This window comes from Agrobacterium sp. 22-226-1, from assembly GCF_053522345.1.
In genome coordinates this window covers 335,439-438,106 of sequence record NZ_JBNWCP010000004.1, presented here as the reverse complement: position 1 = coordinate 438,106, position 102,668 = coordinate 335,439, and the positions used below count along the sequence as shown (strand labels likewise).

Below are 102,668 nucleotides of genomic sequence, written 5' to 3'. Positions count from 1 at the left end.
TGCCCCCGTCGCTCACCGCGTTGGGGGGAAGGTTCACATGGCTCAATTCTCAATGGAAATTATGCGCCTAACCGGCTCAGTTCTGCGTGGAAACCAACATTCAAAGACACGTCGAGGCCCGCCTTCGCTCTGCGACGACCACGTCGAGGTGGCTGGACTCCATGCCACTGCATGTCGCCATCCGATTGTGCGAGACAGTCGGCGCCTCTGAAAGAAACGGCCTCCGGTTCCGCAGCGACAAGCTCGATTCCGCGGAATGGTCGGCCTGCGCCGGCACCGGGCACGACCTTCTCTGCGGCGGCGAGGCGGATTTCCGTAGTTGGCTGGAAAAACTCCTGTCAAATTTCGCGCTTGGACGAAGCGACATGGGCGGCCGCGTGTTGTTCGGCCGTCTCTACGAGCGGCTTGCGCACGAGACCGACGATCCAGCGTTCGACCCAATCCGGGACATCATGCGAGACGTCGCCCTGTGCAGCCTCCCGCTTGGCCCCGGCGACGACTTCTTCGGACCCCTCACAGACAGACGATTGCACTCGGTACAGTCCGCGTCACGGCAATTTGGGATCCATCCCAAACGGCTTCGCAAGCTGCTCGTGAACTCGGGGACGATCCCGGCGGACGACGTGGCGAAGACGTTCGAACGGATCCTGCTGCCTGCGCCCGACATGGAGAAGTTCGTGGCAGAAGCACAAGCGGGCCTAAACGTTCCCGAGGCGAAGATCAGGCTCGGTGTCAGCAGGGTCCAGTTCGACATCCTCATCGAACATCGCCTGATCGTTCCCGTGGCCGGAGATCGGTCCGCCAGCGAGTGCATCAGTGTGGACCGTAGCTTCGCTCCGGACGATCTCGATGACCTTCTTGGAAGGCTTCGGGCAAGCGTGACTATGCAGCCGAGGTCTGAGATGGTCGAAATCGCGGCGGCATGCCGGCGAACGAACTGCCAGTTCATGGAGATCATGGAGATGCTCCTGAACCGCTCGCTCAAGAACGTCGCCATTGAACCTGGTCACCAGGGCATTGCAGGGTTCAGACTTGACGTCGACGAAGTCCGGCAGATGACGGCGGGCGAAGATCATGGTTGCCACGCGGTATCGGAGCTGCAAAGTCTGATCCCAGCGTCTTTCCGGATCGTGTCCGGGCTGCTCTCGGGAGGATGGATCGCGACCGTCGAGCGCAGACACCCGACGAAGCGGTATATTCAAAAAGTCGTGGAGCCGGAAACACTTGCCAAGTTCAAGGAAGAGTTCGTCTCGTTAGGCAATCTGGCCAGCAGCAGGAGGACACGAACCTGGAGCCTGAAGAGGCAACTCGAGCAACGGTCCATCGAACCGAAATTCATCGTTGCCGAGATGCCTTTCTACAGCCGCGCAGATCTGACTGATCTGTAATATTTTTCATCTTTGATGTATTCCAAGCCGGGCGTTCCGCCCGGCTTTTTTGTTTGATCGGTTATTTGGCCAAATCTAGCTTTCAACATGGCCAGTCCTGCTTGGGTCCACGGGTTCGTGCCACCATAAATCAATAACTTGCGCGCAAGTTGGCCAATACTTAGGTGGTTTTCTCACCCGGAGGAAACTCCGGGCTTTTACTTTTTTGTCCATCGCGCCGCGAATCGGACATGCTTTGAGAACACTGCGAGCAGGGATTTTAGATAGAAAAGAAGCGATAAAGCCTGTGCGCAATCTGTGGATAGGGAATATTTCCACAGCAAAATCATTTTTTGTATTGCAAGGCGTTTTCCACAATATATAGTGGATGAGAAATAAGAAATGCACGCATATAGATATTCGCCTTAAGTTTTGCCCCGATTCGGATTTTTGGTCAACACAATCTTAACGGCTGTGGAAAAGCACCGAGCTAGACAAAACAAGAAGAACATACAAGCATAATAAAAAAGGCAGCGTGACTGGTAATCACACTGCCTTTGGAACAGCCCGGGAGGTCCTGCCGCCCGCGTGTCCATGTGCTTCTCTAAAGCATGGCTATGCTGTTCCTCCGATCAATGGATGTCAAGCGCGCAGTCGCGCCCGGACGTCGATGAAGCAGGAGAAAGGAGAATAGCGATGCCTATAGGACGCACAGCTCGCACTGGCGAGACATGCCCTGAAAGTGGTGTGTGGAAGGTTGTTGGTACACCTACCACCACAGCACCGATTGCAAAAGGTAACCGTATGCCACCGTATGGTGGAAACGCCGTAACCTGGCAGCTTATACAACTTGCCTGATCCTGAGGGGCCGAGCAATCGGCCCCTCTTTTCGTCATTGTAAGGAGGCTGAATTGGCATCGATACCCACTTTCGGATTTTCTGCTTTTCTGCGTATAATTTGCTTAAACGAAAAGCCAAAAAGACGCGCAATCTTGGATAGGCACCGTCCATCTAAAGATGGCGGATACGACTATCATCGCAACTTGCGAAACAAAATCCAAAAACTCGCCGTTGGAAGTCATGATTTGAAAGAAATCTTGACAGAGATCGCAAAGATTACAAAGCCCTCTGAGAGGCGTTCAACTAAGCGGGGCGTGGTCGCTTTTCTCAGGTGGATTAAAGCTAACGGTGGATCGATTACTTTCTGCGATCCCATATTTATTGATAGCCCTTCCGGTTTATTTAAGATCCGCTTCGATGCCAACTGCGTTGTCGAAATCAATGGACGCCGGACAGCTATCCACGTCTGGAACACGCAGAAGCCAAAACTTAGCAGAAAGGAAGTGTTGGCAGCTCTCACGTTGGTCCGCAAAAATGTAGTTACTGAAGACGATTCAGTAGACGACTTTGCAGTTCTTTCGCTGCAAGACAACAATATCTACAAATGGTCGGATGCACCGAAAAGTCAGGATTCGCTAGCAGATTACATTCTGCGTCAATTGGACCAGCTATGTTCTCTCGCCCGCTCAGAATTCGAGCTTCCGCAAATTGAAAAGCGGCCAGGTGGCACAGGGCTAACACTCTGACCTTCGACTTATACTCAGCGTCCAGAAGCTCAGGTGCAAGCTTCTGGACGTAACCCGCCTTACCCCATAAAATCCACCAGCAACTTCACATTCAGCCCCGCAATCACCACCGCGATCAGCCAGGCAAAGGCCGAGAGCCAGAGCGGAGAGCGCAGCTCGCCCATCTTGGCCTTATCGGCGGTGAACATGACGAGCGGGAAGACGGCGAAGGAGAGTTGCAGGCTGAGCACCACCTGCGTCAGGATCAGTAGTTCCGCCGTGCCGCTGTCGCCATAGAAGATGGTGACGCCGGCGGCTGGGACGATGGCGATGGCGCGGGTGATGAGGCGGCGCAGCCAGGGGGCGAGCCGCATCTTGAGGAAACCCTCCATCACGATCTGGCCGGCAAGCGTTGCCGTGACGGTGGAATTGATGCCGCAGCAGAGGAGCGCCACGCCGAACAGCGTCGGCGCAATGGCAAGGCCGAGCAGCGGTGCCAGCAGATTATGGGCTTCGCCAAGTTCGGCAACGGTCGTCTGCCCCGCCTTGTTGAAGGTCGCCGCCGCCAGAATGAGGATCGAGGCGTTGATGAGGAGCGCGAACATCAGCGCGATGGTGGAATCGAGCGTCGCGAATTTCAGCGCCTCGCGTTTTTCGGCAATTGTTTCGCCGATTTCGCGGGTCTGCACGATGCCCGAATGCAGATAGAGATTATGCGGCATGACGGTGGCGCCGAGAATGCCGAGCGCCAGATAGAGCATGTCCGGATTGGTGACGATCTCGGTCGTCGGCGCGAAGCCGAGGATCACCTGCCCCCAGTCAGGGTCGGCGAGCGCCACCTGAATGGCGAAACACACGGCGATGACGCCAAGCAGGGTGATGACCAGCGCCTCCACCCAGCGGAAGCCGAGCTTCTGCAGATAAAGGATCAGGAATACATCGAGCGCGGTGATGAGAACGCCGAGTTCCAGCGGAATGCCGAAAATGAGGTTGAGGCCGATGGCCGTGCCGATCACCTCGGCGATATCGGTGGCGATGATGGCGATTTCGGCCAGCAGCCACAGCACCATCGCCACGGGTTTCGGATAGGCATCGCGACAGGCCTGGGCGAGATCGCGGCCGGAGGCGATCGCAAGACGGGCGCAGAGCGATTGCAGCACGATCGCCATGATGTTCGAGACCAGCGCGACGGTGAGCAGCGTGTAGCCGAATCTGGAGCCGCCGGCGAGCGACGTCGCCCAGTTTCCGGGATCCATGTAACCGACCGCAACGAGATAGCCGGGACCGAAAAAGGCCATCGCCCGGCGAAACGTGCCGGCATTCGGTTTGACCCGGATCGAGCTGTGAACGTCGGACAACGAGAGATCGTCGCCGTTCCGTCGCCATCCAAAGACGGGCTTGTCCATTTTCTGCGCTTTCAAATGGGAGATTGAATTGGTGCAATTGCAAATCATTCGCACAAGAGGCAACGGCTGACAAGGGGAGTTTTGCGGCCGGATATCGGCGCACGATGCCGCAGGCGCGTGCCCGGTTCGGGCGCGAACCGGCACACCATAATGCTCTTATGGCTGGCCCTCCTCTCCCTCCCGCCGCGCGCCGGCTGGATTCCGTCTAAGGCAAGGATGATGGAGGTCGGGGGAAAAAGGGCGGCGGCGAATGCGGAGACGCTGTCATCTCGAGGGCCTCACGGCCTTGTCATCGCCCTGCCCCGTCGATTTCGGAACGGCCGCACACCCGCCTGCGTTGATATTTCAGGAAGCAACCTATTGCGGGAAAGTTCATGCGACAGGGCCACAAATTCAGCCTGGTGAACCATCCGAGCCGATGGCCGAAATATATCATGGCGCACAGAAAGCCGCGCGACTGGCTGATGACGATCAGCGGCATCGTGCTGCTGTTCATCGTCGCCGCCGCGGTCGCCATGGGTTATCTCGTCACCAGCCATCCCGGCAAGCCGGAGCCCAACCCCGGCATCGTGGAGGAACAGGCAGCCGAGAACGGCGGATAGATTGCGGCGCCAACGCGCCGCTTATCAGCTCAGGCCCGCAAGGTGCCCGCTGAACTGCGCCTCGTGCAACCGGCTGTAATGGCCCTTGGCGGCCAGCAACTCGGCATGGGCGCCGGTTTCGGCAATGCCGGTCTGGTCCACCACCACAATGCGCGAGGCGTCGCGGATCGTCGCCAGCCGGTGAGCGATGACGAGTGTGGTACGGCCTTTGGCAAGCTCCGTCAGCGATTGCTGGATGGCGCGTTCGGTTTCCGTGTCGAGCGCCGAGGTCGCCTCATCGAGAATGAGGATCGGCGGGTTCTTGAGGAACATGCGTGCAATGGCGAGACGCTGCTTCTGGCCGCCGGAAAGCTTGACGCCGCGCTCGCCAATGACGGTGTCGAGCCCGAGCGGCATGGCTTCGATGACGCCATCGAGACGGGCGCGCCGCGCCGCATCCATGATGTCCGCATCCGAAGCGCCAAGCCGGCCATATTCGATATTCTCGCGGATCGTGCCACCGAACAGGAAGACATCCTGCTGCACGATGCCGATCTGATTGCGCAGCGAAGCAAGCTTCATTTTACGGATATCGATGCCGTCAATGGTGATCGCGCCGCTGGTGACATCGTAAAAACGCGGCAAAAGCGAGCAGAGCGTCGTTTTGCCCGCCCCCGAAGGGCCGACAAAGGCCACCGTCTCGCCAGCGCTGATCTTCAGGTCGATATTGGTAAGAACCGTCTTGCCCTCGGCATAACCGAAACCGACATGGCGATATTCAATATTGCCGCGCAGCAGCGGCGCTTCCACCGCATCCGGCGCATCGACGATATCGGGCGCGGTGTCCAGCAGTTCGGTGAAGCGGCGGAAACCGGCAATGCCCTTCGGATAGGTCTCGATGACCGAATTGATCTTTTCCACCGGACGGAAAAACACGCCCACCAGCAGCAGGAAGCCGACGAAACCGCCTTCGGTCAGGCTGCCCGTCAGCACGAACCAGGCGCCGCAGATCATCACGATCATCTGCGTCAGGCGCATGCTCATATAGCTGAGCGAGGTGCTGGCCGCCATGATCTTGTAGGCATCGAGCTTGGTGCGGCGGTATTTCTGGTTGTCCTTCTCGAACAGCGCCCGCTCGTGATCCTCGTTGGCGAAGGCCTGCACGACCCGCATGCCGCCAACATTTTCCTCGATACGGGCGTTGAAATCCCCTACCCGGCCGTAAAGCGCGCGAAAATTCTGAGTCATGCGGCCGCCGTAACGGCTGGTCACCCAGGCGGTAACGGGCACGACGGCGGCGGTGATGAGCGCGAGCGGCACATTGACCGACAGCATCAAGAGGAACGCGCCGATGAAGGTCATGATGGCGATGAACAAATCCTCCGGGCCGTGGTGGGCCACCTCGCCGATCTCTTCCAGATCCTTGGTCAGCCGCCCGACCAGATGGCCGGTCTTCTGATTGTCGAAATATCGGAAGGAGAGCTTCTGCAGGTGATCGAAGGCCAGACGGCGCATATCGGTCTCGATATTGATGCCGAGCATGTGTCCCCAATAGGTGACTGTCGCCATCAGCCCGGTATTCAGCACATAGATGACCAGCAGACCCACCGAGGCGGCAAGGATGATGGCCCACTCACCACCCGGCAACAACACATCGACAAAGGCCTTCACCGCCATCGGAAAACCGAGTTCGAGCACGCCCGACAACACCGCGCAGGAAAAATCGAGAATGAACAGACCGCGATAGGGGCGATAATAGGCGAAGAAACGGCGGAGCATGGCATGACCTGGGGATCGGGCGCGGCAACCTGACGCCGCAAGAAAAACGGAGTTCAATTGTCATATTTCAATGCGTGCGCCAAGACCGATGTTCTATTTTTACCAAAATCGTTCAATAGGTTCCGCAATAAACACACAACGGTAATGTGATCCGGTTATATTGCACTTATATGTATCGGTGTGACAGAGTGAATGCACCCTTCGGGGAGAATGCGAGAAAGAGCCTGCCGTGAGTAATATTGACAGCCGTAAGCAGAGTGGCGAACCGAGATGGCTTGGTCCCGCCAGCCCGACGCGGATCGCCCTGATCCCGCCCATCTCGGCTGCGCGCTGGCTTCTCGTTCTCGTCGCCCTTGCCGGCATTTATTTCTTCCACGGCTTTCTCGTCCCCGTTCTCGCCGCTCTCGTTATCGGTTTCGCCAGCTGGCCGGTTTATACGCGGCTTCTGCGGCAGGTGGGCGGCAACACCACGCTCGGCGCCACCATCGCCATCATCCTCATCCTCGCCTTCCTCGTCGTGCCGATCTTCATCGCCGCTTCCTATACGGCAAGCGAAATTCGCGAATGGTTCGGCTGGGCGGTGCATGTCAACAAAACGGGCGCGCCCGTGCCGGACTGGATCGCCGCCCTTCCCGCCGTCGGCCCCTGGCTCGGCGAACAATGGGTGAAATATATCGGCACGCCGGGCGCCATCGGCGAACTCATCCAGCTCGTCAGCGGCGCCAATATCGGCAATATCTACCGGGCGATCCTCGCCGCCGGCAACGGCGCGTTCCACCTGGTGCTGACCCTGCTGTTCATGCTGATCGCGCTGTTCTTCGTCTACCGCAACGGCGCGGGCTTCACCCGGCAGGTCGATCTGGTCGGCGAACGCATCCTGCCAACGCGGTGGGAACGCATTTCCCGCGTCGTGCCCGCCACCATCAGCTCCACGGTCACAGGCATGACGCTGATCGCCATCGGCGAAGGCATTATCCTCGGCATTGCCTACTGGATCGCCGGCGTGCCCTCGCCCGTCACGCTCGGCGTGCTCACCGGCGTCATGGCGCTCATTCCAGGCGGTGCGCCGCTCTCCTTTACGCTGGTGTCGATCTATCTGGTCGCCAGCGGCTCGCCCGCCCACGGGCTGGCGCTGTTCGTCTGGGGTTCGGTGGAACTCTTCATCGTCGACAAGACCATCCGTCCGAAACTCGTCGGCGGGCCGATCAAGCTACCCTTCCTGCCCACCTTTTTCGGCCTCGTCGGCGGCGTTAAGACCATGGGCTTTCTCGGCCTCTTCATCGGCCCGGTGCTGATGGCGCTCCTGGTCGCGATCTGGCGCGAATGGGTGCGTGAGGTGGAAATCTCCGCCGCCGCCAGCGCCGAGGCTCCGCCCCCGCCGCCCACGCAGGAAGACGCCATTGATGAGGTTGCCGCGCTCGAAGACAATAGCGAGGAAACGACGGCGTTTCGGAAAGCGTTTTGATCGTTGAAGCCTGCGGGCAGACGCCTCGACGCTGGCGCCTATAGATAGTCCTTAAACCGCGCATCCGTCATGCTCGGGCCTGTCCCGAGCATCTGCCACCGATTGATTCTACGTTACGTGATTGAATCCTCGGCACAGGGCCGAGGATGACGTGCAGGATACGGCAAACTCGCGCCGTAGGCCTAAAGCACCTTCTCCATGAACAGGCTGAGCGGATCCGGCCTGTAGGGCGCAAAGGCCTCGATCTCTACAAACCCCGCCTTGCGGTAAAGACCGATCGCCTCCGGCTGGCTGATGCCGGTTTCGAGACGGATGGCGGAAAGGCCAAGCTCGGCGCCGCGCGCGACAAGCGTATCCATGATCAGCTTGCCGATCCGCAATCCCCGCGCCTCAGGATCGACGAACATGCGCTTGACCTCCGCCGTGCCGTCTCCCGCCTCCACCAGCGCGCCGCAGCCGACGACGCGGCCGTCATGCCGGGCCACAAAAAACGAGACATTGTCCTGCTCGAGCGCGCCGATATCGACCAGATGATTGCTCTCGGCGGGGTAAAGCGAGGCCATATAGGCGTTGGAAAGGTCGATGAGGCGCAGAACCGCATCCTGCCGGGGTGTTTCAAGCTTGATTTCGGTGGCCAATGCGATGCCTGCCTTCTCTATAAAAATGCGTATTTCGTCGTAATGTCACTGCAATCGGGATAGATGAGTTTCTAGAGCATAATTCCCGACAGAGGCAACAGACACCATGAAAACAGCCCTCGTTCTCATGACCTTCCTTGGCTGCGACGACAGCGCCACCGATTGCCATTACCTCGCCACCTCCCAGCAGCGCTGGACGAGCATCGAACTGTGCGACGCCGTGTCGGAAAAGGAGCTGGAGCGTTACGCCAACGCGCCTTACCCGGTAGTGGTAGCCGTGTGCCAGACACCGGGCGAACAGGCCCCGCAGACGGCCGGCACGCAACCTCCCGCCTCGGCACCGGCCACTGCACCGCAGGCAACGGCAGCGGTGACGCCGAAGGAAGAGGAAAGCCTCACCAAACAGGCAATCAGCCGCGTCAGCCGTATCCTGCCTTCCACCGAAGGCATAAAGCATCTTTTGGGGACACCGGTGAGGATGGTTGAAAACAGCTATTCGTGGATCGCCAAACGGTTCGATAAGTGATTGCGGGGAACCGATCTTCCCTCATTCCTGTGCTTGTCACAGGAATCTAGCCAGCCCAAGTCTTTGGGCTGGAAAGACTTTACTCGCCGCGCAGACGCGCGTCGGCTGGATTCCTGTGACAAGCACAGGAATGAGGATGGCAGTGATCCTGCCCGAAACATCGCAGCGGCGTCTTGTAAAACCCCTTGGGACCTCACGCCGCCTCAACCGTCAGCGCTTCCGCATAATACCGCGCCTTCTGCCGCTCTTCGGCAATGGCGAGCTTGCGCACGGCATGCAGCAGTTCGAACAGCGTTTCGGAACCGTTGACGTCACGGAAATGCGCCAGCAGTTCCGCCGAGACGGAGGCCGCCACATCAGAGAGCTGCGAGCGGGCGGCACGGCGCCACATCAGCGTCGCCTCGATGAAGACGTCGACAACATCGCCGAAAAGACCGACCGACTGGAACAGCGCCTTCAAGGCATGCGGCCGGCCTGTCGCCAGAATGGCGCGCACCTTGCGGTCATCGAGACCGGAGAGATTGACCATGGCCGCCGTGAAGAATTCCAGCCGGCCCGAACAGACGGCATGGATGAGCAGCGCCGGCGTCAGTTCCAGCCGCTGGCGCAGATGCTCCACCAGCGCCGGCAGCTCCGGCGAGGAAACGCTGGCGGCGATAAGGATGGTGGCGGAATCTTCCGCCTCGCGGAAAAGACTGTCGGCGCGGTTGCGCGCGATCATCGCGTGAACCAGCGCGGAACCCGCGAGAGCTTCGCTGATGCGGCCCATCAACAGGTGACGCGCATCGGCGGGCAGCGCCTCGCGGCGAAGCAGGAGGTCGCGAATATCGGCGTCCGAACCGTGGCGCTCGGCGATGCGCCTGAGCGAAAACGGCGTGATGAAAGCATCGTCGTTTTCGAGCAGGATGATGGTTTCCGGCAGGTCGCCCACTTCGGCAAGCGCTGCGCAGACACCGCGCGGCAGGCCCGGCCTTGCGGCGATGAGCGCGCGCGTCAGGCTTTCGCCGCGCCCGGCGAGGTCGACCAGATCGGCTTCGCCGAGAACCGGTGAGCGGGCAATGACGGTGCAGGCAATTTCGGGCTGGTCTTCGGCGAGTGAAACGAGAATGGCGCGCGGAGCGTCATGGGCATCCGCCAGCGCTTCGGCAAGCGCCAGTCGCACACGCGGCGAAGGATCGTCGAGCAGATAGGTCATCGCCATATAGGCGGCATCGCGGTTCTCGCGCGCCATGTCGGACTGAAGATAGGCACGGCCGAGAGCATTGGCGGCTTTCGCCCGCTCGGTCGAGCCAGCCTTTTCAGACCAGCGAAGAAATGCCTGTACGATCACCTGAGCCTCGAAAACATTCGCAACAATGGATGGCGGCATCATCGCCGCCACCATGTATAAAACTCTAGGCGCAAATGGTTTACGTTTGGTTCACCATAAAAATTAACCGCCGCCGAAGAAGGACTATATTTACGGCGCAGTAGAGGGGCGCTGCAGCTGGAATACATCGCTGCCGCCATCGCAGTAATCCATATAGCCCATGCGCGCCACGGGTCGCGACAGCCCCATATCGATGCGCCCGTCGCGAATGATCGTTTCATCGATATGGATCGCCATGACCTGTCCGATCACCATCCACGAATCCGCCGGCTGGCCGTCGACGTCCTTAAGCTGCTGTATCTGGGTCACCCGGCACTCCAGAACCGCCAGCGCCTCACCCACGAAAGGCGCATCCACCACCCGCCCGTCGACGGCGGTGAGACCGGCAAGGGCGAACTCGTCGACATCATAGCCGACGGGTGCAGAAGACGCATTCATCCGGTCCACCAGATGGCGGCTGACGAGATTGGCGGTGAAGACGCCGGTTTCCTCGACATTGCGCAGGCTGTCCTTCCTGCCGCTGGAGGAGAACATCACAAGCTTTGGCCGGTCCGAAATCGCATTGAAGAAGGAATAGGGCGAGAGGTTGAGGGAACCGTCCCTGCCCTTCGAGCCGATCCAGCCGATCGGACGCGGCGCGACGATGGCCTTGAACGGATCATGCGGCAGGCCATGCTGGTTGGTGTCCGTGGTGTAGAACATCAAACGTCCCCGACCCAGGTGACGACATCGGCAAGCTCCGGCCGCGGCCGCTCCACCGGCGGGAATGTCGTCGAGCCGATATGAATGAACCCGGCCACCTTCTCTTCCGCGCCGACCTCGATTTCCGCGAGGAATGCGGAATCGAAAGCAAACCATTCGGTCAGCCAGTTCGCTGCAAAACCGCTGGCATTGGCGGCGAAGATGAGGTTGAGGCACACAGCACCGGCGGACATGACCTGTTCCCATTCCGGAATCTTGAAATGCGGCTTTGCAGTGCTGATGACGGCGATGACGACGGGCGCGCGGGTGAAGCGGGTGCGTTCCGCTTCCTGCTGCTGCAGGTCCAGTTCCGGGTTCTTTTCAAGCGCGATCCTCAGCGCCGTCTCACCGAGACGCACGCGCTCCTCGCCGCGATAGACGACGAAGCGCCAGGGGGCGAGCTTGCCATGGTCAGGCACGCGCACGGCAAGGCGCAGGATGTCCTCGATTTCCGCCTTCGAAGGCCCCGGCTCGGCAAGTTGCAGGGCCGGCGTGGAACGGCGAACCTTGAGATAATCGAGGAGCTTGATATCATTTGTCATGATCAAAAATCTTCCATTCTGCTGTCATCGCAAAAACATGGGCCTTGAAATAGCCACGGCATTGGTTTTGAAGTGATCCGGGAAAATCAAGAAGTCAATCGGTATCGAAAATGTCGGCAATCAAAATCGCGGCACGTCTGACCATTGCATGTGCCGTGCTTGGCCTTTTATCGCAAGCCGCTTTTTCGCAGGACGCCTTCAAAGACTTCAAGCAGCTCGGCGGCACGCCTAAAATGCCGAAGCTGAACGCTTTCACCGCCCCTTCCGCACCCAACGCCCCGGAAAGCACCGCCCGCGATATCAACATGGAAGCCAAGCTGACCAGCGAAGGCGAAGCGGTGAAGGAAGGCCTGTCCTGGCGCGTCTTCAGCCCCATTCCCGGCGCGGACGGCAAGTTGCCGATGCTGGCAAGTTCGGAAGGCGGCTCGGCGGAATTCCATCTGGTGCCGGGCGAATATTTCGTCAACGTCGCCTTCGGCCGTGCGGGCGTCACCAAGAAACTCAATGTCCCGACCTCCGGCAATGTGCAGAAACAGGTGCTGATTCTCGATGCCGGCGGCTTCGTGCTGAATGCGGTTGCGGGTTCCGACAAGCAGATTTCCGGCAACCAGCTCAAATTTTCCGTCTATTCGTCAGACGCCCGCCCCGATGGCGAGCGCGGCCTCGTTATGGCCGATATCAAACCCAACACCATCGTGCGGCTGAATGCCGGCACCTATCACGTGGTTTCCGAATATGGCAACGTCAACGCGGTGGTGCGCGCCGACATCCAGGTGGAAGCCGGCAAGCTGACGGAAGCGACGCTCCAGCATCAGGCCGCCCAGATCACCCTCAAGCTCGTTTCCGAAGAAGGCGGTGAGGCCATTGCCGATACGGCCTGGTCGGTGCTGAACGGCGGCGGCGACGTGGTGAATGAAAGCGTCAGCGCCTTTTCGACCATGGTGCTGGCGGAAGGCGAATATACCGCCATCGCCCGTAACAAGGACAAGGTCTACCAGCGCAACTTCAAAGTGACCTCCGGCCGGGATTCGGATGTGGAGGTGCTGATGAAGGATCAGGCCCCGGAAGATATGACCGGGGATTTCGAGTAGGCTCCACAACAGCCACGGCGCCTTTGGGGTCTTTTCTCTGCCTTATGCACGGCGTCATCCTTGGGCTTGTCCCAAGGATCTAATCACGTCCAATTCAATCGAGACGTTGCAGATGCTCGGGACAGGCCCGAGCATGACGGAAGAGAGCTTTCAAGACTTCGCCCAAAACAAAACGGCCCCCGAAGGGGCCGTAAGTATTATCACGCAACCTGCTTCTTCGCCGCGAGCTTGCGCTTCACATCCGGCGGCGTCGCCTCGTCCACGAGGCTCGTAATCGCATCTTCCAGCGACATCGGCGTCTGGTTCTGCGAACCGAGACGGCGGATGTTGACGGTGCGCTCTTCCGCCTCTTTCCGTCCGCAGACGATGATGACCGGAACCTTGGTCACCGAATGCTCGCGGATCTTGTAGTTGATCTTCTCGTTGCGGAAGTCGGTCTCGACCGCCATGCCCGCCTCGCGCAGCGCTTCGGCAACCTCACGGCCGTAATCATCCGCATCAGAGGTAATCGTCGCGACCACGACCTGAAGCGGCGCGAACCACAGCGGCATATGGCCGGCGAAGTTCTCGATGAGGATGCCGAGGAAACGCTCCATCGAGCCGCAGATGGCGCGATGGATCATGACAGGCTGGGTCTTCTCCGAGTTCTGGTCGATATAGAAGGCGCCGAAACGTTCCGGCAGGTTGAAGTCCACCTGCGTCGTGCCGCACTGCCATTCACGGCCGATGGCGTCCTTCAGCGTATATTCGAACTTCGGCCCGTAGAACGCGCCCTCGCCCGGCAGGATGCCGGTCTTGATGCGGCCTTCGGACTGTTCCTCGATGGTCTTCAGAACATCCATCATCACGCTTTCGGCGCGATCCCACAGATCGTCGGAGCCGACGCGCTTTTCCGGACGCGTGGAGAGCTTGACGACGACTTCGCTGAAACCGAAATCCTCATAGACGGACAGGATCAGGTCGTTGATGCGCAGGCATTCCGCCGCCATCTGCTCTTCCGTGCAGAAGACATGCGCGTCGTCCTGCGTGAAGCCGCGAACGCGCATCAGGCCATGCAGCGCGCCCGAAGCCTCGTAACGATGCACGGTGCCGAATTCCGCAAGACGGACGGGCATTTCGCGGTAAGACTTCAAGCCATGCTTGAAGATCTGCACGTGACCCGGGCAGTTCATCGGCTTCAGGGCAAACACGCGCTGATCGGCTTCCTCGTCATCGGGATGGGTGAAGGCATGGGCGGATTTCACCGCGAACATGTTTTCCTGATACCAGCCCCAGTGACCGGAGGTTTCCCACAGCGACTTGTCCAGCACCTGCGGTGCATTGACTTCCTGATAGGTATTGGCGAGCCGGCGGCGCATATAGGCCGTCAGCGTCTGGAACATCCGCCAGCCCTTGCCGTGCCAGAACACAACGCCCGGGCCTTCTTCCTGGAAATGGAACAGGTCCATTTCGCGGCCGAGACGGCGGTGGTCGCGCTTTTCGGCTTCGGCCAGCACGTGGAGATAATTGTCCAGCTCTTCCTGCGTCGCCCAGGCGGTGCCGTAGATGCGTGACAGCATCGCATTGTTGCTGTCACCGCGCCAATAGGCCCCGGCCACCTTCATCAGCTTGAAGGCCGTGCCGATCTGCCCCGTGGAAGCCATATGCGGCCCACGGCAGAGATCGAACCAGTCGCCCTGATAATAGATCTTCAGGTCCTGACCTTCCGGAATGGCGTCGACCAGCTCGACCTTGTAGTTCTCGCCCTTGGCGGCGAAAACTTCCTTGGCCTTCTCGCGCGACCAGATTTCGCGGGTAAACGGCTTGTTGCGCAGAATGATTTCCTTCATGCGCTTTTCGATCTTCGGCAGATCTTCCGGCGTGAAGGGTTCGTTCTTGGCGAAGTCGTAATAGAAGCCGTTTTCGATGACAGGGCCGATCGTCACCTGCGTGCCGGGCCAAAGCTCCTGCACGGCTTCAGCCATGACGTGGGCGGCATCGTGGCGGATGAGTTCCAGCGCACGCCCGTCTTCACGCGTGACGATCTCTATTTTGCCATCGGTGATGGTCTCGGACAAATCGCGCACGGTACCGTCAAGCGCAATGGCGACAGCCTTCTTGGCAAGCGATTTGGAAATGGATTCGGCGACCTCGCGGCCGGTCGTACCGGCGGGGTAGCTGCGCACGGATCCATCGGGAAATGTAAGGGAAACAGCTTCAGACATTGTCTAATCTCCTGTCCAGTCCCGCCAACGAATGCGGGTGGTGTTGGAATAATGATTTGCCCGCGACAAGCGGACAGGCAGGCTGATAAAGGCTTTTGCCATTGCAGTCAAAGGCGAAGGATCGCTCAGCGAAGCATTTGCGCGAGACCATTGACCGTATTGGCGTTGCGGGTCGTGCCGATACCGAGCCTTTTGGTGGTCAGCACGGACAGCAGCCTGCTCTCGCTCGGCTTGCCGCAAAAATCGATCCATAGATCGCCGCCGGCAAGCGCGATCTTTTCCCTCCCGCGGTATTTCTCCAGCAATTCGAGGACGCCGTTGTCCAGCGGCGCGCGCATCACGCGAACGCAGACATCCGGCGGATTGCCTTGGGCGAAGGGATTATCCGCCGCCAGTTTCAGCCAGTCGCCGCCCGAACGAACGAGAATATCGACATGTTTGCCGAAGCGGTCTTCGAAGGCGCGCTCCAGCCTGTCCTCAATCTCACGAACAGGTGCCGCCCCGGCGCGAAAAACCAGATTTCCAGTCGCGACCAGCGTTCTGCATTCGGCAAATCCCAGCTCTTCCGCCAAGGCCCTGAGATCGGCCATGACGAGCCGCTTGCCCGCGCCGAGCACGATGCTGTGCAGCAGGGCCACATAGTCATTCATCGATGCAGGCTCCAGTAACGCCACGGCATCCACCAGCGCCTGCGGCCATCGAGCACTTCCGGCACCGGGTCCAGCCCGCTGGTGCCGCCCGGCCCGCAGCGCGCGACGCGAAACAGCGTCATCCATCCGCCGGCCCACAGCCCGTGTCGGGCAATCGCCTCATAGCCATATTCGGAACAGGTGGGGATATGGCGGCAGGAATTTCCGATGAAGCCGGATAGCGTCAGCTGATAAAGCCGAATGAAACCGACGCCCAGAAGCCGCCCCGGCGTCTTGGCAAAGCTGCCCGTCCAGTTGCGGGATCGGCCCGCTTTTTCCGCCGTCTGCTGGTGCCGGCAGCCCGGTTCGCCGCACATCGCCTAACCCGCGGCGTTCAGAGCCGGCCGCCCTTCGATCTGGTCGAGCGCATCGACCACCGCTTCGAAAGTCAGCATGGTGGAAGCGTGACGGGCCTTGAAATCGCGGACGGGCTGAAGCACCCGCATATCCTCGAAACGGCCCGTCGGCCCCTCACCGTCCTGTTTCAGCATGGCGAGCATGTCTTCCCGCGCCTGCCGGATTTCGCCGCTGGAAGCCCCGATGATGTGGTGCGCCATGATGGAGGCGGAGGCCTGGCCGAGCGCGCAGGCGCGAACCTCATGCGAAAACGCCGTCACGATGCCGCCTTCGACCTTCAGATAGACCTTGAGCTTGGAGCCGCACAGCCGGGAGTGTTTCTCGGCGCTGGCGTCGGCATCCTCAAGAACGCCGATGAGCGGAATATTCCCGGCAAAGTCCAGAATGCGATTATTGTAGATATCGTCCATCGTCGGTGCCCGGCGCGCTCAAGATTGCCCAAAAACAGGACAGGTCAAATTTTTCAAACACAGCGTTTGTCGCAGTGAAGCTTTCCTGCCCTTCATTCTCATTATATGCTAACGAGCTTTCTGGACATCAAGCCGTGATGAAATTAACGGCTCCGATACCGAAATAACAGCATCGGTCTTGCCAAAATGCTGTAAAACAACCAGATAGCAGCAACTGCGAACAAGAGTTCGCGATGAAAAACGAATTCAGGTGCGGCCTTTACCCGCATCGGGAGAGACGGAATGGATGCGATCGTGAAGAATTTCCCCGGCGCTGGCGCAAAACCCGACGTGGCAGAAGCTCGCCCAAGCCAGGCCGAAGCGGAAGAAGCAGTGCGCGTTCTTTTGCGCTGGGCAGGAGAAAATCCCGCCCGCGAAGGACTTCTGGATACGCCGAAGCGCGTCGCCAAGGCCTATCGCGAGCTTTTTGCCGGTTATGAGCTGAATGTTCAGGACGTGCTCGGCACGACCTTCGAGGAAGTCGGCGGTTATGACGATGTTGTGCTGGTGCGCGACATCCCCTTCTTCTCCCATTGCGAACACCATATGGTGCCGATCGTCGGCAAGGCGCATGTCGCCTATCTTCCGGCGGGCCGCGTGCTCGGCCTGTCGAAGATCGCCCGCGTCGTCGAAATCTTCGGCCGCCGCCTGCAGACGCAGGAAAACATGACCGCGCAGATCGCGAGATCCATCGAGGAAACCCTGAAACCGCGCGGCGTGGCCGTCATGATCGACGCCGAACATATGTGCATGTCCATGCGCGGCGTAAACAAGCAGGGGTCGACGACGCTGACCACCAGCTTTACCGGTGTGTTCAAGAACGATCCGGCCGAACAGGTGCGCTTCATGACCATGGTGCGGAACCGCTAAGCGCCGGACCGAAGGCCGTAACGCGGTTTTCGGAAAATCCGATGCGCAAGAAAATCCAGAGTGGCGGAAGCAGATCCGTTTATCCGCCGCTCCAATCGTTCCGCCAGTTGATTTTCCGGGGTTACCATGTCCATTCCCTTTCCATCCGCCCCTGCGGACAAGGAAGTGCTCGAAAACGCAGGTCTTTTTTCACCGAAATTCGATGCTCACGGCCTCGTCACCGCCGTTGTCACCGATGCGCGTGACGGCGAGTTGCTGATGGTCGCCCATATGAATGCGGAAGCCCTGTCGCTGACGCTGGAGACCGGCATCGCCCACTATTACAGCCGTTCGCGCGACAATATCTGGAAGAAGGGCGAAACGTCAGGCAATCTGCAAACGGTGAAGGAATTCCGCACCGATTGCGATCAGGACGCCGTGTGGCTGAAGGTCTCCGTCGCCGGCCATGACGCGACCTGCCACACCGGTCGCCGCTCCTGTTTTTATCGCACGGTCGAACTCTCCGATGGCCAGGCGGTGACGAAGATCACCGATGATACCCGCCATTTCGATCCGGCGACCACCTATTCCGCAACTTGAACGGCCACCTTCCATCGGCCGCACCAATTTGCTACCAATATAGCGGGTTCCGGGGATAAGGCGGAGCACCGTAGAATTGGCAGGGAGTGCGGTCATGTTGGGATGGGGAAATCGTCACAATCAACTTGCGGCTGGAAATCCCGAAGCCACCGGCAATGAGCCGCCCGTCACCCAGATCGTCGACAAACACCGGATAGCGCTCGCCCTTGGCGGCGGTGCGGCCCGCGGCTGGGCCCATATCGGCGTTCTGCGGGCGCTGGATGAGGCCGGCGTGAAGATCGGCATGATCGCCGGCACCTCGATCGGCGCACTGGTGGGCGGTTGTTATCTCGCCGGCAAGCTCGATGAGCTGGAGGAATTCGCCCGTTCGCTGACGATGCGCCGCATTGCCGGTCTGCTCGATCTCACCATCGGCGGCGGCGGCCTTTTTGGCGGCATGCGGCTGACAAAGCGCATGCAGGAGCATCTCGAAGGTCTGCGCGTCGAAGATCTCGACCATCCCTTCATTGCCGTCGCCACGGAGCTGCGCACCGGCCACGAAGTGTGGATTCACCAGGGCGACCTCGTCACCGCGCTGCGTTCATCCTATGCCCTGCCCGGCATTTTCGAACCCGTGCAGTGCAACGGCCGCACCCTGATCGACGGCGCGCTCGTCAACCCCGTGCCGGTTTCCGTCTGCCGCGCCTATGAGCAGGCGTTGGTCGTCGCGGTCAATCTGAATTACGACCTCTTCGGCCGCTCCGCCGTGGTCAAGCACGCCGCCTCGCCATCGCATGGCGGCGCAGCACCGGCGGTGGAAAGCCCGCCGCGCCCCGGCCTGCCGGGCGTCATGGTGCAGGCGTTTAACATTATTCAGGACCGGATTTCGCGCTCGCGCCTGGCGGGGGATCCTCCCGACCTGATGATGCATCCCCGCATCAACGATATCGGCCTCTCGGAATTCCATCGCGCCAGCGAAGCCATCGACCGGGGATATGAGGAGACGCGGTCGCGTATTCCGGAGCTTGAACGCATGCAGCAGGCGTTCCGGCGCTAGGGCGAAATTTCCTCGCTCCTCGTTCCTGCGGCAAGCACAGGAACGAGAGAAGTGAGACGCTCAGCGAACGAACTCACCCGGCAATATAAGCCTTGATATGCTCCGCTTCGGCTTCGATCTCGCCAATCCGCGCCTTCACCACGTCACCGATGGAGATGATGCCGGCAAGGCGGCCGTTCTCTTCAACCGGCACATGCCTGAAGCGTCCGCCCGTCATGATTTCCATCAGCTCATCGGTGGTGGAATTGTGGTGACAGCGAATGACATTCTTGGTCATGGCCACCGACACGGATTGCTGGAGGGAAGCGGCACCCTGGCCCGCCACGGCCTTTACGAGATCGCGCTCCGTGAAGATGCCGAGAACGACGCCATCGGCGTCGGTCACGACGACAGAACCGATCTTATGCGCGTGCAGCGTTCCCGCCGCCTCGCCGATGCTGACCTCCGGACCGACAGTCACGACGTCCCGGCCCTTGCGGTCGAGAAGATCCTTTACGAATGTTGGCATGCCTTCCTCCTCTTTTCAGCGATACGCAGCGCCGCAGTCTCCCCCGGCGGTTGCAAATCATGGGATATGGTGCGCTGAGGTCCGCATGAATGCAATCCCGGATGGGACGCGCGAAAGCAAATTTGCGCCACAGCCGACAAGGAGCGTGATCGGCTCAGGCCAGTCGTCGATCGAAAAGCCCGAAGAACAGGAAGCCGAGCAGAAAGCCGAAGACATGGGCGTCCCAGGCGATTTCACCGCCGACATCGCCGAACAGCGGCACGCCGACCGCGATCAGCACATTGCCGAACAGCCACATCAGCGTGAAGATCAGCACGGTGCGGTTGGAAAGCGCCCCAAGAATGCTCTGCCGCGGCATCAGATGCCCGAAGGAGGCGCTATATCCGCCACGTGCCGGGAAAGCGAAGCGGCAGGCCGCCCCCATCAGCGCCGAAACGACACCCGACGCCCCGATCAGCACCGTCACATCGCCCCAGTTCAGCGCCGCATGACCGAAGGCGGAAACGGCGGCGGAAATGCACCATAACAGCACGAAGCGCACTGTTCCGATCCGGCGCAGAACCGGCGCGCCGAAGGCCATCAGCCACAATCCGTTAAAGAGAATGTGCTCGATGCCGCCATGCAGGAAAGAATAGGTCACCGGCGTCCAGAGCCATTCCAGCCCCTGCTGGGAAAACGGCACCGCATAACGCAGCGGAATGAAGCCGAAGGTGAAGATGAACCAGCCATTGCCTTCCTCTGACAGAAGATAGGCGGGAACCACATAAGCGACGATCAGCGCGGCCAGAATGCCGACCAGCAGCGATGGCAGGTTGAAGACGGGATTGTTCGTGTCGTCTTTCGGCTCCGGCGTTTCCGAAACCGGCGGCTGTTCGCCGTCCCCGTAGGACATGATCCCATCCCTGTCTTTGTCGAATTTTGCGTTCCCCGAGCAATATAGGAAGCCCGAACGAAAAAAAAGCCGTCCCGCCCTTGAAGCGCTCGACGCCCAAACCGCTATCGGCAAGGACGCCGGGCCGCGGGCGGTCCGGCTTGCGGGCCCGCCTTAAAATAACAGGCGACGCCATCGAATTGTGCTGACGGAGCTTTCCCCGACATGGCCGCTCCGATGCCACGACTATCGCCATTGGGCAATATCAACCCTTTGTTAACCTTAACAAATCCACTTGGCACGAAAATCGCTACACCTCCAGATACAGACGTTCGGATGGACATGATGTCCCAAAAACGAACATGGAGAGATGCTATGAAGAGCATGGCCGGACTGGACATATATGCCTATTGGGATGAACTGCGCGGCAAGCGATCTGCCCCGCGACGCGAGGACATCGATCCCGCAAAGCTGAAACATCACCTTGGCGATCTTTTTATCCTCACGGACAAGGGAGAGAACACCCCGTTCTTCCGCCTTGCCGGCACTCGTCTTTGCGATCTGTTCGGCCGGGAATTGCGGGATCGCCCGTTTTCGGAATTGTGGCAGCCGGCAAATGCCGTCTTCCCCTGCCGCGTCGCGCGCGGCATCCTGCACCACCAGTTGCCCGTGGTCTTCGATGTCGAGGCGGAGGACAGCTATGGCGCGGCACCGCTGGCATTCGAAATGCTGCTCCTGCCGCTGCGCACCGATCCCGACGCCGCCCCAAGGCTGCTCGGAGCGCTGCTTGCGGAGCGGCCGCGACACGAATTCGCCGCGCCCATCCAGTGCCTGTCCATGCAAAGCAGCCGCCTGCTGCGCCTGGACATTGCACCGGCAGGGTATCCGGTGAACAAGGGGGCCGAGGATACACCGCGCGCCGAAAGCTGCTGACGGACCTGTTCCAACGCTCTCCGCCCCTCCGGGAGAGGTCCGGCAGCACCGGAATCTCAAAAAAATATGTCAGAACTGTAACGATATTGCCGATCAGAAAAATTGTAGAGATTAAACAATACAGTCTGTTAACTCGCGCAAGGTAGAAACTTACCGTCATCATTCATTACAATTGCGCTGCCCATGTTTTCGTCCCGCTCGGTCAACACCGCCCAAATCCTGCGTCCGGTTGAAGAAGCTCATCTCGACGACGCCGTCCGTGTGTCTTTCACCGGCCGCCTGATGTTGCCCGATCATGAAGAATATGATTGCACCGCGACAGAGATGACCGCCGAAAGGGCGCAGTTCACCTGCTCGGGCATTGCCCGCCACGGTGACCGCGTCATCGCCTATCTTCAGCATATCGGCCGGATCGAAGGCACGGTGACATCGCTCACCGCATCGGGCTTCCTCATCGCCATCAACGCGCCGGAGCGCAAGCGGGAAAAACTCGCCGCGCAGCTCGCCTGGATCGCCAAGCGTCAATTGCTCGGCCTGCCGGAAGACCGCCGCCACGACCGCCTGACGCCGCGCAATGCGAGAGCCCAGCTCGTTCTGGAAGACGGTGTGCTCGTCGCCTGCCGGCTGATCGACCTTTCCCTGTCGGGTGCGGCAATCGAGATCGAAAACCGGCCGCCGCTCGGAAGCCGGGTCCAGCTCGGCAAGAACATGAGCGGCAAGATCGTGCGCCACTTCATGGAAGGCGTCGCCGTCGAATTCGACCGCGTCCAGTCGCCCGACGCACTGATCGAATTTCTCTAAATAGTTCCACCCGGACACGGCAGGTTTTACGCCCGTAAGAATGCGCGCAGCATTTTCGGCGCGTTTTGCGCTCGCCCCAATCGCATAATTGCGAAGATTCCCGGATGGCGCCTTGGCAGTCAATGCTCCGTCTTCGGCCATATCGGGTTCACCAGCCGCTCCTGGCGTCAGGTGCTTTATTCTCACTTCTCGCTATCGAACTTCCATTTCATGCCCTGACGCATGCGGCAGACCGACCTGGATCCGCCATAGTCGGTAAAAAAGGATGAGCGCGGCGGAACCTGTTGCGCCTTTGGCCAGATCATCAACAGCACGAAAATCGCTCTGCAAAACTTTTTTCCAGAAAAAATGCAGTTTTTTTGAAGTTTTTTTGTCGCTTTTTCCGGCCTGTACCAGCCTGAAACAGCCATCCCAAAACGGGAAATCCACCTCTTCGCCACGCGCCGCAAGCCGGCCGCGCGCGACCAAGGAAACCGCAGGACGCGGAAAACCGCTGTCAATACAGCGGTCTAGATGGCTACCAAAAGCCTAAAGCCAGGATGCGTAAAACTGTAATAAAATTTGCTTCAAACACGCATAAAAACTAGTTCGAATACAGTTCAAAACAACGGCTAATTTGCTGAAATTTAAGCTCAAATTGCGCTTCACAAATTTCCGCCGGGTCAAAATATACCTGCGAATGTCTCCTCACCACGGGGAGACAAGCAATGAACAAGAACAACCGTTTCGTTTTCACTCTGATCGCATTCATCGTCAGCGCCTTCGCGCATCAGGCAAGCGCCTCGCCGGCCGCCGTCATGCGCGTCATCGGCAAGGCCAACCCGCCGATCGGCCACTATGAATTCTGCCAGACCTATCAGAGCGAATGCCAGCCGACCTCGCTGGACAACGGCCCGATGAAGCTGACCGAAGAGCGCTGGAAGACGATGCTTGACGTCAACTACACCGTCAACACCACCATCACGCCGATGACCGACATGGAAATCTATGGCGTCGAAGAGCGCTGGGCCTATCCCACCACGGTCGGCGATTGCGAAGACTTCGTGCTCCTGAAGCGCAAGATGCTGATGAACAAGGGCTTCTCCGCTTCCAACCTGTTGATCACCGTGGTTCTGCAGCCGAATGGCGAAGGCCACGCCGTTCTGACCGTCCGCACCGATCGTGGCGATTTCGTTCTCGACAACATGCGCAACAAGGTCATGAACTGGTCGGAAACCGAATATACCTACCTGAAGCGCCAGGACACCGCCAATCCCGGCCGCTGGGTGAAAATTCAGGATGGTCGCGCCACCACTGCGGTCGGCGGCATCAACTGACCGAATAACCGACCCGTCCCCCCAAATGAAAAAGCCGGCATCCTTGCGGAGCCGGCTTTTTCATTTTCAAATCCGTTAAGCGTCAGAGCAGCCCAAGCTCCGCCAGTTCCCGCCTGAGATCGGAAGGCATATCCTCGCCGCCCGTGCCGCCGCCGAGATCGCGGGGCGCCTCGTCGTCCTTCAGGTAACGCCAGCCCTGAAACGGGCGTTTCGGCGCAGGTGAGGTTTCGATAACCTCCGGGCCGAGAATGAGATCGCAGCGGGAAATACCGTCTTCGCCCTTGAAGGAGCGTATATCGAGAAGTTTCTGCCGCGCCTGCACCTGTCCCTTGATGACCCAGTAGAGCGAACCGCCCTCGAGCAACTCCTCGACACGTTTCGGGATCATCCGGGTGGTGTGGACACTGTGCGGCTCAAGGCCTGCGGCAATTGCGCTCAGCGCACGATGCGCGACCCAGTCTCTCAAGTCCTGGATTGAATCCGCGCCGACGCAAAGTTTGATGAGATGTAGAGGCATGGTTCTATCAATGCCTTTTTGCAGCGGGCGTCAAGCATGGCAACCATGCCGGACGCCCTGCCCGCTCAGCACTCCACAACGTTCACGGCAAGGCCGCCGGTGGAAGTTTCCTTGTATTTCTCGCTCATATCGTTGCCGGTCTGGCGCATGGTCTCGATACAGGCATCGAGCGGTACGAAATGCTGGCCGTCGCCCTTCAGCGCCAGCGAGGCCGCCGTCACCGCTTTCACCGCGCCCATGGCATTACGTTCGATGCACGGCACCTGCACAAGCCCGGCAATCGGATCGCAGGTCATGCCGAGATGATGCTCGAGCGCGATCTCGGCGGCATTTTCCACCTGTTCCGGCGATCCGCCCATGACCGCGGCAAGGCCCGCCGCCGCCATGGCGGAAGCCGAGCCCACTTCGCCCTGACAGCCCACTTCCGCGCCTGAAATCGAAGCATTGTGCTTGATGATGCCGCCAATGGCGGCCGCCGTCAGCAAAAAGTCGCGCACGTCATCGACGCTCGCATCCTCATGGAAATGCCGGAAATATCTGACGGTGGCAGGAACGACGCCTGCGGCACCATTGGTCGGCGCGGTCACCACGCGGCCCCCGGCGGCATTTTCCTCGTTCACCGCCATGGCGTAAACGCTCAGCCAGTCATTGGCCATGACCGGGTTCAGCCGGTTGCTGCGCCATTCCGCATTCAGCTTCTCGTAAATGGAGCGGGCGCGGCGGCGCACCTTCAGGCCGCCAGGCATGATGCCGTCCACCTTCAGACCGCGCTCGATGCAGCCGTTCATGGCTTCCCAGATCTGGTCGAGACGCTCGTTCAGCTCCTCGCGGGAAACCACCGTCTCCTCGTTGGCGCGCTTCATCTGGGCGATGGTGCGGCCGGAACGGGCCGCCATATCCAGCATTTCCCGCGCGGTGGCGAAGGGATAGGGCACGCGCGGACCGTTATCGATGGTCTTGCCGCGCTGCTTGATCGCCTCCAGCTCCGTATCGGTCACGACGAAACCGCCGCCGACGGAATAATAGATGCGCTTGATGAGCAGCCTGCCCTGATTGTCGAAGGCGGAAAAGATCATGCCGTTGGCATGGCCGGGCAGCGGGTTCTTCTTGTCGAAGACCAGATCTTCGGCCGGGCGGAACACATAGGACGGATGGCCGGGCGGCGTCACGGTGCCGGCCTTTTCCACCGTCTCGATGATGGTGTCCATCGCATCGGGGTCTACAATATCCGGCCGTTCGCCGGTAAGGCCGAGAATGACGGCACGCCCGGTACCGTGGCCGATGCCGGTAAAGGCGAGCGAGCCATGCAGGCTGACCTTCAGCTGCGCAACGGCCGCGCCTGCCGGCCGCGGCCACTCATCGCTGAGGATCAGCGCCAGAAAGCGGTTGGCTGCCGTCATCGGCCCCATCGTATGGGAGCTCGAAGGACCGATACCGATCTTGAAGACGTCAAAGACCGAAAGAAACATGAAGTTCGCCTTGAATAAGAATGGATTCCACCACCATCATATCCAAAGCCGAAACGGATCGCCACAAAAGAGCGTCAGCGGTTTGCGCAGCTGCGACATAATTGCCTTCAAACGAAAACAGCACGGTTTCCAAAGGAAAACCGCGCCGTTTCAAAACCCGTCATTCAGGAGAGATGCTTATGGGCTGCCAAAAATGTACGTCAATGCGAGAAAAGCGGCAAAGCCTGCAAGTGCGCGCAAGGTGACGCCCCAGCAGGATTTCTGAGCGGTTTCTTCCATGATTACTCCAGCTATTCACTCTCCGGGGGATCTTCAAGACCCGGCCCGTTGAGGCAAGCATTTATTAAAATCCGGCGGCGAAGGCAAATGCAAAAAGCGGCTAAATGAAGGCGTTTTCGACAGGCTGCCATTCGCCCCGCGCATAGGTATGTGAAAAAACAAGGTGTTAGCGTGAGGCCCGCATAAGCGCCATTTTAGGCTTCGCCGCAATTTAGGCTAAAGTGTAACCGTTATTTAAAGCTTATGCACAAACGCCTGTTGAAAACCCCGACCGCCGGCACGTTACGGTCGAACTTCCTCCGCAGAAATACTGCGCCTTGAAAGGGCGTGACCTGTGCTTTATCGACGATGGCAACGGCAACGATGCGAGTCACCCATGCAGCAGGCATCCTCCTTCCCTGATCGCGAAACGGTCGCATCGAAACTCACTTCGCTTGCAAGCGAGGATAAAGCCTGGGTGCTGCTGTTGATGGAAAACGCCCTGCAGGACGAGAATCTGCTGGCTGGCCTCAATCTTTATCTCGACCAGCAGACCAATGCCCGCTTCCTCAACAGCCTGAAGCTGGAAACGACCGGCGAATGGCTTGGCGGCAATGCCCCTGCCCGGCTGCAGATCCGCATCACGGAAACCGCAAGGGCGAGCCAGCACCCCGCTTTTCTCGCCTTCCGCAAGGGGCTGACGGCATCGGCCGGTCTCGAAAAAGCCTATCCCAAGGCGCCGATCTGATCGTTCAGGCTAATCCGGCACCCTGTCGACAACGGTGATGATCGGCCCCATCGGAAACAGCGAGTCCCGCCTTTTCATTGCGGGAATATCGACGCTGGATATGGTGCCGTCGAGATAGAGCGCATTCGGCGCGTCCAGCACATCCCTGAACAGCGTGGCGAAATCGTAAAAGCGCACGGTATTTTCCGAAATGGCGAAATGCACCATGCCGTCGCGTGAAACGCCGACGCCGTTACGCCGCTTCAGGCTGTCGCTATCGGGCAGAAAGCGCGGATGCAGCTTGCCATCGATGACCAGCATCGGCCCGGATTGCGTGGCGAAGTCCGGTTGCACGCCGGCCGCCAGATAGGCCTGCGTTTCCAGCACGCCGGCCGCGGCCCCCTTCAGATAAAACAAGCCATTGGGCAGAAGATGAAAATTGCCCCAGCCGCCGCCAGTGCTGATCGGCGAGCGTTCGATGCCATTTTCGACAAAGAGCCCGACGGGGGAATAGTCCGAATGGTACATGCCGCCGTTCATGGCAAAGACGCTGAACATGTGCTGCCGCCACAGCGCCGACGAGAGAGCGGCGAAGGAGCCATATCCCTGGCCGGAGACATGATCGCGGTCGTAAATCCGGATGGTGCTTTTTGCCGGGTCGAAACTGCAGACCGTATAACGACCGCCGGCATGGTCCATGACCCTGCAGAAATCCGCCTGCCCGCCGGCCTGAGCCGAAAACGGCAACAGCAAAGGCAACAGCAGCTTCGCCATTCTTTTCATCGATCCGTTCATGCCCGCCCCGTGATTCTCGTCGGGGCACATTCGCAGGAAAATTCGGTCAAAGAAAAGGCGTCACCCGTGTTTCAGGATGACGCCGGACCTTTAAGGGGAGATGTCGTCAGCGACGGGCGGCGCGGTCCACATTGCGGCCGGCATCCTGCGTCGCGTCGACGGCGTTCGCCGTGTCCCGACCCATGCCGCGAATGGTGTTACCGCAGGAGCTCAGGGTGACAACGGTCAACAAAGCCACGAAAACGGTCGAAAGAATGCGTGTGATCATGTGAAACTACTCCCCTATGACTTGCCGTCCAGGCAAGTACCGATGTGATATGCGTCACAATAACGTGAGTCCCAAAAATCCGTTCCAGCAGCATTTCAAAAAATCCTGTCGATGAAAATTAACATGGTTTTGAAGTTCACGCGTGAAACTCGGCGTCTGGATCATGGCTTAGGAAAATCCCGTGGGTGATATGACAGACATCAACAATCGGCTTCTGGTGATGACGGCGGGCGGGGTGAACCCCAATGTCATGATCAATGCGCTGGCGGCCCGATTTCCCGACATCCATGTTTTCATGGAGCAACCGGAAAGCAAGTCGGTCATTCTCAGGCGACGCGCGCGACGGCTCGGCTGGATTGTCGCTGCGGGCCAGATGGCGACGATGATCGCCTCGCGGCTCGGCAAGCGCTTCACGGTTCGCAGAAGCGATGCGATCATCGCCGAACACGGCCTTTCTCCCGATCTCCACCACAGCCTCCCCGTCACCCAATTCGCCTCGCTCAACGATGAGGAATGCCGCAAGGCCGCCAATCTGCTGAAACCGGCGGCGATCTTCACCATTTCCTGCCGCCTGCTGACACCGACCACGCTTCAGGCCCTGCAATGCCCGGTCATCAATTTCCACGCCGGCATCAATCCTGCCTATCGCGGGCAGATGGGCGGATACTGGGCGCTGGTGGAAAAAGACCGCGGCAATTTCGGCGCAACCGTGCATCTGGTCGACAAGGGCGTGGATACCGGCGCCACGCTCTACGAGAAGCGGCTGAAACCATCGCCTTCCGACACGATTGCCACTTACCCCCTGCTTTTGACCGCCGCTTCGGTGGATATCGCCATCAGCGCCATCGAGGACGCCCTTTCCGGCAGCCTTGCGCCGCAACCGCCCTCACCCGGAAAATCGGTACTGCGCTTCCCGCCGACCATCTGGACATGGCTTTGGAACGGCTTGACCAAACGGATCTGGTGACGCCGCGCGTCAGGGTTTAGGGCCAAGCTTCGTCGCAGATGCAAGCCTGTCTTGCCGCAACAGGCACAGACTTCGCCGCAAAATAGGTGCATGATAATAAAAAGGATCATGCACAAATTGCCCGATATTTCCGCCGCTTCCATCATTCCCGCCTCCATCGAAGCCTCGCCCGCGCAGGTGCTTGGCTCCACCGACCTTGCCGGCCTCTTTCCGCAGGGCGTGCGCGTCTATCTCACTGACACTGGAGCCGCCTCGCAGGAAAGGCTCGTTGAAGCCGCAGGACATTTGCGCGATCTCGGTTACGAGCCGGTGCCGCATCTTGCAGCGCGGCGCATCCCCTCCCGCGCAGCGTTTGAGGAACAGGTAAAACGGCTTGCCGGAGAAGCGGGCGTAACCGATATTCTGGTTGTCGGCGGCGGCGTCGACCGCCCGGCCGGTCCCTTCGCATCCAGCATGGACATGCTGTCCACTGGTATTTTCGACCGTTGCGGCATAAGGCAGATCGCCATCGCCGGCCACCCGGAAGGCAGCCCGGATTTCAACGACGAAACGGCGATGGCCGCACTCAGGCTGAAACGCGATTTTGCCGAAAGAAGCGATGCCGCAATGCGCATCGTCACCCAGTTCGGTTTCGATCCCGCGCGTTTCATCGCCTGGGCGGAAGGGTTAGCGGCGTCAGGCATCGAGCTTCCGGTGCATATCGGCGTTTCCGGCCCGGCCAAGATCACGACGCTCTTGAAATATGCCGCGCTTTGCGGCGTCGGCAATTCCATCGCCTATCTCAAGAAGAACGCGCTTTCGCTGACGACGCTTGCCAAGGGCCATTCGCCGGAAAGCATCGTCGGGCCGATCGAGCGGCACTGGCAGGCCAATCCGCAAGGGCCGATACGGCAAATTCACGTCTTCCCCTTCGGCGGATTGCAGAATTCGGCCGACTGGCTGGTCAAACGCGGAAGCTGGCAAACCGGCGCGGTGGACCGTTCGGCATCGCCGGATTCGATGGCGGGCTAGAGCATTTCCAGGAAAAGTGGAACCCGGTTTTCCGTCCGGAAATGCGCCAAAACAAAGAGTCAGAGTGTTTTCGCGATTCGAAGAAAAGCGAAAAAACTCTGAAAACCGCCGTTCTGGCGGCGCGACGGGCCACGGCCGCCGCGCACTGCCAATATCTCACGCCGCCTTGGCGACTTCGACAAAAGCGTTTCGAATGCTTTCAGCCACGGCAAGAACAGGGCGGGACGCCTTGTCACCCATGATCAGGCGGATATCGAAACAGCCGAGTTCCGGCAGGCCTTCCTTATCGCCCAGAATGACCATGTCGTTCTGCACATAGGATCGCGGCAGCGGCGCGATGGCGAGATCGGCGGCAATCGCCGCGCGCTGCGCCATGGTATGGCCGCTGAGATAGGCCACGCGGAAATTGCGGCCGCGCTTTTCCAGCGAATGGATCGCTTCCGAGCGCCAGATGCAACCCTCTTCCCAGATGGAGATTGGCAGCGGATCGCGCAGATAGGCCGTGCCACACTTTGCACCCGCCCAGACCAGACGCTCGCGCATCAGCACCTCGCCCGTATCCCGAAGGGGATGGGAGGCACAGTTGACCAGGGCGAGATCAAGCCTCTGCTCATCCATGCGCTTATAGAGATTGGAGCTGGAATCGATGGTGACGTCGATCATGATGCCGGGGAAAGCCTCGGCAAAACGCTTGAGAATGCCCGGCAGCAGGCCACGCTCGCCAATATCCTCCGGCGCGCCGAGACGGACGACGCCGGAAAGCTCGGGCATGACGAAACGCGACACGGCCTCGTTGGACAGCGCAATCATGCGCCGCGCATAGGTCAAAAGCGTCTCCCCATGCGCCGTCAATGTCACCGAGCGGGCATCGCGCAGGAAAAGCGTCGTTTTCAACTGCTCTTCGAGCTTCTTGATCTGCATGGAAACGGCAGACGGTGTTCTGAACACCACTTCCGCGGCGGTGGAGAAATTTCCCGTTTCCGCGATGGCGACGAAGGTTCTCAATATGTCGTTATCCAGCAACGGCAGCGGTTGGCGGAAAGTCACGGTCATGGCACGCACCTTCAAATATTTTGATTTATAGATGGATATCATTTCGTTTGATTGAATGTCAACAAGCGCGCACCATCCGGGACATCGATTGACGGGGCGGATTTAGCCTCGTCGGCAAGCGCATACCGAAGTCGCAAACAGGATCGTGGTTCAGGAAAGGATCAAGACATGACCATGATACATTATCTCCCCGTGGCGAACCGTTCCTCGAACCGTCCGTCATCCACCGGCTGGCTTCATCGCCTGTCCGACCATGTTGCCGCCCGTTACGCCGCATGGCGTCGCGAAAAAATGCTTCGCGCACTGGAGGCATTGCCGCCTGAAACATTGAAGGATATCGGATGGCCGACGACGGACAACAGCCGCATAAACGTCATCCGCAGATGACATTCAACCGGTGGCTCGCAACGTTTCCAGACGTGCGAGCCATCCCTGCCCGTCCTCGAATGGAAGGACAAGGGCGCAAAATAGCCTGCCTGTTTTACATGCGACACACCGCCTTTTTTAAAGGCTTGTCGCAAAATTTGCATATTTCAAAAGCGATTTTTTGACAGCCCCGATTCCACGGCGTATTTTTCGTTAAAGATGTCGTAAACAGGACATCCAGAAGACCAATTCCAAGGGAGGAATTGCGTATTCGCAACGGAGCACGGGCAAATGAGCAGAAACTCCCAGAAGAAGCGCTCAATCGTCTTTTTTCTCATTCCGCAATTTACCATGCTGCCATTCGCCGCAGCGGTTGAAACGCTTCGCATCGCCAACCGAATGTTGGGCTATCAGGCCTATGAGTGGCGCCTCTCCTCGCTCGATGGCCAGAAGGTCATGTCGTCAAGCGGCATCTGTCTTGAGCCCGATACCTGTCTTGCCGACGAGCGGCGCTACGTCAGCGGCGAAAACCGCCCGGAAATGGCGATCATCTGTTCGGGCATCGATGTGGATCAACACATCAACAAATCCGTCAATGCCTGGCTGCGCGAAGCCTATAATCGCGGCATCGCCATCGGCAGCCTCTGTACCGCCGCCCATATTCTCGCACAGGCGGGCCTTTTGAACGGCAAGCGCTGCGCGATCCACTGGGAAAACCTGCCCGGTTTTTCCGAAGCATTCCCGCAGGTGGAAGTCTATGCCGACCTCTTCGAAGTCGACAGCAACATCTATACCTGCGCCGGCGGCACGGCCTCGCTCGACATGATGCTGAGCCTGATCGGCCAGGATTTCGGCGAAAACCTCGTCAACCGCGTCTGCGAACAGCAATTGACCGACCGGGTGCGCAGCCCCAATGACCGCCAGCGCCTGCCGCTGCGCGCCCGCCTCGGCGTGCAGAACAGCAAGGTTCTGTCGATCATCGAATTGATGGAAGGCAATCTTGCCGAACCTCTGTCGCTGCTCGATATCGCCGACGCCGCCGATCTGTCGCGCCGGCAGGTGGAGCGTCTCTTCCGCCAGGAAATGGGCCGCTCGCCCGCCCGCTATTATCTCGAAATCCGCCTCGACCGCGCCCGCCACCTGCTGGTGCAATCGGCCATGCCGGTGGTCGAAGTCGCCGTCGCCTGCGGTTTCGTCTCCGCCTCGCATTTTTCCAAGTGTTATCGCGAAATCTACAATCGCACGCCGCAGCAGGAGCGCGCCGAACGCAAACTCCTTATCAGCGCATCGCGAATGGCGATGGCGAGCCAGGCAGGCAAGGCTGCGCATTGAATGCGGGCTGAATGCCGCAAACGCGACGGACCTGCTTCAGGGATAAGCCTCTCCTTCGTCATGCCGGACGTGATCCGGCATCCAGTCAAGGCGCGTCTGCGCCGTGAGAAGAGTCTCCTGCGATCAAGGACTTGATCGCACTGGACCCCGGATCCAGTCCGGGGTGACGAAGTGCAGATGATGGAACTGTGGTAAGATCGCAGGTTCAGCGAGCGGCCAGCAAAGACCCGGTTCACAGTCCTGCCCCAACACAATGAGACCAATTCACCCAAACGGCCGAACCGCATGAGCAAGGTCCTCCGCCGTCATGCCGTCGCCTGCTCTATGGCCGGCCTCGCCATGCAGCCAGACCCCGGCCGCAGCCGCCTCGAAGGCGGGAGCTCCCTGCGCCAGCAGCGCACCGATGATACCGGCCAGCACATCGCCTGACCCAGCCGTCGCAAGGCTCGCGGGAGCATTGGTGTTGACCAGCGCCCGGCCATCCGGCGCGGCAATCACCGTATCCGCGCCCTTGTAGACCAGTACGGCGCCGCTACGGACTGAGGCGACCTGCGCCTTCTCGATCTTGCTCAGCATCTTGTCGGCGGCAAGATCGGGAAACAGTCGTGCAAACTCGCCCTCATGCGGCGTCAGCACGAATTTGCCCGTTCCCGACGTGACACGCGCAAACAGGGCCTCCTTATGATCCCTGAAAGCCGTGATCGCATCGGCATCCAGCACCACCGCCCTGTCTCCAAGCAGGGACACGAATTGCCGCGCCTTGTCGAGGTCGCCGAAACCGGGGCCGATAACAAAAGTGCCATGACGCCCATCGTCCAGCCACGACCGCAGATCGTCGGCATCGTCCATCGGCGCGTTCATCACGGCCGTCAACGTCGTGGACAGCACGTCGAGCGCCTGGCGCGGCGCGGCAACGGTGACGATCCCCGCCCCCGCCTTCAGAGCCGCAAGCGCCGTCATGCGGCATGCACCCGTCGCATGAGCCGGGCCGGAAAAAACGGTGAGATGCCCGCGGCGGAATTTATGCGTCTCGAGATCGTCCGCAGGCAAGGCAGAACGCCAGACAAGCGGATAGTTTTCCGCAATCGAGCCAGAATGGGCTTCAAGGATGCGGGACGGAATGCCGATATCAAATACCTCGAGCGTCCCGCAAAGCTCCCGTCCAGGCATGAGCAGATGGCCCGGCTTGCGCGCCATGAAGGTGATGGTCCGCTCGGCCCTGAACGAGGCGCCGAGAGGCACGCCCCGCCTGCCGCAGAGACCCGAGGGCAGATCGACGGCGAGAACCGGCACCTTCGCCTGCGTGACCGCCTCGATCACGCGGACAAGTTCCTCCGGAACATCGCGGGACAATCCAGCCCCGAATACCGCATCGATCACCACGTCACCCGAGAGCGGCCTATAATCGCCGAGCGGCAGCGGCGTTACGCCGCTTCGCTCGAATGCCGTCCGAGCATCACCCCTGAGCGCGCCGACATCGCCGAGATGATGAACCGCGACGACCGCTCCGCTCTGCAAGAGCGCCCGCGCCGTCACATAACCATCGCCGCCATTATTGCCGCCGCCGCAGAGCACGATGAAACGCTGCGCCTGCGGGTAGTGACGCAACGCCGAGGCGGCAGCCGCCTGCCCCGCCCGCTCCATAAGGTCATAAAGAGGAATACCGGATTGCCCGGCCGCCGCATCGATGCGGGCCATGACAACAGGGTCGATGAGAAAGAGATGCGAGAGGGATTTCATGTCCCGATCATCCCTTCAAAACGTCGGAAAGGCAATCGATACAAAAATGAGCAACTAGCCATGTCCAAATAATAGACAAATGCATAAAATATAAACAGACGACCGTTCCGGTTCTCGCGTTTTTCCAAATATTCAAAAAACCTAAAATAATACAATTTCACAGAAATGCAGATGGATTTTTCGGGTTTCGGCGAGAAATTGGCTGGAAAAGCGCAAAAAGCGAATGCATTTTGTGTCGGAAAGCCGGGGGATCGAAGTTTTTTCTTCAAGCCCGCTTCCGATCTGGCACAATACGTGCATTCTTGTGGCAGAGCGGGAGTTACCTGCTTTAACGGGAGAAGCGGAGAGATATTTTCTCATGAAAAAGATCGAAGCGATCATTAAGCCTTTCAAGCTCGATGAAGTGAAGGAAGCCCTTCAGGAAGTCGGACTTCAGGGAATCACGGTCACGGAAGCAAAAGGCTTTGGTCGTCAGAAGGGCCACACGGAACTCTACCGCGGAGCAGAGTACGTCGTGGACTTTTTGCCGAAAGTGAAAGTCGAAGTCGTATTGGCGGATGAGAATGCGGAAGCCGTCATCGAGGCGATCCGCAATGCGGCGCAGACAGGACGTATCGGCGACGGAAAGATTTTCGTTTCCAATGTCGAGGAAGTCATCCGCATCCGTACCGGTGAAACAGGCGTGGACGCCATATAATCAAAAACGTCCCGAGCCGGGGAGGCTTGGGTTTTCACCTCGTCATCATCACACTCAAGGAAAACGTTTAAATGACGACCGCAAACGATATCTTGAAGCAGATCAAGGATAACGACATCAAGTTCGTGGACCTGCGCTTTACCGACCCCAAGGGCAAGCTGCAGCACGTCACCATGGATGTTGTCTGTGTGGACGAAGACATGTTCGCCGATGGCGTCATGTTCGACGGCTCCTCGATCGCCGGCTGGAAGGCCATCAACGAGTCCGACATGGTGCTGATGCCCGATCCGGCCACCGCCCATATCGACCCGTTCTTCGCCCAGTCCACCCTGGTCGTCCTTTGCGACATCCTCGACCCGGTCTCTGGCGAAGCCTATAACCGCGACCCGCGTGGCACTGCCAAGAAGGCTGAAGCCTACCTCAAGGCGTCGGGTATCGGCGACACCGTTTTCGTTGGCCCGGAGCCCGAATTCTTCGTCTTCGACGACGTGAAGTACAAGGCCGATCCCTACAACACCGGCTTCAAGCTGGATTCGTCCGAATTGCCGTCCAACGACGACACGGATTACGAAACCGGCAACCTCGGCCACCGTCCGCGCGTCAAGGGCGGCTATTTCCCGGTTCCGCCGATCGACAGCCTGCAGGACATGCGCTCCGAAATGCTGACGGTTCTGGCCGAAATGGGCGTGGTCGTCGAAAAGCACCACCACGAAGTGGCTGCCGCACAGCACGAGCTGGGCGTGAAGTTCGACACGCTGGTTTCCAGCGCCGACAAGATGCAGATTTACAAGTACGTCGTGCACCAGGTGGCCAACGCCTACGGCAAGACGGCAACCTTCATGCCGAAGCCGATCTTCGGCGACAACGGCTCGGGCATGCACGTGCACCAGTCGATCTGGAAGGGCGGCAAGCCGACCTTCGCTGGCGACGAATATGCCGGCCTCTCCGAGAACTGCCTGTTCTACATCGGCGGCATCATCAAGCACGCCAAGGCCATCAACGCCTTCACCAACCCGACGACCAACTCCTACAAGCGTCTGGTCCCGGGCTATGAAGCGCCGGTTCTGCTCGCCTACTCCGCGCGCAACCGTTCCGCCTCGTGCCGTATTCCCTTCGGCTCCAACCCGAAGGCAAAGCGCGTCGAAGTCCGCTTCCCGGACCCGACCCAGAACCCCTATCTCGGTTTTGCGGCCATGCTGATGGCCGGCCTTGACGGCATCAAGAACAAGATCCACCCCGGCAAGCCGATGGACAAGGACCTTTACGATCTTCCTGCCAAGGAACTGAAGAAGATTCCGACCGTCTGCGGTTCGCTGCGCGAAGCGCTGGAAAGCCTCGACAAGGACCGCAAGTTCCTGACCGCTGGCGGCGTGTTCGATGATGACCAGATCGACTCGTTCATCGAGCTGAAGATGCAGGAAGTCATGCGTTTCGAAATGACCCCGCATCCGGTCGAATTCGACATGTACTACTCGGCCTGATCGGCCTTTGGAGCGCTCCCATCGGGGCGCTCCATCCATTCCGGCGGTTTTCCCTGGAAAGCCGCCGTTTTCTTTTGAAGCCTAGCCATATCGCGAACAATGTCGAACAAGCCAGCCTCTCAGCAAACGCGCCTCACGGACTGGCTCATCTTTCTGGCGGTGCCGTTCTTTTTTTCCAGCAATGTCATTTTCGGCCGTGGCGTCGTCGGCGAAGTCTCGCCTTTCGTCGCCGCCTTCATCCGCTGGATCGGCTCGACCCTCATCATCGCCCCCTTCATGATCGCCGACTGGCGCAATTGCCTGACTTTCGTGCGGCGCAAAACGCTGCTCTGGCTCGTCCTCGGCATTCTCGGCATGGGCATCTGCGGCGGCGTGGTCTATTGGGGGCTGACCATGACGACGGCCGCCAACGGCACGCTGATCTACACCACGTCCTCGCTGTTCATCATCCTGTTCCAGCGCGTCTTTCAGGGCCGCCCGATCCGGAAGCTGGAAGTGGCGGGCATGGTCATCGCCTTTGCCGGCGTGGCGGCCATCGTGCTCAAGGGCGATATGTCCGCCCTCTGGCACCTGAATTTCAACATTGGCGATTTCGCGATCCTGACGGCGGCCATCGCCTTTGCGATCTATTCGCTGCTGCTGCGCGATCCCGCCGCACGGCAGATGGCCTCTTTCAGCCTTTTCGGCCTGATCGCCTTTTCCGGCGCGCTCGTGCTTCTGCCGCCGGCGGCTCTGGAACTGGCGCAGGGCGGCATGTTGCCCGCCACGCCAATGGCCTGGGCCAAGATCGGCGGCATCATCCTGTTCGCCTCACTATTGGCCTTTTATTGCTTCACCCATACGGTGCGCGTCTTCGGTCCCGCCACGGCTGGCATCACGCTTTACATGATGCCGCCGGTCTCGATCCTCATGGCCACGCTGTTCCTTGGGGAGACTTTCGAGACCTATCACGCCATCGGCATCGTGCTGGTCACCGGTGGCGTCATCATCGCCACCGCGCCCATCGGCAGAAGGCGCTGAATGCGGACGGCAGACCGGCGCCAAAACCGCTAGGTCTTGATATTTCGCATTCCGATACCAACTAGTATTGGGAAAGGAAGTACATGCCATGAAACAAAGAAACGCAAAATTCACGCTTGGCGAAATCGTCCGCCACAAGGTGTTTCCGTTCCGCGGTGTGGTGATCGACGTGGACCCGGAATATGCCAATACCGAGGAATGGTGGAACGCCATCCCTGCGGAAATCAGGCCGGATCGCGACCAGCCCTTCTATCATCTTCTGGCCGAAAACGAGGAGACGGAATATGTCGCCTATGTTTCCGAACAGAACCTCGTCCACGACGAAAACGAGACGCCGCTCCGAAACCCCAATATCGGCCGCATCTTCGACAAGGCGCCGAACGGTGAATGGCGCCCGAAAATGTCGACGGCGCATTGACGCCCGCCAAATTTCTCCCCTCCCTCCCAGGGGCATAAAAAAACCGGTCTGTCGCCAGACCGGTTTTCCTGTTTTTGGAGCTTACGCTGCGATCAGGGCTTCGGCGCGCCCTTGGCAGCGTCCTGTGCGGCTTCCAGCTTCTTGCGGGCCTCTTCAGCCTTCTTCTGCATGCCTTCCTGCAGGCTGCGCTGGCTTTCGGCAAGCTGCGACTGGGTGATCGCCGGGCCGTCATAGGCGCCGGTGAAGCCGGAGAGCGCGATCTTGATGGGGTTCGGAGCGCGGCGGAAGTTGATGGAGGTGAAGACCACCTCGCTACCCTTCTTCAGGGAAGCGATCATCGCGTCCGTCAGCGGAACTTCGGCCGTGCACTTGTCGGGAAGGCAAACGGCGTAATCGAGCTTCTGGCCCTTGCCGCCGTCGATCTGCATCATCACGCCCGGAGGAACGAGACGCGCGGTCGGAACGGAGACCTGCAGCAGCTTGCGGTTGACCTTGCCTTCAACGGTGATGAGGCCGACGGCGGTGATCATCTGACCGTTCTGGGCAAGAACCACGTTCTGCACGACGCAGACATCGTTGTCTTCCTGCTTGGAGCAGGTCTTGAACCAGCCGAGCGGCGGAGCGCCAGCGCCCTGAGCGGCGGGAGCAGCATCCTGCGCCTGCGAGATGGCCGGAGCGGACATTGCGCCGAGAGAAAGGACCAGAGCGGACAGAGCCGTCCGGGTGAATGTGTTTGCCTTGTGCATCATAAGAGTTCCGTCTCCTGAATGTCTGCCAGAACAGAACCGCGAGGTCCTGTTCGCCGATGGCGGTATCCTTCTGCCCGTTCAACTGTCGTTTAAATGAGGCAAATGCGTGACCCGTCTCTTCCGGTCCCCCTGTTACATGCCGATCGCGGCGATATCCAGCACTTCTTTAACTTTTTCTTGAGCTGACCCAAGATTTCCCGCCGTTGCATGGGTCATGCAATGTCCGTGTGCTACATATCTGCCAGAATCATGACGATAAACCGGTCAGGTCCACATATCGGACTGACCGTTGAGACAGGATAGTGACATGCGCAACCTTGCGGCCCTCATCCCCGCATTGTTCCTTCTGGGATCATCCCTGCTTCCCGCCGGAACCGCCCTGGCACAGCCGCTTCACGGCATTTCCATGCACGGCACACCCGCCCTGCCGGCAGATTTCCGCCACCTCCCTTACGTCAATCCGGACGTAAAGAAAGGCGGCCGCATCTCCTATGGCGTCGTCGGCACCTTCGACAGCCTCAATCCCTTCGTTCTCAAGGGAATGCGCACCACCGCACGCGGCGTCTGGGACCCGGAATTCGGCAATCTTCTCTACGAACCGCTGATGCTGCGCTCCAGCGACGAGCCTTTCAGCCTTTACGGCCTGCTCGCCGAAACCGCGGAGTGGGATGAGGAGCGCAGCTTCGTCCAGTTCAACCTCAACCCGAAGGCAAAATGGTCCGATGGCGAGCCGGTGACCGCAGATGACGTGATCTTCACCTTCAACCTCCTGAAGGAAAAAGGCCGCCCACCCTTCAACACCCGTCTGGACGGCGTGGCGAAGCTGGAAAAAATCGGCGATCGCAGCGTGCGTTTCACCTTCAATGACAAGGCGAACCGCGAAACGCCGCTCATTCTCGCCTCCTCCACCCCGATCCTGCCGAAACATGCGATCGATCCGGAAAAATTCGAGCAGGCGGGCCTCGGTCCGGTCGTCGGTTCGGGTCCATACCGAATCAAAACCCTGCGGCCGGGCGAACGAATCATCTGGGAGCGGAACCCGGATTATTGGGGCAAGGATATTCCCGGCAAAGTCGGCTTCGACAATTACGACGAGATCAGCGTCACCTATTTCCTGCAGGTCACCACCATGTTCGAGGCCTTCAAGAAGGGCGATATCGACATTTATCCTGAAGGCGACGCCATCAACGGCACTTCCGATACCTCCCACTGGGGACAGGCTTACAATTTCCCGGCCGTCCATCGCGGCGATATCGTCAAGGACGTCTTCCAGCCGCGCCTGCCCACCGGCATGTTCGGCCTCGTTTTCAACACCCGCCGCGCCGTCTTCGCCGACGAAAAGGTGCGCGAGGGCCTGTCCTATGCGCTCGATTTCGAATGGATGAACAAGAACATCCTCGGCGGCTCCTTCAAGCGCACGCAGAGTTACTGGCAGAACTCCCCGCTCGGCGCCTATGGCAATGCCGCAGACGAGCGCGAGCTTGCCCTGCTTGGCGACGCGGCGAAAACCATGCCGCCGGAACTGCTGGCGGGAACCTATGCCATGCCGACCACCGATAGCACCGGCGCGGACCGCAAAGTTCTGAAAATGGCCGTCGACAAGCTGAAAGAGGCTGGCTACAGCATCAAGAACGGCAGGATGTCCGATGCCAATGGCCGTCAGCTTGCCTTCGAAATCATGACGCAGAACCCGGCGCAGGAGCGCATTGCGCTTGCCTATCAGCGTTCGCTCAACCTGATCGGCGTCGCCATGGGCATCCGCTCGGTCGATGACGGGCAATATCAGGCCCGCTCGAACAGCTTCGACTATGATATGATCATCCGCTCCCTGCCCTCCTCGCTCTCACCGGGCATGGAACAGCTCAACCGCTGGAGTTCGCTCTCGCGGGATGCGCAGGGCAGCTTCAACTATGCGGGTGCTGCAAATCCCGATATAGACCGCATGATCGAGGCCCTGCTGCAGGCAAGGTCGACGGAGGATTTTCAGGCGGCGGTGCGCGGTTACGACCGCCTTCTCGTTGCCGGCCACTATGTCATTCCGCTCTATTATATCGGCGCGCAATGGGTGGCCCGCTGGAAATATATCGACCGCCCGGATATGACGCCGATATCCGGCAATCAGAAACAGACCTGGTGGGATGCGCGGGCGCAATAAACCGCACCGCACCCATCCCCGGCAGAGAAAAGGGAAGATAAAACCATGGAACGCATCGTTATCGACGTCGTATCGGATATGGTCTGCCCGTGGTGTTATCTCGGCAAGGCAAGGCTCGATCTCGCCATTGCCGAGGTGCAGGACGAAATCAGCGTCGACGTGAACTGGCGTCCTTACCGCCTCAACCCGGATTATCCGCCTGAAGGCGTCGACCAGAAAGCCGCTCTCGAGGAAAAGCTCGGCAAGGAACGCCTCGAACAGGCGCATGCCACGCTGGTACAGCTCGGCAGGGAAGTCGGCATCAATTACGATTTCGATGCGATCAAGATCGGGCCGAACACGCTCGACGCCCATCGGCTGTCGCTCTGGGCGCATTCCGAAGGCCGCGACGTTCAGGAAAAGGTCGTCACCGCCCTGTTCAAGGCCAATTTCGAGGAAGGGCGCAACATCGGCGATCACGCGGTGCTGACCGATGTGGCCGAAAAATCCGGCATGGACGCCAAGGTCGTAGCCCGGCTTCTGGCCTCGGACGCCGACAAGGACACCGTCATCGCCGAAATTGATGCGGCGCAGCAAATGGGCGTCGCCGGCGTGCCCTTCTTCATCATCGACCAGAAATACGCCATAAGCGGTGCACAAACGCCGGATGTATTGATTGCTGCACTGCGGGATATTGCAAAAATCAAGGCGGACGAGCATAGATCGATGAACTGACGGTCAAACCACCGGCGGTTTTCATCAACTCGATTTTTCGCCGGTGTTTCCGTGTCCGACCAGACCCTGAAAGGCATTCTGCTCGCCTTTGCCGCCTTCGCTGCCTACGCCTGGAGCGATGCAAGCGTTAAACTCATAGAAGGCCAGATCTCGCCGATCGAATCGGCCTTCTTCGGCGCCCTTTTCGGCTTTGCCGCCCTGCCCTTCATCCGTAAGCGCAACGACCGCTGGGTGGATATCGTCAGAACGACGAACCGCCCTTTGTGGATCATCCGCTTTTTTGCAGCCGGGACCGGCGCAGTGGGCAGCGTGACCGCCTTCACCCATCTTTCCATGGCGGAAGCCTTCGCGCTGATCTTCCTGCTCCCTTCCTTCGTCACCATCATGTCGGTGGTGTTCCTGAAGGAACAGGTGGGCATCAAGCGCTGGTCGGCCGTCATCATCGGTTTCCTCGGCGTGCTGGTCATCCTGCGTCCGGGCTTCCGCGAACTCGGCGTCGGCCATCTCGGCGCCATCATCGGCGGCTTCAGCGGTGCACTCAGCATCGTCATCTTCCGCGCCATGGGCCCGTCGGAAAAGAATGTCTCGCTTTATGGTGCCGGTGTGCTCGGCTGTCTCACCATAAGCGGCATCGCCATGGTGCCGACTTTTGTCATGCCAGCCGGCGAGCAATGGCTGCTGCTGGCGGGATATGGCCTGCTCGGCGCGCTTGGCAACGTGCTGGTCATGTATGCCGCCCAATATGCGCCCGCCGCCATGATCGGACCGACGCAATATAGCCAGATGCTCTGGGCTATCCTGTTCGGTTACCTGATTTTCGGCGACCGTATCGACGGATGGATGCTGGTCGGCATCGCTCTCATCGTCGGCTCCGGCCTGTTGACGCTGATCCGCGAGAAACAGAGAAAGGTGCCGCTGCCCGCTTCGATCGCCGCCACTGACCAGAACGTGGCCGTTGGCATCACGCCGGAAAACCCCTCATAAGTGTGCCCCTCATAAGTTTGAAAGACGAGACCTGGCGGCTTGCACCATAAATATGGCGTGTTCCGCCACTGCGATGGCACGATGCGCGACTTATGTTGGCCCTATTCAAGAGCAAGAGGTGCCGACATGAACATACGAACCCAACCGACCGCCCTCGTTACCGGCGCGTCATCCGGCATGGGCAAAAGCATCGCCAAACGCCTGATCGCCGATGGCTATCTCGTCTATGTCGCCGCGCGCAGCATCGACAGGATGACGGACCTGGAAAAGCTTGGCGCGATTGCGCTGCGCATGGACATCTCAAGCGACGAGGACATCGTCGCCGCTGTTGCCGCGATTACCGCACGATCCGGTGGCGTCGATGTGCTGGTGAACAATGCCGGCTACGGGCTCTACGGCCCCGTCGAGGAGATTCCGCTCGACGAGGCGCGCTACCAGTTCGAGGTCAACGTCTTCGGCACTGCGCGTCTGACACAGCTCCTTATGCCGGCCATGCGCGCAAGGGGCAAAGGCACCATCGTCAACATCACCTCGATGGGCGGCAAAATCTACACCGTTCTGGGTGCCTGGTATCACGCGACCAAACACGCGCTGGAAGGCTGGTCGGACAGTCTGCGGCTGGAAGCCGAGCCATTCGGCATCCGCGTCGTGGTGGTCGAGCCGGGCCTGATCGAGACCGGTTTCGGCGCTGCCGCAGCGCAGGGTCTCCTCGAACGCTCGGCAACCGGCCCTTATGCGAAGATGGCGCAGAGCGTTGCGGCTTCCATGGACCGAAGCTACGGTAAGGGTATGGGCACCGATCCCGAGGTCATTGCCGACGTGGTGAGCAAGGCGGTCAGGTCCGCCCGCCCGAAGACACGTTATGCGGCCGGCAAATACGCCCGGCTGATGATCGGCGTGCGCAAATGGTTCGGCGACCGGGCCTTCGACAGGCTGATCAGAAGCCAGATGTAGAAAGAAGGCCGGAGGTCGGATCATGAGCAGGGATTTGAGCGACAGGTGCAGGCTGCCCCAGGCTTTCTGGCGGGCGGCGGAGCGTATGGGGCTGCCCGCTCCGGCCCTGCTGCGGCAGGCGAAGCTTCCCGCAACGCTGCACATCGCTCCGGATGCATGGTTGACCACGGCGCAATATTTCGACCTGTGGCGGGCGGTCGAGGCCCTGTCGCAGGATTCGGCCATCGGCCTCCGGATGACGGTCGAGACAGACACGGCGATGCATCCACCCGCCACCATGTCAGCCTTCTTCGCCCGCGACTATCGCGACGGGCTGCACCGGCTGGCCCGCTTCAAGCGACTGTGCACCCCGGAAGAGCTTTCGGTAACGGAAAGCGGCGGCGAGGCCCGGATCGCCGTAAGATGGTTGCACACTGACGAGGCCGAGCCGGACGCTGCGGCCGACGTCACTTTCGCCGCCCTTCTGGAACTGGGGCGGCGGGGCACCGGCAGACATGTCACCCCGGTTCGGGTGGAGATGATTCGCCATGGACCTGTTTCCGACGTCCATCGGAGTTATTTCGACGCACCCATCCGCACCGGCTGCCCGCAGAATGCCATGGTGCTGAAACGCGACGATCTCGATCTTCCATTCGCCGGGCATAATCCCGAACTGCTGGCTATACTGGAGCCCGCGCTTGCGACCTCCCTTGGCGAGATCGAGGCGCAATCCTCGCTGCCGGAGCAGGTCAAGATTCTGATCAAACGCCGCATCGCAAGCGGCAAGCCGGAGATTTCCGAGGTGGCGCGCGAACTCGGCATGAGCGAAAGAACCCTGCAGCGTCGTATCACCGAACAGGGATCGAACTATCGAGCGCTCATTGAGCAGGCGCGGCAGGAACTCGGCCGCGACCTGCTTTCAGACAAACGCAATGGAATTGAAGAGATTGCCTTCCTGCTGGGTTTCCAGGACACAGGCTCGTTCTATCGGGCGTTTCGAACCTGGGAAGGCGTGACACCAGCCCAGTGGCGAGGGATGCACTGACATTGAACAGAGCGCCGCGAGCGACCGGCCAAAGGCCGGAAGCTGCGTTTTGCTTTCCGCGTCGGTGTTGGCTTTGGGGAGGTTGTCCATTGACAGCGGACCGATGCGCATAGGGCTTTACCCCCCTCTGCCCTGCCGGGCATCTCCCCCTCAAGGGGGAGATCGATCTGCGGCAAGGTCTCGCCCACCTTGAAGCTTACGCGTGAAACGATGGTAGCGCCTCTTGCCGATCTCCCCCCTTGAGGGGGAGATGCCCGGCAGGGCAGAGGGGGGTAAAGCCCCACGCGCATCGGTCCGCTATGGATCGGCAACCTCTCGAAAGTGTCAGGAACGCGCCAGCTCCGCCAGCTGTGTCATGACCATCGCCGCACCCGCCAGCCGCTTTTCCGGCGTCGGCAGGTCGCGGGTCAGGAACAGGCTGTGATCGGGGCGGATCTTCGCCATCGTGCCCTGCTTGCCGATATAGGCGACAAGCGCTGCCGGGTTCGGGAATTCCTTGTTGCGGAACTGCACGACCACGCCCTTCGGCCCGGCATCCACCTTCTCGACATTGGCGGTGCGGCAGAGCGACTTGATGTAGACGATCTTGAGGAGATGCTGCACCTCTTTCGGCAACGGGCCGAAACGGTCGATCATTTCCGCACCGAAACCATCGATCTCGCTGATATCCGCAAGCTCGCCGAGACGGCGGTAAAGACCCATGCGCAGATGCAGATCCGGAACATAATCCTCCGGGATCATGACAGAGGTGCCGACCGAGATTTGCGGCGACCAGCCGCTATCCTGCACCTGCTCGTCACCCTTCACTTCGGCAACCGCCTCTTCCAGCATCTGCTGGTAAAGCTCGAAACCGACTTCCTTGATATGGCCGGACTGTTCCTCGCCGAGCAGATTGCCCGCACCGCGAATATCGAGGTCGTGGCTCGCCAGCTGGAAGCCGGCGCCCAGCGTATCGAGCGATTGCAGCACCTTCAGCCGCCGCTCCGCCATGGTCGTCAGCACCTTGTTGACCGGCAGGGTGAAGAGCGCAAAGGCGCGCACCTTGGAGCGTCCGACACGGCCGCGCAGCTGGTAAAGCTGGGCGAGGCCGAACATGTCGGCGCGGTGCACGATCAGCGTATTGGCGGTCGGCACATCGAGGCCGGATTCGACGATGGTGGTCGACAGCAGCACATCATATTTGCCGTCATAAAAGGCGTTCATGATGTCTTCCAGTTCGCCGGCCGGCATCTGCCCATGCGCCACCGCCACCTTCAGTTCCGGCACATCCGATTGCAGGAAAGCGTGAATATCGGCAAGATCGGCAAGGCGCGGGCAGACGTAAAAACTCTGGCCGCCGCGATAATGTTCGCGCATCAACGTTTCGCGGATCACCAGCGGATCGAAGGGCGAAATGAAGGTGCGCACCGCCATGCGGTCCACCGGCGGCGTGGTGATGAGCGACAATTCGCGAACACCGGTCATGGCAAGCTGCAAGGTGCGCGGAATAGGCGTCGCGGAGAGCGTCAGCACATGCACGTCACTCTTCAGCTCCTTCAGCCGCTCCTTGTGCTTCACGCCGAAATGCTGCTCTTCGTCGATGATGAGCAGGCCGAGATTGGCGAAGCTGATGCCCGCGCCGAGCAGCGCATGGGTGCCGACGACGATATCCGTCTTTCCGTCCGCCACTTCCTTTTTCGTCAGCGTCAGTTCCTTGGAGCCCACGAGGCGCGAAGCCTGCTGCACCCGGATCGGCAACCCACGGAAACGTTCCGAGAAGGTGCGGAAATGCTGGCGGGAAAGCAGCGTGGTCGGCACCACCACCGCCACCTGCACGCCATTCATGGCGGCGAGGAACGCGGCGCGAAGCGCCACTTCGGTCTTGCCGAAACCGACATCGCCGCAGATCAGGCGATCCATCGGCCGGCCGGCCCCCAGATCCTCGCGGATGGACTCAATCGCGTTCAACTGGTCTTCCGTCTCGTCATAGGGGAAACGGGCGGCGAATTCGTCGTAAAGCCCATCCGGCGCCGTCAGCACCGGCGCATGGCGCACCAGGCGCGCCGCCGCAATGCGGATAAGCTCGTCGGCCATATCCAGCAGGCGTTTCTTGAGCTTGGCCTTGCGCATCTGCCATGCGCCGCCGCCAAGCTTGTCCAGCTGCGCTTCCGCCGCATCCGAACCGTAACGCGACAGAAGATCGATGTTTTCAACCGGCAGGAACAGCTTGGCGTCATCGGCATAATGCAGTTCCAGACAGGCCCGCGGCGCACCCGCCGCCTCGATTGTCCGCAGGCCGACGAAGCGGCCGATGCCATGTTCGGCATGGACGACCAGTGAGCCCTCATCCAGCCCCGCCACTTCCGAGATGAAATCCGCGCCGCGCTTGCGGCGCTTGGAGCGGCGCACCATGCGGTCGCCGAGAATATCCTGCTCGCCGATAACGGCCAGCGTTCCGGTCTCGAACCCGGCCTCAAGGCTCAGAACCGCCGAGGCCGCCTCGCCCTTGCCAAGCTTCTCCACCTCTTTCAGCGAGGTAACCGGCTTGATCTTTTCAAGCCCGTGCTCGTTCAGCACCTGCAACAAGCGGTCGAGCGAACCTTCCGACCAGCCGGTGATCAGCACCTTCCAGCCCCTGGCGCGGCGTTCGGCAATGTGCTTTACCGCCAGATCGAAAACATTGACCCGCTCATCGCTCTCGCCCTCGGTTGGCGGGCGCGCCCAGCGCGGACCGACATGGGCATCGAGCGTCGCGACCGGGCGGCCTTCGCTGTCCTGCTCGTTGAAGGGCGTCAGACGTACCGCATTGACGGCAGCCAGTGCGGCATCGAAGCTCTTGCCGTCGAGATAAAGCTGGCCGGGCGAAACCGGCTTATAGGGCGCGCCCTGCGTTGAGCCCTTGGTTTCGCCGGAGCTGCGGCGCGCATCGTAATAATCGAGCACCAGCTTGGAGCGCTCTTTCGCCGCCTCCCGCGCCGTATGGTCGGTGACGATGCGGAAATCCTTCAGATAATCGAAGGCGGTCTCCAGCTGCTCGTAAAACAGCGGCAGCCAATGCTCCATGCCGGCATAACGGCGGCCTTCGGAGACGGCCTGATAAAGCGCGTCGTCGCGGGTCGCCGCACCGAACAGCGACAGGTAGTTCTTGCGGAACCGGCTGATCGTATCCGGCGTCAACGTCACTTCGCTCATCGGGTTCAGATCGAGCGAGCGCGCCTGACCGATGGTGCGCTGGCTGGCCGGATCGAAGGTGCGGATGCTTTCCAGCGTATCGCCGAAGAAATCGAGCCGCACCGGCTCTTCGGTGCCCGGCACGAAGACGTCGAGAATGCCGCCGCGCACGGCGAATTCGCCCACTTCGCGCACCGTCGCCACCCGGTCGAAACCGTTGCGCTCCAGCCGCGCGGCAATCTCCTCCATGCGGATCTGGTTGCCGGGTTTGGCAGAAAAGCCGAGACTCTCGATAATGTCGCGCGGCGCCATCTTCTGCAGCATGGCGTTGACGGTGACCAGCACGATGGCCGGATGCGGTTTCTTCGCGTGGGCGATGAGACCGGAGAGCGCCGCCAGCCGGCGCGCCGAGGTGTCAGCGCTCGGTGACACGCGGTCATAGGGAAGGCAGTCCCAGGCGGGCAGCGTCATCACCGGAATATCCGGCGCGACGAAACCGAGAATCTGTTCGAGATCGGCGACCCGCTGGCCATCCGACATCACATAGGCGACCGACGTGCCGGCCCGCGCCATATCGGCAAGCAAAAGGGCTTCCATGCCGGAAGGCACGTTTCCGATGGTCAGCGGCGTATCGGCCGACGACACCAGCTTTGCATCGAATCCGGCTATCATATTCTCACGCTTTCAGGGTGTCAGTGGTGACGAGATCGAAATCGGGACGGTAGGAGGCGATCTTCTCGAACAGCGGGGTCTGGAATTTTTCCGGTATGGCAAGGGCGCCGGTCACCATCTTGACGAGGTCGTTATCCTCTTCCGCCATGATGACTTCCAACTCGTCGAGCTGATCGTCGGAAAGCCCGGCAATATTGTCTTCCGCGAATTGCCCGAGCACCAGATCCATCTCGCGAATGCCCCGATGCCAGCAGCGGTAAAGAATCCGCCGGCGTCTCGGATCGAGGTCGGCACTCGTGCGCACCAGTCCAGTCATCGCATTTTCCTTCCCGTATCGGTTTGCAGCGCATGATTTCACCTGACACGCCATCCACCCCCCTCATTCCTGTGCTCGTCACAGGAATCCAGCCGACGCGCGTCGGCGCGGCGGAGAGACTCCTTTCAGCCCAAGGACTTGGGCTGGCTGGATCCCTGTGACAAGCACAGGGATGAGGGAGAGGTGAGCGTCACGGAAAACAGCAGGCTTCGAACTTGCAACCTGCTGCTCAATCTTTGTGCCGTCCATTACGACCTCCTATAGAACAGGAGGCGAACGCTTGGGAACCGGTTTTTATCGAAATAATGCCACGGCGGTGAAAATCTGCCGGTGATAACCCGCCTTTGTGGCCACCGAAGTCTTGCATAAGCCGCCCCCTTCCCCGATTTTGCTGACCCATGCGCCCGGCCATTCTCGATCCGCTGTTTGCCTCCGTCTCCACCCTTGCCGGTGTGGGGCCGAAACTTGCCGATCTTCTGGCTAAGCTCCTCAGTCGGGAAAGTGCCGACGACACCCGCGTCATCGATCTCCTCTTCCACGCGCCATCCAACGTCATCGACCGCCGCAACCGCCCCGGCATTGCGCTGGCAGCACCCGGCGCCATTGTCACCATTCAGGGACGTGTCGACCGCCACCAGCCGCCACCGCCGGGAAACCGTAATGCGCCCTATCGCGTCTTCCTGCATGACGAGACCGGCGAACTGGCGCTGACCTTCTTCCGCGCCAAGGGCGACTGGCTGTCCAAGGCCCTGCCCGTTGATGAAGAGGTTCTCGTCAGCGGCAAGGTGGACTGGTTCAACGGCCGCGCCTCCATGGTGCATCCGGATTTCATGGTGAAGCTTTCCGAGGCGGAAAACCTGCCTTTGGTGGAAGCCGTTTATCCCATGACCGCCGGGCTGTCTGCCAAGGTGCTGCGCAAGGCGATCGAAGGCGGGCTTTCAAAGCTGCCGGTCTTTCCCGAATGGATCGACGAGACACTGAAGACGAGGCAGGGTTTCGGCGATGTCGCCTCAAGCTTCCGCGAATTGCACGACCCACGCGACAGCGCCGATATCGAACCGCAGGCCCCGGCGCGCAGGCGGCTTGCCTATGACGAATTCCTCGCCGGGCAGCTGTCACTGGCGCTGGTGCGCCAGCGGCTGCGCAAGGTGGCGGGCCAGCCGATCCGCGCCAAGGGTGATGTCACCGCAAAAATCCTGTCGCAACTGCCATTCTCGCTGACGGCGAGCCAGAGCGCTGCGGTGAAAGATATCCTGACCGACATGGCCGGCGAAGACCGCATGTTACGCCTGCTGCAGGGCGATGTCGGTGCGGGCAAGACTCTGGTGGCGCTGATGGCCATGGCAACAGCGGTGGAGGCCGGCGGACAGGCGGTGCTGATGGCACCGACCGAAATCCTTGCCCGGCAGCATTACGCCACCATCTCCAAACTCGCTCAGGCAGCAGGCATCACCGTCGAAGTGCTGACCGGCCGCACCAAGGGCAAGGAGCGCCGCGAGATCGAGGAGCGCGTCGCTTCCGGCGAAGCGCAGATCGTCATTGGCACCCATGCGCTGTTTCAGGACAGCGTGAGTTACAGGAACCTCGTGCTGGCAGTGGTGGACGAGCAGCATCGCTTCGGTGTGCACCAGCGCCTGCGCCTCACCGCCAAGGGCATCACGCCGCATATGCTGGTCATGACCGCCACGCCTATTCCGCGCACGCTGGTTCTGGCCGCTTTCGGCGATATGGATGTCTCCAAGCTCACCGAAAAACCGGCCGGCCGCAAGCCCATCCAGACCGTGACGATCCCCACTGAGCGGATCGGCGACATCGTGGAACGACTGCGCGCGGCGCTGAAGGAAGGCAAGAAAGCCTACTGGATCTGCCCGCTGGTGGAGGAAACGGAAGAATCCGACCTGATGTCGGCGGAGGAGCGGCATGCGGTTCTCTCGCAGATGCTCGGCGCCAATATCGGCCTCATCCACGGCCGCATGAGCGGCCCGGAGAAGGATGCGGCCATGCTTGCCTTCAAGAACGGCGAAACCCGGCTGCTGGTGGCGACGACCGTGGTGGAAGTCGGGGTCGACGTGCCGGATGCAACCATCATGGTCATCGAACACGCCGAGCGTTTCGGCCTCGCCCAGCTTCACCAGCTGCGCGGCCGTGTGGGCCGCGGCGACGAGGCCTCCACCTGCATCCTGCTCTATAAAGGCCCACTCAGCGAAAACGGCCGCGCCCGGCTTTCCATCCTGCGCGACAGCGAGGATGGCTTCCTGATCGCCGAGGAGGATTTGAAGCTGCGCGGTGAAGGCGAACTCCTCGGCACCCGCCAGTCCGGCACGCCGGGCTTCCGCATCGCCAGCCTCGAGGCCCATGCCGATCTTCTGGAAATCGCCCGCAAAGACGCAGCCTACGTCATCGAGCGCGACCCGGAACTGACCGGCCCGCGCGGCGAGAGCCTGCGCACCCTGCTCTATCTGCACCGCCGCGACGAAGCGATTCGTTTCCTGCACGCTGGCTGAAAGTGAACGCCCATGAACATGATCGACCCGCGCCGCCCGCCACCCGCCTTCCGCAAGGGATACGCGCTGTGCTCGCCGCAGAACATCCTGCAACCCGAGACATTTGCGAAGAGCGCGAAAAAGGCGATTGGCAAGGCTTTCAAAAAGCCCGGTCGCAAAAAGGCTTGGGCGGAGGCACTGGAACAGGGCTGGAGCGTGCGCCTTGTCTATATGCGGCTTTTCGTTCCCGTGTTCCACGCCACGAGCACTGGCACGGAAGTGGAGGATCTGGACGACGAGGATTGATATGGTCCATTGAATGGACTAATATAATACTAACTTTAACGCCCGAGGTTAGCCGTGCAGATATCCGTGACGGATGCAAAAAGTCAGCTTACCGAACTGGTGCGCCGCGCCGAAGCCGGTGATGAGGTCATTCTCACCCGTCATGGCCACGCCGCCGTGCGGCTGGTTCCGGTCACTGCCGTGGCGGATAAAACATCCCGCAGGGCCGCGCTCGAAAAAGTGCGCGCGACTGTCGTCAACAAAGCCGATGATGGACCGGATGCCGCGCATAGTCAGGATTTTCTCTATGACGAGCACGGCCTTCCGAAATGATCGTTATCGATACGTCGGCTCTGATGGCGATCCTGCTTGATGAACCCAAAGCGGATGCCTGCGCCGCAGCTCTCGAAACGGATGAACCTCTGCTCATTTCCGCCGGTACGCTTGCGGAGGCCGTGATCGTGGCGCAGCGGCGCGACCGCAGCCGGGAACTGGAGATGCTGATCGAAGGTCTGAGCGCCGAAATCAGACCAGTTACCCCCAAATCGGCGCGTGGCGTTTCCGAAGCTTACCGCATCTGGGGCAAGGGCATTCATCCCGCCGGACTGAATTTCGGCGACTGCTTTGCCTACGAGTTGGCGAAAACCGAGGGTTGCCCTTTGCTTTATGTCGGCAACGACTTTTCTCAGACGGACATTCTCGGCGTTATCTAGCTCAAACCGGCGCGATCATCTTCGGCGGCTTGAAATCCGGGGCCACCAGACCGCCGGATATCAGCAGTTTCGCTGCATCCTCCGGCGTCATGTCCAGCATGACGATCTTGTCTTTCGGCACGAACAGCAGGAAGCCAGCCGTCGGCACCGGTGTCGGCGGCAGGAAGACGGCGACCATCTGCTGGCCCATTTCATTGAAACGATGGGCAAGCTCGCCCTTGGCCTCGGAGGCGACGAACACCATCGCCCAGGTGCCGGATGACGGAAATTCGATCAGGCCGACCTTCTTGAAGGAGTTCGAATGCTCCTTGAGGACGGATTCGAACAGCTGCTTGATGCTCTTGTAGATCGGCCGCACCAGCGGCATGCGGTTGAGGATGGATTCGCCAACGCCGAAAATCCATTTGCCGATGAGGTTATTACCGAGAAAGCCGATGAGGGTGATGCCGATGACGGCGATCAGCAGGCCAAAACCAGGAATAGCCACATCGAAATATTGCTCGGGATCGTAACGGGCCGGAATATAGGGCTTCACCCAGCTATCGGCCCATTGCAGGAAGCTCCACACCAGCCACATGGTGATGGTGACGGGCGCGAGGATCAGAACGCCCGTGAGGAAACTATTGCGCAGGCGGGCTGCGAATGAAATTTTGACTGGAATATCGGTCATTTACCGTTCGGAATTAAGCGTTGTCGCCATCGAAACCCGGATGAAAACCGACAATGCCGGATGGAGTTCCACCATGCAAGCGCAGGGCCAACAAATATTTGTCAGGAATGCCTTTGCTGTGCAGGCCGTCGAAACGCTCAAATCCAAATCGGCCGTAATAGGCAGGACTACCCGCCAGAATGCATCCGGCCGCTTCGAGCCGGTCCAGCGTTGAAAGCCCCTCATGCACGAGGCGCGATCCAATGCCTTGACCTTGCCTCTCCGGAAAGACCGAAATCGGGCCGAGAGCAAACCAGCGGCCTTCCGAATCCGAGATGGTGACCGGCGAAAAAGCGATATGACCGACGATCTGCCCGCCATCCTCCGCCACCAGAGAAACGGTGAGCGCATCCGCATTGCGCAGTCTGCCGACGATCAGGTGTTCGGTCTGGTCGCTAAATGGCATATCCCGGAACGCCGCTTCCGTCAGCGCTCCGATCGCCTCTTCATCGCCCTGCCGCTCCGGCCTGAGGATCATTCGACGGTCACCGATTTCGCCAGATTGCGCGGCTGGTCCACATCCGTGCCCATGAAGACGGCGGTGTGATAGGCGAGCAGCTGGATCGGCAGCGAGAAGACCATCGGCGCAATAAGCTCGTCGACATTGGGCAGCGTGATCGTCGCCATGGTGTCGAGCCTGGAAGCGGCAGCCCCCTTCTCATCGGTGATGAAGATGATGCGGCCGCCGCGCGCGGCGACCTCCTGCATGTTCGAAACGGTCTTTTCGAAGAAACGATCATGCGGCGCGATGACGATGACCGGCATGTTCTCGTCGATCAGCGCGATAGGCCCATGCTTCAGCTCGCCGGCGGCATAACCCTCGGCGTGGATATAGGAGATTTCCTTGAGCTTCAGCGCGCCTTCCAGCGCCAGCGGGAAGCTGGTGCCGCGGCCGAGATAAAGCACATCCTTGAAACGCGACAGATCGCGCGACAGCGCTTCGATCTGCGGCTGGATGCTGTTGAGAACCTTGCTCATGATACGCGGCATCTCGGTGAGATGGCGAACCAGTTCGGTTTCCTGCTGGAGCGTGACCGTACCGCGCGCTTTTCCGGCGGCAACGGCAAGCGAAGCGAGCACGGCAAGCTGGCAGGTGAAGGCCTTGGTGGAGGCGACGCCGATTTCCGGACCGGCAAGGATCGGGAAGATCGCATCGGATTCGCGCGCCATGGTGGATTCACGCGTGTTGACCACCGCGCCGATCTTCAGCCCTTCCTGCTGGCAATAACGCAGGGCCGCCAGCGTATCGGCGGTTTCGCCGGATTGCGAAATGAACAGCGCAGCCTGCGTGGGAACGAGCGGGATTTCGCGGTAACGGAATTCCGAGGCGACATCGATTTCCACCGGCAGACGGGCATAACGCTCGAACCAGTATTTGCCGATCAGGCCGGACAGATAGGCGGTGCCGCAGGCGGAAATGGCAAGACCGGAAAGCTTGGCGAAATCGATGGCCGTGTCGGCCCGCTTCACGGTTTTCGAGGCAAAATCCACGTAATGGCTGAGCGCATGGGAAATGACTTCCGGCTGCTCGTAGATTTCCTTTTCCATGAAGTGGCGATGGTTGCCCTTGTCGACCACATAGGCGGTCGCCTGCGAAATCTGACGCTCGCGCTTCACCGACTTGCCGGAGAAATCGATGATTTCCGCACCCTGCCGGGTCACGATGGCGCAGTCGCCATCCACCAGATAGGTGATCTCGTTGGTGAAGGGTGACAGCGCGATGGCGTCGGAACCAAGGAACATTTCGCCCCGACCGTAACCAACGGCAAGCGGCGGGCCGGAGCGCGCCGAGAGAAGCGTGCCGGGATCGTCCTTGAACATCACCACCAGCGCATAGGCGCCCGTCACGCGGTTCAGCATCTTCAGCATCGCCTCGCGATGGCCGAGACCCTCGCGGGTATATTTCGCCAGAAGCTGCGCCACCACTTCGGTATCGGTCTGGGTGGTGAAGCTCGCGCCTCCGGCGGTCAGTTCTTCACGTAGTTCCGCGAAGTTTTCGATGATGCCATTATGGACGACGGCGACGCCGTCGACGAAATGCGGATGGGCATTGGTTTCGTTCGGAACGCCATGGGTCGCCCAGCGGGTGTGAGCGATGCCGACCACGCCCGGCAGTGGCTCTTCCGAAAGCCTTTTCTCCAGATTGAACAGCTTTCCTTCCGCCCGGCGACGGTCCATCGCGCCATTGTCGATCGTTGCAACTCCGGCTGAATCGTAGCCACGATATTCGAGACGCTTCAGCGCATCGACAAGCCGTTCAGCAACGGGCTGGGTTCCGACAATTCCGACAATTCCGCACATATATTTCTCCAGACGGCGATCTCTTCGCCGAAACTACTAACCGTTCCCGAACAATCCGCAATTATGGCGCCGGTCACTTTCGGTATCGTTTGGTAACGTCCGTCAGGACTTCTTTTTAATCGCTTCCTTCAGTGCTTTTGCCCGCTCGCGCACCACCGTCGCGCGACCGGGTTTCACCTCCTGCCGTGCGCGCCCGAAAGCCAGCGCATCTTCAGGCACGTCATCAGTAATGACGCTGCCGGAAGCGATATAGGCACCTTCGCCAATGGTGACAGGTGCAACCAGCGACGAGTTCGAGCCAATGAAGCTGTTGGCGCCAATGTGCGTCTCAGCCTTGTTGTAGCCGTCGTAATTGCAGGTGATGGTGCCCGCACCGATATTGCTGCCAGCGCCGATGAATGCATCGCCGATATAGGTCAGATGGTTGACCTTGGCGCCCTCACCGATCTCCGCCTTCTTGACCTCGCAGAAATTGCCCACCTTGGCGTTAGCGTGCAGGTTCGCGCCCGGACGCAGCCGCGCATAGGGGCCGACGGCTGCGCCTTCGGCGACATGCGCCCCTTCCAGATGCGAAAACGCATGGATGATGGCGCCCGGCTCGATGGTGACGCCGGGACCGATGACGACATTCGGTTCGATCAAAACGTCCTGACCGATCTTGGTGTCATAGGAGAGGAAGACGGTTTCGGGCGCAATCATCGAAACGCCATCCACCATCAGTTCGTGGCGACGGCGTTCCTGCCAGAGCTTCTCGATAAAGGCCAGTTCGGCGCGGTTGTTGCAGCCGACCAGTTCCGTTTCGGGCGCATCGATGGCGACGGCGCGGCGGCCGAGGGAACGGGCGATTTCGACCACATCGGTCAGATAATATTCGCCTTTCACATTGCTGTTGCCGATCCGGTCGAGCAGGTCCAGCGCGTTGCGGCCGTTGATGGCCATCAATCCGCTATTGCACCAGGTGACCTTACGCTCCGCATCGGTCGCGTCCTTCTCCTCGCGGATAGCGACAAGTTCTCCATCCTTGACCAGAAGCCGGCCGTAACCGGTCGGGCGGTCGGTATGGAAACCGATGACGGCAACATCCGCGCCGGCGGCAATCGCCTCACGCGCCCGGTCGAGCGTTGCAGACGTGATGAGCGGTACATCGCCATAGGCAACGATGAGATCGTCGAAACCGCGTTCGATGGCTGCGCGTGCGGCAAGAACCGCATGGCCGGTGCCCTTGCGTTCCGTCTGCAGGAAAGCTTCGACCTGAAGACCCTTCATGCTTGCGGCAGCAGCGACATTGTCGGCATCGCGCCCGACCACCAGCGCCACCGTGCCGACGCCAGATCCAGCCACCGCCTCAACCACATGGCTGATCATCGGACGCCCGGCGACCGGATGCAGCACCTTGGATTTCGACGATTTCATGCGCGTGCTGTCGCCCGCTGCGAGAATAACGGCTAGAGAGCTGCGCTCCATAAGACCTCCAACACCCGGTCACCGGCCGCGGCGCGGCCAGGACGGCGGCATATGTTTGACTTCACGCCGTCCGGCAAAACGAACGGGCGCATCGGTAATTTCATTCCGGAATTGCTATAACGGCGGCCCACTTAAGAAACCATGCAAATCTGCACCAAATTTCCGCACCGATTTTCATCAAACGTGATTGGAACGGGATCGCATCCCGCTCCCGCGGTGTGATTTATCGCCGGGGGTTGCGGGCGGTGAATTCCAGCACCTGCTGGCGGCCGTTTTCGATCAGCCTTTCCATCTCGCGGCGCGCTGCGGCCTCATCGCGCAGGCGAAACGCCTCCACGAGCCGCAGGTGGGAGGCGGAGACGTCGGAAATCTCATTGGGATCGGTTTCCGGGTTGCTCATCCGGAAAATGCCCACCAGAGCCGCCTTTATCAGCGAACCGACGGTGCGCATGAACGGATTGCCGGACATTTCAGTGATGAGGACATGGAAATTCATATCCGCAAGCGCGCGCTTTTCCTTGGAATAGGCCGTATTGCCCATCTCGTTGGCATAAGCGGCGAGCTTGGCGATATCGGCGTCCTTTGCCCTGATGGCGGCAAGCCCCGCGCCATAAGGCTCGAAAGCCTGACGGATATCGTAAAGATGCAGCAGAAATTCGTCGCTGACGCCCGCCTCGAAATGCCAGAGCAGCACTTCGCTGTCGAACATGTTCCAGCTTTCGCGCTCCGTCACCCGGGTGCCGATACGCGCCTTGGGGGAAATCATGCCCTTGGCGGTCAGCGTCTTCATCGCTTCGCGCAGCACTGTGCGCGATACTTTCAGCCGCTCCATCAGCTCGGCATCGCCCGGCAGGATATCACCCGTCTTGAAGGTGCCGGACACGATATCGAGGCCGAGCTTGTGAACGACCTGTGCATGATTTGTCCGCAGCTTTCGAAAACCGATAGCCGCATCGAGCATTCCGCGCTGCAAGTGCCATGTCCTTCCGTTCGGTTGGCGATCTTAAAAATCGCGCCAGACGTGTATATCTCAAGTCAGAATATAGTGAAAAACATCAAGTCGCCTGAAAAGCAAAGGCAAACTTCGTCCACGGCGTAAAACATATGAAAATAACAAAGGCCGCACATGAATTTCATGCGCGGCCTGTTATCAGCGGGAATGGAAAGTCCCGTTATTGCGGCAGCTTGTCGTCCACGCCGGCGACGTAGAAGTTGAGGCCGAGCAGAACGCCGTCCTCGGCCTTTTCACCCGCCTTCAGCCATTCCGAACCGTCCTGCTTCTTCACCGGGCCGGTGAAGGGGTGCAGCTCGCCCGACTTGATCTTGGCTTCGGTGTCCTCGGCCATCTTCTTCACGTCATCAGGCATGTTGGTATAGGGCGCCATGGTCAGGATGCCGTCCTTCAGGCCGTCCCAGACGGATTCGGACTTCCAGGTGCCATCGAGAAGAGCCTGCGTGCGCTTGATGTAATAGGCGCCCCAGGTGTCCTTGATGGCGGTAAGCTGCGTCTTCGGACCGGCCGCGATCATGTCGGAAGCCTGACCGAAGGCCTTGATGCCGCGTTCTGCCGCAACCTGCATCGGCGCGGTAGTGTCGGTGTGCTGGGTCAGAATGTCGACGCCCTGGTCGATCAGCGCCTTGGCGGCATCGGCTTCCTTGCCGGGGTCGAACCAGGTGTTGGCCCAGACGACCTTCACCTTGAAGTCGGGATTGACGGACTGCGCGCCGAGCACGAAGGCGTCGATGCCCATCACCACTTCCGGGATCGGGAAGGACGCGATGTAGCCTGCGAGACCCTTCTGCGACATCTTCGCGGCGATCTGGCCCTGAATGTAGCGGCCTTCATAGAAGCGCGAATTGTAGGTCGCGACATTTTCGGCGGTCTTGAAGCCGGTGGCGTGTTCGAACTTCACCTTGGGGAATTTCTGGGCCACCTTCACGGTCGCATCCATAAAGCCGAAGGAGGTGGTGAACACCAGTTCGCAGCCCGAACGGGCCATGCGCTCAATGGCGCGTTCGGCATCCGGACCTTCCGGAACGCTTTCGAGGAAAGGCGTTTCGATCTTGTCGCCGAAATGCGCCTGCAGTTCCTGACGACCGATATCATGCGCCTGCGTCCAGCCGCCATCGGTCTTTGAACCGACATAGATGAAGCAGACCTTCTTGGCGTCGGCGGCTTTCGCCGAGGAAACGACGCCGCCGAGAGCCGCAACCGAAGCGGCGAGTGCGATGACCAGTTTTTTCATTTTTACCCCTGTTGGTTTGGAGACTTGAGACTTCTTCACCTGTCCGGCACGAAGGATTTGCCAAGCGAGGCCGGTGTATTGATCAAGGTCGTGCGGCGATTATGCGAGATGATGACCAGCACGACAATAGTTGCGAGATAAGGCAACGCCGAAAGCAATTGCGACGGCACCCCGATGCCGAAGGCCTGCGCGTGCAATTGGCCGATGGTGACGGCGCCGAACAGGTAACCGCCCGCCAGCACCCGCCATGGGCGCCACGAAGCGAAGACGACGAGCGCCAGCGCAATCCACCCGCGCCCGGCCGACATGTTTTCCACCCATTGCGGCGTATAGACCAGCGACAGCTGCGCACCGGCAAGCCCCGCGCAGGCGCCGCCGAACATGACGGCGAGATAACGGGTGCGGATGACATTGATGCCGAGCGCATGGGCCGAAGCGTGACTGTCGCCGATGGCGCGGATTTTGAGGCCCGTGCGGCTCTTGAACAGAAACCAGCCAATGCCGGCGACAAGCGCGATGGAGAGGTAGAAGATCAAATCCTGCCGGAACAGCAGCGGACCGAAGAAGGGAATGTCCGACAGCAGCGGAAAGACGATGGGCTGCAGTTTCACACCCGGCAGGCCGACGAAACTTTCACCCAGCATGCCCGAGACGCCGAGGCCGAGAATGGTGAGCGCAAGACCCGTCGCCACCTGATTGGCAACGAGCGTCAGCGTCAGGAAACCGAAGAGCAGCGAGAAAACCGCACCCGAGGCAATGCCGGCCAGAATGCCGAGATAGGGAGACCCGGTCATATGCGCGGCCGCGAAAGCGCAGACCGCACCCATGATCATCATGCCCTCGACGCCGAGGTTGAGGACGCCGGAGCGCTCCGTCACCAGCTCGCCGGAAGCGGCGATGACGAGCGGCGTGGCGGCGGTGATGACGGTGAGGAGAATGGCCTGAAGCATATCCATCATGCCGCTCCTTCTTTACGATGCGCCTTGCCGGAAAAGACCACCCTGATGCGATAGAAGATCAGCGTATCGCAGGAGAGCACGAAGAACAGCATCAACCCCTGAAACACGCGCGTCACCTTGTCCGAGACGCCGATGGAAAGCTGCGCCGCCTCGCCGCCGAGATAGGTCAGCGCCAGCACCAGCCCGGAAAGGATGATGCCGAGCGGATTGAGACGACCGAGAAAGGCGACGATGATGGCGGTAAAGCCGTAACCCGGCGAAATGCTGGGCTGGAGATGGCCGATGGAACCGGAGGCCTCCGATATGCCAGCAAGCCCCGCCAGCGCGCCGGAAAGCAGCAGCGAAAACCACACCATGCGGCTGGAGGAAAAACCGGCGAAGCGCCCTGCCCGCGCCGATTGGCCGAGCACGGTGACCTCGAATCCCTTCAGCATGTAGCGCATCATGAACCACAGCGCGATGGCCGCGATGATGGCGAAAACGAAACCCCAATGCGCGCGGCCCGAGGCCAGCATTTCCGGCAGAACGGCGCTGTCGTTGAAGGGCTTGGTCTGCGGGAAATTGTAGCCGCCCGGATCGCGCCAGATGCCGCGCGTCAGCCAGTCGAGGAAAAGCTGCGCGACATAGACCAGCATCAGGCTGACTAGGATTTCATTGGTGTTGAACTTCGTCTTCAAAAGTGCGGGAATACCCGCATAAAGCGCGCCGCCCACGGCACCCATCACCAGCATCAAAGGCAAAAGCAGCGGCGAATGCCAGTCGGGATAAAGCACCGGCAGGATGGAACCGGTGATCGCACCGATGGTGAATTGCCCCTCCGCGCCGATGTTCCAGTTATTGGAGCGATAACAGATCGACAGGCCGACACCGATCAGGATCAGCGGTGCGGCCTTGATCGCCAGCTCGTGCAGCGACCAGACTTCCAGCAGCGGCTCGACGAAAAAGGCGTAGAGCGCGTCGAGCGGGTTCTTGCCGAGCATGGCGAACATGATGGCGCCGACGAGCAGCGTCAGCGTGAGCGCCAGAAGCGGCGAAAGCAGCGTGAAAAGCCTCGAGACCCCTGCCCGTTTTTCAAGCTCAATGCGCATGCTGGGCGGCTCCCGAATGTGTGTGGATGCCGCCCATCAGCAGGCCGATCTTTTCAAGCGTCATGTCTTCCACGGGATGGGTCTCTGACAGCTTGCCGTCGGAAATGACAGCGATATTGGTGGCGACTTCGAAGATTTCATCGAGATCCTGGCTGATGACGATGACGGCCGAGCCCGCTTTGGCAAGATCGACAAGCGCTTGGCGAATGCGGCTCGCCGCTCCCGCATCCACGCCCCAGGTCGGCTGATTGACCACCAGCACGGCAGGCTGGCGATCAAGCTCGCGCCCGACGATGAATTTCTGCAGGTTGCCGCCGGACAGCGACCCGGCCAGCGGGTCTGCCCCGCTTTTGCGCACATCCATGGTTTCCGAAATACGCCGCGCCGCCGCCTTAATGACTGAGCCACGCACGATGCGCAGGAAACCGCCGGTCAGAAACGCCTTGCGGTCGGAACGCGCCCGCGCCAGCAACAGATTGTCGGAAAGGCTCATGCCGGGAACGGCGGCGTGGCCATGGCGCTCTTCCGGCACAAAACCCGCGCCCATCAGCCGGCGGCCATTGATGCCAATACGGCCGACCGGCTTGCCGCGCAGATGGATCGCATCGTTATTATAGACCGGATATTCGCCCGAAAGCGCATCGAACAGCTCGCCCTGCCCGTTTCCGGCAACGCCGGCAATCGCCAGCACCTCGCCGGCGCGTACGGTCATGGAAATCGATTTCAGCGCCACGGCAAAAGGCGTGCGTGGCGCGACCGAAAGCCCCATGACCTCGATCTGCGGCGCACCCAGCGCCTCGCCCGTGGCCCGCGAAACGCTTGCGACATCGCTGCCCACCATCATGCGCGCCAGCGATGCCGGCGTTTCCCTGCGCGGATCGCAGGCGCCCGTCACCTTGCCGTGACGCAGAACGGTGGCGCGGTCGCAGATGCGCTGCACCTCTTCGAGACGATGGCTGATATAAAGCACGGAACGGCCTTCGGCCTTCAGCTTCTCCAGCGTCTCGAACAGCTTGTCGGCCTCCTGCGGCGTCAGCACCGAGGTCGGCTCGTCGAGAATGATGAGGCGCGGATTCTGTAGCAAAGCGCGGACGATTTCGATGCGCTGGCGCTCGCCGACCGAAAGATCGGCCACATGCGCATTGGGATCGAGCGGCAGACCGTAGGCGCGCGACAGCGTTTCCGCTTGCCCGGCGATTTCCTTCAATGAAATTTTCGGATCGAGCGACAGGGCGATGTTTTCAGCGACCGTCAGCGCCTCGAACAGCGAGAAATGCTGGAAGACCATGCCGATGCCGAGCCTGCGGGCCTCGCGGGGTGAGCCTACGGAAACCGGCTGGCCCTGCCAGATAATATCGCCCTCGGTCGGTGCGAGAACGCCGAACAGCATCTTGACGAGCGTGGATTTGCCCGCGCCGTTTTCCCCCAGAAGCGCGTGGATTTCGCCCGGCGCAATATCGAGATCGATGCCGTTGCAGGCGGCGAAATTGCCGAACAGCTTGGTCAGCTTGCGAACGGACAGGAGAGGCACGGCCTCCGGCGCCAAAGTTCCAGTCACGAGTTCCCTCTCTCACCAACCGTCATGCCTTCTTCGAGGCGTTTCAAACGGTCGCGGTAATTGTTCCCAATCCCGCACCAAAAAGTATGCAATGATACGCGATCAGAACTTATTGATAACGGTTTTGCTGCTGCGCACAACTGAAAAAGAAGCCGCTTAAATGCAATTTGCACAAACAATAAACGGCTTTACCCTTTTCTTATTTCGCGCCGAGCGAGGGGAAAAACTGCAATATTCCGCCGATGCAATAAAGATAGATGCCGCTCGCCACAAAGCCGATCACGGCCCAGGACGGGGTTTCGAAATGCATCAGCAGCGAATAACCGCCAAGCGCGCACCAGATGAAGACCACGGCGAGATTGAGCGGCCGCAATCGCTTCACCCGCACCGGATGCAGGAAGTTGATCGGCAGGAATGTCAAAAACACCGAAACGGTAACGACGATCATCGCCGTGGTGGCGCTGGCGTCCATGACGAACAGGGTGAACACCACCATGTTCCACACCACCGGAAAGCCGGAGAAGAAATATTCGTCCGTCTTCATGCCCATGTCGGCGTAATAAATCGCGCTCGACACCACGATCATGCCGGCGGCCACGAAGGACAACGGCTCGCCGATCATGCCCTTCTGATAAAGCGCAAAGGCGGGCAGCAGCACATAGGTAACATAGTCGATGATATTATCGAGCGTATCGCCAGACCAGTTGGGCAGCACTTCCTTCACCCTGACCTTGCGGGCGATGGGACCGTCGATGCCATCCACCAGAAGCGCAAGCCCCAGCCACCAGAACATGTCGACGAAACGGTGTTCGGCTGCGGCGACCACGCCGAGAAAAGCCAGGAACGAGCCGGAGGCCGTGAGCATATGGACGGAAAAGGCGCGGATTTCCGCGTAGGGAACACGCTTATAGTTGAAAATTTTCATAGTCAGCGTCTGTGCCCCGTTTTTTCATCCGCCTGTTCATTCCGGTATGCGGCCATTCACCACGCTTTGCAACCGGCTCAATCCGCTTATCCTAAGACTAATATCGCGGCACAACCAACGAATCTTCACAACCGGATGTTCCGGGACCGAAGTGGATTTACCCGACCAAAGCCTTTATGATGCTTTGGAAATAACAACGGATCAGGACCATGAGACACTTCGATATCGCCATCACCGGTGCGGGACTTGCGGGCCAGATCGCGGCCATCGCGCTGGCGCGGGCGGGCCGCCACGTGGCGCTCATTGCACCTTCCAGCGACAGGAAGGACCAGCGCACCACGGCGCTGATGGATCAGTCCATCCGCTTCATGGACCGTCTCGGCCTGTGGTCGCGCATCGCGCCTTCGGCCGCACGCCTTTCCACCATGCAGATCATCGACAGCACCGACCGCCTGCTGCGTGCGCCCACCGTGCAGTTCCGTTCGTCCGAAATCGGGCTGGACGCCTTTGGCTGGAACATCCCCAACGAGGCTTTGCTCGGCGTTCTGAGCGAAGCGGTCGAGCAGGAACACAATATTACCCGCCTCGATGCCACAGCCGAGACGATCGACATCGGCAACGACCGTGTATCGGTGACGCTTGGCGACGGCGAAACGCTCTCCGCCGATTTCCTCATCGGTGCGGATGGCCGCAAATCCATTGTGCGGGATGCTGCCGGCATCGGCGTCAAATCCTGGTCCTATCCGCAGACGGCCATTGTTTTGAACTTCGGCCATAGCCGGTCGCATGGCAATGTCTCGACGGAATTCCACACACCCACCGGCCCTTTCACGCAGGTTCCCCTGCCCGGCAACCGCTCCAGCCTCGTCTGGGTCGTCACCCCGCAACAGGCGGAGGAATTGACCGCGCTGCCGCTGGAGGCGCTCAGCCTGCGGATCGAGGAGCGCATGCAGTCCATGCTGGGAGCCGTCACCGTCGAGGACAGTGTGCAGGCATGGCCGCTCTCTTCCATGACGGCGCATCGCTTCGGCAAGGGCCGCGTCGCCCTGATCGGCGAGGCCGCACATGGTTTTCCGCCCATCGGCGCGCAGGGGCTGAACCTCAGCCTGCGCGACATCATCGCGCTGACGGAATTGCTGAGCGCCGTCTCCGACCGGCCGATTGCGGCCGATGCCGGCAGCAGCTTCGACCGCAGGCGGCGGGCGGATGTCTATAGCCGCACGCTGAGCGTCGATCTCCTGAACCGCTCCCTGCTTTCCGATCTCCTGCCGGTGCAGATGGCGCGCGCGGCGGGCCTGCACGTGCTTTCCGGCATCGGCACCCTTAGAAGCATGGTCATGCGCGAGGGCATCGAACCGGGCCGTGGGCTGAAGGCCCTGCCCTCGCTGCTGTTCGGCAGCTTCAAAAAGGCTGGATGAAATACACCACGCCCGTCAGCGTGAGGACCGAAAGCACCGTCGAGATCAGGATAGTTGCCGACGCCCGCTCCTGCCAGACGTGATATTGCTGGCCGATGACGAAAACATTCGTCGCGGTCGGCAGCGCGGCCAAAAGCACAGCCGAATAGATCCACACCGGCTCGAACCGCCCGAGCGACGAGAGCACGAGATAAGCGGCGAGCGGATGCAGGATCAGCTTTGCCGGCACGATATAGCTGATTTCCACCGGCACCCGTTTCATCGGCCGAAGCGCCAGCGTCACGCCCATGGCAAACAATGCGCAGGGCGCCGCCGATTGCGCCAGATAATCCACCAGCCGCTGCACCGCCTCCGGCGGTTGCCATGACAGCGAGGCGGCGAGAAAGCCGGCGATGACGGAGACGATGAAGGGGTGGATGATGACCTTGCGCGCCACGTCCAGCGCAAGTCTTGCCGGAGAGCGCTTGTCACCGCCCGCAACCGCCATCATCGCCGGCGCGACGATGAAATGCGCGGCGTTTTCCAGACAGACGATCAGCGCCACCGGCACCGCCGCCTTTTCGCCAAGCGCCAGAAGCGCAAGCCCCGGTCCCATATAGCCGATATTGCCGTAGCTTGCCGCGAAACTCTGGATCGTGGTTTCGGCAAGGCTGTTTTTCCGCACGAACCGGCCGATCAGGAACACAGCCAAGAAAATGCCATAGGTGCAGGCGAGACTGGCCGCGACGAAATCCATCCGCGCCAGTTCTTCCACCGGCGTTTTCGACACCAGCTTGAAAAACAGCGCCGGAAGCGCCGCATAGATAATGAAGGTGTTCAGCCAGCCCATCGCCTCGACCGGCTGCTTCGTGATGCGCGCCGCGCCGTAGCCGATGAAGATCAGGCCGAAAAACGGCAACAGCAATCCGACGATATCCGTCACTATGTTTCCCCCGCAAGCAACTCCAGCGGGAGGCTTAGCCGATTTGCATCAGGATCGGAAAGGTCTCCTGGAACCAGATCGCCACATTGGTGATAAAACCGGACATGAAAGCGAGACCGGTCAGCACCAGCAATACGCCGAGCAGCTTTTCCACGAGGCCGAGATGGCGGCGGAAGCGGACGAGGAAACGCATGAAGGAGCCGGAAAACGCCGCCGCGATCCAGAACGGCACCGCAAGGCCAAGAGAATAGACCGCAAGCAGCGCCGCACCGTCGCCGACCGTATCGCGCGCGGCGGCGACGCCGAGAATAGCCCCCAGAACCGGGCCAATGCAGGGCGTCCAGCCGAAGGCGAAAGCAAGACCCATGACATAGGCCCCGGAAAGCGTCGCCGGCTTGCCCGCCCCCTGAAACCGCGCCTCGCGCGAAAACAGGCCGATGCGGAACACGCCGAGGAAATTCAGACCCATCAGAATGATGATGAAACCGCCGATCTTGGCGAGAATATCGAGATTCTGGCGCAGAAGCGTGCCGATCGTCGAAGCGCCGGCCCCCAGCGCCACGAAGACCGTTGCGAAACCGAGCGTGAAGAAGAAGGCCGAAAACAGCACGGCCCTGCGAATCTCCGGCCGCGGCGCGGTATCTTCCGTCCTGAACTGCTCGACCGAAACACCCGCCATATAACAGAGATAAGGCGGCACCAGCGGCAGAACGCAGGGCGACAGAAACGAAAGAGCGCCGGCCAGAAGCGCGCTGAACAGGGAAATATCGGCAATCGACAAGAAAGAACTCCGCATTCCGTAAAGCCGCCGCGATTCTCGAGCTTCGCCGGCACTTCACGCTTCATTTTCGTGCATGTCATTGCTGCAAAAGGATTTCACCCGTCCGGCCGACATGTCTGAAGCCGGTTTTATCCCCAGCCGCCCCCTCTCTCCAATCACCTTTTCGGGGGTGCGACAAAAAAAACCGGATTGATTGTCGAAACCGCTTTTTTTGGGTTGACCGAACGGATCGCTCTACATATGTTCCGCGCACTTCCGAAGGGCAGCCAAGCCCCGACACGGGAGAGCGTAGCTCAGCCGGTAGAGCAACTGACTTTTAATCAGTAGGTCCAGGGTTCGAATCCCTGCGCTCTCACCACCTTCAAATACAATTTTCTGATATTTCACAAAGAGTTAGCGCCGAAGGTGACCGAACTCCGGCGGGAATTGAAAAGATTCGCCCGTAGTCTTCGGGCGTAAAATAACGATATCCACCGCAAGCCCGGGTTTCAGAACAGCCGCCGCGATAAGGATCACCGGCTCACGTGCCAGCGTCCCGGCATGACCGGGCAGTCGTTTCAATCGCTCGGGATAGTTCCTCAGGCCGAAGTCTCAGCCCCGAAAATCATGGGATTTAATATTCCCGCAAATCCAATCAGAAAATCATTTGCGCGCGGCAGTACGGCGGCAGCGCCAGTTCCAGTCTCTTGGCTCACCCGTGTCCATATGGACCGATTCGGTGTGACAATAGGTGCCGACGCCACCGCGTTCCGGCAGGGAACGCAGATAGGTGGCAAGCTCCCATTTGGAGACGCCTTTGATCTGGATGTCGGCGGCATCGCAGGTATAGTGCTTGGAACCCTGCCTTATGCCCTTCGGCGGACGATAGCCCGAGGTAACGATCGCCGGGCTGTTGTAGTGGCGCTCCACATCCTTGATCATCCGCACCAGTTCCGGCTTGAAACAGCCGACTTCGACACGGTCCGTCTGCAGGAAAAGCCCGTTCGGGGCGACGCGGGTGAGACCGGAGAGCGAAGCGAGCTTCATCAGGCCGGTCGGCTGGTCATCCTCCTCATCGAGATGGGCGTCGTCGAATTCGTCGGACATCATGGAGCGGCCGGAAAGGGCGATGCCCATCGTCCCGTCCGAAACTCCGGGCAATGCCGCGACCTGCGTATTGCCGGCCGTGCCGCTTTCAATCATTTTCGGCAGGCGCTTTTTGGCCGCACCGGCGAAAAATGCCGCAAGCGTCACGCCCTGCCCCTCGGTCCCCTGCCTCTCGCCGGTCGCCCTGGCGTCCACGGCTGGCTGCGCGGCAACGGCCGCAAGCTGTTCCGATGCCGACTGCGGCACGGGTACGGGAACCGGCTGACGATTTTCGCTGTGCTGTTCCGCCGGCGCCTGTGCGGCTGGCGGGACCTGAGCCGGCGCTGCCACCGGTTGCGGCTGCGCCGCCTGCACCGGCGCCGAATAGACGCTGCTGACGGCGGGAACGATTCTCTGGGCAGGAGCGCCCGCAGCAGTGGCCGTGCCCGGCGCCCCTGCGACACCGGCGGGCGCTGCTGCTGCGGATGCGGTGGAATAAATGCTTGTCGTCCCTGCGGAGATCGCCGTTGGCTGCGTCGTCAATCCGCCGATATCGGGGGCGGCGCCATAGGCCTGCGCCGGGCCACCCGATGCCTGCGGCTGGGCTGGCGTGGCCGCTCCGGCCGCCGATGCCACGGCCGGATCCACATAATGTCCCTGTTGCGCGCCGCCCGCAGCAGTTGAAGCGGCGGTCTGCGGCTTCTGTTGTGCGGAAATCTCCGGCTTTTTGGTCGCCGCCGCCATCTCATCGTCGGTCACCGCCGAAACGCATCCGGAAAGCCCGAGCAGCGAAACCGCGATGACGAGACGCTGACGGACCAGACGTCCTTTCGCGCTCTCGACAGTTTTCATGGGTGGCCTCCGTATCTTGCATTTCCAACAGCAGCACGGGAACGGGCGCGTGTGCTTCCCCAAAACGGGACTGGCCGTTTCGATTCGCGGACTATGCCTCATCCCCTCGGGACAAGGCAAGAGCACCCGAAAACGCCGCTGCTCACCGGAAAATCCCTACCAGGAACCGGTATTCTGCATAGATATCCACGGTTCGGCTGGTGCGAGGCTTTCGCCCTTCTGCAGAATTTCGAAGGAAATACCATCCGGCGAGCGCACGAAGGCCATGTGCCCGTCACGCGGCGGCCGGTTGATGACGATGCCGTTCTGCTGAAGCCGGGCGCAGAAATCGTAGATATTGTCGACCTCGTAAGCCAGATGGCCGAAGTTGCGGCCGCCGGTATAATCCTCGGTATCCCAGTTATAGGTGAGTTCGAGGCACGGCGCCTTGTTTTCCTTCGCCGCAGCAATGTCGTCGCGCGCCGCAAGAAACACCAGAGTGAATCGGCCTTTTTCGTTCTCGATTCGGCGTATTTCCTCAAGACCCAGCAGGTCGCCATAGAATTTCAGTGATTCGCCAAGGTCTTTGACGCGAACCATTGTGTGCAGATACCGCATTTTCTTCCTCTCCATTACACGGGTCCGGAGCCGTTAAACGCATGATGGCAAGCCCCGGACAAGGACGGCGACATAAAAGCAGCTGCGTAAATCAAAAACTAGGGCTTGCGTGAAACCGTTACCAAGATGTTAATCTGGCGCACAGGAATCAGTTGACCGGTGTATGGCGCGTAATCGAGGGGTTGGCAGGATATGGCTGATAGGATGTCATCGAAAACGATAGTCGATGTCGAGGACCTTTCGGGCGATGCCGTGGACCTGACCGAAATTACCGGCGTCGTGAAGTGGTTCGATGTCGCCAAGGGTTTCGGCTTCATCGTGCCCGACAACGGCACGCAGGATGTGCTGCTGCACGTCTCCTGCCTGCGCCGCGACGGTTACCAGACCATCCTTGAAGGCACGCGCATCGTCGCCCTCATCCAGCGGCGCGACCGCGGTTTCCAGGCGTTCCGCATCCTGTCCATGGACCAGTCGACCGCCGTTCACCCCTCGCAGTTGCCGCCGGTGCGCACCCATGTGCAGGTAACGCCTTCGAGCGGGCTTGAGCGTGCCATCGTCAAGTGGTTCAACCGCACCAAGGGTTTCGGCTTCCTGACGCGCGGCGAAGGAACGGAAGATATTTTCGTGCATATGGAAACGCTGCGCCGTTTCGGCCTGACGGAGCTTCGCCCCGGCCAGGTGGTGCTGGTGCGTTACGGCGATGGCGACAAGGGCCTGATGGCGGCGGAAATCCACCCCGACAACCCGGTCTCCGTCGGGATGTCGCATTGATGTCCGCCCTGCCCCATATGGTGAAAAGCGCCGTTATGGCGCTTCTTTTTTTCACGCTCGCCGCCGTCGCCCAGGCTCAGCAACAGCAGACTTTCACCTCCGAACCGCTGCAGATTGAAACCGCCGGGGGAAAGAACCACGATTTCACTGCGGAACTGGCGCTGAACAACGCCCAGCGCGAACAGGGCCTGATGTTCCGCAAGAACATGCCGCTTGAAAACGGCATGCTGTTCGACTTCGGTGAACCGCGTGACGTCGCCATGTGGATGCGGAACACGCTTATTCCGCTCGACATGCTTTTCATTGGCCGTGACGGCCGTATTACCCATATTCACGAAAACGCGGTTCCGCATTCGGAAGCGATCATCAGCTCCCGCGGGCCAGTAAAATTTGTGCTTGAACTGAATGGCGGCACTGCGAAGCGCTATGGCATCAAGCCGGGCGATATGGTTCGCAGCGCGCAAATCGGCAACCGGAAATAACGTTGCCGCGTTATTGCGTCTGAATGAGCCGGACGAGGTTTCGCCCGGCTGGCGCAATATTCAGTAGACCGGCTCGATATGGCTCAGAATCCGGCAATTGGAAATGGAAGCGGCAAGGTTGATGGCAATGTCGATCGCTTCGACCGAATCGGCCGTGCCTTCCAGATAGATCACATCATTTTCGACAGTTGCCGAAATGCGCGACTTCTCGAGACCCGATTCGAAAGCCAGAGCCGACGTGATTGCCTGGCATACGCCGGCCATGCGGTCTCCGAAGAAGCTTTCCTGAATGCCTGACAAATTGAACATATTCGTTCTCCTTCTTATGGACATAACAACGCCCTGAGGGCGGTTTTGTTCATCTCCGGTTCATCTATTTGTTCATCTTCCATTCATCTTGGAAAATTGGAACCCCCTGATCGATCACATTTTAGGTGATCGGGAACCATTTCGTGAGGCGGGCATTTCGCGCATGGGAGTGTGAAAGGCCTTCAAGGCAGGTAAAACAGGGAGGAAAATGACATGCTGATTAACAGAACGGAGCCGTGTCACCACGCCTCGTGGATGAAGCCGGTGGCGATCCACCTGCCGCTGTGCGTCGCCGTTGAAATCTACAGCCCGCTGGTGGCGCTGGACATGCTGATGTACCGTTGGCCCGAGGAACATGGGCCGGAATATGAAGAGGCGCGCAGGAACTGCCTCGATGCCATCGCCGGCAGGTGCGACATCGAGAAAGCACGGGAATCGTTTCTCATCGCAAGCAGTCATGCCCATATCCTGAACGTCCACTAAAATTCATCGACGGTCATGACGATTGGGCCCTTCCATGCGGAGGGCTTTTCTTTTGCGCGTGGCTTCTGCGACGTTTCCATGCACGGCGCAGCCTGCACACCGGCCGATGATGACATGTAACTGTCACGCAAACGTTATAATCGGCAGAGACGAATTCCATGGAATCGATTGGCGCGCAGACCGCCAAAAGCTTGGGAGTGGAACTGGCCAGCATGGAAACTGTCTTTGCCCTTTGCGCAATTCTGCTCCTCGGCTTCAATCTTCTCGGCATCGTTCTGGCCGGCTGGCGACTGACGAGGCGGGACACGGAAAACGATCTCGTCCGGCAAAAGCCGCCTGTCTCGCTCGTGGTGCCGCTGCGTGGCGTGGAGAACTTCACGCCCCTGACGCTGTCGCGCGCCTTTGAACTCAACTGGCCCGATTATGAGCTGCTGTTCTGCGTCGCCGATGAGTTCGATCCGGTGATCGAAGAAGTTCGCAAAGCGCAAGCCGCCTTCCCCTCGGTTTCCATGCAATTGCTCATTGGCGATGACCGCATCAGCGCCAATCCGAAACTGAACAATTGCGTCAAGGGCTGGCGGGCCGCCCGGCATGAGTGGGTAATTCTGGCCGATTCGAACGTGCTGATGCCGAAATCCTATATTGCGACCATGATGTCAGCCTGGCGGCAGGATAGCGGGCTCGTCTGCTCGCCGCCGCTCGGGTCAAGGCCTGCGGGTTTCTGGGCGCATGTCGAATGCGCCTTCCTCAACGGCTCGCAGGGCCGCTGGCAATATGCGGCGGAAGCGATCGGCATGGGTTTCGCACAGGGCAAGTCGATGTTGTGGAACAAGCCGTTTCTGGAGGACAATGGCGGCATTCGCGCGCTGGCCGCTGAAATCGCCGAAGACGCCGCTTCGACGAAGCTGGTGCGAAGCGCCGGCCGCAAGGTGCATCTGGTCTGCGCCCCCTTCGAACAGCCTCTCGGCCAGCGCCATGCCGGCGAGATCTGGTCGCGCCAGACCCGCTGGGCGCGGCTGCGACGCGTGACCTTCCCGCAATATTTCGCGCCGGAAATCCTCACCGGCGCGCTTCCCCCGCTCCTCTTCGCGCTCGCCGCCGCCGCCATGATGGATGTAAACCTCGCCGCTACCGCCTTTGCCGTCCTTGCCCTCATGTATGTGCCGGAACTTGCGCTCGCGGCCCTCAACCGCTGGCCGATATCGCTCCATACGCTGCCGGCAATGATCACCCGGGACATGATCATGCCCATCGTCTGGGCGCGAAGCTGGATCGGCAGCGCGGTGGCATGGCGCGGCAATGTCATGACGATCGGCACGGCGGAGAGCACTCTGGCCGGTCCGTCCGCGGAATAAATCACAGCTATTTGGAAGAAGTTACGCCGGAAAGCTGATGTTTTGCTTTAAAATGGTCGGAGTGGAGAGATTCGAACTCCCGACCCTCTGGTCCCAAACCAGATGCGCTACCAGACTGCGCTACACTCCGCCGAGGCGATGGCTGGGGAATACACGGTTCACCCGCAGTCCGCAACAGGGAAATTCATCTTTGTTCAGCCACGGCCCCGATGAGCAAAACGTAACCTCGAAACGGCGGCGCAGGATCGGACGGCAAGGGGATAATCGTCTTGACTCTCACCTGAAGTCAGTCCATTTCAAATTCAACGTTCCTGACACGATTTGGTTATTCTATTCAGGTACGTGATGAATAATTCGGGGTGTTGCGCCCCGCTGTCCAACCGGAGCAGTTTCGACATGTCTGCGAAGATTTACCGCCCTGCAAAAACCGCCATGCAATCCGGCAAGGCGAAGACCAATGTCTGGGTTCTGGAATTCGACGCCGAGGTTCCGCGCAAGATCGATCCGATCATGGGCTACACCTCCAGTTCCGACATGAAGCAGCAGCTCAAGCTGACATTCGAGACGCAGGAACAGGCCGAAGCCTATGCCCAGCGCAAGGGCATCGAATACCGCGTCATCCAGCCGAAGGAAGCGACCCGCAAGGTGGTTTCCTACACCGACAATTTCCGTTTCAACCGCACCCAGCCCTGGACGCACTGAAACACGACGATGAAAGTTTTTGCCGGAGTATCGATTGCCCGGCATGACGGCCCCTTAGCTCAACTGGATAGAGCAACTGCCTTCTAAGCAGTAGGTCGCAGGTTCGAGTCCTGCAGGGGTCGCCATCTTTTCTGCAACGCCAGATACGTCCGGATTATCTCAAGGACTCCAAAACTTAGCGTCTGGCGCCTCTGGACTCATTCGGTTTGCAATCAGCCCCTTATGAGGGGGTCCGGCACCCGTCGCAAGGGTGAGGATCAGCTACGCTTCGCTAACAGATTTGGCGCGGCTGCCACAGCCAGTCCCAATGCGGCGGAGATGAAGCCGATAAAGTCGGAGATCGTTTTCAACTCACCTTCGAAACCCATCCCCTGCAGCAATAGGCTTGTTCCGTAAAATAGGGGCAAGACGAACCCAAAGACAGTTATCAGGAATAACGCAACTCTCTGGACAGCCAGCGTCGTCTGACGCGTTGGTTCCCACCGAAGCAGCAGGATGATGACGGCCAGAGCAGAAATGCTCAAGAAAACGTCGATCACCAACTGAGCGTTCACGTTTATCAGGCTGTCATTCGTCCAGAAGTTTATTCCGGAGACAGATACGAGAAGAAAAAACACGATCGAAACCACGATCGCCTCTGTCTTGCTGGACATGCCTGGGTCAAAGACGAGAGCTCCGCAGACGATGCCTACGGTCACGGACAACGGCAAGAGAAGCACTCGCCCCCATTCTCCCGTATTCGTGTTTTTGGTCACACCGGATACGGTTGGGGCAATTGCGTCTAAGAACCACCAGCCGACCCCAACACCTAACAGGCTAAGCACCATAAACGCGCCGAGACTTACCAAAACTCCCACTGTGATAGCCCAAACCGCCCGCCCCATTTTGTCCCCCCGACCGTGGCGCTACTGCTATGCCGAACAATACCGTGGAATCGATCAAGATTAAATGACCGTGCTGAGGCGGCTCTATTCAATGACCGAAGATAACTGGCGGCATCAATTGTCGCAAAGCGCCCAGATGCAGGAGGTGACTGCGCTTCCGGTCGTGCAGATTCGCGGTTCATGCGCTCTCGAAAGACGCGCTCACCCCTGCCCCATCAACGTGAAATACCCCCACGCCGCCACAAAAAACGCAATGACAGCCACAATCGTCAGCGCCTTCTTCGCTTTCGGCCCTAGCGGTTCGCGTGGTTTTTTCGGCGGCACCGGTTTGCGGAACTTCACCACGTTGTCGTTCATTTCATCATCGTCCTGAATGTCGCTGCTGAAACCTCTGCCGCATCGGTGGCATCGGTCTTTCCAATTCCTATCTCTAGCAGACCAGAACTATCATAAATATTACCAAGTTTTCACTTCACCCTTGAGGCAAGCTATGTCACTTCCCACAATCAGAGGAATACAACGGCGACAGATGGACGGACAAACCGGAGAGCGGCGACAACCCTCTGTGGTATTTTGAACTTTGCGGGTGACGAGAATGAATGACGCCAATACGAGTGGTCGCGATACACAAAACAGCCAGCCCGATCTGCGCGAGATTCTGGGAACGAACAGAAACGGCCGCAAGAAAAAGTCGCGTCGCTATCTCTATGCCGCAGCAGCCATTGTGCTGATTGGCGGCGGCCTTGGTTATTATTATCAGTCACGCGCGGCAGGTGTCGCTTATAGCTACACCACGGAAGCGGCGCGTCAGGGCGATCTCTCGGTCATCGTCACCTCCACCGGCTCGGTTCAGCCGACGGATCAGGTCGATATATCGAGCGAACTCTCCGGCACCGTGCGCAAGGTCAACGTCACCTATAACAGCCCGGTCAAGGCGGGAGACGTATTGGCGGAACTGGATACAAACAAGCTCGAAGCCGACGTGCAGAGCGCCCGCGCCAAGCTTGCCTCCGCCAAGGCCAATGTGCTGAAGGCGCGCGCCGATCTCGGTTCGGCTAAAACCTCCATGGAGCGCCTGAAATCGCTGGTGCAGAACCGGGTCTCCAGCCAGCAGGATCTGGACGCCGCGCAGTTCACCCATGATGCGGCTGCCGCGACGCTTGAAGTCAATGAGGCGACTGTGCTTTCGGCGGAAGCGGATCTGAGGCTCGCCGAAGTCAATCTCGGCAAGGCCAAGATCGTCTCGCCCATCGATGGCGTCATCCTCACCCGCAGCGTCGATCCCGGCGCCACCGTCGCCTCCTCGCTCAATGCGCCGGTGCTGTTCACCATCGCCGGCGATCTGCGCCATATGGAATTGCAGGTGTCCGTGGATGAGGCCGATGTCGGCAAGGTCGAGACAGGGCAGAAGGCCACGTTTAATGTCGATGCCTATCCCGACCGCAGTTTCCCGGCCGAGATCGAGACCGTGCGTTTCGCTTCCGAGACCGTGTCGAATGTGGTCACCTACAAGGGCATATTGACCGTGGACAATGAAGAGCTGCTGCTGCGCCCCGGCATGACGGCGACCGCCAATATCATCGTCGAAGAGATCAAGGATACGCTGCTGGTGCCGAATTCCGCGCTTCGTTATACGCCGCCGCGCGAATCCGCCTCGCGTGGTGGCGGGCTGATGAGCCTGTTTCGCCCGCCGCGCATGGGCCGCTCGCAGAACCGCGATGCCGGCCAAGCCGCGCAGGCCAAAAGGACGGTCTGGGTGCTGCGCAACAACGCGCCAGTCTCCGTCGCCATCGAAACCGGCTCCACCGACGGCCAGCATACCGTGGTAAAATCGGGCGAGTTGAAAGCCGACGATCAGGTGATTACCGACGCCACGGCCCGCAACGCCGGCTGACGGAGGACAAGCCCATGGAACAGCCGCCGCTCATCGAATTCCGCGATGTCGTCAAGCAATATGGCCGCGGCGAAGCGACCATCCGCGCGCTCGATGGCGTCAGCCTCTCCATTCATGAGAAGGAATTCGTCGCCATCATGGGGCCGTCGGGTTCCGGCAAATCCACCTCAATGAATATCATCGGCTGTCTGGATGTGCCAACGGCTGGCGAATATCTGTTTCAGGGCGTGCCGACCAGCGGCTTCGACAATGAGCACCTGACGCTGCTGCGCCGCCACATGCTGGGTTTCGTGTTTCAGGGCTTCAACCTTCTGTCACGCACCTCGGCGGTGGAAAATGTTGAGCTGCCACTCGTCTATCGCGGCATGAAGGCGTCTGAACGGCGAGCCCGCGCCATGGAGGCGCTGGCTCAGGTGGGTTTGAAGGGCCGCGAGGATCACACCACGCAGGAGCTTTCCGGCGGCCAGCAGCAGCGTGTGGCCATTGCACGGGCCATCGTCACCCGCCCTGCCCTGTTGCTGGCCGACGAGCCGACCGGCAACCTCGACACGAAGACCAGCAACGAGATCATGGACCTCATAACCGCGCTCAATCGCGACCGGGGCATCACGGTCGTCATGGTCACGCATGAAGAGGATATCGCCGCCCATGCGGGGCGTCTGCTGCGCTTCGTTGACGGGCATCTTGCCTCCGATAGCGCCGCGGAAAAAAAGGAGAGCTCCGATGTTCTTTGAAACGTCGCGTCTGGCGCTACGCGCCATCAGCCGCAACCTCCTGCGCTCCTTCCTCACCGTGCTCGGCGTCGTCATTGGCGTCGCCGCCGTCATCGCCATGGTCACCATCGGCAACGGCACCACGGAACAGGTGAAATCGGAACTGTCGCGGCTCGGCACCAACATGCTGTTCGTGCGCCCCGGCCAGTTCGGCCCCGGCCGCGCCAGCACCGAGGCGAAACGTTTCGACGACCGTGATGTCGAGGCGATCCGCAACCAGATATCGGGCATCCGCGCCGTCGCACCGCAGAACCGCAGCTCCGCCGCAACCGTCATTTTCGGCGGCAAGAACCACCAGACAAGCGTGATCGGCACCACCAACGACTATCTGATCGCGCAGGACTGGACCATCGCGCTCGGCCGCGATTTCCAGCCCGCCGAAGATCGCGGCGGCCAGATCGGCTGCATCGTCGGCGAAACGGTGCGGCAGGAACTGTTCGGCGCGGAAAACCCGGTGGGGCAGACGATCCGCGTCAGCAACATCTCCTGCCCCGTCATCGGTGTGCTGGGCAGGAAAGGCCAGTCAGGCCTCGGCGACGATCAGGACGACACGGTCATCATGCCGCTGAAAATCCATCAGCGACGCATCGGCGGTACCACCACCATTTCCTCGATCATGGTTTCTGCGCAGGACGGGGTTTCGACAGCCAAGGTGCAAAGTGACCTGCAGAACCTGCTGCGCGAACGCCGCCGCATCGGCATCGGCCGCGAGGATGATTTCACCGTCAACGACATGACGCAGATCGCCTCGGCCATGACCGGCACGACGACGTTGCTCACCGGTCTTCTGGGTGCCGTCGCCGCCGTCAGCCTTCTGGTCGGCGGCATCGGCATCATGAATATCATGCTGGTTTCAGTAACGGAACGCACCCGCGAGATCGGCATTCGTCTCGCCATCGGCGCACTGGAAAAACAGGTGCTGACCCAGTTTCTGGTGGAAGCCGTCATGCTGTCGGCCTTTGGCGGCCTTGTCGGCATCCTCACCGGCCTTGGCCTTGCCTATGCCGTCGTCGGTTATCTCAACGTGCCCTTCGTCACCAGCCCGTCGATCATCTTCCTCGCCTTCGCCTTTTCGGCGGCCATCGGGGTGATTTTCGGCTATTTCCCGGCACGACGGGCGGCAAGCCTGAGCCCGATAGAAGCCTTGCGGCATGAATGAAAGCCGGCGTTCAAACCGCAACCGGCTTTGTCTCTTCCCTGCAATTGACCCGATCCGCTTCAGTCGCTCGCCGGGGAGCGTGCACTATCCACCCACTCTTCGAGCGCGCGCTCTATGTCGTCCTGATAGGACGGCAGGTTCTCCTTCTCACTGATGGCGCGGAGATACATTTCCACGGCATTCCGTTGCAAAGGGGTCAGTAAGGAAAATTTCTCCTGGCATCCGCGCAAATAGGGTGCGAATTCATGCCTGTAGTCGCCATCGAGATCGGCGATCATATAGGCGGGCAGATGAAATCGCATTCCCTCAGCATCAAGGAAGGCGGGGCTGCCGGAATGTCTGTTGAGGTCCTTCAGCGGGATTGCGGCCCAATCACTCTTCTCATCGCCAGCACGACATGCGGCGCGAACCTCATTGCTCGCATAATCGTCAAGCGCCTGCGCCTCGGAGAGACCGACGCCACCGCCCAGTGTGACACCCGCAAATGCCTCTCGCACCGCGGCTTTCGCATTCGCGATATTATCGGGTTGCGACCTCATCAAATCGCCTGCCTGTTCAATGATGGGCTCCCCCACTCCCGTCACCATGTACTGTGGGCCAGTCTCCACCCTCGGTCCGTTCGAGCGCGGGACTATTCAACGCGTCACCCTTGGATGCCGCAGATCCCTTTATCTCCTCCCAGTAAAACGCAAGGCAAACAATACCGGCAATCAGCGTTAGGCCAGCCACGACGCTGGCGACGATCAACCCTATCGTCCAGATATCAATCGAGGCGCTGCTGATGTCCATCCCGGTTCACTCCCCACGATCAATCCCGCCCGCGGTCCAAAACGCCTTCCAGCATGGACGATAGGCGGTTCCGCCCCTCCCGCCAAACCTCGCGGAATATCCGATATCCTTGCTGATCTTGCGTCAGGGCGTCAATCGGATAGGCTCGCCCTCAAGTTTACCGGATGGAGTTTGGATGTTCAAATCGGTATCGGATAGCGCCGCTGCCGCAGACGGCGGTTCGCTCGCCCTCTTCGTCGAACGGATTGACGGACAGACGGAGCTGTTTGTGATCAATCGCTCCCTCGCGTCACGCGGAACGCCCGACTACAACAGAGTCAGCTCGAGCCTTAGGCCGCTTGCCGGGGAGGATTGCGGGAAGATCGCTGCGGCTCTCAAGCCGCTGCTGATAACGACACCATCGATTCATCCCCTGGCGGATTTTATCGATACGCTGAAACAGCAGTCATGATCCTTCGAAAGCTGATTTGCGCGGGGCGCAGTCTGCGGAAAAAGAATCTGAAACCTCTCATCCGTCATCCTCGGGCTTGACCCGAGGATCTACAAACGTCTCAAGGGATTTGACGGGGATGGATCCTCGGATCAAGCCCGAGGATGACGTCGCGTTTGTGGGAGCGCTGTGTGCATAAGAAAAATCTGCCTCTCCATCGCGGAGATAGCGTAACCAATCAAACGCTAGCTTCAGCCTCACGCTGCTTTGCCAGCGCCGCCAGATCGGCCGGCTTCAGCTCAACCGATTCACCGCAGCCGCAGGCGGATGTCTGGTTCGGATTGTTGAAGGTGAAACCGGAGCGCATCTTGGTCACTTCGAAATCCATCTGGGTGCCGAGCAGATAAAGCACAGCGGAAGGCTGAACCCAGACCTTCGCCCCTTCGAATTCGACCAGATCGTCCTTCGCATCCGGTTCGGTCACGAGGTCGATGGTATATTCCATGCCCGCGCAGCCGCCCTTCTTGATGCCGACGCGCACGCCTCTGGCATCCGGTCCGGAATTTTCGACGATTGCTTTAACGCGCGAGGCAGCAGCCCCGGTCATGGTCATGATCGCAAAGCCCATGGGCTTAATTCTCCTTCGACAACCGAGTTCAAGGCTCGATGCTTATGGATTTCAATTTAAGTGCGCCTGAGAGTGTCATCAAGGGATGACATCAGTCAAATCACGTCAATACCAGCCGACGGCGACCTGTGCCTCTTCCGACATGCGGTCCGGCGTCCATGGCGGATCGAAGGTCATTTCGACCACGACACCGGAAACACCCTCGACGGCGCCCACGGCATTTTCCACCCAGCCCGGCATTTCACCGGCCACCGGGCAGCCGGGGGCCGTCAGCGTCATGACGATCTTGACCATCCGGTCGTCTTCGATGTCGATCTTGTAGACGAGACCGAGTTCGAAGATATCGGCCGGAATTTCCGGATCGTAGACGGTCTTCAGCGCCGCAATCACGTCGTCGCTGAGGCGTGCCAGCTCATCCGGCGGAATGGTCGAAACCTTTTCCTGAGCTTCGGTCGCATCCTTGGTCTTTGCAGTGGCTTCGGCAGTCATGGTCTTAAACCTCAATCCTGATCTCTTATTCCGATATCAGGCGAAAAATTTGCGCGCATATTCCAGCGCCTCGACAAGAGAGTCTACTTCGGCGCGGGTATTGTAAAGGCCGAACGATGCCCGGCATGTGGAGGTGACGCCAAAGCGTTTCAAGAGCGGCATGGCGCAATGGGTGCCGGCCCGCACGGCAACGCCGCGCCGGTCGATCACCATCGAGACATCATGGGCGTGAATGCCCTCAAGCTCGAAGGAGAAGATGCCGCCCTTGTCAGGCGCATTGCCGATGATGCGCAGCGAATTGATTTCGCGCAGGCGCTCCGCGGCATAAGCGGCAAGATCGGCCTCATGCGCGGCAATCGCGGCACGGCCGAGATTGTCCATGTAATCAAGCGCGTAACCGAGGCCAATGGCCTGCACGATGGGCGGCGTGCCGGCTTCGAAACGGTGCGGAGGCTCGTTATAGGTCACATTGTCTTCGGTAACGTCGAGGATCATCTCGCCGCCGCCCTGGAACGGCCGCATCTCGCGCAAGCGGTCAGCCTTGCCATAAAGCACGCCGATGCCCGAGGGACCGTAGAGCTTGTGGCCGGTCATCACATACCAGTCGCAATCGATATCGCGCACATCGACCGGCATGTGAACCGCGCCCTGCGAACCATCGATCAACACCGGAATGCCGCGCTCATGCGCGATACGGCAGATTTCCTTCACCGGCACGATGGTGCCGAGCGCATTCGACATATGGGTGATGGCAACAAGCTTGGTGCGCTCCGTCAGGCTCTTTTCGAAAGCCTCGATATGAAACGCGCCGTCATCGTCCACCGGCACCCAGACGAGCTTCGCACCCTGCCGTTCGCGGATAAAATGCCACGGCACGATGTTGGAATGATGCTCCATGATCGAAATGACGATCTCGTCGCCCTCACCGATCTTCGGCATGCCATAACCATAAGCGACCGTATTGATCGCTTCCGTTGAGGATTTGGTGAAGACGATCTCGTCCACCGAACCGGCGTTCAGGAAACGGCGCACCTTTTCGCGCGCCGCCTCATAGGCGTCGGTTGCGGCATTGGAGAGGAAATGCAGGCCGCGATGCACATTCGCATACTCATTGGCATAGGCATGCGAAACGGCGTCGATCACCACCTGCGGTTTTTGAGCGGACGCGCCGTTGTCGAGATAGACCAGCGGCTTGCCATAGACCTCGCGCGACAGGATCGGGAAATCCTTCCGCACGGCTTCGATGTCATAAGGGGCCGCCAATGCGGCGCGTTCGCTCTCAGGCATGATGTTCCAGCCAGCCGGAGATGATCGTCTCCAGCGCCTCTACCAGATTTTCTTCTTCCAGTTCCTCGACGATCTCGGCGACGAAGGCGTTGACGAGCATCGCCCGCGCCTTTGCCCGCGGCACGCCGCGCGCCATCAGGTAATAGAGATGGTTGTCGCTGATATCGGCAACCGTCGCACCATGGCCGCACTGAACGTCATCGGCAAAGATTTCCAGTTCAGGCTTTGCCGAGAACTCGCCATCGTCAGACATCAGCAGCGTATTGCACGCCATCTTCGCATCGGTCTTCTGGGCATCGGGCGCCACCCGGATCATGCCCTGGAAAATGCCCTTTGCACGGTCGAACACCACGTTGCGGAACACTTCCGTCGAGGTCGTGTTCGGCACGTTGTGGCCGAGAACCATCGTCACGTCGGTATGGGTTTCGCCACCCAGAAGGTTGACGCCGCGAACGATGAGATCAGTGCCCTCGCCTTCCACATCGATGCGCAGTTCCTGCCGCACCAGCTTGCCGCCGGCATTGACAATGAACAGGCGAATCTTGGCGTCCGCGCCGATTTTCATGCGCAGCTGGCCAAGATGGATATCGGCCGCACCCTGTTGCTGCAGGATGATCCAGGTCACTTCCGCGCCATCCTCGACAACGATGTCGCTGACGGAGGAAACAAAGGCCGCGTCCGAAGTCACCGAAAGGTGACGCTCGATGACGGTTGCCTTGGAACCCTTGCCGAAACGGACCGGGAAGCGGCTGTGAACCTGGCCTGCGCCATGGATCGCCTGCAATTCGATCGGCTTCTCGATCTCGGCATCGGCCGGGATCTCGAGCACCAGGCCATCGCGCACGAAGCTGCCATTGATGCGGCCAATCGCGTCATCCTTGCTGGCTTCCGCAAGACCGGCGGCAGCGGAACCATCGAGCAGGCTTTCGGCAAAGCGCGACACGCGGATGTCTTCAATCTTGCCGATATCGGCCGTGCCGTGCTGCACATAGGCAACCAGCGAGCCGGCAACCGTCGGTGCCTGCTTCTCGATAACGGGCGCGGGCCGGTCTTCCGGAACGGCGCGCAGCAGGCTTTTCAGATCGGTATAGTGCCACGCCTCGATGCGTCGCGTCGGAAGACCGCCGGTCTTCAGATCGTCGAACAGCACGTCACGCGCGGCGACAACAGCGCCGTCGCCGGGCAATTCGCTAAACTTGGCGGTGTAAGCGTCGACCAGCGCGGTTTCCGCTGGCGTCAGCCGGTTGGTAGCTTGAATGTTCATGGACATCACCTCCTGGCCCGACTTAGGCCGCTTCACCGATGATGTCGGCGTAACCGTTGTTTTCCAGTTCCAGCGCCAGAGCCTTGTCACCCGAGCGGATGATCTTGCCCTTGTAGAGAACGTGAACGCTGTCAGGCACGATGTAATCAAGCAGGCGCTGATAGTGGGTGATGACGACGGTAGCGCGATCCGGCGACTTCAGCGCATTGACGCCGTCAGCCACGATCTTCAGCGCGTCGATGTCGAGGCCGCTATCGGTTTCGTCGAGAACGCAGAGCTTCGGTTCCAAGAGCGCCATCTGCAGGATCTCGGCGCGCTTCTTCTCACCGCCGGAGAAGCCGACGTTGAGCGGACGCTTCAGCATTTCCATGTCGATCTTCAGATCGCCGGCGGCTTCCTTGACGCGGCGGATGAAGTCCGGCGTCGTCAGTTCGGACTCGCCGCGCGCCTTGCGCTGCTCGTTCATCGCAACCTTCAGGAACTGCATGGTGGCGACACCGGGAATTTCGACCGGATACTGGAAGGCAAGGAAAATGCCCTTGGCGGCGCGCTCGGCGGCATCCAGTTCCAGAATGCTTTCGCCGTTGTAGAGAATGTCACCGGAGGTGACTTCGTAGTCCTCACGGCCCGACAGGATGTAGGACAGCGTCGACTTGCCGGAACCGTTCGGGCCCATGATGGCGGCAACTTCACCAGCGGCAACCTTCAGGTTGAGGCCCTTGATGATCTCGGTTTCGGTATCGGCGATCTTTGCGTGCAGGTCGATGATTTCAAGCATGTTCAATTCTCTCGATCTTGTTTTCTCTTTCTGGAAGAGAAACGTTCAAATATCTCTGGTCTCAGTGCATCGGTCAGCCAGAATATCGCTGCCAACGCCAGACCGCTGCCTATCAGAAGAGGCTTGGCGAATGTCCACCCCGCCAGCAGCCCGCCAACTCCCACAAAAACTCCGCACATCGATACGAATATGCAAAGTAATATGAGGAGCGCAGGGCCGCCGAGTCGGGATGTCTCCATCAGCCCACGCTTCCTTCCAGCGAAATGCCGATCAGCTTCTGCGCTTCAACGGCAAATTCCATCGGCAGTTCCTGAATGACTTCCTTCACGAAGCCGTTGACGATGAGCGCGATGGCCGCTTCCTCGGGAATGCCGCGCTGCAGGCAATAGAATAGCTGGTCTTCGGAAATCTTAGACGTCGTCGCCTCGTGCTCGAAGTGTGCGGAGGAATTCTTCGCCTCGATATAGGGCACGGTATGCGCGCCGCACTTGTCGCCGATCAGGAGCGAGTCGCACTGCGTGAAGTTACGCGTATTGGTCGCCTTGCGGTGGGCCGAGACCTGGCCGCGATAGACGTTTTCCGAGAAACCGGCTGCAATGCCCTTGGCGATGATGCGGCTCGACGTGTTCTTGCCGAGATGGATCATCTTGGTGCCGCTATCGATCTGCTGATGGCCATTGGAGACCGCGATCGAATAGAATTCGCCACGGCTGTCATCGCCGCGCAGGATGCAGGACGGGTATTTCCAGGTGATGGCCGAGCCGGTTTCCACCTGCGTCCACGAAATCTTCGAACGGTTGCCGCGGCAATCGCCACGCTTGGTCACGAAGTTGTAGATACCGCCCTTGCCTTCCTTATCGCCCGGATACCAGTTCTGGACGGTGGAATATTTGATTTCGGCGTCATCGAGCGCCACCAGTTCAACCACGGCGGCGTGAAGCTGGTTCTCGTCACGCTGAGGTGCCGTGCAGCCTTCCAGATAGGAGACGTAAGCGCCTTCTTCGGCAATGATCAGCGTGCGCTCGAACTGGCCGGTGTTCTTTTCGTTGATGCGGAAATAGGTGGAAAGTTCCATCGGGCAACGAACGCCCTTCGGCACGAACACGAAGGAACCATCGGTAAAGACGGCCGAGTTCAGCGTCGCGTAGAAATTGTCCGTCGTCGGAACGACCGAGCCGAGATATTTCTTCACCAGTTCCGGATGCTCGCGCACGGCTTCCGAAATCGACATGAAGATGACGCCGGCTTTCGCCAGTTCCGCCTTGAAGGTGGTGACGACCGAGACGCTGTCGAACACGGCATCCACGGCGACCGGACGCTTTTCGACGCCGGCGAGGATTTCCTGTTCCTTCAGCGGAATGCCGAGCTTCTCATAGACCTTCAAAAGCTCCGGGTCGACTTCATCGAGCGACTTCGGGCCGGGCGCGGTCTTCGGCGCGGCATAATAATAAAGGTCGTTGAAATCGATCTTGGGGTAGCTGACGCGCGCCCAGGTCGGCTCCTCCATCGTCAGCCAGCGCTTGTAAGCCTCAAGACGCCATTCCAGCATCCATTCCGGCTCCTGCTTCTTGGCCGAGATGAAACGGATCACCTCTTCCGAAAGGCCCTTCGGGGCCTTGTCGACTTCGATATTGGTTTCGAAGCCGTATTTATACTGGTCCACATCGATCTGGCGGACCTGATCGATCGTTTCCTGAACCGCTGCCATGTCGTTCTCCAATCTCGCCGGAGCCAAGGTCCGGTGGCTTGTCAACGTATCAAGGCGGAAAGCCGCCTTATCCATCTTCGGGCAATGTCACCGCGCCGTTAAGCGGGGCGGAGCTTATACCCATGTAAGTGCGGGATGGCGCTTTTCACACATCCCGGCAAGCGGAAAATTGCTATTCCGCAATTCTTTGCCGCATTTTAAGCGGCCTGACCGGAAAGCCTGCGCCGCCCGGCAATTTTCGCAAACGCCGCAAGCGTCCGTTCTATATCGGCCTCATCAGTCGCATGACCAAGGGAAATCCTGAGTGCGCCAAGCTTGGGATCGCGCCCCATCGCCGTCAGCACATGGCTTTCCCCCACCTTGCCGGATGAACAGGCCGAACCGGCCGACAGCGCAATGCCTTCGATATCGAAAGCGATCTGCCCCGTTTCCGCCTTCAGGCCCGGCAGGGTGAAAAACGTGGTATTACCGACGCGGGCAACGTCCTCGCCGTGAATGATCACATCCGGGGCGCTCGCCCGCATGCCGTCTTCCAGCCGCGCCCGCAGAGCGGCAAGACGCGCCGCTTCAATCTCGAAATTCCGGGCAGCAACAGCGGCAGCAGCACCGAAACCGATAACCGACAGGGTATTTTCCGTGCCGGAACGATGCCCCTTTTCCTGCCCGCCGCCGTGGATCAGCGGCTTCGGCATCATCACCTCGCCGCGCGAGACCAGCGCGCCAGCACCCTTGGGGCCACCGAGCTTGTGAGACGAGATGACAATGAAATCGGCATCGAGCGCATTGATATCGAGCGGAACCCGGCCTGCCGCCTGCACGGCGTCGACCACCATCAATCCACCCGCCGCATGCACCAGCCGCGCCGCTTCCGCCACCGGCTGGAGGATGCCGGTCTCATTGTTCACCAGCATGCAGGCAACCATCGGCAGGCCGACGGAAGCATCATGCGAAGACAGCAGCGTCTGAAGTGCCGCAAGATCGATGACGCCCATTGACGTAACGGGAATTTCCGTAACGTCAGCCTTGCCGAACCGGCCACCTTCGCGGAAAGCGGGGTGCTCGATAGCGGAGACGTAAAGACGGCCATAGCGCACGGGAGCGCGCCCCATCTTGAATTCAGGCGTCAGCGCCAGATTGGCGGCTTCCGTCGCGCCGCTGGTGAAGGTGACATGAGCAGCCTCAGCGCCAACAAGTGCCGCAACCTCGCGGCGGGCGCCCTCAACGGCGGCGCGGGCGGCACGCCCTTCCCGGTGCACGGAAGAAGGATTGCCGGCAAGATCGAGCGCGGAGACGAGAACATCGCGCACGGCGGGCAAAAGCGGCGCCGTCGCGTTCCAGTCCATATATGTGCGCGTCAAACCCGTCATGGCGATGAGGCTTTATCCAATCTTCAATGCGCAAAAACGCATTTTTCTTGAAATTACAGTTGCGCTTGTCTTATGACACCACCCGAGTGCTTAAGCACACGCAAAGTTTCGAATTATTCTAAACTGCGTTCTAGAAAAGATGACACAGTTCGTCAAGTCTTCTCATCGGAAGAATGCGGTTCGGGAATGAAAAAACACGACCGGAGTACCAATGCCCGAAGTCATCTTTAACGGCCCTGCGGGTCGCCTCGAAGGCCGTTATCAACCCTCCAAGGAAAAGAGCGCGCCGATAGCGATCATCCTTCATCCACACCCGCAGTTTGGCGGCACGATGAACAACCAGATCGTCTACCAGCTCTTCTATCTTTTCCAGAAGCGCGGCTTCACCACGCTCCGGTTCAACTTCCGCTCCATCGGCCGCAGCCAGGGTGAATTCGACCACGGCGCGGGCGAGCTTTCCGATGCCGCCTCCGCGCTCGACTGGGTGCAGAGCCTGCATCCCGATTCGAAAAGCTGCTGGGTCGCCGGTTATTCCTTCGGCGCCTGGATCGGCATGCAGCTCCTTATGCGCCGCCCGGAAATCGAAGGTTTCATGTCGATTGCGCCTCAGCCCAACACCTACGATTTCTCCTTCCTCGCGCCGTGCCCGTCGTCGGGCCTCATCATCAACGGCGATTCCGACAAGGTCGCGCCTGAGAAGGATGTGAACGGCCTGGTGGAGAAGCTGAAGACCCAGAAGGGCATCCTCATCACCCACCGCACCGTTCCCGGCGCCAACCACTTCTTCAACGGCAAGGTGGACGACCTGATGGGCGAATGCGAGGACTATCTCGACCGCCGCCTCAACGGCGAACTGGTGCCGGAACCGGCGGCCAAGCGCATTCGGTGATTTTGAGCGTATTTAAAGCAGGCCTTGATCGACCTATCATGATCCCCGGCGGGCTGGGTTTACCCCCTCTGCCCTGCCAGGCATCTCCCCCTCAAGGGGGGAGATCAGCTAGACGCCTGCTCTTCGCCCAAGTTTCTACGTTGAAAATGGCAAGAAGCTCGCCGCGATTCGATCTCCCCCCTTGAGGGGGAGATGCCCGACAGGGCAGAGGGGGGTAAACCCAGCCCACCGTCCTCAACTACCCACGCACCAAAACCCCACCCGTCACCGGCTCCTTCACCCCCGTCGTACCGGGATAGGTCAGCGGCAGCCCCTTCAGCGAGCGCACGGCCAGATAGGCCCAGGCCTCCGCCTCCATCGCCCCGCCATCGAAACCCGCCTCTTCCGCAGCAATCACCCGCGCTCCGGACTTCGCGGCAAGGTCTGCAAACTCCGCCATGATCACCGGATTGAGCCGCCCGCCGCCACAGACCACATAGGTTTTCGCAGCTTCGGGCAGATAGCTCGCCGATTTCAGAATGGCGGCCCCCGTCAGATGCGCCAGCGTCCGCGCCCCGTCCGCCAGCGAGACTTCCCCTTTTTTCGGCGGCACGAAATCGCTGCGGTCCAGCGACCGACGGATATTGGCTGAAAAAAACGGGCTTTTCATATAACGCGCCACCAGCGACGCGACGACACTGCCGCCCGCCGCCGTCTTCCCGCCCTTGTCGAAGGCTTTCCCCGTATGCGCCTCGATCCACTGGTCGATCAGCATATTGCCGGGGCCACTGTCGAAAGCGGCAAGCCGCCCCGCCTCACCGATATAGGTGAGATTGGAGATGCCTCCGATATTGACGAAGACGGCCGGCGTTTCGAACCCATCGGGCAGATTGGCGGAAAGCGCCATGTGATAGGCCGGGATCAGCGGCGCACCCTGCCCGCCATGCACCATATCGTTGGCCCGCATGTCGTAAACCACATCGATGCCGGTTTCGGAGGCCAAAAGCGCGCCATCGCCGATCTGCACGGTCAGCGCCTCATCCGGCCGGTGCAGCACCGTCTGACCGTGAAAGCCGATTACGTCGATATCGCCTTGCTGGAGCCGGTGACGATGGAGGAAGGATTTCACCGCCGCCGCATGGGCAAGCGTCAGCTTGCGCTCAGCCTCCACTAGGTCGCCGGGACGTTCGCGCCGTTCACGAATGGCTTTGGCCGTGACCAATGCCTTCTGCCAGATGGCGCGCAGGCCCGGATCATAGGGGAAATACCCACTCGGCCCATGCCGCACCACGCTTTCGCCATCCGTGCGCAAAAGGGCGATATCGATGCCGTCCATCGATGTGCCGCTCATCAGCCCGATTGCCGTTTTGACCTCGCCCACCTGCCGCTCCCCCTGCAATCACGAATCATCATGGAGTGAATCCCGACATTCATGGCCGAAACGGGTGCACATTTCAAAAAACAATGATAAAGCCGCGACGGTCATTGGTTTTCGATGGCCGCAAAGATCAAACCAGAAAGTAAAAGGTTATGTCCAGGTTCAAGTCCGATTTCCTCCGCACGCTCGATGAGCGCGGCTTCATTCACCAGATCTCCGATGAGGCAGGTCTCGACGAACTGTTCGCCAAGGAAACCGTGACCGCCTATATCGGCTATGACCCGACGGCTTCGAGTTTACATGTCGGCCACCTGACCCAGATCATGATGCTGCACTGGATGCAGAAGACCGGCCACCAGCCGATTTCGCTGATGGGCGGCGGCACCGGCATGGTCGGCGATCCCTCCTTCAAGGAAGAAGCCCGCAAGCTGATGACGATCGACATGATCGAGGACAACATCACCTCGCTCAAGCATGTCTTCGCCAACTACCTCGATTACGACCGCGCTAATAATCCGGCGCTGATGATCAACAATGCCGACTGGCTGCGTGGTCTGAACTACCTCGAATTCCTGCGCGATGTCGGCCGCCATTTCTCGGTCAACCGCATGCTGTCCTTCGACAGCGTGAAGACGCGCCTCGACCGCGAGCAGTCGCTGTCCTTCCTCGAATTCAACTACATGATCCTGCAGGCCTACGATTTCGTGGAGCTGAACCAGCGCACCGGCTGCCGCCTGCAGATGGGCGGCTCGGACCAGTGGGGCAATATCATCAACGGTATCGATCTCGGTCACCGCATGGGGACGCCGCAGCTCTACGCGCTGACCTCGCCGCTGCTCACCACCTCCTCCGGTGCGAAAATGGGCAAGTCGGCTTCCGGCGCCGTGTGGCTGAACAAGGACCTGCTGCCGGTCTATGATTTCTGGCAATACTGGCGCAACACGGAAGATGCCGACGTGGTTCGCTTTGCGAAACTCTTCACCACGCTGCCGATGGATGAGATCGCCCGTATTGCCGCCCTTGGCGGATCGGAAATCAACGAAGCGAAGAAAATCCTCGCGACCGAAGTGACGGCCATCCTGCATGGGCGTGCCGCTGCCGAAGAAGCGGCCGAGACGGCGCGCAAGACTTTCGAAGAAGGTGCGCTCGCCGAAAACCTGCCCTCCATCGAGGTTCCGACATCCGAACTCGATGCCGGCCTCGGCGTTCTATCGCTCATCGTCCGTGCCGGTCTCGCCGGCTCGAACGGCGAGGCCCGCCGCCACGTTCAGGGCGGTGCGGTAAAGATCAACGACATCGGCGTTTCGGATGAGCGCCAGACGGTCGGTTCCGGTGAAATCACCGGCGACGGCGTCATCAAGCTGTCGGTCGGCAAGAAGAAGCACGTTCTGGTTCGCCCGGCGTAAGACTTACAAAAACATCGTGTCGAGGACTGCGAAAGCGGTCCTCGATGCGCCGATACCCCCACTCGTCATGCCGGACTAGATCCGGCATCCAGCCACGGCGCGTCTGCGCCGTGAAAGGGCTCTCGCGCGATCAAGGACTTGATCGCACTGGCCCCCGGATCAGGTCCGGGGTGACGGAGTGCGGGTGCACCCGTTCTCGCCAAACAGCCGCTTGCGCCAAGCTTTGCGACGTTCCATTCACTGAAATTCGAAAATCTGCCGGAAGACGCCCGGCGCGATCAGCGACAGCGGATTGATCGTCAGCTTCGGCTGGTCCGTCTGGCCGGAGAGCTTGAAGGTAATGCCGAGCAAGCCCCGGTCGCGGCCATTGCCGAGGAAGATGCCGATGAAGGGCAGCTCGCCGAACAGCCGGTTCAGGCCATAGGCGGGCATGAAGGTGCCGGTCATGTCCATGCGGCCGCTCTGGTCCTTCAGCAGCCCCTGGAAGGTCGCGCCGATCTGCTCGCCGCGCACGACGCCGTTTTCCACCGCCACCGAACCATTTACGTAAACCAGCCGGGCAAAACCGCGCTGGAATTTTTCCGAACTGACATCGATATTGCGGCGTACCGCATTGTTGAGGCTCCTGCCATCCTCACCCGTCGGCGTGGCGACGATGTCCTGCAGCTTGGCTTCGTTGACGACGGCAAAATTGCGCAGGTCGAGCGATCCGCTCCAGTCGCTGCCATTGGAGGTCGTCAGCGCAAGGTTGAGAAGACCGCCGCGAATGCGGCTGTAGATATTGGCGAAACGGGCGAGCGACCCCGCATCGCTGCTGGTCAGTGTCACGGTTCCCGTCGCCCCGCGATTGGTAGTCTGCGCCACCACCGCCTGGCCGTTGCCGGTGACGCCACGGAAATCGATGGAGCGGACCTTGCCGTCCCGCACGCTGACATCGGAACTGACATTGGCAAGGATTTCGTCGTTGAACCCGTAGACCTTGTCGAATTGCGTCTTGATGGCAAGGGATGGCTGCGAACGCGACGTCCCGTCGCCGCTGCCGGAAGAGCTGCGAAGCTTCGAGAGGAAAGGCCTGACATCGGCGGATTTCCCCGATGCATTGATGATATAGCCGTTCTTCGAAGCGGCGACCGAAACGGCGTAATTATCGGAGGGCGAAAGCTGCACGCGGCTGAGATCGGCTGAAATCAGCCCGTTCTTGCTGAAGGCGATATCGCCGGCAGCGCCGAAGCCGTCGCCGTCGAGCGAGAAGTCGCTGATCGTCGTGCGCCCGTCTCCCATTTCCATGGTGAAGGTGGCGCTGGCGGGAATGCCGATGCCCTTGCTCCAGCCGAGCCCCGGCAGAATGATCGACGCCTTGGTCAGATCGAGCCGGATATCCTGGCGTTTCGGGTCGGCGCCGTCGATTTCAATCGCCGTCGTGCCGCCGAGGACCGTGGAAAGTTCCGGAGCGAGCTTGGCAACCTGGGTTTCGTTCAGGCTTGCCTTCAACGACAGCGTCGGCGCGATATCGCTGTTCTTGCGCACCGGCTCCGTCATCACGATGTCCATCGGCACGTCGTCCACGCGGCCCCTGCCCTCCAGTTTGAGCTGGCGGTCGTCCAGCGTCATGAAACCGTCGAGTGCAGTCACCTTGTGGCCCGCAAAGGGCTTGGTCAGCGACAGGTTCTTCAGATCGAGATCGGCCGTCCACACCGGCGGAGGCGGGTTATGGCTGGAAAGCAGGCCAACGGTCAGGTTGGCATGGGCTTTGACATCGCCGGTGAAATCCTCAGGCTTGAACTGCGTATCCTTGAGCGCATTGATGGGTTTGAGCGCCGCAAGCTCGGCCACGGCATCGGCCGAGCCCGAAACGTTCAGTTCGAGATTTCCGAGCAGCGGCTTGTCGTAAACAGCGGAAATGAGAAAACGGCTGTTTTCCAGCGCGAGCGACCGGTTCGACGGGAAATAGGATGTCCCCCGCTTGATATCGACGGCCATCTTGCCGCCCACGAGATCGAAATGCGCATCGACATCGCGCAACGGCGGAATGTCGCCGGTGGTATTGAGACGCGTATCGTCGATATCGAAACGGATCTGCATTTCGCTTTCGCCGAGCACCAGCGGGCAGCCGGGGCCGCACATCCGTCCCTGCGGAATGAAGATCGCGATTGAACCATTGGTGACGGTGCCGCCGTAGAGATTGGACACCACCCAGTCGCGCGGCTTGTGCGCCATCCAGAACGGCCAGAGCTGCTTGACCGCCGTGGCCTCCATCTTCGGAATTTGCCCGCCGAAGCTGATTTCCGGCGACCCCTGGCCGAACCGGATTTTCAGCGATCCCGCCATGTCTCCGAGCGGGCCTGTCACATAAAGCGAGGGAACGTCGAGCTGCTTCGTCGCCGCCGTAAAATGCCCGTCCGCCTTCAGGCTGAAAGGAACCGGGGCCTCGCCCGAAGCTTCGGACGAAGCAACGGCATTGTCGATCCGCAGCGAAAGGCCGAAACCGTCTTCTGTATCGCTGATTTCACCGGCGACCGGAAGAATTGTCCGCCCGAGCTCCAGCCGCGAATTATCGATGACAAGGGTGCTTTTGGCAAAGTCATAACGCGCATGGACGTTGCCAGCCGTAAAGGTCTGGGACTCGCCGCCGATCATCAGCGTTCCATTGCCAAGGCCGAGCGAAATCTCCAGCCGTGGCTCCTGCCCTTCCATGGCGCGCCGAGCGACAATATTGATACCCGTCTTGACGTTCAGGCCTTCGTGAAGATTTCCGTCGGGATCGTATTTCTCAAGAAACGGGCCGATATCGAAACCGTCGATGCGGGCTTCAAAACCGTCTATCCGGCCACCCGATCCAGAAGTCTGCAGCGACACGCTGGCAATTTCACCGTTAAACAGCGTTTCTCCATCGAGCGAATATCCGCCCTGTTGATCTGGCGTCAGCGACAGTTCACGCACTTCGACGGTGCGCGGCTTGCCCAACTCTCCGGGCGGCAGGTGAACCGAAACGCTGGAAATATCGATTTCCTCGGTTCCGCTGCTCAGAAAAGCCTGAGCGAGCTTGTCGAGCTGCCCGAAGGCCTCCTGCAATTGCTGCGGCACGGCGTCGAGCTTGACGCTGGCGAGATCGAACCCGTTACCCTTGGGCAAAAGCGCCGTATCGAGCTCCATCCCGTCGGCCTCGAGGCTCTCCACCGAGACGCGTCCAGTAAGAAGCGCAAGCGGATCGAGCGCCATGCCGATTGCCCGCGCCCGGCTCATATGCTGGCCGGATTCCTTCTCGATGATATCCACGTCCTCCGCCACCAGCGCAAGGCGCAGCCCGGTGGAAAACCTGATCGCCGAAGAACCGATCCGCGCGCTGTAATGGGGGCCGAGCGCCCTTTCCAGGGCCTGCTGCGCCTGGCTGGAAAGCGTCGCATCGATCGATCCGGTCTCGACGGAAAGAATGATGCCGCCGATGGACAGGAAGGCCAGCACGAAAAGCGCTGCGAAAATCTTGATGAAGGCACGCACCATGGAGCGCGGCGCCGGGCAATGCACGATGATGGGATCTTCGGCCTGCGCCGAAGGAAGATCGTGCAGCGCAATGACATCGCGTCTGCCGAACTTGACCTTTTCACCCCTGACTTCAGCCATACGCCCGTGTTTGCCCTTGAATAGCTTTGTTTCGCCGCAACACCGAAGCGGGATGGCGAAAAGTGTAAGCGGTTTTCGTCCGGAATCCCGCTTTAATTCTTTAGCCCGGATAACGATTGAGATTTAAGATCGTTTCGACCTGAAATCTAAATAGTGATCTGGACGACGCGCGGTTTCGCTATATATCGAATGTGGCGACTTTTCCTCAACATCCCGGCGAAAGAAAGGTAGATTATGACAGACTTGACGATTGGCGGCCCGGCTCCCGATTTTACTTTGCCCCGCAACGGTGAAGGGACGGTGACATTGTCCAAACTGCAAGGCAAGGCCGTCATCCTCTATTTCTACCCGAAGGACGATACTTCCGGCTGCACCGCAGAAGCCATCGACTTCAGCGCGCTGGGGGGCGAATTCGAGGCAGCCAATGCCGTCGTCATCGGCATTTCGCCCGACAGCGTCAAAAGCCACGACAAGTTTGCGGCAAAACATTCGCTTTCCGTCATGCTCGCTTCCGACGAGGAGAGGAAGGTTCTGGAAGCCTATGGCGTCTGGAAGGAAAAAAGCATGTATGGGAAAAAATACATGGGCGTCGAACGCACGACCGTCCTCGTTGCCCCGGATGGAAAAATCGCGGAAATCTGGAACAAGGTGAAGGTCGCGGGCCACGCCCAGGCCGTTCTCGAGGCCGTAAAGAAGCTCTGAGGGACCAACCCGTCGTGACGCCCCCGTTCAAAATCATCTCGCTGCGAGGCGGCGCGACGGATGCCATCGTGAGCGCCGATCTCGACAGAAAGACCGCACTCGCGCAGGAAACGGCGACACGCTGGTTCGAGCGCCGCCTGTCGCTGCGCTCGCCTCTCGACCCGCCGCTGCCTGAGCGGCCGGGCAGGCCCGAGAAGCCGGAACTCGTGCCGCCGACCGCCGTGGAACGCCGCTCCCTACACAGCATCAAGGGCCGCATCGCGCTGCTGCACGCCATCGCCCATATCGAACTCAACGCCGTCGATCTCGCGCTCGATATCGTCGCGCGTTATGCCAGCGAGCCGGTGCCGCATTCCTTTTTCGACGGCTGGATGCAGGTCGCCTTCGAGGAGGCAAAACATTTCCGGCTGGTGCGGGACAGGCTGAGAAGCCTCGGCGCCGACTATGGCGATCTGCCGGCCCATGACGGGCTCTGGCAGGCCGCGCATTCCACCCGCAACGATCTCACTGCACGGCTCGCCGTCGTCCCGCTCATCCTGGAAGCGCGCGGACTGGATGTCACCCCTTCCCTGCAGGCGAAGATGCGCGAGACGGGCGATCTCGAAAGCGCCGCCGTTCTCGATGTCATCTATAATGACGAAAAGGGCCATGTCGCCATCGGCGCGAAATGGTTCCGGTTCCTGTGCGCCCGTGAAAAGAAGGACCCGGCCGCGACCTTCAGGCAGCTGGTGCGCGCGAATTTCCGCGGCCCTTTGAAACCGCCCTTCAACGACATTGCCCGCGCCGAAGCCGGCCTGACGCCCTCCTTTTATCGCTCGCTAACATCCGTCAGCCAATAGCCGACATCGCCAAAAGGCCTCTCCGGCAAAACTTCGTTAACCTTAACGAATTATGATTTCCCTTAAGAAATCGGCCAGTCCGGAGAGAGATTGTGACTGATACGGCGGAAAACCGGGTATTCGGCAAAAAGCGTGAGCCGCACGTGCTCATTCTCGCGCGCGGCGACAGGGTGCGGCATATGACCATCCGTCCGTGGATGGCGGCGCTTGCCGGCTGCACGATCGGCCTTTTCTCGCTCGGTTATCTCGGAGCCACAGGCTATCTCATTTTACGCGACGATCTGATCGGCGCGACCATGGCCCGCCAGACCCGCATGCAGAACGACTATGAAGACCGCATCGCAGCGCTGAGAGCCCAGGTGGACCGCGTCACTTCCCGGCAGTTGCTCGATCAGCAGGTCGTTGAAAAGAAAGTGGAAAAGCTGCTGGAACAGCAGGCGGCGCTGACCTCGCGGCACGGCCGTATGAGCGAATTGCTGGAACGCGCCGAGAACTCCGGCATCGCCGCCTCCCCGGCCGCGCCCTCGTCTCTTTCGAACGCCATGGCGCCGGAAAAACGCGCTGACCTCTCCGGCGGCCTTTCGGCCATTGAAAAGCTGATGACGCCCCGCAAGCCGCAGGCGGAAAAGCCCGCCGCATCGGACAGACGCGCCGCCTATGTACCCGAAGCCGGCGAAACGCCATCCGACCGGGCCGACCGGGTGTTTTCCAAGGTGACCCTGTCGCTGAAGGATATCGAACGCCAGCAGATATCGCGCATCGCCAGACTGACCAGCGACGCCGAGGACAAGGCGAATGCGATGCAGGACATCATCCGGCAGGCGGGCCTGAAAATCGAAGAGAACGGCAATGACGACATAGGCGGCCCCTATGCCGACCCCGAGCGCGGTGACACCGATCCTTTCAACCTGTCGCTCACCAATCTCGACAATGCGCTGAACCGGCTCGACATCGTCAAGGAAACCGCGACCACCCTGCCCTTCGGCAACCCGGCGCCCGGCCGGGCGATCACCAGCCGATTCGGCAACCGGATGGATCCGTTTCTCGGCCGCCCGGCCCTGCATACCGGCATCGATTTTCGTGCCGAGACCGGCGCTGACGTCAAATCCACCGGCGCGGGCAAGGTGACGGTGGCGGAAAATTCCGGCGGCTACGGCAATATGGTCGAGATCGATCACGGCCAGGGCATCTCGACGCGATTCGGCCATCTCTCCGCCATTCTGGTGAAAGCCGGCGACAGGGTCGAGGCAGGCGACGTCATCGGCCGCGCCGGCAGCACCGGCCGCTCCACCGGTCCGCATGTGCATTACGAGGTGCGCCGCAACGATACGCCGGTTGATCCCATGCGGTTCCTGATCGCCGGAACGGAACTCAAAACCTATTTAAAATAGCAGCCCGATTTTAATGCTTTTTTTGCGCTTTTTACGATAAATCGCGAAAATCTGCACCAAAGGCCCAGAAGCCCCGCCCGAACCCCGCTGTTTCGCGCGCTTTTCCCGTTGTTTCCTTGACTTTCCGGCAATTTGGGCATATCCCCGCGCCAAGTCTTTGCAAGTGCCGTCGCGGCACGCAGGTGTTCTTACCGAACCAGAACGGAAAAAGTTCTTCCTTTGACAACATTCTCTGATCTTGGCCTGAGCCAAAAAGTTCTTTCCGCTATTGCAGATGCCGGCTACACGACGCCGACACCCATTCAGGCTGGCGCCATTCCGCCGGCGCTGGAAAAGCGTGATATCTGCGGTATCGCACAGACCGGCACGGGCAAAACCGCGTCCTTCGTTCTGCCGATGCTCACCCTGCTCGAGAAGGGCCGCGCCCGCGCCAGAATGCCGCGCACGCTGATCCTCGAGCCGACCCGTGAGCTGGCAGCGCAGGTGGCGGAGAACTTCGAGAAATACGGCAAGAATCACAAGCTGAACGTCGCCCTGCTCATCGGCGGCGTTTCCTTCGAAGACCAGGACCGCAAGCTTGAGCGCGGCGCCGATGTGCTGATCTGCACCCCCGGCCGCCTTCTCGACCATTGCGAGCGCGGCAAGCTTTTGATGACCGGCGTGGAAATCCTCGTCATCGACGAAGCCGACCGTATGCTGGATATGGGCTTCATTCCCGATATCGAGCGCATCGCCAAGATGATCCCGTTCACCCGGCAGACGCTGTTCTTCTCGGCCACCATGCCGCCGGAAATCCAGAAGCTTGCTGATCGATTCCTGCAGAACCCCGTTCGCGTCGAAGTCGCCAAGCCCTCCTCCACGGCAAAGACCGTTGCCCAGCGCATCGTCGCCGCGCACAACAAGGACTATGAAAAGCGCGCCGTGCTGCGCGATCTCGTCCGCGCCGAAGAAGCCGAACTGAAGAACGCCATCATCTTCTGCAACCGCAAGAAGGATGTGGCCGACCTGTTCCGCTCGCTTGACCGTCACGGTTTTTCCGTCGGCGCGCTGCATGGCGATATGGACCAGCGTTCGCGCACCACGATGCTGCAGAACTTCAAGGACGGCAATCTGAAGCTGCTCGTCGCCTCCGATGTTGCCGCACGCGGCCTGGACATCCCCGATGTCAGCCACGTCTTCAACTTCGATATTCCCATTCATTCGGAAGACTATGTCCACCGCATCGGCCGTACCGGCCGTGCCGGCCGCTCCGGCAAGGCTTTCACCATCGTCACCAGGAGCGACACGAAGTATCTCGACGCGATCGAAAAGCTGATCGGCGAAAAGATCGAGTGGCAGAACGGTGACCTCTCCACCCTTCCCGCGCCGATGGAAAGCTTTGAAAGCAATTCCGGCCGCCGGGGCAAGGAACGGGGCGGCAGGGGCCGCGACCGCAACCGTCGCGACGCAGCGCCGGTCGAAAACATCAATCAGGGTGCACAATCCGCTGCGGACACGGACATCGCGGCTCATGGAGACGACAAGGTGAAAGCAGAACGCAAGCAGGAAAAGACCCCGCGCAATTCCGACCGCAACAGCCGCAATCCGCTGCACGCCAATGACGACAACCGCGACCGCCGCCGCCATTATCGCGACCATGACGATGGCCCGACACCGGTTGGTTTCGGCGACGACATCCCCGCCTTCATGCTGATCGTGGCCAACGCCAAGGCCTGACCGCGGGAATGGACAGCATGACGCCGACCGCCAGGCCAGGTCTCGATTTTCCGGGTGTCGGCGTCGGCCTCGCCATCATGCGTGACGGCCGCGTGCTTTTATGCCGGCGCCTGAAGGCGCCGGAAGCCGGATACTGGAGCATTCCGGGCGGCAAGGTCGATCACCTTGAAACTTCGCTTGCCGCGGCACGCCGCGAGGCCGAAGAAGAAACCGGGCTCAAGATCGGCACCGTGGAATTTCTCTGCCATAGCGAATTCATCGATACGGAAGATCGCCACCACTGGGTTTCGCTGATCTTCGTCACCCGCGATGCGCAGGGTGAGCCGGCACTGACCGAACCCGACAAGCTTTCCGCCATCGGCTGGTTCGATCCGGATAAGCTTCCCGAACCCATCTCCGCCTTTGCCAGGGACGCCCTGGCCGCCCTGAAATAAAGCCGCACAGGCAGCCGGTCGAACTCGCTTGCGGGCGACAATTGCCGTCAACGGGCATTTTCAAGCAGTCATATTGATCTGTACGTCGGAGCCGGCTTCGCCCCCTCCGCGCGATATCTTTTCCATAAATTCGAAAATGAAAGAACGTCTTTGCGCGGGACTTTTCTAATTCAATTTTAAATTGCTTAAATTAGCTACATGTAAAAAACCGCCCCAGTTTCCCGAAGCGGTTTATACGTAATAAAAAAAAATAGAATATGAAATTCAATATAGTCTGGCAGTGCTTATAATCGGAACACTTTCCGAGGCCTGTTATGGCCAATTTCAGTCGTCCCCTGAAACAGTTATATCTAAGCCAATCATTTACTTTCCGTCAAGCAAATCTTCTCGCAAATGCGAAAAAAACATGGCGGAAAAGAGGTGAACGATGGGAAGGTTTATATATTTACGTTATATATCAATAAATTACAAATATGAAAATAAAATGTGCATCTTTTTGTGCTGCACTTTAAAAAGCAGAAACGCGGACCGACTTTTTCTAAACTGTGCTTATACGCGCCACATGTAATGGATTTATGAAGTAACGCCCGCCGCGACAATGATGTGAAATACTTCTCCACCCATCCGGCGCAGGAGCGAATTGCTGGTCGGCAAAAATAATCCTTCAATAAAGACATGGTGCGCAATTATATCGGACAGCAACAACTACAAGCTGCGACGACGACCCGCGCTCTCGAATCGGACAACTTCAGAGCAAATCCGCCGTCCCGCGGATGGCGATATGCGAATATGATGGAACATCGGCGATTTTTCCTTTGGAAAACCGGTTGTTGCCGATAAACATCAAGCCGGGACAACAGGATTTCTATCACGTCATGCTTTCACTTCGCCTGCTAACGATCATCGCCGGTTTTGCCCTTGCGGGCTCAGCAAGCGCGGCATCGATTGGCATTGTTGCGCCACAGAGCGGTCCTTACGAACTTCTGGGGCAGCAGGTGCGGCAGGGTGCGAAGGCGGCGGCGGCAAAGCTCGGGCTGGATGTCGTCGAAATCCATGAAAGCTGCGAAGATGGCAGCGGCGGCGCCATTGCCGATGGCCTCGTGGCCGCCAAGGTCAGCGCCGCAATCGGTTTCTTGTGCACCGAAACGCTTCAGGATGTCCTGCCGCCGCTGAAAGCGGCCGCCATTCCCGCCATCACGCTTTCCAGCCGCGCGCCGATCCTGATGGAAGACGCCCTGAAATACGGCTGGCCACTCTTTCGCCTCGCCCCGTCAGACAGGGCCGAATCGGACAGGATCGCGGAGATCATCCTGCGCGACTGGAAGGGACACTCCATCGGACTTGTGGATGACGGCACGATCTACAGTCGCGAGCTGGTCGACCGCATCCGCTCGTCGCTCGAGGAAAACGGTCTGAAGCCCACCCTTGCCGATACGATGCGTCCCAACCAGGAACAGCAGGTGGCGCTGGTGCGCCGGCTGGCGCGCACCGGCATTTCCCATGTCTTCGTCGGCGCGGAACGCAACGACGTCGCCATCATTGCCAGAGACGCCGGGTCGGAGAACATTCCCCTCACCGTCATGGGCGGCGATGCCATGAATGCGGCCAACAATCCGGTCCCTTTGGCCGCGAATGTGCTGGCGGTCACCCGCCCGGCCTATGATACCCTGCCATCGGCCCAGGCGGTTGCCGGCGAACTGCGCGGCGCCGGCATCGAGCCGGAAGGTTACGTCCTGCCGGCCTATGCGGCAGCGGAACTCACCGCCGCCGTTGCGGAAGCCACGCAGGCGCAGTCGAAACCCGCGCCGGAGATACTGGCGGGCGGCACCCTTTTCAAAACCGTTCTCGGCGATCTCGGCTTCAACCCGTCGCATGACCTTTTGGACAATCCCTATCGCCTGCAGCGATGGAACGGCCAGCGCTTCGAACCGGCGGATAAGGCTGAAAGACAATAGGCGAAACCCGCACCGCCGAAAATTCGAGGAAACGCAGCTGAAAACCGCCGGCAACCGCGCCGCCAGCCGTTTCAAACCCCGATACTTGGTGTTAAAGGCAGCTTACGCAACGCGTCGAGAGGAGTTTGCCCCATGTCCCTGCCCATCCGCATAGCCCCGTCCATTCTGGCTGCCGATTTCGCCAAGCTCGGACAGGAAGTCGCCGATGTCACGGAAGCGGGCGCGGACTGGATTCATCTCGATGTGATGGATGGCCATTTCGTCCCCAACATCTCCTTCGGGCCGGATGTCATCAAGGCGCTGCGGCCGCACAGCATGGCCTTCTTCGACTGCCATCTGATGATCGCACCCGTCGACCCGTACCTCGAAGCCTTCGCCAAGGCGGGCTGCGACAGCATCACCGTGCATGCCGAAGCCGGGCCTCACCTGCACCGCTCGCTGCAGACGATCCGCGGGCTCGGCAGAAAGGCCGGCGTGACGCTAAACCCCGCAACACCGCTTTCGGTCATCGAAAACGTGCTTGATGATGTCGACCTCGTCCTGATCATGAGCGTCAATCCCGGTTTCGGCGGGCAGAAGTTCATTCCGGCCATGCTGGACAAAATCCGCGCGGCAAAGGCCATGATCGGCGACCGGCCGATCGAACTCGAAGTGGATGGCGGCGTGACGGCGGAAACCGCAGGCGCGATCGTTGCCGCCGGTGCGAATGCGCTGGTGGCCGGCTCGGCCATATTCAAGGGCGACGGCGTTGCCGACTACCGCAAGACGGTCGCGCAACTGCGCCACGCAGCGGAAGCCGCGCGGACATAATCGCCGCCGCCGAAGGGGCACGGCAAGGCGTTGGGGGATCGGCATGGAGAGCGACAGGCGGGGTTTCCGTGACACGGCTTCGGCAGCGCTGTTTCCGCTGCTCGGCGCGCTTGTCTGGGCCGTCTGTTCCAGCGCCGCCGCCGCTATCGGCCTCTATGTCAGGAACCGGCTGGAAACCGACCATGCCGCCGACATCATCATGCTTTTCTTCGCGGGCGGCCTCTTCGGCTGGCTGCTGGCCATGGCGGCGCTGCACCTTCTCCTTGCTTCCGCCGCCCTGCCGCTGCGTTTTGCGGCGGCCTGTCTTGCCATCGCTTTTTTCACGCTGGCAGTTGCGGCGGCGTTTTTCGCTTTCGAGTACCGTATTTTCTATGCGCAATGGCACGCGCCGGCATTCTCCCGCATCTGGTTTTTCCAGCAGCTCTTCACATCGCTCGGCGCGATTTACCAGTTCTGCATTCTCGGCCTTGGCTTATATTTTCCCTTTGCCATCGTTCCGCTCCTGCCTGCGGGCGCAATCCTCTGCCGACGTGCGCAACGAGCAACAGAGGCATGTAGCTTGATAGATTGAGATTACCGGAACACTTTGCTAAACGGGCAGCAAAATTCCTCCACAAAGAAAGTCATTGCCATGATCCCTCGTTACTCCCGGCCGGAAATGGTCGCCATCTGGTCGCCGGAAACAAAGTTCCGCATCTGGTTCGAGATCGAGGCATATGCCTGTGACGCACTTGCCGAACTCGGCGTCATCCCGAAGTCCGCTGCCCAGACCATCTGGGAAAAGGGCGGCAGCGCCACATTCGACGTCGCCCGCATCGATGAGATCGAGGCCGTCACCAAGCATGACGTCATCGCCTTTCTTACCCATCTCGCCGAATTTGTCGGTCCCGACAGCCGTTTCGTGCATCAGGGCATGACCTCATCGGACGTGCTCGATACCACGCTCAACATCCAGCTCGTGCGCGCCGCCGACCTGCTGCTCGCCGATATGGACCGGGTGCTCACCGCGCTGAAGACCCGCGCCTTCGAACACAAGAACACGGTGCGCATCGGCCGCAGCCACGGCATCCATGCCGAGCCGACCACCATGGGCCTGACCTTCGCCCGCTT

Annotated in this window: 101 protein-coding genes and 3 tRNA genes (1 of these 104 only partly in view); 54 read left to right on the top strand and 50 right to left on the bottom strand. The window is 60.0% G+C overall.

Annotated elements, in window-relative coordinates; translation table 11 throughout:
* Positions 1-161: 161 nt before the first annotated feature.
* Together ACQZ5K_RS10235 and ACQZ5K_RS10230 are read left to right on the top strand one after the other, a co-directional pair.
* Entirely contained in the window at positions 162-1,388 is a 1,227-nt protein-coding gene (locus ACQZ5K_RS10235; RefSeq protein WP_448740270.1) for a hypothetical protein, read from the top strand.
* A gap of 890 nt (positions 1,389-2,278) precedes the next feature.
* Positions 2,279-2,953 carry a hypothetical protein gene (locus ACQZ5K_RS10230; protein WP_262535475.1) on the top strand — a complete coding sequence of 225 codons (675 nt, stop codon included), beginning with the start codon at positions 2,279-2,281 and terminating at the stop codon, positions 2,951-2,953.
* 59 nt (positions 2,954-3,012) lie between these two features.
* On the opposite strand, the gene ACQZ5K_RS10225 is transcribed toward ACQZ5K_RS10230, so the two are convergent.
* Complete coding sequence (locus ACQZ5K_RS10225; RefSeq protein ID WP_059760225.1) at positions 3,013-4,338, bottom strand: Nramp family divalent metal transporter; 1,326 nt, start codon at positions 4,336-4,338, stop codon at positions 3,013-3,015.
* 374 nt (positions 4,339-4,712) lie between these two features.
* On the opposite strand from ACQZ5K_RS10225, the gene ACQZ5K_RS10220 reads away from it, so the two are divergent.
* Complete coding sequence (locus tag ACQZ5K_RS10220) at positions 4,713-4,940, top strand: hypothetical protein (protein ID WP_003523379.1); 228 nt, start codon at positions 4,713-4,715, stop codon at positions 4,938-4,940.
* A 24-nt stretch (positions 4,941-4,964) separates the two neighbouring features.
* On the opposite strand, the gene ACQZ5K_RS10215 is transcribed toward ACQZ5K_RS10220, so the two are convergent.
* Positions 4,965-6,698, bottom strand: a complete 1,734-nt coding sequence (locus ACQZ5K_RS10215) for an ABC transporter ATP-binding protein (RefSeq protein WP_059760228.1) — start codon at positions 6,696-6,698, stop codon at positions 4,965-4,967.
* 229 nt (positions 6,699-6,927) lie between these two features.
* On the opposite strand from ACQZ5K_RS10215, the gene ACQZ5K_RS10210 reads away from it, so the two are divergent.
* Positions 6,928-8,163, top strand: a complete 1,236-nt coding sequence (locus ACQZ5K_RS10210; protein WP_448740269.1) for an AI-2E family transporter — start codon at positions 6,928-6,930, stop codon at positions 8,161-8,163.
* A 182-nt stretch (positions 8,164-8,345) separates the two neighbouring features.
* On the opposite strand, the gene ACQZ5K_RS10205 is transcribed toward ACQZ5K_RS10210, so the two are convergent.
* On the bottom strand, positions 8,346-8,801 hold the full coding sequence (locus ACQZ5K_RS10205; protein ID WP_137453111.1) for a GNAT family N-acetyltransferase: 456 nt from the start codon (positions 8,799-8,801) through the stop codon (positions 8,346-8,348).
* A gap of 106 nt (positions 8,802-8,907) precedes the next feature.
* On the opposite strand from ACQZ5K_RS10205, the gene ACQZ5K_RS10200 reads away from it, so the two are divergent.
* On the top strand, positions 8,908-9,327 hold the full coding sequence (locus tag ACQZ5K_RS10200; RefSeq protein WP_271045950.1) for a hypothetical protein: 420 nt from the start codon (positions 8,908-8,910) through the stop codon (positions 9,325-9,327).
* A gap of 193 nt (positions 9,328-9,520) precedes the next feature.
* Here the strand turns inward: ACQZ5K_RS10200 and ACQZ5K_RS10195 are convergent, their stop codons facing one another.
* The 3 genes from ACQZ5K_RS10195 to ACQZ5K_RS10185 form a co-directional block, all read right to left on the bottom strand.
* The gene (locus ACQZ5K_RS10195; RefSeq protein WP_020808946.1) at positions 9,521-10,711 is read right to left on the bottom strand and encodes a DUF2336 domain-containing protein; all 1,191 of its coding nucleotides are present in this window, start codon (positions 10,709-10,711) and stop codon (positions 9,521-9,523) included.
* Between the two features lie 75 nt (positions 10,712-10,786).
* The gene (locus ACQZ5K_RS10190; RefSeq protein ID WP_080816851.1) at positions 10,787-11,398 is read right to left on the bottom strand and encodes a flavin reductase family protein; all 612 of its coding nucleotides are present in this window, start codon (positions 11,396-11,398) and stop codon (positions 10,787-10,789) included.
* Entirely contained in the window at positions 11,398-11,979 is a 582-nt protein-coding gene (locus tag ACQZ5K_RS10185) for a nitroreductase family protein (RefSeq protein ID WP_020808944.1), read from the bottom strand. Before ACQZ5K_RS10185 ends, ACQZ5K_RS10190 begins: the two co-directional genes overlap by 1 nt.
* A 110-nt stretch (positions 11,980-12,089) precedes the next feature.
* On the opposite strand from ACQZ5K_RS10185, the gene ACQZ5K_RS10180 reads away from it, so the two are divergent.
* Positions 12,090-13,070, top strand: a complete 981-nt coding sequence (locus ACQZ5K_RS10180; RefSeq protein ID WP_003523389.1) for a hypothetical protein — start codon at positions 12,090-12,092, stop codon at positions 13,068-13,070.
* 200 nt (positions 13,071-13,270) lie between these two features.
* On the opposite strand, the gene thrS is transcribed toward ACQZ5K_RS10180, so the two are convergent.
* From thrS to ACQZ5K_RS10160, 4 genes are all read right to left on the bottom strand, one after another.
* On the bottom strand, positions 13,271-15,274 hold the full coding sequence (thrS, locus tag ACQZ5K_RS10175; protein WP_262532916.1) for a threonine--tRNA ligase: 2,004 nt from the start codon (positions 15,272-15,274) through the stop codon (positions 13,271-13,273).
* A gap of 125 nt (positions 15,275-15,399) precedes the next feature.
* Positions 15,400-15,924 (bottom strand): DUF1697 domain-containing protein, encoded by a 525-nt coding sequence (locus ACQZ5K_RS10170; protein WP_127756950.1) that lies wholly within the window; start codon positions 15,922-15,924, stop codon positions 15,400-15,402.
* A complete protein-coding gene (gene yidD, locus ACQZ5K_RS10165; protein ID WP_003523392.1) occupies positions 15,921-16,280 on the bottom strand; it encodes a membrane protein insertion efficiency factor YidD in 360 nt (119 codons plus the stop codon). The genes ACQZ5K_RS10170 and yidD overlap by 4 nt, the downstream gene beginning before the upstream one ends.
* 3 nt (positions 16,281-16,283) lie before the next feature.
* Positions 16,284-16,730: an iron-sulfur cluster assembly scaffold protein gene (locus ACQZ5K_RS10160; RefSeq protein WP_003523393.1), complete on the bottom strand. Its 447-nt coding sequence runs from the start codon at positions 16,728-16,730 to the stop codon at positions 16,284-16,286.
* A 282-nt stretch (positions 16,731-17,012) separates the two neighbouring features.
* On the opposite strand from ACQZ5K_RS10160, the gene folE reads away from it, so the two are divergent.
* From folE to ACQZ5K_RS10145, 3 genes are all read left to right on the top strand, one after another.
* Positions 17,013-17,639 (top strand): GTP cyclohydrolase I FolE, encoded by a 627-nt coding sequence (gene folE, locus ACQZ5K_RS10155; RefSeq protein WP_003523394.1) that lies wholly within the window; start codon positions 17,013-17,015, stop codon positions 17,637-17,639.
* Positions 17,640-17,765: 126 nt separating this feature from the next.
* Positions 17,766-18,218: a phosphoribosyl-AMP cyclohydrolase gene (gene hisI, locus ACQZ5K_RS10150; RefSeq protein ID WP_142779333.1), complete on the top strand. Its 453-nt coding sequence runs from the start codon at positions 17,766-17,768 to the stop codon at positions 18,216-18,218.
* A gap of 94 nt (positions 18,219-18,312) precedes the next feature.
* Complete coding sequence (locus ACQZ5K_RS10145; RefSeq protein ID WP_448736718.1) at positions 18,313-19,254, top strand: patatin-like phospholipase family protein; 942 nt, start codon at positions 18,313-18,315, stop codon at positions 19,252-19,254.
* A 73-nt stretch (positions 19,255-19,327) separates the two neighbouring features.
* Here ACQZ5K_RS10145 and ACQZ5K_RS10140 read toward each other — a convergent pair whose 3' ends face one another.
* Positions 19,328-19,762, bottom strand: coding sequence for a CBS domain-containing protein (locus ACQZ5K_RS10140; RefSeq protein ID WP_003523399.1), 435 nt, complete (start codon positions 19,760-19,762; stop codon positions 19,328-19,330).
* A 154-nt stretch (positions 19,763-19,916) separates the two neighbouring features.
* Positions 19,917-20,654 (bottom strand): rhomboid family intramembrane serine protease, encoded by a 738-nt coding sequence (locus ACQZ5K_RS10135; RefSeq protein ID WP_080856455.1) that lies wholly within the window; start codon positions 20,652-20,654, stop codon positions 19,917-19,919.
* A gap of 354 nt (positions 20,655-21,008) precedes the next feature.
* On the opposite strand from ACQZ5K_RS10135, the gene ACQZ5K_RS10130 reads away from it, so the two are divergent.
* Complete coding sequence (locus tag ACQZ5K_RS10130) at positions 21,009-21,566, top strand: PAS domain-containing protein (RefSeq protein ID WP_164865427.1); 558 nt, start codon at positions 21,009-21,011, stop codon at positions 21,564-21,566.
* 183 nt (positions 21,567-21,749) lie between these two features.
* Positions 21,750-22,367 carry a PilZ domain-containing protein gene (locus tag ACQZ5K_RS10125; protein WP_003508056.1) on the top strand — a complete coding sequence of 206 codons (618 nt, stop codon included), beginning with the start codon at positions 21,750-21,752 and terminating at the stop codon, positions 22,365-22,367.
* 192 nt (positions 22,368-22,559) lie between these two features.
* On the opposite strand, the gene ACQZ5K_RS10120 is transcribed toward ACQZ5K_RS10125, so the two are convergent.
* Positions 22,560-22,835, bottom strand: a complete 276-nt coding sequence (locus ACQZ5K_RS10120) for a hypothetical protein (RefSeq protein WP_448740268.1) — start codon at positions 22,833-22,835, stop codon at positions 22,560-22,562.
* Positions 22,836-23,074: 239 nt separating this feature from the next.
* On the opposite strand from ACQZ5K_RS10120, the gene ACQZ5K_RS10115 reads away from it, so the two are divergent.
* A complete protein-coding gene (locus tag ACQZ5K_RS10115; RefSeq protein WP_003523403.1) occupies positions 23,075-23,683 on the top strand; it encodes a transglutaminase-like cysteine peptidase in 609 nt (202 codons plus the stop codon).
* A gap of 82 nt (positions 23,684-23,765) precedes the next feature.
* Here ACQZ5K_RS10115 and ACQZ5K_RS10110 read toward each other — a convergent pair whose 3' ends face one another.
* Both ACQZ5K_RS10110 and ACQZ5K_RS10105 read right to left on the bottom strand, forming a co-directional pair.
* On the bottom strand, positions 23,766-24,200 hold the full coding sequence (locus ACQZ5K_RS10110; protein ID WP_003523405.1) for a DUF1489 family protein: 435 nt from the start codon (positions 24,198-24,200) through the stop codon (positions 23,766-23,768).
* 65 nt (positions 24,201-24,265) lie between these two features.
* Entirely contained in the window at positions 24,266-25,669 is a 1,404-nt protein-coding gene (locus ACQZ5K_RS10105) for an L-serine ammonia-lyase (protein WP_448740267.1), read from the bottom strand.
* Here ACQZ5K_RS10105 and ACQZ5K_RS10100 point away from each other — a divergent pair.
* A complete protein-coding gene (locus tag ACQZ5K_RS10100; RefSeq protein WP_162935857.1) occupies positions 25,668-25,934 on the top strand; it encodes a hypothetical protein in 267 nt (88 codons plus the stop codon). The genes ACQZ5K_RS10105 and ACQZ5K_RS10100 overlap by 2 nt on opposite strands.
* Before the next feature lie 390 nt (positions 25,935-26,324).
* Positions 26,325-26,675, top strand: coding sequence for a hypothetical protein (locus tag ACQZ5K_RS10095; protein WP_137003655.1), 351 nt, complete (start codon positions 26,325-26,327; stop codon positions 26,673-26,675).
* Positions 26,676-26,684: 9 nt separating this feature from the next.
* Here the strand turns inward: ACQZ5K_RS10095 and ACQZ5K_RS10090 are convergent, their stop codons facing one another.
* Together ACQZ5K_RS10090 and ACQZ5K_RS10085 are read right to left on the bottom strand one after the other, a co-directional pair.
* Entirely contained in the window at positions 26,685-27,437 is a 753-nt protein-coding gene (locus tag ACQZ5K_RS10090) for a phosphodiester glycosidase family protein (RefSeq protein ID WP_448740266.1), read from the bottom strand.
* Between the two features lie 118 nt (positions 27,438-27,555).
* Complete coding sequence (locus tag ACQZ5K_RS10085) at positions 27,556-27,717, bottom strand: entericidin domain-containing protein (protein WP_003495552.1); 162 nt, start codon at positions 27,715-27,717, stop codon at positions 27,556-27,558.
* Positions 27,718-27,907: 190 nt separating this feature from the next.
* Between ACQZ5K_RS10085 and ACQZ5K_RS10080 the strand changes: the two genes are divergently transcribed.
* Together ACQZ5K_RS10080 and ACQZ5K_RS10075 are read left to right on the top strand one after the other, a co-directional pair.
* The gene (locus tag ACQZ5K_RS10080; RefSeq protein ID WP_125146592.1) at positions 27,908-28,684 is read left to right on the top strand and encodes a formyl transferase; all 777 of its coding nucleotides are present in this window, start codon (positions 27,908-27,910) and stop codon (positions 28,682-28,684) included.
* Positions 28,685-28,774: 90 nt separating this feature from the next.
* On the top strand, positions 28,775-29,695 hold the full coding sequence (locus tag ACQZ5K_RS10075; protein ID WP_448740265.1) for a methylenetetrahydrofolate reductase: 921 nt from the start codon (positions 28,775-28,777) through the stop codon (positions 29,693-29,695).
* 156 nt (positions 29,696-29,851) lie between these two features.
* On the opposite strand, the gene ACQZ5K_RS10070 is transcribed toward ACQZ5K_RS10075, so the two are convergent.
* Positions 29,852-30,790, bottom strand: a complete 939-nt coding sequence (locus ACQZ5K_RS10070) for a LysR family transcriptional regulator (protein ID WP_020810641.1) — start codon at positions 30,788-30,790, stop codon at positions 29,852-29,854.
* Positions 30,791-30,916: 126 nt separating this feature from the next.
* Here ACQZ5K_RS10070 and ACQZ5K_RS10065 point away from each other — a divergent pair, with 126 nt between their 5' ends.
* Positions 30,917-31,135 carry a hypothetical protein gene (locus ACQZ5K_RS10065; protein ID WP_196378641.1) on the top strand — a complete coding sequence of 73 codons (219 nt, stop codon included), beginning with the start codon at positions 30,917-30,919 and terminating at the stop codon, positions 31,133-31,135.
* 270 nt (positions 31,136-31,405) lie between these two features.
* Entirely contained in the window at positions 31,406-32,446 is a 1,041-nt protein-coding gene (locus tag ACQZ5K_RS10060; RefSeq protein WP_020810639.1) for a GlxA family transcriptional regulator, read from the top strand.
* 264 nt (positions 32,447-32,710) lie between these two features.
* Here the strand turns inward: ACQZ5K_RS10060 and ACQZ5K_RS10055 are convergent, their stop codons facing one another.
* Positions 32,711-34,186 carry an NAD(P)H-hydrate dehydratase gene (locus tag ACQZ5K_RS10055; RefSeq protein WP_448740264.1) on the bottom strand — a complete coding sequence of 492 codons (1,476 nt, stop codon included), beginning with the start codon at positions 34,184-34,186 and terminating at the stop codon, positions 32,711-32,713.
* A 358-nt stretch (positions 34,187-34,544) separates the two neighbouring features.
* Here ACQZ5K_RS10055 and ACQZ5K_RS10050 point away from each other — a divergent pair, with 358 nt between their 5' ends.
* The 4 genes from ACQZ5K_RS10050 to hspQ all read left to right on the top strand — a co-directional run bounded on the left by ACQZ5K_RS10050 (position 34,545) and on the right by hspQ (position 37,802).
* On the top strand, positions 34,545-34,883 hold the full coding sequence (locus ACQZ5K_RS10050; protein ID WP_003515720.1) for a P-II family nitrogen regulator: 339 nt from the start codon (positions 34,545-34,547) through the stop codon (positions 34,881-34,883).
* Positions 34,884-34,954: 71 nt separating this feature from the next.
* Positions 34,955-36,364 carry a type I glutamate--ammonia ligase gene (gene glnA / locus ACQZ5K_RS10045; RefSeq protein WP_080816817.1) on the top strand — a complete coding sequence of 470 codons (1,410 nt, stop codon included), beginning with the start codon at positions 34,955-34,957 and terminating at the stop codon, positions 36,362-36,364.
* Positions 36,365-36,463: 99 nt separating this feature from the next.
* On the top strand, positions 36,464-37,384 hold the full coding sequence (locus tag ACQZ5K_RS10040; RefSeq protein ID WP_448740263.1) for a DMT family transporter: 921 nt from the start codon (positions 36,464-36,466) through the stop codon (positions 37,382-37,384).
* 88 nt (positions 37,385-37,472) lie between these two features.
* Positions 37,473-37,802: a heat shock protein HspQ gene (gene hspQ, locus ACQZ5K_RS10035; RefSeq protein ID WP_003523419.1), complete on the top strand. Its 330-nt coding sequence runs from the start codon at positions 37,473-37,475 to the stop codon at positions 37,800-37,802.
* A 92-nt stretch (positions 37,803-37,894) separates the two neighbouring features.
* Here the strand turns inward: hspQ and ACQZ5K_RS10030 are convergent, their stop codons facing one another.
* Positions 37,895-38,551, bottom strand: coding sequence for an invasion associated locus B family protein (locus ACQZ5K_RS10030; protein ID WP_003523420.1), 657 nt, complete (start codon positions 38,549-38,551; stop codon positions 37,895-37,897).
* 307 nt (positions 38,552-38,858) lie between these two features.
* Between ACQZ5K_RS10030 and ACQZ5K_RS10025 the strand changes: the two genes are divergently transcribed.
* The 5 genes from ACQZ5K_RS10025 (at position 38,859) to ACQZ5K_RS10005 (ending at position 44,382) form a co-directional block, all read left to right on the top strand.
* A complete protein-coding gene (locus ACQZ5K_RS10025; RefSeq protein ID WP_059760270.1) occupies positions 38,859-40,706 on the top strand; it encodes an extracellular solute-binding protein in 1,848 nt (615 codons plus the stop codon).
* Between the two features lie 45 nt (positions 40,707-40,751).
* Positions 40,752-41,420 carry a DsbA family oxidoreductase gene (locus ACQZ5K_RS10020; protein ID WP_003523423.1) on the top strand — a complete coding sequence of 223 codons (669 nt, stop codon included), beginning with the start codon at positions 40,752-40,754 and terminating at the stop codon, positions 41,418-41,420.
* A 51-nt stretch (positions 41,421-41,471) separates the two neighbouring features.
* Positions 41,472-42,404, top strand: a complete 933-nt coding sequence (locus ACQZ5K_RS10015; protein ID WP_174056941.1) for a DMT family transporter — start codon at positions 41,472-41,474, stop codon at positions 42,402-42,404.
* Positions 42,405-42,530: 126 nt separating this feature from the next.
* Positions 42,531-43,358: an oxidoreductase gene (locus ACQZ5K_RS10010; RefSeq protein WP_448740262.1), complete on the top strand. Its 828-nt coding sequence runs from the start codon at positions 42,531-42,533 to the stop codon at positions 43,356-43,358.
* A gap of 85 nt (positions 43,359-43,443) precedes the next feature.
* On the top strand, positions 43,444-44,382 hold the full coding sequence (locus ACQZ5K_RS10005; RefSeq protein WP_448740278.1) for an AraC family transcriptional regulator ligand-binding domain-containing protein: 939 nt from the start codon (positions 43,444-43,446) through the stop codon (positions 44,380-44,382).
* Positions 44,383-44,706: 324 nt separating this feature from the next.
* Here the strand turns inward: ACQZ5K_RS10005 and mfd are convergent, their stop codons facing one another.
* Entirely contained in the window at positions 44,707-48,204 is a 3,498-nt protein-coding gene (gene mfd / locus ACQZ5K_RS10000) for a transcription-repair coupling factor (RefSeq protein ID WP_448740261.1), read from the bottom strand.
* A gap of 4 nt (positions 48,205-48,208) precedes the next feature.
* Complete coding sequence (locus tag ACQZ5K_RS09995; RefSeq protein WP_065655165.1) at positions 48,209-48,520, bottom strand: FAD assembly factor SdhE; 312 nt, start codon at positions 48,518-48,520, stop codon at positions 48,209-48,211.
* A 398-nt stretch (positions 48,521-48,918) separates the two neighbouring features.
* On the opposite strand from ACQZ5K_RS09995, the gene recG reads away from it, so the two are divergent.
* From recG to ACQZ5K_RS09975, 4 genes are read left to right on the top strand one after another with little or no spacing between them, the layout of a single operon-like run.
* Positions 48,919-51,024, top strand: coding sequence for an ATP-dependent DNA helicase RecG (gene recG, locus ACQZ5K_RS09990; RefSeq protein ID WP_448740260.1), 2,106 nt, complete (start codon positions 48,919-48,921; stop codon positions 51,022-51,024).
* 12 nt (positions 51,025-51,036) lie between these two features.
* Positions 51,037-51,309, top strand: a complete 273-nt coding sequence (locus tag ACQZ5K_RS09985) for a hypothetical protein (protein ID WP_448740259.1) — start codon at positions 51,037-51,039, stop codon at positions 51,307-51,309.
* A gap of 54 nt (positions 51,310-51,363) precedes the next feature.
* A complete protein-coding gene (locus tag ACQZ5K_RS09980) occupies positions 51,364-51,621 on the top strand; it encodes a type II toxin-antitoxin system Phd/YefM family antitoxin (RefSeq protein WP_196378649.1) in 258 nt (85 codons plus the stop codon).
* Entirely contained in the window at positions 51,618-52,001 is a 384-nt protein-coding gene (locus ACQZ5K_RS09975; protein WP_448740258.1) for a type II toxin-antitoxin system VapC family toxin, read from the top strand. The genes ACQZ5K_RS09980 and ACQZ5K_RS09975 overlap by 4 nt, the downstream gene beginning before the upstream one ends.
* A 1-nt stretch (position 52,002) precedes the next feature.
* Here the strand turns inward: ACQZ5K_RS09975 and ACQZ5K_RS09970 are convergent, their stop codons facing one another.
* The 10 genes from ACQZ5K_RS09970 to pcsA form a co-directional block, all read right to left on the bottom strand.
* Positions 52,003-52,671 (bottom strand): DUF502 domain-containing protein, encoded by a 669-nt coding sequence (locus ACQZ5K_RS09970; RefSeq protein ID WP_059760288.1) that lies wholly within the window; start codon positions 52,669-52,671, stop codon positions 52,003-52,005.
* A gap of 13 nt (positions 52,672-52,684) precedes the next feature.
* Positions 52,685-53,188 carry a GNAT family N-acetyltransferase gene (locus tag ACQZ5K_RS09965; protein ID WP_448740257.1) on the bottom strand — a complete coding sequence of 168 codons (504 nt, stop codon included), beginning with the start codon at positions 53,186-53,188 and terminating at the stop codon, positions 52,685-52,687.
* Positions 53,185-55,011 (bottom strand): glutamine--fructose-6-phosphate transaminase (isomerizing), encoded by a 1,827-nt coding sequence (glmS, locus tag ACQZ5K_RS09960; protein WP_448740256.1) that lies wholly within the window; start codon positions 55,009-55,011, stop codon positions 53,185-53,187. The genes ACQZ5K_RS09965 and glmS overlap by 4 nt, the downstream gene beginning before the upstream one ends.
* Positions 55,012-55,113: 102 nt before the next feature.
* Positions 55,114-56,475 (bottom strand): bifunctional UDP-N-acetylglucosamine diphosphorylase/glucosamine-1-phosphate N-acetyltransferase GlmU, encoded by a 1,362-nt coding sequence (gene glmU / locus ACQZ5K_RS09955; RefSeq protein ID WP_448740255.1) that lies wholly within the window; start codon positions 56,473-56,475, stop codon positions 55,114-55,116.
* 223 nt (positions 56,476-56,698) lie between these two features.
* Positions 56,699-57,436: a FadR/GntR family transcriptional regulator gene (locus ACQZ5K_RS09950; protein WP_059760295.1), complete on the bottom strand. Its 738-nt coding sequence runs from the start codon at positions 57,434-57,436 to the stop codon at positions 56,699-56,701.
* Between the two features lie 211 nt (positions 57,437-57,647).
* Entirely contained in the window at positions 57,648-58,721 is a 1,074-nt protein-coding gene (locus ACQZ5K_RS09945; protein ID WP_448740254.1) for a BMP family ABC transporter substrate-binding protein, read from the bottom strand.
* Between the two features lie 35 nt (positions 58,722-58,756).
* Positions 58,757-59,677 carry an ABC transporter permease gene (locus ACQZ5K_RS09940; RefSeq protein ID WP_003523440.1) on the bottom strand — a complete coding sequence of 307 codons (921 nt, stop codon included), beginning with the start codon at positions 59,675-59,677 and terminating at the stop codon, positions 58,757-58,759.
* On the bottom strand, positions 59,677-60,768 hold the full coding sequence (locus ACQZ5K_RS09935; protein ID WP_448740253.1) for an ABC transporter permease: 1,092 nt from the start codon (positions 60,766-60,768) through the stop codon (positions 59,677-59,679). Before ACQZ5K_RS09935 ends, ACQZ5K_RS09940 begins: the two co-directional genes overlap by 1 nt.
* Positions 60,758-62,314, bottom strand: a complete 1,557-nt coding sequence (locus ACQZ5K_RS09930; protein ID WP_448740277.1) for an ABC transporter ATP-binding protein — start codon at positions 62,312-62,314, stop codon at positions 60,758-60,760. The genes ACQZ5K_RS09935 and ACQZ5K_RS09930 overlap by 11 nt, the downstream gene beginning before the upstream one ends.
* Positions 62,315-62,525: 211 nt before the next feature.
* The gene (gene pcsA, locus ACQZ5K_RS09925) at positions 62,526-63,251 is read right to left on the bottom strand and encodes a phosphatidylcholine synthase (RefSeq protein WP_448740252.1); all 726 of its coding nucleotides are present in this window, start codon (positions 63,249-63,251) and stop codon (positions 62,526-62,528) included.
* 209 nt (positions 63,252-63,460) lie between these two features.
* Here pcsA and ACQZ5K_RS09920 point away from each other — a divergent pair, with 209 nt between their 5' ends.
* Entirely contained in the window at positions 63,461-64,669 is a 1,209-nt protein-coding gene (locus ACQZ5K_RS09920) for a UbiH/UbiF family hydroxylase (protein WP_448740251.1), read from the top strand.
* On the opposite strand, the gene ACQZ5K_RS09915 is transcribed toward ACQZ5K_RS09920, so the two are convergent.
* Both ACQZ5K_RS09915 and ACQZ5K_RS09910 read right to left on the bottom strand, forming a co-directional pair.
* On the bottom strand, positions 64,653-65,591 hold the full coding sequence (locus ACQZ5K_RS09915) for an AEC family transporter (RefSeq protein ID WP_448740250.1): 939 nt from the start codon (positions 65,589-65,591) through the stop codon (positions 64,653-64,655). The genes ACQZ5K_RS09920 and ACQZ5K_RS09915 overlap by 17 nt on opposite strands.
* A gap of 34 nt (positions 65,592-65,625) precedes the next feature.
* Positions 65,626-66,372 (bottom strand): cytochrome c biogenesis CcdA family protein, encoded by a 747-nt coding sequence (locus ACQZ5K_RS09910; RefSeq protein ID WP_003523449.1) that lies wholly within the window; start codon positions 66,370-66,372, stop codon positions 65,626-65,628.
* 282 nt (positions 66,373-66,654) lie between these two features.
* Here ACQZ5K_RS09910 and ACQZ5K_RS09905 point away from each other — a divergent pair.
* A tRNA-Lys gene (locus ACQZ5K_RS09905) sits at positions 66,655-66,730 on the top strand.
* A gap of 284 nt (positions 66,731-67,014) precedes the next feature.
* On the opposite strand, the gene ACQZ5K_RS09900 is transcribed toward ACQZ5K_RS09905, so the two are convergent.
* Together ACQZ5K_RS09900 and ACQZ5K_RS09895 are read right to left on the bottom strand one after the other, a co-directional pair.
* On the bottom strand, positions 67,015-68,289 hold the full coding sequence (locus ACQZ5K_RS09900; protein WP_448740249.1) for a YcbK family protein: 1,275 nt from the start codon (positions 68,287-68,289) through the stop codon (positions 67,015-67,017).
* Between the two features lie 156 nt (positions 68,290-68,445).
* Complete coding sequence (locus ACQZ5K_RS09895; protein ID WP_059760310.1) at positions 68,446-68,886, bottom strand: VOC family protein; 441 nt, start codon at positions 68,884-68,886, stop codon at positions 68,446-68,448.
* 192 nt (positions 68,887-69,078) lie between these two features.
* Between ACQZ5K_RS09895 and ACQZ5K_RS09890 the strand changes: the two genes are divergently transcribed.
* A complete protein-coding gene (locus tag ACQZ5K_RS09890; protein WP_059760312.1) occupies positions 69,079-69,657 on the top strand; it encodes a cold-shock protein in 579 nt (192 codons plus the stop codon).
* Positions 69,657-70,139, top strand: a complete 483-nt coding sequence (locus ACQZ5K_RS09885; RefSeq protein ID WP_448740248.1) for a DUF192 domain-containing protein — start codon at positions 69,657-69,659, stop codon at positions 70,137-70,139. Before ACQZ5K_RS09890 ends, ACQZ5K_RS09885 begins: the two co-directional genes overlap by 1 nt.
* A 60-nt stretch (positions 70,140-70,199) precedes the next feature.
* Here the strand turns inward: ACQZ5K_RS09885 and ACQZ5K_RS09880 are convergent, their stop codons facing one another.
* Positions 70,200-70,448 (bottom strand): BON domain-containing protein, encoded by a 249-nt coding sequence (locus tag ACQZ5K_RS09880; RefSeq protein ID WP_003522642.1) that lies wholly within the window; start codon positions 70,446-70,448, stop codon positions 70,200-70,202.
* A gap of 213 nt (positions 70,449-70,661) precedes the next feature.
* On the opposite strand from ACQZ5K_RS09880, the gene ACQZ5K_RS09875 reads away from it, so the two are divergent.
* A complete protein-coding gene (locus tag ACQZ5K_RS09875; RefSeq protein WP_003522644.1) occupies positions 70,662-70,931 on the top strand; it encodes a DUF982 domain-containing protein in 270 nt (89 codons plus the stop codon).
* A 212-nt stretch (positions 70,932-71,143) separates the two neighbouring features.
* Entirely contained in the window at positions 71,144-72,286 is a 1,143-nt protein-coding gene (locus ACQZ5K_RS09870) for a ceramide glucosyltransferase (protein WP_448740276.1), read from the top strand.
* Between the two features lie 53 nt (positions 72,287-72,339).
* On the opposite strand, the gene ACQZ5K_RS09865 is transcribed toward ACQZ5K_RS09870, so the two are convergent.
* Positions 72,340-72,416, bottom strand: a tRNA-Pro gene (locus tag ACQZ5K_RS09865).
* A gap of 266 nt (positions 72,417-72,682) precedes the next feature.
* On the opposite strand from ACQZ5K_RS09865, the gene ACQZ5K_RS09860 reads away from it, so the two are divergent.
* Both ACQZ5K_RS09860 and ACQZ5K_RS09855 read left to right on the top strand, forming a co-directional pair.
* On the top strand, positions 72,683-72,988 hold the full coding sequence (locus tag ACQZ5K_RS09860) for an ETC complex I subunit (protein WP_003507982.1): 306 nt from the start codon (positions 72,683-72,685) through the stop codon (positions 72,986-72,988).
* A 48-nt stretch (positions 72,989-73,036) separates the two neighbouring features.
* Positions 73,037-73,113: transfer RNA gene (locus tag ACQZ5K_RS09855), tRNA-Arg, on the top strand.
* A 132-nt stretch (positions 73,114-73,245) separates the two neighbouring features.
* Here the strand turns inward: ACQZ5K_RS09855 and ACQZ5K_RS09850 are convergent.
* Positions 73,246-73,872 carry a hypothetical protein gene (locus ACQZ5K_RS09850; RefSeq protein WP_448740247.1) on the bottom strand — a complete coding sequence of 209 codons (627 nt, stop codon included), beginning with the start codon at positions 73,870-73,872 and terminating at the stop codon, positions 73,246-73,248.
* A 201-nt stretch (positions 73,873-74,073) separates the two neighbouring features.
* A complete protein-coding gene (locus tag ACQZ5K_RS09845; protein ID WP_421403001.1) occupies positions 74,074-74,229 on the bottom strand; it encodes a hypothetical protein in 156 nt (51 codons plus the stop codon).
* A 238-nt stretch (positions 74,230-74,467) separates the two neighbouring features.
* On the opposite strand from ACQZ5K_RS09845, the gene ACQZ5K_RS09840 reads away from it, so the two are divergent.
* From ACQZ5K_RS09840 to ACQZ5K_RS09830, 3 genes are read left to right on the top strand one after another with little or no spacing between them, the layout of a single operon-like run.
* Positions 74,468-75,766, top strand: coding sequence for an efflux RND transporter periplasmic adaptor subunit (locus ACQZ5K_RS09840; RefSeq protein ID WP_448740246.1), 1,299 nt, complete (start codon positions 74,468-74,470; stop codon positions 75,764-75,766).
* 14 nt (positions 75,767-75,780) lie between these two features.
* The gene (locus tag ACQZ5K_RS09835) at positions 75,781-76,500 is read left to right on the top strand and encodes an ABC transporter ATP-binding protein (protein WP_448740245.1); all 720 of its coding nucleotides are present in this window, start codon (positions 75,781-75,783) and stop codon (positions 76,498-76,500) included.
* Positions 76,490-77,698: an ABC transporter permease gene (locus tag ACQZ5K_RS09830; RefSeq protein ID WP_448735108.1), complete on the top strand. Its 1,209-nt coding sequence runs from the start codon at positions 76,490-76,492 to the stop codon at positions 77,696-77,698. The genes ACQZ5K_RS09835 and ACQZ5K_RS09830 overlap by 11 nt, the downstream gene beginning before the upstream one ends.
* Before the next feature lie 59 nt (positions 77,699-77,757).
* On the opposite strand, the gene ACQZ5K_RS09825 is transcribed toward ACQZ5K_RS09830, so the two are convergent.
* Entirely contained in the window at positions 77,758-78,285 is a 528-nt protein-coding gene (locus ACQZ5K_RS09825; protein ID WP_448740244.1) for a DUF6714 family protein, read from the bottom strand.
* A 377-nt stretch (positions 78,286-78,662) separates the two neighbouring features.
* Here ACQZ5K_RS09825 and ACQZ5K_RS09820 point away from each other — a divergent pair, with 377 nt between their 5' ends.
* On the top strand, positions 78,663-78,938 hold the full coding sequence (locus ACQZ5K_RS09820) for a hypothetical protein (RefSeq protein ID WP_448740243.1): 276 nt from the start codon (positions 78,663-78,665) through the stop codon (positions 78,936-78,938).
* Positions 78,939-79,155: 217 nt separating this feature from the next.
* Here ACQZ5K_RS09820 and sufA read toward each other — a convergent pair whose 3' ends face one another.
* The 7 genes from sufA to ACQZ5K_RS09785 all read right to left on the bottom strand — a co-directional run bounded on the left by sufA (position 79,156) and on the right by ACQZ5K_RS09785 (position 86,438).
* Entirely contained in the window at positions 79,156-79,545 is a 390-nt protein-coding gene (gene sufA / locus ACQZ5K_RS09815; RefSeq protein WP_059760334.1) for a Fe-S cluster assembly scaffold SufA, read from the bottom strand.
* Positions 79,546-79,650: 105 nt separating this feature from the next.
* A complete protein-coding gene (locus ACQZ5K_RS09810; RefSeq protein ID WP_448740242.1) occupies positions 79,651-80,034 on the bottom strand; it encodes an SUF system Fe-S cluster assembly protein in 384 nt (127 codons plus the stop codon).
* A 36-nt stretch (positions 80,035-80,070) separates the two neighbouring features.
* Positions 80,071-81,321, bottom strand: a complete 1,251-nt coding sequence (locus tag ACQZ5K_RS09805; RefSeq protein ID WP_080834821.1) for a cysteine desulfurase — start codon at positions 81,319-81,321, stop codon at positions 80,071-80,073.
* The gene (gene sufD, locus ACQZ5K_RS09800; protein WP_448740241.1) at positions 81,314-82,585 is read right to left on the bottom strand and encodes a Fe-S cluster assembly protein SufD; all 1,272 of its coding nucleotides are present in this window, start codon (positions 82,583-82,585) and stop codon (positions 81,314-81,316) included. Before sufD ends, ACQZ5K_RS09805 begins: the two co-directional genes overlap by 8 nt.
* A gap of 22 nt (positions 82,586-82,607) precedes the next feature.
* Complete coding sequence (gene sufC, locus ACQZ5K_RS09795; protein ID WP_003522658.1) at positions 82,608-83,363, bottom strand: Fe-S cluster assembly ATPase SufC; 756 nt, start codon at positions 83,361-83,363, stop codon at positions 82,608-82,610.
* Between the two features lie 238 nt (positions 83,364-83,601).
* Positions 83,602-85,071: a Fe-S cluster assembly protein SufB gene (gene sufB / locus ACQZ5K_RS09790; protein ID WP_003522660.1), complete on the bottom strand. Its 1,470-nt coding sequence runs from the start codon at positions 85,069-85,071 to the stop codon at positions 83,602-83,604.
* A gap of 197 nt (positions 85,072-85,268) precedes the next feature.
* Positions 85,269-86,438, bottom strand: a complete 1,170-nt coding sequence (locus ACQZ5K_RS09785; RefSeq protein ID WP_448740240.1) for a cysteine desulfurase family protein — start codon at positions 86,436-86,438, stop codon at positions 85,269-85,271.
* Positions 86,439-86,649: 211 nt separating this feature from the next.
* Here ACQZ5K_RS09785 and ACQZ5K_RS09780 point away from each other — a divergent pair, with 211 nt between their 5' ends.
* Entirely contained in the window at positions 86,650-87,327 is a 678-nt protein-coding gene (locus ACQZ5K_RS09780) for an alpha/beta hydrolase (protein ID WP_035263309.1), read from the top strand.
* A 238-nt stretch (positions 87,328-87,565) separates the two neighbouring features.
* On the opposite strand, the gene ACQZ5K_RS09775 is transcribed toward ACQZ5K_RS09780, so the two are convergent.
* Positions 87,566-88,687 (bottom strand): anhydro-N-acetylmuramic acid kinase, encoded by a 1,122-nt coding sequence (locus ACQZ5K_RS09775; RefSeq protein ID WP_448740239.1) that lies wholly within the window; start codon positions 88,685-88,687, stop codon positions 87,566-87,568.
* Between the two features lie 149 nt (positions 88,688-88,836).
* On the opposite strand from ACQZ5K_RS09775, the gene tyrS reads away from it, so the two are divergent.
* Positions 88,837-90,090, top strand: coding sequence for a tyrosine--tRNA ligase (gene tyrS, locus ACQZ5K_RS09770; RefSeq protein ID WP_059760342.1), 1,254 nt, complete (start codon positions 88,837-88,839; stop codon positions 90,088-90,090).
* Positions 90,091-90,327: 237 nt separating this feature from the next.
* Here the strand turns inward: tyrS and ACQZ5K_RS09765 are convergent, their stop codons facing one another.
* A complete protein-coding gene (locus tag ACQZ5K_RS09765; protein WP_448740238.1) occupies positions 90,328-93,711 on the bottom strand; it encodes a YhdP family protein in 3,384 nt (1,127 codons plus the stop codon).
* Positions 93,712-93,945: 234 nt separating this feature from the next.
* Here ACQZ5K_RS09765 and ACQZ5K_RS09760 point away from each other — a divergent pair, with 234 nt between their 5' ends.
* From ACQZ5K_RS09760 to purB, 9 genes are all read left to right on the top strand, one after another.
* On the top strand, positions 93,946-94,413 hold the full coding sequence (locus ACQZ5K_RS09760; protein ID WP_020810868.1) for a peroxiredoxin: 468 nt from the start codon (positions 93,946-93,948) through the stop codon (positions 94,411-94,413).
* A 14-nt stretch (positions 94,414-94,427) separates the two neighbouring features.
* Positions 94,428-95,252, top strand: coding sequence for a ferritin-like domain-containing protein (locus ACQZ5K_RS09755; RefSeq protein WP_003522668.1), 825 nt, complete (start codon positions 94,428-94,430; stop codon positions 95,250-95,252).
* A 92-nt stretch (positions 95,253-95,344) separates the two neighbouring features.
* On the top strand, positions 95,345-96,643 hold the full coding sequence (locus ACQZ5K_RS09750; RefSeq protein WP_448740237.1) for a M23 family metallopeptidase: 1,299 nt from the start codon (positions 95,345-95,347) through the stop codon (positions 96,641-96,643).
* Positions 96,644-96,862: 219 nt separating this feature from the next.
* Positions 96,863-98,359: a DEAD/DEAH box helicase gene (locus ACQZ5K_RS09745; RefSeq protein ID WP_003520451.1), complete on the top strand. Its 1,497-nt coding sequence runs from the start codon at positions 96,863-96,865 to the stop codon at positions 98,357-98,359.
* 8 nt (positions 98,360-98,367) lie between these two features.
* The gene (locus ACQZ5K_RS09740) at positions 98,368-98,793 is read left to right on the top strand and encodes an NUDIX domain-containing protein (protein WP_020810923.1); all 426 of its coding nucleotides are present in this window, start codon (positions 98,368-98,370) and stop codon (positions 98,791-98,793) included.
* Between the two features lie 773 nt (positions 98,794-99,566).
* A complete protein-coding gene (locus tag ACQZ5K_RS09735) occupies positions 99,567-100,748 on the top strand; it encodes an ABC transporter substrate-binding protein (RefSeq protein ID WP_448740236.1) in 1,182 nt (393 codons plus the stop codon).
* A 132-nt stretch (positions 100,749-100,880) separates the two neighbouring features.
* Positions 100,881-101,558: a ribulose-phosphate 3-epimerase gene (gene rpe / locus ACQZ5K_RS09730; RefSeq protein ID WP_003520447.1), complete on the top strand. Its 678-nt coding sequence runs from the start codon at positions 100,881-100,883 to the stop codon at positions 101,556-101,558.
* A gap of 43 nt (positions 101,559-101,601) precedes the next feature.
* Positions 101,602-102,129, top strand: a complete 528-nt coding sequence (locus ACQZ5K_RS09725) for a hypothetical protein (RefSeq protein WP_448740235.1) — start codon at positions 101,602-101,604, stop codon at positions 102,127-102,129.
* A gap of 60 nt (positions 102,130-102,189) precedes the next feature.
* Positions 102,190-102,668 carry the start of an adenylosuccinate lyase gene (gene purB / locus ACQZ5K_RS09720; protein ID WP_003520443.1) on the top strand. It continues 829 nt past the right edge of the window, so the window shows 479 of its 1,308 coding nt (coding positions 1-479); it begins with the start codon at positions 102,190-102,192; the stop codon falls past the right edge of the window.

What these genes read in the sequence shown, in the direction of transcription:
- ACQZ5K_RS10235 (WP_448740270.1), top strand. Translation starts at nt 162, where the DNA reads ATGCCACTGCATGTCGCCATCCGATTGTGCGAGACAGTCGGCGCCTCT.
- ACQZ5K_RS10225 (WP_059760225.1), bottom strand. Translation starts at nt 4,338, where the DNA reads ATGGACAAGCCCGTCTTTGGATGGCGACGGAACGGCGACGATCTCTCG.
- ACQZ5K_RS10220 (WP_003523379.1), top strand. Translation starts at nt 4,713, where the DNA reads ATGCGACAGGGCCACAAATTCAGCCTGGTGAACCATCCGAGCCGATGG.
- ACQZ5K_RS10215 (WP_059760228.1), bottom strand. Translation starts at nt 6,698, where the DNA reads ATGCTCCGCCGTTTCTTCGCCTATTATCGCCCCTATCGCGGTCTGTTC.
- ACQZ5K_RS10200 (WP_271045950.1), top strand. Translation starts at nt 8,908, where the DNA reads ATGAAAACAGCCCTCGTTCTCATGACCTTCCTTGGCTGCGACGACAGC.
- ACQZ5K_RS10195 (WP_020808946.1), bottom strand. Translation starts at nt 10,711, where the DNA reads ATGGTGGCGGCGATGATGCCGCCATCCATTGTTGCGAATGTTTTCGAG.
- ACQZ5K_RS10190 (WP_080816851.1), bottom strand. Translation starts at nt 11,398, where the DNA reads ATGTTCTACACCACGGACACCAACCAGCATGGCCTGCCGCATGATCCG.
- ACQZ5K_RS10185 (WP_020808944.1), bottom strand. Translation starts at nt 11,979, where the DNA reads ATGACAAATGATATCAAGCTCCTCGATTATCTCAAGGTTCGCCGTTCC.
- ACQZ5K_RS10180 (WP_003523389.1), top strand. Translation starts at nt 12,090, where the DNA reads ATGTCGGCAATCAAAATCGCGGCACGTCTGACCATTGCATGTGCCGTG.
- thrS (WP_262532916.1), bottom strand. Translation starts at nt 15,274, where the DNA reads ATGTCTGAAGCTGTTTCCCTTACATTTCCCGATGGATCCGTGCGCAGC.
- ACQZ5K_RS10170 (WP_127756950.1), bottom strand. Translation starts at nt 15,924, where the DNA reads ATGAATGACTATGTGGCCCTGCTGCACAGCATCGTGCTCGGCGCGGGC.
- yidD (WP_003523392.1), bottom strand. Translation starts at nt 16,280, where the DNA reads ATGTGCGGCGAACCGGGCTGCCGGCACCAGCAGACGGCGGAAAAAGCG.
- ACQZ5K_RS10160 (WP_003523393.1), bottom strand. Translation starts at nt 16,730, where the DNA reads ATGGACGATATCTACAATAATCGCATTCTGGACTTTGCCGGGAATATT.
- folE (WP_003523394.1), top strand. Translation starts at nt 17,013, where the DNA reads ATGGATGCGATCGTGAAGAATTTCCCCGGCGCTGGCGCAAAACCCGAC.
- hisI (WP_142779333.1), top strand. Translation starts at nt 17,766, where the DNA reads ATGTCCATTCCCTTTCCATCCGCCCCTGCGGACAAGGAAGTGCTCGAA.
- ACQZ5K_RS10145 (WP_448736718.1), top strand. Translation starts at nt 18,313, where the DNA reads ATGTTGGGATGGGGAAATCGTCACAATCAACTTGCGGCTGGAAATCCC.
- ACQZ5K_RS10140 (WP_003523399.1), bottom strand. Translation starts at nt 19,762, where the DNA reads ATGCCAACATTCGTAAAGGATCTTCTCGACCGCAAGGGCCGGGACGTC.
- ACQZ5K_RS10135 (WP_080856455.1), bottom strand. Translation starts at nt 20,654, where the DNA reads ATGTCCTACGGGGACGGCGAACAGCCGCCGGTTTCGGAAACGCCGGAG.
- ACQZ5K_RS10130 (WP_164865427.1), top strand. Translation starts at nt 21,009, where the DNA reads ATGAAGAGCATGGCCGGACTGGACATATATGCCTATTGGGATGAACTG.
- ACQZ5K_RS10125 (WP_003508056.1), top strand. Translation starts at nt 21,750, where the DNA reads ATGTTTTCGTCCCGCTCGGTCAACACCGCCCAAATCCTGCGTCCGGTT.
- ACQZ5K_RS10115 (WP_003523403.1), top strand. Translation starts at nt 23,075, where the DNA reads ATGAACAAGAACAACCGTTTCGTTTTCACTCTGATCGCATTCATCGTC.
- ACQZ5K_RS10110 (WP_003523405.1), bottom strand. Translation starts at nt 24,200, where the DNA reads ATGCCTCTACATCTCATCAAACTTTGCGTCGGCGCGGATTCAATCCAG.
- ACQZ5K_RS10100 (WP_162935857.1), top strand. Translation starts at nt 25,668, where the DNA reads ATGAAGTTCGCCTTGAATAAGAATGGATTCCACCACCATCATATCCAA.
- ACQZ5K_RS10105 (WP_448740267.1), bottom strand. Translation starts at nt 25,669, where the DNA reads ATGTTTCTTTCGGTCTTTGACGTCTTCAAGATCGGTATCGGTCCTTCG.
- ACQZ5K_RS10095 (WP_137003655.1), top strand. Translation starts at nt 26,325, where the DNA reads ATGCAGCAGGCATCCTCCTTCCCTGATCGCGAAACGGTCGCATCGAAA.
- ACQZ5K_RS10090 (WP_448740266.1), bottom strand. Translation starts at nt 27,437, where the DNA reads ATGAAAAGAATGGCGAAGCTGCTGTTGCCTTTGCTGTTGCCGTTTTCG.
- ACQZ5K_RS10085 (WP_003495552.1), bottom strand. Translation starts at nt 27,717, where the DNA reads ATGATCACACGCATTCTTTCGACCGTTTTCGTGGCTTTGTTGACCGTT.
- ACQZ5K_RS10080 (WP_125146592.1), top strand. Translation starts at nt 27,908, where the DNA reads ATGACAGACATCAACAATCGGCTTCTGGTGATGACGGCGGGCGGGGTG.
- ACQZ5K_RS10075 (WP_448740265.1), top strand. Translation starts at nt 28,775, where the DNA reads ATGATAATAAAAAGGATCATGCACAAATTGCCCGATATTTCCGCCGCT.
- ACQZ5K_RS10070 (WP_020810641.1), bottom strand. Translation starts at nt 30,790, where the DNA reads ATGATATCCATCTATAAATCAAAATATTTGAAGGTGCGTGCCATGACC.
- ACQZ5K_RS10065 (WP_196378641.1), top strand. Translation starts at nt 30,917, where the DNA reads ATGACCATGATACATTATCTCCCCGTGGCGAACCGTTCCTCGAACCGT.
- ACQZ5K_RS10060 (WP_020810639.1), top strand. Translation starts at nt 31,406, where the DNA reads ATGAGCAGAAACTCCCAGAAGAAGCGCTCAATCGTCTTTTTTCTCATT.
- ACQZ5K_RS10055 (WP_448740264.1), bottom strand. Translation starts at nt 34,186, where the DNA reads ATGAAATCCCTCTCGCATCTCTTTCTCATCGACCCTGTTGTCATGGCC.
- ACQZ5K_RS10050 (WP_003515720.1), top strand. Translation starts at nt 34,545, where the DNA reads ATGAAAAAGATCGAAGCGATCATTAAGCCTTTCAAGCTCGATGAAGTG.
- glnA (WP_080816817.1), top strand. Translation starts at nt 34,955, where the DNA reads ATGACGACCGCAAACGATATCTTGAAGCAGATCAAGGATAACGACATC.
- ACQZ5K_RS10040 (WP_448740263.1), top strand. Translation starts at nt 36,464, where the DNA reads ATGTCGAACAAGCCAGCCTCTCAGCAAACGCGCCTCACGGACTGGCTC.
- hspQ (WP_003523419.1), top strand. Translation starts at nt 37,473, where the DNA reads ATGAAACAAAGAAACGCAAAATTCACGCTTGGCGAAATCGTCCGCCAC.
- ACQZ5K_RS10030 (WP_003523420.1), bottom strand. Translation starts at nt 38,551, where the DNA reads ATGATGCACAAGGCAAACACATTCACCCGGACGGCTCTGTCCGCTCTG.
- ACQZ5K_RS10025 (WP_059760270.1), top strand. Translation starts at nt 38,859, where the DNA reads ATGCGCAACCTTGCGGCCCTCATCCCCGCATTGTTCCTTCTGGGATCA.
- ACQZ5K_RS10020 (WP_003523423.1), top strand. Translation starts at nt 40,752, where the DNA reads ATGGAACGCATCGTTATCGACGTCGTATCGGATATGGTCTGCCCGTGG.
- ACQZ5K_RS10010 (WP_448740262.1), top strand. Translation starts at nt 42,531, where the DNA reads ATGAACATACGAACCCAACCGACCGCCCTCGTTACCGGCGCGTCATCC.
- ACQZ5K_RS10005 (WP_448740278.1), top strand. Translation starts at nt 43,444, where the DNA reads ATGGGGCTGCCCGCTCCGGCCCTGCTGCGGCAGGCGAAGCTTCCCGCA.
- mfd (WP_448740261.1), bottom strand. Translation starts at nt 48,204, where the DNA reads ATGATAGCCGGATTCGATGCAAAGCTGGTGTCGTCGGCCGATACGCCG.
- ACQZ5K_RS09995 (WP_065655165.1), bottom strand. Translation starts at nt 48,520, where the DNA reads ATGACTGGACTGGTGCGCACGAGTGCCGACCTCGATCCGAGACGCCGG.
- recG (WP_448740260.1), top strand. Translation starts at nt 48,919, where the DNA reads ATGCGCCCGGCCATTCTCGATCCGCTGTTTGCCTCCGTCTCCACCCTT.
- ACQZ5K_RS09985 (WP_448740259.1), top strand. Translation starts at nt 51,037, where the DNA reads ATGAACATGATCGACCCGCGCCGCCCGCCACCCGCCTTCCGCAAGGGA.
- ACQZ5K_RS09975 (WP_448740258.1), top strand. Translation starts at nt 51,618, where the DNA reads ATGATCGTTATCGATACGTCGGCTCTGATGGCGATCCTGCTTGATGAA.
- ACQZ5K_RS09970 (WP_059760288.1), bottom strand. Translation starts at nt 52,671, where the DNA reads ATGACCGATATTCCAGTCAAAATTTCATTCGCAGCCCGCCTGCGCAAT.
- ACQZ5K_RS09965 (WP_448740257.1), bottom strand. Translation starts at nt 53,188, where the DNA reads ATGATCCTCAGGCCGGAGCGGCAGGGCGATGAAGAGGCGATCGGAGCG.
- glmS (WP_448740256.1), bottom strand. Translation starts at nt 55,011, where the DNA reads ATGTGCGGAATTGTCGGAATTGTCGGAACCCAGCCCGTTGCTGAACGG.
- glmU (WP_448740255.1), bottom strand. Translation starts at nt 56,475, where the DNA reads ATGGAGCGCAGCTCTCTAGCCGTTATTCTCGCAGCGGGCGACAGCACG.
- ACQZ5K_RS09950 (WP_059760295.1), bottom strand. Translation starts at nt 57,436, where the DNA reads ATGCTCGATGCGGCTATCGGTTTTCGAAAGCTGCGGACAAATCATGCA.
- ACQZ5K_RS09945 (WP_448740254.1), bottom strand. Translation starts at nt 58,721, where the DNA reads ATGAAAAAACTGGTCATCGCACTCGCCGCTTCGGTTGCGGCTCTCGGC.
- ACQZ5K_RS09940 (WP_003523440.1), bottom strand. Translation starts at nt 59,677, where the DNA reads ATGGATATGCTTCAGGCCATTCTCCTCACCGTCATCACCGCCGCCACG.
- ACQZ5K_RS09935 (WP_448740253.1), bottom strand. Translation starts at nt 60,768, where the DNA reads ATGCGCATTGAGCTTGAAAAACGGGCAGGGGTCTCGAGGCTTTTCACG.
- pcsA (WP_448740252.1), bottom strand. Translation starts at nt 63,251, where the DNA reads ATGAAAATTTTCAACTATAAGCGTGTTCCCTACGCGGAAATCCGCGCC.
- ACQZ5K_RS09920 (WP_448740251.1), top strand. Translation starts at nt 63,461, where the DNA reads ATGAGACACTTCGATATCGCCATCACCGGTGCGGGACTTGCGGGCCAG.
- ACQZ5K_RS09900 (WP_448740249.1), bottom strand. Translation starts at nt 68,289, where the DNA reads ATGAAAACTGTCGAGAGCGCGAAAGGACGTCTGGTCCGTCAGCGTCTC.
- ACQZ5K_RS09895 (WP_059760310.1), bottom strand. Translation starts at nt 68,886, where the DNA reads ATGCGGTATCTGCACACAATGGTTCGCGTCAAAGACCTTGGCGAATCA.
- ACQZ5K_RS09890 (WP_059760312.1), top strand. Translation starts at nt 69,079, where the DNA reads ATGGCTGATAGGATGTCATCGAAAACGATAGTCGATGTCGAGGACCTT.
- ACQZ5K_RS09885 (WP_448740248.1), top strand. Translation starts at nt 69,657, where the DNA reads ATGTCCGCCCTGCCCCATATGGTGAAAAGCGCCGTTATGGCGCTTCTT.
- ACQZ5K_RS09880 (WP_003522642.1), bottom strand. Translation starts at nt 70,448, where the DNA reads ATGTTCAATTTGTCAGGCATTCAGGAAAGCTTCTTCGGAGACCGCATG.
- ACQZ5K_RS09875 (WP_003522644.1), top strand. Translation starts at nt 70,662, where the DNA reads ATGCTGATTAACAGAACGGAGCCGTGTCACCACGCCTCGTGGATGAAG.
- ACQZ5K_RS09870 (WP_448740276.1), top strand. Translation starts at nt 71,144, where the DNA reads ATGGAAACTGTCTTTGCCCTTTGCGCAATTCTGCTCCTCGGCTTCAAT.
- ACQZ5K_RS09860 (WP_003507982.1), top strand. Translation starts at nt 72,683, where the DNA reads ATGTCTGCGAAGATTTACCGCCCTGCAAAAACCGCCATGCAATCCGGC.
- ACQZ5K_RS09850 (WP_448740247.1), bottom strand. Translation starts at nt 73,872, where the DNA reads ATGGGGCGGGCGGTTTGGGCTATCACAGTGGGAGTTTTGGTAAGTCTC.
- ACQZ5K_RS09845 (WP_421403001.1), bottom strand. Translation starts at nt 74,229, where the DNA reads ATGAACGACAACGTGGTGAAGTTCCGCAAACCGGTGCCGCCGAAAAAA.
- ACQZ5K_RS09840 (WP_448740246.1), top strand. Translation starts at nt 74,468, where the DNA reads ATGAATGACGCCAATACGAGTGGTCGCGATACACAAAACAGCCAGCCC.
- ACQZ5K_RS09835 (WP_448740245.1), top strand. Translation starts at nt 75,781, where the DNA reads ATGGAACAGCCGCCGCTCATCGAATTCCGCGATGTCGTCAAGCAATAT.
- ACQZ5K_RS09830 (WP_448735108.1), top strand. Translation starts at nt 76,490, where the DNA reads ATGTTCTTTGAAACGTCGCGTCTGGCGCTACGCGCCATCAGCCGCAAC.
- ACQZ5K_RS09825 (WP_448740244.1), bottom strand. Translation starts at nt 78,285, where the DNA reads ATGGTGACGGGAGTGGGGGAGCCCATCATTGAACAGGCAGGCGATTTG.
- ACQZ5K_RS09820 (WP_448740243.1), top strand. Translation starts at nt 78,663, where the DNA reads ATGTTCAAATCGGTATCGGATAGCGCCGCTGCCGCAGACGGCGGTTCG.
- sufA (WP_059760334.1), bottom strand. Translation starts at nt 79,545, where the DNA reads ATGGGCTTTGCGATCATGACCATGACCGGGGCTGCTGCCTCGCGCGTT.
- ACQZ5K_RS09810 (WP_448740242.1), bottom strand. Translation starts at nt 80,034, where the DNA reads ATGACTGCCGAAGCCACTGCAAAGACCAAGGATGCGACCGAAGCTCAG.
- ACQZ5K_RS09805 (WP_080834821.1), bottom strand. Translation starts at nt 81,321, where the DNA reads ATGCCTGAGAGCGAACGCGCCGCATTGGCGGCCCCTTATGACATCGAA.
- sufD (WP_448740241.1), bottom strand. Translation starts at nt 82,585, where the DNA reads ATGAACATTCAAGCTACCAACCGGCTGACGCCAGCGGAAACCGCGCTG.
- sufC (WP_003522658.1), bottom strand. Translation starts at nt 83,363, where the DNA reads ATGCTTGAAATCATCGACCTGCACGCAAAGATCGCCGATACCGAAACC.
- sufB (WP_003522660.1), bottom strand. Translation starts at nt 85,071, where the DNA reads ATGGCAGCGGTTCAGGAAACGATCGATCAGGTCCGCCAGATCGATGTG.
- ACQZ5K_RS09785 (WP_448740240.1), bottom strand. Translation starts at nt 86,438, where the DNA reads ATGACGGGTTTGACGCGCACATATATGGACTGGAACGCGACGGCGCCG.
- ACQZ5K_RS09780 (WP_035263309.1), top strand. Translation starts at nt 86,650, where the DNA reads ATGCCCGAAGTCATCTTTAACGGCCCTGCGGGTCGCCTCGAAGGCCGT.
- tyrS (WP_059760342.1), top strand. Translation starts at nt 88,837, where the DNA reads ATGTCCAGGTTCAAGTCCGATTTCCTCCGCACGCTCGATGAGCGCGGC.
- ACQZ5K_RS09765 (WP_448740238.1), bottom strand. Translation starts at nt 93,711, where the DNA reads ATGGCTGAAGTCAGGGGTGAAAAGGTCAAGTTCGGCAGACGCGATGTC.
- ACQZ5K_RS09760 (WP_020810868.1), top strand. Translation starts at nt 93,946, where the DNA reads ATGACAGACTTGACGATTGGCGGCCCGGCTCCCGATTTTACTTTGCCC.
- ACQZ5K_RS09740 (WP_020810923.1), top strand. Translation starts at nt 98,368, where the DNA reads ATGGACAGCATGACGCCGACCGCCAGGCCAGGTCTCGATTTTCCGGGT.
- ACQZ5K_RS09735 (WP_448740236.1), top strand. Translation starts at nt 99,567, where the DNA reads ATGGCGATATGCGAATATGATGGAACATCGGCGATTTTTCCTTTGGAA.
- rpe (WP_003520447.1), top strand. Translation starts at nt 100,881, where the DNA reads ATGTCCCTGCCCATCCGCATAGCCCCGTCCATTCTGGCTGCCGATTTC.
- ACQZ5K_RS09725 (WP_448740235.1), top strand. Translation starts at nt 101,602, where the DNA reads ATGGAGAGCGACAGGCGGGGTTTCCGTGACACGGCTTCGGCAGCGCTG.